Consider the following 115343-nt stretch of genomic DNA (forward strand, 5'->3'; position numbering starts at 1 on the left):
CGCGAGGTGCCCTATCTGGTCCAGGAACGCCGAGCAGCTGCGGCAGCCGGCGTCCCACTCGGGCGCGAACATGAAGTGGTAAACGACAAGCTGGTCGCGCCCCTCGAAGAGGTCGAGCAGCGTGCCCTTGCCGTCGCCGCCCTCGAACACGTACTCCTTGTCGACCTCCACCATGGGCAGCCCGCGACGCTCGGCGTTGAGCGCGTCACGCGCGCGGGTGGCCGCCTTCTCCTTGACCAGTAAGGCCTCGCGCGCCGCGCGCCAGTCCGCGCGGGTGACGATCTCCGGCAGCGACATGGATCCAGCTCCTCCTGTGCGTTACGCAACGGTCCGTCGGGGTGGTGACCGACGGGCGGTGCAGAACTCATCGCGGCTCGGCAAGATTCTTTTCGGGTGGGCGGGGGGAAGCCGCTGACCTCGGTGTTCAGTTCCGTACGGCATTCAGTTCCGTACGGATGAAGTCCCGCACGGATCAAGTCCCGCACGGATCAAGTCCCGCACGAGCTCAGGTGTCGTACGGAGCTCAGGTGTCGTACTCCTGGACGCGCCGTCCGTGGCCGCGCTCGGTCAGGGCGGGCAGCCGCTCCCCCAGTTCCCGGACCACCGCGGGGACGTCGAGGGTCAGCAGCCGGCGGTCCCGCATGAGGACGCGCCCGTCGACGATCGTCGTGCGCACGTCCGCGGACCGCGCGCTGTGCACGAGGGTGGCGGCGAGGTCGTGCACGGGCTGGGTGTGCGGCCCGGTGAGGTCGACGAGGACGAGGTCGGCCCGCCGCCCCGGTGCGATGCGGCCGACGGTGTCGCCGAGCCCGACCGCGTCGGCGCTCTGCAGCGTGGCGTGGTGCAGTGCCTGGCGGGAGGTCAGCCACCGCGGGTCGCCCTCGGTGTACTTCTGGATCAGGGACGTGAGCGCCATCGACTCCCACACGTCGAGGGAGTTGTTGGAGGCGGCGCCGTCCGTGGCGAGTCCCACGGGCACGCCGATGTCGCGCAGGGCGCGTACCGGTGTGGTGGTGGGCCAGGCGAACTTGAGGTACCCGCGGGGCGCGGTCGCCACGGCCGTACGCCCTTCCGCGCGCGCGAGGAGCGGCAGATCGGTCTCGACGATGCCGGTGCCGTGCGCGATGAGCACGTCGGTGTCGAGGATGCCGGTGCGCTCCAGGACCTGGACCGGGGTGACGCCGTGCCGGGCGAGGCTGGTCTCGGTCTGGTCGCGGTTCTCGGCGGCGTGGAGGTGCACGGACAGGCCGTGGTCGCGGGCGAGTTCCGCGGTGGCGGCGAGGTCGGTGTCGGTCACCGTGTAGGGGGCGTGCGGGGCGAGGGCGGTCGTGATCCGGCCGTCCGCGGAGCCCCGGTGCCGCACGGCGAACTCCAGCGATGTCTCCCTGCCTTCCGGCCCCTGGGAAGAGAAGTACGCCTGGCCCAGCAGCGCCCGCATCCCGCACTCGGCGACCACGGTGGCGACGGCGTCCATGGCGAAGTAGTGGTCCGCGAACGTCGTCACGCCCGCGCGGATCATCTCGGCGCAGGCGAGCCGGGCGCCCAGCTCCACGTCCCGTTCGGTGAGGTTGGACTCGACGGGCCAGACGACGTCGTTGAACCACTCCTCGGTGGGCAGGTCCTCGGCGAGTCCGCGCAGGGCGACCATCGGCGCGTGCGTGTGGCAGTTGATCAGACCGGGGAGGGCGACTTGGCCGCGTGCGTCGATGCGGTCGGCGGCGGGGAGGCCGGCCACGGCGGCGGCGCTCGTCACGGAATCGACGACTCCGTCCCATACGACGATGGCCGCGTCCTCTTCGAAGCCGATCCGTCCCCGGTCGTCGTGCACGAGAACGGTGCAGCCGGTGATCACGAGATCGGCGGGCTGCTCACGGGATGCAGAGGGCTTCCGCTCCTCATGGAGATCAGTGGGCTTCGGCTTCTCATGGGAAGAAGGCGTCATCCCGTCAACGTACGGCCCAGCGTGCGGTCGGTTTGCGAGGCGCGGGAAGAACGGGCGGGTCCGGGTGGTGTGACGGTGAGCCGTGACGCGGGGGCCGGAGCGGCTGCTCCGCGCGGCGGCTCCGCACGGTCGGCGCCCGGGCCGGGGTGTCACATCCGACAGCACCTTCTCGACGAGGGCCGACGACTCGCGTGGGGTCGTCTTGGTCCTGGGACGCCGTTGCCCGTGCGGAGGTACACGGCGGCGGACGTGGCCGATGTGCCGCTGGTCCGCGTACGGCGGTGACCCAGCTGCGGGACACTGGCGCGCCGCGTCACCGCCGGGAACCGCGACGGGCCGGCTCCCCGCTGTGCGTCGCCGCCACGCGTCCCGCGACGCACTGGCCATCGGCCTCTTCCTCCCCGCGACGTCAGCCTTCCTCCATGGCCCCGCGGAGCAGCGTCCCGGCACGCGTCACCGACCGCGCCAGGGCGTCCGGCCGGGGTGTCAGGTCCGCCAGCAGCTCGTCGATCCCGCCCAGCCCGGCCCGCTCGACCAGCCCCTTCTCGTTGGTGACCCACTCCCCGCGGGCCGCCAGTACCGCGTGCGCCGTCTGGGTCGCGGCGAGGGCGATCGCGCCGGCGACCTGGGTGAGGGCGCCCTTGGGGGCGTGGCCCGCCTTGGCGTAGGCGAGGGTGGCGGTGGCCGCTCCGTACCAGTGCTCGGGGGCGGTGGTACGGAGGGCCTGCGGGTAGGCGGGGCGGGGAAGTTCGCCGCGCAGCACCTCGTTGATCGCCAGCTCCGCTACGACCAGGTACGTCGGGATGCCCGCCAGGTGGAACATCAGCGGCTCGACGGCGAAGCGTCCCGCCTCTGCCTCCGCCACCTCGTGCTCGACCACGTCGAGGTCGCGGTAGTGCAGGTCTACCCGGCGTTCGTCGATCGTCAGCCAGGCGCCGCCGTTGAAGACGCCGCCGCCCCAGGCGCCGATGTCGGAGACCTCCCCGGCCCAGCCGAGGGCGCGGACGTCGTCCGGGTCGAAGGCTCCCCGGTAGTAGACCGCCAGGTCCCAGTCGCTGTCGGGCCCGTGGGTGCCCTGGGCCCGGGAGCCGCCGAGGGTGACCGCCCGGACGGAGGGGAGGGCGGCGAGCCGGTCGGCTGTCGTGTCGAGGAAGGCCTGGTCCGTGAGGGTGGGCACTGCTTCGGGCTCCTGGCGGTGGGGCGGCGTGACGGACGCCGGAAGCCTAGGCGGCCCGGTCGCGGGCCGCGAGGGAAATTCGGATGCGGAGGCGGTCCGGAGAACGGACGATCGGGAAATCGCCCGTTCTCCGGACCGTCTCAGGAGCCCACGTGATCCAGCGCGTCACCGTGCCCGGCCTGTTTCCGCCGCCCACCTACTCCCACGCCTCCGTCGTCGAGGCCGGGACGAGGCTCGCCTTCCTGGCCGGCTCGGTTCCACTCGACGCGGAGGGGAAGCTGGTCGGGGAGGGCGACCCGGTCCGTCAGGCCGAGCAGGTGATCGCGAACCTCACCGAGCAGTTGCGCGCCGTCGGGAGCGAGCTGAGGCACGTGCTCTCGACCGATGTGTACGTGGTGAGTGGTGAGACCGCCGACCTGTCCGCCGTCTGGGACGTCGTCGAGGCGTCCGGGCTCAGTACCGGCCCGCACTCCTCGACGCTGCTCGGGGTGAACTGCCTCGGGTATCCGGGGCAGCTGGTGGAGATCACGGCGACCGCGGTCGTGCCGGAGGAGACACGTCCGTGAGCCGGGAGGGAAGCGAACCGGTCGTCCTGCGGCGGGCGGACGGCGCCGACGCCCGTGCGGCGGCCGGCGTCTGGCTGCGTTCCTTCACCGCCGCGCTGCCCACCGTGGTCCGGCCCCGCACCGACGACGAGGTTCAGCACTACTTCCGTCACGTGTTGGTCCCGCTGCGCGAGACATGGGTGGCGGAGGCCGCCGGCCGTGATGTCGTCGGCGTGATGGTGCTGGAGGAGGGGGAGCTGTCGCAGTTGTATCTCGCGCCGGACTGGCGCGGGCGCGGGATCGGGGACCGGTTCGTCGCACTGGCCAAGGAACGCAGGCCGGACGGGCTTTCGCTGTGGACCTTCCAGGTCAACGCGCCCGCGCACCGCTTCTACGAACGGCACGGGTTCACGGCCGTGGAGTGGACGGACGGCGCCGGGAACGAGGAACGGGAGCCGGACGTGCGGTACGTGTGGCGGCCGTAGGGCGCGGATTGGGGGGCCGGGCGGGCCGGACGCGCCCCACGGCCCGTCAGGCGCCTGCGCGCGCGTACCTGTCCGTCGCCGCCACCAGTACGTCGTCACCGATCGCTCCGGCGTCGTGTCCGGCCTCGTCCACGATCACCAGTTCGCTGTCCGGCCAGGCGTGGTGGAGCCGCCAGACGACGCCCAGGAGGTTGCCGAAGTCGAGGCTGCCCTGCACCAGGGTGCCGGGGATGCCCTTCAGCAGGTGCACGTCCCTGAGGACCACGCCCTCGTCGTTGCCGTCGCCGTCGCCGTCGCCGTCGCCGAGGAAGTGGTCGTTGCCCCAGTAGTGCGTGACGGTACGTGCGAAGCCCATGCGGAACTCCGGGTCCTCGAACCGGGCGACCGAGCGCGGCGGCGCGGGGATCACCGCCGTCTCCCAGTCGGTCCAGGCACGGGCGGCCCGGGCCCGGACTTCGGCGTCGGGCGACTCCAGCAGCCGGTTGTAGGCGGCGGCCGGGTTGCCGTCGCGTTCGTCCGCGGGCAGTTCGGCGAGGAACCGCTCGTGGGCCTCGGGGAAGATTTTCCCCAATCCTCGGGTCATGAGGGCCACTTCGGCGTGGGAGCCGGTCGCGACCCCGGTCAGCACCAGCTCGGACACCACCCCCGGGTGGGTCTGCGCGTACCGCAGTCCCAGTACCGACCCCCACGACACGCCCCACACCAGCCAGCGTTCGATGCCCAGGTGGGCGCGCAACCGTTCCAGGTCCGCCATGAGGTGGGCGGTCGTGTTGACGCTCATGTCGGTGTCGTACTCGCTCGCCCGGGGGACCGACCGTCCGGCGCCGCGCTGGTCGAGGAGCACGATCCGGTAGGCGGCCGGGTCGAAGTACCGTCTGAGGTTCGGGCTCGTGCGGGATCCCGGCCCACCGTGCAGCACCAGCGCGGGCTTGCCGTGCGGGTTCCCGCAGGTCTCCCAGTGGACACGGTTGCCGTCTCCGACGTCGAGCATGCCGTGGTCGTACGGTTCGATCTCCGGATACAGGCCCATCGGGGCACCGTAGCGCCATCGGCCCGGGATGCTCATCCTCTTTACCGGATGGGCAACCCCCTTACCGGGTGGGCGGCCCCGCCGCTCTTCATCGGGTGGGCAGCCCCGCCGCCTCGGCCGCCGTGCGCAGCGCCTCCCGGAGCATCTCGGGGGTGAGCCGGCCGGTGAACGTGTTGCGCTGGCTGACATGGAAGCAGCCGAAGAGGTGCAGGCCGGGCCCGTCGGGGGCGTCCAGCATGACGTGCCCGCCGTGCGCGAAGGCTGGGCGGGGGCGGGGCACCGGCCAGCCCGCCTCGGCGAACGCGGGCAGCGCCGCCTGCCAGCCGAACCCGCCGAGGACCACCACGGCCCGCAGCGTCGGCCGCAGCAGACCCAGCTCCTGGACGAGCCAGGGACGACAGGTGTCGCGCTCGGCGGGGGTGGGCTTGTTGGCGGGCGGCGCGCAGTGCACCGGCGAGGTGACGCGCACGCCGTACAGTTCGAGGCCGTCGTCGGCGCAGACGGCGGTGGGCTGGGACGCGAGGCCCACGTCGTACAGCGCCCGGTACAGCACGTCTCCGGAACGGTCGCCGGTGAACATCCGGCCGGTGCGGTTGCCGCCGTGGGCCGCCGGGGCGAGTCCGACGATCAGCAGACGCGCGTCCGGCGGTCCGAAGCCCGGTACCGGCCTGCCCCAGTACGTCCAGTCGGCGAAGGCCGCCCGCTTGGTGCGGGCCACCTCCTCCCGCCAGTCGACCAGCCGCGGACAGGCCCGGCACCCCGCGATCCGCTGGTCGAGTACGGAGAGGCCGCTGGTGTCCCCGCTGGTGTCCATGCTTCCACCGTAAAACCGTCCCCGGAACACGTCGGGATGCGAGGCCACCGAGCCACCGGGCCACTCAGCCGCCGGGTCACTGAGCCGCCGGGTCACTGAGCCGCCGGGCCGCTGCGGGCCGATCGCCGGACCGCGCGCGACGGGGCGGGGCGGGAACCGTGTGCCGTCCTCCACCGCTCTGGGTGGTCACCGCGCGCTGTCGGCGCCGCCCCCTGCCCCGGGCGGCAGCCGCGAGTTGTTCAGTGGGGCGGAGCAGGTTACTGAACAACCAGGCAGGTGCTGGACTCGGTGCAGCGGGGCACCGACCGCCTCGGCTCCGAGCGCACCGGTGCCGTGCCTGCGCTCCGACGGCTCAGGAACTCCCCCGCCGTACCGTTTCCGCTCGACCGAAGGACAATGACGTGAACCCTATCCGTCGACTGACAGCCGCCACCCTGGTGACCACCGCCGGTACCGCCGGTATGCGCCGGCGGGCCGCGACGACTGCCGTGACGCTGACGATGGCGGGCACACTCGGCTTCGGCGTCATGACACCGGTGGCGTCTGCCGCCAACGGGCCCTGCTACGACGGGCGCTGCAAGATCACCGTGTCGGCGCCCAGGACCATCAAGGTCGACAGCCGCACGTTCGGGTTCGGGAAGTTGAAGATCACGAGTGTCAGCTCCCGGTCCGTGAAGATGTCGGCCGCCGACGGGCGTCTCAGCGGCAGCTCCAGCCCTGGTGGCACCGTCAAGTTCAACAACCTGAAGGTCTGGGTGAAGGCGGTCTCCGGCAACAAGGCCAAGCTCCAGCTGTTCCCCACGCGGTACTGAGCCTGTCGTCGAGCCCCGGCGCCGCGCGTTCGTCGCGCGCCGGGGTTCGTCGTTCCCCGGCCGGCGGACGCGGCCGGGCCCACCGAAACTGGGGCCCCTCTCGCCGGGCCGGGCGGTTAAGGTCGAGCCATGGCTTCCGAGCATGACGAGGACTGGAACGGCGGGGCGGCCGCCCCGCAGGGCGCCACCGGGACGACGCACGGGGCGACGGCCGGGTCGACGGCCGACCGAAGGACCGACGGCACGGTCGGCGCGAAGGCCACCGCGCAGCAGCCCGACCCGGGTGGCGAGGGCGCCGCTGCCGCCGCCCAGGGCCCGGACCCCAAGACCGCCGCCGCGATCGCCGCCGCCGAGGCGGCCGGGCCGAAGGACGGCGAGAGCGTCCGCGTGGACAGCTGGATCTGGGCCGTCCGCCTCTTCAAGACCCGCTCCCTCGGCTCGACCGCCTGCCGAGGCGGCCATGTCCGGGTGAACGGCGAGCGTGTGAAACCCGCGTACTCACTGCGTGTCGGCGACGAGGTGCGTCTGCGGCAGGAGGGCAGGGAACGCGTCGTCGTCGTGAAGCGGCTGATCCGCAAGCGCGTCGGTGCCCCGGTCGCCGCGCAGTGCTACATCGACAACTCCCCGCCGCCCCCGCCCCGCGAGGCCGTCGCCCCGGCCGGCATCCGCGACCGCGGCGCCGGCCGCCCGACCAAGCGCGACCGCCGCGAGCTGGAACGCCTGCGCGGACTGGAAAGCCTGAGCCGCGCCCGGAGGGACGCCGAGACCAAGCCCTGATCAGATCTGATCTGATCAGTCCTGATCGGATCTGAGTTGAGCCGAGCCGAGCCGAGTCGAGCGGTGCGTGACGCCGTCAGGGCTGATGCCGTCCGGGAATCGGCCCACTCGCCGGCCCGGAGCTCATCGCCGGTCCGCTGTCCGGGCACGCGAACCGCCCTCACCCAGGTCCCGTCGTCGGTGAGATACCGGTCCACCCCGAGCCCCTCCTCCCCCAGTGCCTCCTCGAACTGCTCCGTGGTCAGCGGCCGGGCCAGGAAGGTCTGTGTCCAGACCCATGGGACGGAGACCCGCCGTCAGAACGGAAACCAGCCGTGCCCGATGTACCAGTGGCCGCCGGCCCGCAGGTGGTCCCCGACGGCCCGCTCCACCGAGGTGCGCCGCGGCAGCGCCTCGGCCGGCAGGCAGGGGTTCCCGAAGACGAAACGGACGGGTTCCTCGTCGGCCGGCGCAGTGTCCTCGCACGCCACCCGGAAGCGTTCCTGGAACCGGACGATGTTGGAGTCCGCGGCCAGGTACCTCTTCAGCTGAGGGTCGAGGAGCCAGGACTGGCACATCGCGGCTCGATAGGTCTCCTCGGGGAAGTGCCGTCGGAAGAAGTCCCCGGCCAGTGTGAGCGAGCGGTCGCAGGCGGCCGGCGTCAGCGGGCCGCGGTAGTCCGGGATGTGCAGGTTCAGGCAGGCCTCACCGGGCATCGCGTCCAGCCCGGCCGCCCGCAGCACCGGTGCCGCGCGCTGCCCGACCGTGGCCCGCTCGAACTGCAGCCGCCCCAGTTGGTACAGCTCTCCCCGGAAGTGGTGCACCAGCCACTGCGGCGCCCGCACCCCGCCCGTGCCGTGCCGCCTGCGGTGGCTCGCCATGTTCCGTCCCAGGTCGGCGAGGGTGTGTCGGGTGACCTCGGCCGGAATGCCGCGCTCCTGGTGGTACGCGCGTCTGTACGGCAGCGCCGCGACGAACACGTACGCGGCGAAGTACGCGCCCAGCGCCTGGGGCGCCTCGGTCAGACGCTCCCCGAACCGCCGCACGCCCTCCCGGTTCCCGGCGTCCCCGGCCACGTCCCCGAGATCCCGGACCAGTTCCAGGACGCACTCCTCCAGCAGCCTCGTCACTCCGGCGTCGTGCGCCACCGCCCCGCTCAGTCCCACCAGTGTGTTGATGTCCTCGTGCGGCACCGCCAGGTCGAGCAGTACCTCGGGCAGGCCGTCGGCGTCCGGCAGGGCTGGTCCGTCCGGTGGCACGGTCGCTTCCCCCCTCTTTCCCCGCTCGTCATTCCCCGCTCGTCGTCTCCCGGAGTATGTTTTCCACAGGAGTGGCGATCCGATGCGTACCGGCAGTGAACCGACCACCGCGCGCAGTGCCCTGCGGGCGCGTTTCTGGCTGAGTGTGTGGGGCCTGGTCTGGGCGATCTTCGGCACGGCGGCCTTCGCGCTCACCGGGCGGCTGGGATGGGCGCTCGCGTGCGGAGTGCTGTGGCTCGTCGTCACGGTCGACCTGACCGTGATCATCCGGCACCTCCGCCAAGGCCCCCACTACCAGCCCGGCCCGGACATCCCGCCGTACCGGCCGCCGCACAGCCCGCCGTACCCACCCACGTACGGGCCTCCGTACACGCCCCCGTACAGGCCTCCGAAGAGCTGACCCTCAGGAGTCGAACCGCGCCTGCTCCAGGTACTCCGGATTCGGGTCCAGAGCCGCCGCCAGCCGGAAGTGGCGCCGGGCCTGGTCGTGGCAGCCACGGCGCTCATAGGTGCGGGCGAGTGCGAAGTGCGCGAACGCGTTGTCCGGCTCCCGCTCCAGGACGATCGTGAACTCCAGCTCGGCCGGTCTCAGTTGCGCCGCCGCGAAGAAGGCACGCGCGCGCAGCAGCCGCGCGGCAGTGCTCTCGGGATGTGCGGCGATGACCCCGTCGAGCAGTTTCACCGCGCCTTGGGGATCCCGCGCCGCAAGCAGTTGCTCGGCGGCGCGGAAGTCGATGACATCCGTCTCCGGGGTACGTCCGGTCGAACCGCTGGTCTCGGGCACGGCAGAGTCCTTCCCTCACTGACGGGGATCAACGCCCGCGCGGGGACCGCTATTCCTGGGGCGACCGGGAGCCCCGGGCCGCCCGGGAGCCGCAGAGCCGCCGGAACCACAAGGACCACCGGAGTGAGCCCCCGGACCGGCCGCGCCGCTCAGCGCGCTGCGTGCGCCCGGCGGGTCAGTTCGGCCCACACCTCTTCCACGCGGGCCCGCAGCTCGTCCAGTGGCACGTCGTTGTCGATGACCACGTCCGCGATCTCCCGCCGCTGCTCGCGCGTCGCCTGGGCGGCCATGCGCGCGCGTGCGTCCCGCTCGGTCATGCCGCGCAGCCGTACGAGTCGGTCGAGCTGGGTGGCGGGGTCGGCGTCCACGACGACCACGACGTCGTACTGCGGCGCCAGGCCGTTCTCCGTGAGCAGGGGGACGTCGTGGACGACGACGGCGTCGGCGGAGGCGGCCTCCTCGAGGGCACGGGAACGGGCGCCGACCAGGGGGTGCACGATCGAGTTCAGCGAGGCCAGCTTCTCCGGGTCGGCGAACACGATCGAGCCGAGTCTCGGCCGGTCCAGGCTGCCGTCCTCGGCGAGGACGTCCTCGCCGAACGCCTCCACGACCGCCGCGAGCCCGGGCGTCCCCGGCGCGACGACCTCGCGTGCGATCCGGTCCGCGTCGATCAGTACGGCGCCGTGCTCGACGAGCAGCCGTGACACCTCGCTCTTGCCGGCGCCGATTCCGCCGGTCAGGCCCACCTTCAGCATGAGCGGAAGCTTAGGGCCTGCCGGTGCCGGCCCGTCCGGCCGGCCGGCGAGGCGACGAAGCGGCGTCAGCCGTCGCCCTCCCGCTCCGCCAGGAATCGTTCGAACTCGCGGCCGATCTCGTCCGCCGACGGGATCTCGACGGGCTCGGCGAGCATGTTGCCGCGGGTCTCGGCGCCCGCGGCGGCGTCGTACTGGTGCTCCAGGCCCTGCACGAGGGCGGTGAGTTCCTCGTCGCCCTGCTGGACCTGCCGGTCGATCTCCGTCTGGGTGCGGTGGGCGTCCGTGCGCAGGGAGTGCGCGATGCCCGGCAGGACCAGGCCGGTCGCGGCGGTGATCGACTCCAGGGCGGTCAGCGCCGCGTCCGGGTACGGGGAGCGGGCGATGTAGTGCGGCACGTGCGCGGCGATGCCCAGCACCTCGTGGCCGGCCTGCATGAGCCGGTACTCGACGAGCGCCTCGGCGCTGCCGGGGACCTGCGCCTCCTCGAAGGGGCTGCGGTGGCCCGGTACGAGGTCGGTGCGGTTGCCGTGCGGGGTGATGCCGACGGGGCGGGTGTGCGGGACGCCCATGGGGATGCCGTGGAAGCTGACCGCGAGGCGGACGCCGAGCCGCTCGACGATCTGCTGTACGGCCGCGGCGAAGCGCTCCCACTCGACGTCCGGCTCGGGACCCGACAGCAGCAGGAAGGGCGCTCCGGTGGCGTCCTGGACGACCCGCACCTCGATGGTGGGTTCCTCGTAGTCCGTCCAGGAGTCCTGCTTGAAGGTCAGCAGCGGCCGGCGTGCCCGGTAGTCCACGAGCCGGTCGTGGTCGAAGCGTGCGACGACCTGGTGGGGCAGCGAGTCCAAGACCTGGTCGACGATCTGGTCGCCGGTCTCGCCGGCGTCGATGTATCCGTCGAAGTGGTAGAGCATGACCAGCCCCGCCGACTCCTGGGCGAGTGCCATGTCGACGACGGCCAAGCCCTTCGGCTCCCATGCGTACAAACCCTGCGGATCAAGCACAGTGACCGCTCCCCTCCTGGTGTTCGTACGCAACAACAAGGGCCCGGGCCCGGGCATTCCCCGTCCGCGCGCCGAACGGGCGGAAGGCCGGAGCGGGTGGACACGCCGAGGGCCCGCACCCCGGGAAGGGTGCGGGCCCTCGGTTCACGAGCTACCGCTCGATGGTGAGCTGCTGCTCAGCCTGCGTTCAGCTCTGGCCGCCGGCCAGCTTCTCGCGCAGCGCGGCCAGCGCCTCGTCCGACGCCAGGGCGCCGGAGTTGTCGCCGCCCTCGGAGGAGTACGAGCCGCCGCCGCCACCACCACCGGACGCGGCCGGAGCCGCACCCGCGGTGTCGACACCCTCGGCAGCGGCCTTCTCGTCCGCCTCGCGGGACTTGATGACCTGCGCCTGGTGCTGCTCGAAGCGCTGCTGCGCCTCGGCGTACTGGGTCTCCCACGCCTCGCGCTGGGTCTCGTAGCCCTCGAGCCAGTCGTTGGTCTCGGGGTCGAAGCCCTCGGGGTAGATGTAGTTGCCCTGGTCGTCGTACGACGCGGCCATGCCGTACAGGGTCGGGTCGAACTCGACCGCCGACGGGTCGGCACCGAAGGCCTCGTTGGCCTGCTTCAGCGAGAGGCTGATGCGGCGACGCTCGAGGTCGATGTCGATGACCTTGACGAAGATCTCGTCGTTGACCTGGACGACCTGCTCCGGGATCTCCACGTGGCGCTCGGCCAGCTCGGAGATGTGGACCAGACCCTCGATGCCCTCGTCCACGCGGACGAACGCACCGAACGGCACCAGCTTCGTGACCTTGCCGGGCACGACCTGGCCGATCTGGTGGGTGCGGGCGAACTGCTGCCACGGGTCTTCCTGGGTCGCCTTCAGCGACAGGGAGACACGCTCGCGGTCCATGTCGACGTCGAGGACCTCGACGGTGACCTCCTGGCCGACCTCGACAACCTCGGACGGGTGGTCGATGTGCTTCCAGGACAGCTCGGAGACGTGGACCAGACCGTCGACGCCACCCAGGTCCACGAAGGCACCGAAGTTGACGATCGAGGAGACGACGCCGGACCGCACCTGACCCTTCTGGAGGGTGGTGAGGAAGGTCTGGCGGACCTCGGACTGGGTCTGCTCCAGCCAGGCACGGCGGGACAGGACCACGTTGTTGCGGTTCTTGTCCAGCTCGATGATCTTCGCCTCGAGCTCCTTGCCCACGTAGGGCTGGAGGTCGCGGACACGGCGCATCTCGACCAGGGAGGCCGGGAGGAAGCCGCGGAGGCCGATGTCGAGGATGAGACCACCCTTGACGACCTCGATGACGGTACCGGTGACGATGCCGTCCTCTTCCTTGATCTTCTCGATGGTGCCCCAGGCACGCTCGTACTGGGCGCGCTTCTTCGAGAGGATCAGGCGGCCTTCCTTGTCCTCCTTCTGGAGAACAAGGGCCTCGATCTCGTCACCGACGGCGACGACCTCGTTGGGGTCGACGTCGTGCTTGATCGAGAGCTCGCGGCTCGGGATGACACCTTCGGTCTTGTAACCGATGTCGAGCAGGACCTCGTCCCGGTCGACCTTCACGATGACGCCGTCGACGATGTCGCCGTCGTTGAAGTACTTGATCGTTTCGTCGATCGCGGCGAGGAAAGCTTCCTCGTTACCGATGTCGTTGACCGCAACCTGCGGGGTGGTGGCGGTGGTCTCGGTGCTGCTCGTCATGTGGGAAAGGGCTCCGGTACGGACATTGAAGTCGTAGGTACTGCTTACGCCGGGAGCCCGTTTCGCTCTGCAGAAGCCGGACAGCCAAGGAAGTGTCACCGAAACCAGGGGTGACACCTCGAGAACCGAGGGGACATACAACAGATGCGAGCGCGACCTGCTACGTCTGAGGTGCGCAGGCCCGCAGCGCAACTTGTAGCATACGGGGGCAGCCGGGCAGGGTCAATGCGCGAAGCCGCACACCCGGGGCGGATCGTCGCATACCCGGCACAAAAGCCGTCTCCCGAGGCCACGCGAACCCCGGACGTCCCTTGCGTGACACGCGGGACAGGCGGCGCAGAAGAGTCAGCAGAACAAGTACGAGGAGCCGGTCATCCAAGAGCCCGAAGCGTCCGACGCCGCAGCAGCCGAACCGGAGGCCACCCGGCGTGCCGCCGGTGTCACGGAGAGCTCCCGCGCCAACCGCGGCTGGTGGGACCGGAACGCGGACGAGTACCAGGTCGAGCACGGCACCTTCCTCGGCGACGACCGCTTCGTGTGGTGTCCCGAAGGGCTGGACGAGGTGGAGGCCGAGCTGCTCGGCCCTCCGGAGGACCTGAAGGGCAAGGACGTCCTCGAGATCGGTGCCGGCGCCGCCCAGTGCTCGCGCTGGCTGACCGTCCAGGGTGCCCGGCCGGTGGCCCTGGACCTCTCCCACCGCCAGCTCCAGCACGCCCTGCGGATCGGCGGTGCCTTCCCCCTGGTCTGCGCCGACGCGTCCGCGCTGCCCTTCGCGGACGGCTCCTTCGACCTGGCGTGCTCGGCGTACGGGGCGCTGCCCTTCGTCGCCGACCCGCGGCTGGTGCTGCGGGAGGTGCGCCGGGTGCTGCGGCCCGGGGGCCGCTTCGTCTTCTCCGTCACGCACCCGCTGCGCTGGGCTTTCCCGGACGAGCCGGGCCCGGAGGGACTGTCGGTGTCCGCCTCCTACTTCGACCGCACGCCGTACGTCGAGCAGGACGACGAGGGCCGCGCGGTGTACGTCGAGCACCACAGGACGCTCGGCGACCGTGTCCGGGACGTCGTGACGTCGGGGTTCCGGCTGGTGGATCTGGTGGAGCCGGAGTGGCCGGAGTGGAACACCTCCGAATGGGGCGGCTGGTCACCGCTGCGCGGGCATCTCATCCCGGGGACGGCGATCTTCGTGTGCGAGCGCGACTGAATGCACTGATTCCACGCCCGCTTGCGTGCGCACGCGCGTGACCGGTGGTTTCGCCGGCGTACGACACTGGGGGCGTGATCCGTTACGACGCCCTGGACGCCCTGCCCGTACGCGGTGCCCTGCCCGCGCTGCACGACGCCCTGGAGGGGCACGGCACCGCGGTGCTGGTCGCGCCGCCCGGCACCGGCAAGACGACACTGGTGCCGCTCGCGTTGGCCGGCCTGCTGGGCGAGGGGCCCGAGCGGCGTGTGGTGGTGGCCGAGCCGCGGCGGATCGCGGCGCGGGCGGCGGCCCGGCGGATGGCGTGGCTGCTGGGTGAGCAGCCCGGCGCGAGCGTCGGGTACACCGTGCGCGGTGAACGGGTCGTCGGACGGCACACGCGCGTGGAGGTCGTCACGACCGGTGTGCTGTTGCAGCGGCTCCAGCGGGACCAGGAGCTGACGGGCGTCGACGTGGTAGTGCTCGACGAGTGCCACGAGCGGCATCTGGACGCGGACACGACGGCGGCGTTCCTGTGGGACGTGCGTCAGGCGCTGCGGCCGGAGCTGCGGCTGGTGGCGGCGTCGGCCACGACCGACGCGGAGGGCTGGGCCCGGCTCCTGGGCGGGGCGCCGGTCGTCGAGGCGCGGGGCGTGTCGTACCCCGTGGAGGTGGTGTGGGCCCCGCCGGTGCGTCCGGTGAGGCCGCCGCACGGGATGCGGGTGGACCCGGCGCTGCTCGCGCACGTGGCGTCGGTGGTGCGGCGGGCGCTGGCCGAGCGGGACGGGGACGTGCTGTGCTTCCTGCCGGGCGTCGGGGAGATCGCCCGGGTCGCCGGACAGCTCGGGGGCCTCGGGGTTGTCGACGTGCTCCAGGTGCACGGGCGGGCGCCGGCGGCCGTGCAGGACGCGGTGCTGGTTCCCGGGGCGCGGCGCCGGGTGGTGCTGGCGACCTCGGTGGCCGAGTCGTCGCTGACGGTGCCGGGCGTGCGGGTCGTCGTGGACGCGGGGCTGGCGCGGGAGCCGCGGGTGGACCACGCGCGCGGACTGAGCGCGCTGACGACGGTACGCGCCTCGCGGGCAGCGGCGCGGCAGCGTGCCGGGCGGGCGGGGCGTGAGGCTCCGGGTGCGGTGTACCGCTGCTGGGCGGAGGCGGAGGACGCCCGTCTGCCGCGGTTCCCGGCGCCGGAGATCAAGGTGGCCGACCTGACGGCGTTCGCGTTGCAGGCGGCCTGCTGGGGCGATCCCGACGCGTCCGGGCTGGCGCTGCTCGATCCGCCGCCGGGCGGGGCGATGGCGGCGGCCCGGTCGGTGCTGACGGCCGTGGGCGCGGTGGACTCCGCCGGCCGGGCCACCGGCCGGGGTGTACGGCTGGCCCGTCTCGGCCTGCATCCGCGGCTGGGGCGGGCGCTGCTCGACGCGGGGGCGCCGGGTGCGAGGGGCGGCGGTGCGAGCGTCTCGGGCACCGGCACGGCCGGCGCGGACACGTCCCATGCGGACAGGTCTCATGTGGACACGTCCCATGCGGACACGTCCCGTACGGGCGCGTCCCATGCGGACACGTCCCATGGTGCCGCCTCGGACGCAGACACGGCCGGCAGCCGGATCCCGGACACCGGCGCCTCAGCCTCGAACCCCGCCGACGCGAGGACCCCACGCACGCGAAGCGCGGGCGCGAGCACCTCGGGCACCAGCACCGCGGGCACAAGCGCCGCAGACACGGGCACCGCGGGCACGAGCACCGCGGACAGGAAGGGCGCGGCCGCTGCGGGCGGCCCCCGTGCGGGCACGTCGCATGCGGTGGCGGAGGTGGTTGCTCTGCTCAGTGAGGAGCCGCCGCGGGAGTACGGGGACGATCTGGCGTCCGTACTGCGGGCCGCTCGGCGTGGGGGCGATGCCTACGCGGCCCGGTGGCGGAGCGAGGTGCGGCGGCTGCGGGGCGCCGTGGGGCAGGAGGACGGCCGGGGGGAGCCGGGCCTCACCGAGGACGCTCTCGCCGGGCTGGTGGCCGCTCTGGCCTTCCCCGAACGGGTGGCCAGGAAGGACGGCGGTTCGTACCTGATGGTCTCCGGCACCCGGGCCGAGCTGCCGGAGGCGTCGGCGCTGCGGGGCGCGCCGTGGATCGCCGTCGCCGTGGCCGACCGGCCCGTGGGAAAGGGACACGCGCGCGTGCAGCTCGGGGCGGTCGTCGACGAGGCGACGGCCCGGCTCGCGGCCGGTGCGCTGCTGGAGGAGCGGGACGAGGTGCACTGGGGCGGCGGCGACGTCGTGGCCCGGCGTGTCGAACGGCTCGGGGCGGTGGAACTCGCGGTGCGGCCGCTGACCGGCGCCGACCCGGGTCTCGTACGGCACGCGCTGCTGGAGGGGCTGCGGCAGGAGGGGCTCGGGTTGCTGCGCTGGTCGGCGGAGGTCGACGTGCTGCGCAAGCGGCTCGCCTTTCTGCGGCTGCGGCTCGGCGACCCCTGGCCCGACGTCGGCGACGAAGCGCTGCACGCGCGCGTGGACGAGTGGCTGGAACCCGAGCTGAGCCGGGCCCGGCGGCGGGCCGACCTGGCGCGGATCGACGCCGGGCAGGCGCTGGCGCGGCTGCTGCCCTGGGCCGGTGGGGAGGCCGCGCGGCTCGACGAACTCGCCCCGGAGCGGATCGTCGTGCCCAGTGGGTCGAGGATCCGGATCGACTACGGAGACCCCCGGCAGCCGGTCCTCGCGGTGAAGTTGCAGGAGATGTTCGGTCTCCAGCACTCGCCGGAGATCGCCGGGGTGCCGCTCCTCGTCCATCTCCTCTCCCCCGCCGGCCGCCCGGCCGCGGTCACCGCCGACCTGGCCTCCTTCTGGAAGGACGGCTACAGGGGCGTACGGGCGGAGCTGCGCGGCCGGTACCCGAAGCATCCGTGGCCCGAGGACCCGGCCACCGCGGAGCCGACGCGGCACACCAAGGCCCGGCTCGCGAAGTGAGCGGGTGGCGACGCGCCGAGGGGCGCCCCGGCGGAGGGCGCCCCTCGGTCGTTCGCGCGGGTGCCGCGCCTACGCTTCCGGCTCCGTCGACGGCTCGGTGGAGGGGCTGGGCGAGGCGTCGGGCGATTCGGGGGACGGGCTCGGCGTCGGCTCCGCCTCGGCCACCTTCAGCTGGACGTTGGCCGTGGCGCCGCCCGCGGTGGTCAGACGCAGCACGAACGTGCCGCTGGTGTCGTCCGCGTACAGCTTCGGCAGCGTCAGCAGGCCCTTGGCGTCGGTCTTCAGGCCGGTCAGGGTGCGGACGGCCTTGCCGTCGGCGTCCTTGAAGTAGGGGCCCTTGTCGTTCTCGGCCGGGTCGAGCACCGACTTGACGAGCGTGGCGGTGACGGCGACCTTGTCGGCGGCGGCGCCCTTGTGCGTGGCCCTCACCTCGACCCGGTCGGCGAACTCGCCGCCCGGCGTGCACGTCAGGGCGGTGTCGCTGGTGCGCGCGAGGGTGTCGGCGACGCGCTCGGTGACGGTGGCCTTGTAGTCGAGACCGACGGTGCGGCCCACGACGGTGGCACGGACGGTGAATCCGCCGGTCTTCTCACCCGCCACCAGCGAGGGCGCGACGGCCACGCCGGAGGCGTCGGTGATGACCGCGGCGACCTTCTCACCGCCGGTGAAGGTGGCGTCCGTGTCGCCCACGACGGTGAAGCGGATCCGCACCTTGCCGACGGCTTTTCCGCCCTTGGTCTCGGCTCGGGTGCTGATCCTGTTGGCGAACGTGTCGCCCGCGGTGGCGGTGAGGCCCGTGGTGCCGGCGTTCTCCAGGTGGTGCACCGTGTCGGTGGGGGTCGGGGTCTCGGACGGTGTTCCCGGATCGGACGGGCCGGACGAACCGGGGTCCGGGGAGCCGGTGCCGGGGTCCGAAGGCTCGGCGGGCTCGGTGGGCTTGACCGGCTTCTCGGGGGTGGGCGTCGTCGTGCCCGGGGCCCGGGGGCCGGTGGTCGCGCCGGTTCCGCCGGGCGAGGGGCTGGGCCCGGTCACGTTCTTGTCGTCGTCGCTGCGGCCCACGGGCAGGGTGCCGGTGCCGTCCGGGATCTCGTGGGTGCCCTTGCGGTAGTGCTCCAGCCAGGACAGGACCGTGCGCAGGTAGTCCTGTGAGTTGTTGTAGCTGAGGATCGCGCGGTCGAGGTCGGCCTGGGTGGACAGGTCCCAGCCGAAGCGGCACAGGTAGTGGCCGGCGGCGAGCGCGGCGTCGTAGATGTTGTTGGGGTCTTCCTTGCCGTCGGCGTTGCCGTCACGGCCGGCCCAGGCCCAGGTGGACGGGATGAACTGCATGGGGCCGACGGCGTTGTCGTAGGCGCTGTTGCCGTCGTAGACGCCGTTGTCGGTGTCCTTGATGAGCGCGAAGCCGTTGCCGTCGAGCTGGGGGCCGATGATGGGGCTGGTCGTGGTGCCGTCGGCGTTGACGCGACCGCCGCGGGCCTGGCCCGATTCCACCTTGCCGATGGCGGCGAGGAGTTGCCACGGCAGGTTGCAGCCGGGCTTGGACTGGCGCAGCGCCGCCTCGGCCTTCTTGTAGGCGTCGAGGACGGTCGCCGGAATGCCCGCCTCGGACGTGCCCCGGGAGGCGGGGGTGCCGATGGTCGGTGCGGGGCTCGGGCTGTTGAGCGGCGGCAGGTCCGTGTAGTACGGCGAGTTGCCGGTGGCGCTCTCCGTGGGGGGCGTGTCGGATGCCGGCACGTTGTCGGCGGTGGTCTGTCTGCCGTGGGCGTCGGCCGTCACGTGGGGAGCCTGGGACGCGGACAGGGCCGCGACCGCGACCGCCGCGACGGTGGTGGTGACCGCCGCCTTGCGGAGTCTCCTGTCGAACTGCGCCGCCATAGAGTGAACCCCTCCCGTGGACGCCTGCGCGTCTGTCTCTGTCAGCCCTTCGGCTGTCCCGCCGTCGTACCCGCCCTGTTGTGACGACCGGTCGGCGGCGGTGGTCGCACCGCAACTTTCCGAGCGTGATGTTCGTCTGTCCGACCAGTACGGTGCCGCAGGCGACCCTACGACAACTTGCTTTGCTCGGGCACCCGTTCGTGCCCGATATTCACCGGTTGGCCATAAGAGGAGTTCCGTTGCCCTTCACCCTCAGTCATGCGGCCGCCGTGCTGCCCGCCGTGCGGGGCGACGGGGCCGGCCGGGGGCGGCTGGTGCCGGCCGTGCTGGTGGCGGGGTCCTTCTCGCCCGACATGACCTACTACGCGGCGAGTTTCCTGTCCGGAGCGATGGAGTTCGGGGACGTCACGCACTCCTTCCCGGGCGTCTTCACCATCGACGTGGTCATCGCCTGGGCGCTGGTGGGGTTGTGGCTGCTGATCCGCGAACCGCTGGTGGCGCTGCTGCCGCGGGCCCGGCAGGGACGCGCCGCCGCGCTGCTGCGCTGCGGGGCACCACGCGCGCGCGTGCGACCGTCCCTCGTGGTGCGGTGGTACGTGTCGGCGGTGCTGGGGGCGCTGACGCACGTGGTGTGGGACGCGTTCACGCACCACGACCGCTGGGGGACGCGGGTGTTCCCGGCCCTGGACCGGGAGATCGCGGGGTCACCGCTCTACTGGTACCTCCAGTACGGCGGTTCCGCGGTGGCGGCGGTCGTCATCGCCGTGTTCCTGATACGGGCACTGCGCCGCGCGCCCCGGGCCGAGCCGCTGGGCGTCCCGGTCCTCTCGGCGGGGGACCGGTGGTGGGCCTGGGCGGTGCTGGGCGGCTGCGCGGTGGCCGGGGCGGTGCAGCGGGCGGTCCGGTGGTGGGACCACTGGGGAGCCGTCGCGAAGCCCTGGGAGCTGATCCCGACGGTGTGCTTCGGGGCGGGCGCGGGGCTCGTCCCGGGGCTGCTGCTGTACGCCGTGGGGGTCAGGGCGTGGCGTCGGGCTCCGGCCCCCGGAAGCCGGGAAGACGTCGGTACGGAGCCGGACCGCCGGGTCGCGCACTGAGGGTGTCGGCGTTCGCGACGAACACGGTGAAGGTGTGTGCGGGGCGTGACCGCGGCAGCAGCGTCAGGGCGAGCGCCAGGTAGCCGCGGGCCAGGTCGGCCCACGGGCTCCTGGCGGGCGTCCCGCGTGGGGGCGCGGTGGCCGGGTTCCGGTGGGCGAGTCCGCGGCGCAGGCCGGCCGCGGTGCGGCGCAGGGCCGTCGTGACCGTGGCGGGGATGCGGCCGGTACTCGCGCCCGGCGCGACGACCGGGACCCTCAGGAACGGCACGCGGGCGGGTCCGTCTGTGCGTGCCCGTGCCGGTGTCGTCCGGTGGTGGAGCATGCGTATACCCATGCCCGCATCCTCACGGGCGCCAGGCGCGGTGGCGTTTTCGCGGGGGCCACCTGAGTGAAGTGCCCGGCGGGGCGGGCGGGGCCGTGCGAGCGAGTCACCCGCCCTGGCCAGGAGCAGGACGCCGGTCCAGCGCTGGCCACCACCGGGGTCCGCACCGCCAACCGACCCCGCGCCCCGACGCGCGGGGCGCGGGAGCGGGGCGCGGGGCGCGGGGCGCGGGAAGTGCCAGTCTCGCGACGCTCCCGCGCCCCGGTACCGCCGCCCCCGACCGCCGACCGCCGACCGCCGACCGCCGACCGCCGACCGCCCGAGGCTAGTGCGCCGCGGACTCCCAGTCCGGGCCCGCGCCCACCGAGACGCCCAGGGGCACCCTGAGCCGCACCGCGTTCGCCATTTCGCGGCGGACGAGCTCCTCCGCCGCCGCCCGCTCGCCGGGGGCGATCTCCAGGACGATTTCGTCGTGGACCTGGAGCAGCATCCGGGACGCCAGGCCGGCCTCGCGCAGCGCCTTGTCCACGTTGAGCATGGCGATCTTGACGATGTCGGCCGCCGTGCCCTGGATCGGGGCGTTCAGCGCCATGCGCTCGGCCGCCTCGCGGCGCTGGCGGTTGTCGCTGTTGAGGTCGGGCAGGTAGCGGCGGCGGCCGAAGAGCGTCGCCGTGTAACCCGTCGCCCGCGCCTCGTCGACGACCCGGCGCAGATAGTCCCGTACGCCGCCGAACCGCTCGAAGTAGGCGTCCATCAGTCCGCGGGCCTCGGCCGCCTCGATGTTCAGCTGCTGGGAGAGGCCGAAGGCGGACAGTCCGTACGCCAGGCCGTAGGACATGGCCTTGATCTTGCGGCGCATCTCCGCGTCGACGGCGGACTGCTCGACGGAGAAGACCTGCGCGGCGGCGGTGGTGTGCAGGTCCTCACCGGAGGTGAAGGCCTCGATCAGCCCCGCGTCCTCGGAGAGGTGGGCCATCACGCGCAGCTCGATCTGGCTGTAGTCGGCCGTCATCAGGGACTCGAAGCCCTCGCCGACGACGAAGCCGCGGCGGATCGCGCGGCCCTCGTCCGTGCGGACCGGGATGTTCTGCAGGTTCGGGTCCGTGGACGAGAGGCGGCCGGTCGCGGCGACCGTCTGGTTGAACGTGGTGTGGATGCGGCCGTCCGCGGCGATCGTCTTGATCAGGCCCTCGACCGTGACGCGCAGCTTGGCCTGCTCACGGTGACGGAGCATGATCACCGGCAGTTCGTTGTCGGTCTGGGCCGCCAGCCAGGCCAGGGCGTCGGCGTCGGTGGTGTAGCCGGTCTTGGTCTTCTTGGTCTTGGGGAGGTTCAGCTCACCGAAGAGCACCTCCTGGAGCTGCTTGGGCGAGCCCAGGTTGAACTCGCGCCCGGCCGCCGCGTGCGCCTCCTTCACCGCCTGCTGCACGGCGCCCGCGAACATCTGCTCCATGGCCTCCAGATGGGCCCGGTCGGCCGCGATGCCGTGCCGCTCCATACGGGCCAGCAGCTCGGACGTGGGCAGCTCCATGTCACGCAGCAGGTCCGCGGCACCGACGTCGGCCAGGCGGCCCTCGAAGGCCTCGCCCAGGTCGAGGATCGCGCGGGCCTGCACCATCAGCGCCTCGGCCTCGGCGCCCTCGTCCGCGCCGAAGGCCAGCTGGCCGTCGGCCGCGGCGGCGGGGGCCAGCTCGCGGTGCAGGTACTCCAGGGACAGCGCGTCCAGGTCGAAGGAGCGGCGGCCCGGCTTGACCAGATAGGCGGCGAGCGCCGTGTCCATGCCCACCCCGGCTGCGCTCCAGCCGTGCTCGGCGAAGACGCGCATCGCACCCTTGGCGTTGTGGAAGACCTTCGGCCGGTCCGCGTCGGACAGCCAGGCCGCGAACGCCCTCTCGTCGGTCTCGTCCAGCTCGGACGGGTCGAACCAGGCGGCCTTCCCGTCGGGCGCGGCGAGCGCGACCTCGGTGACCGAGCCGGTGCCCAGCGCCCAGGTGTCGACCATGGCGACGCCGAGGGGCCGGGTGCCGTGCTCGGCGAGCCAGCCGGCCAGCTCACCCGTGCCCAGCACCGTGCCGTCCAGCTCCACGCCGTCCGCCACCACCGGTGTCTCCTCGGCCTCCTCGGCGCCGGGGTCGACGGCGTAGAGCCGCTCCCGCAGGGACGGGTTGCGGATCTCCAGGGTGTCCAGGATCACCGCGACGCCCTTGCGGTCGTACGCGGAACGCTCCAGGTCGGTGACCGTCTTCGGCAGCTCGACCCGCCGCTCCAGCTCGGTGAGCCGGCGGTTGAGCTTGACGGACTCCAGGTGGTCGCGGAGGTTCTGCCCGGCCTTGCCCTTGACCTCGTCGACGCGCTCGACCAGCTCGGCGAACGACCCGAACTGGTTGATCCACTTGGCGGCCGTCTTCTCACCGACACCCGGGATGCCCGGCAGGTTGTCGGACGGGTCACCGCGCAGCGCCGCGAAGTCGGGGTACTGCGCGGGGGTCAGTCCGTACTTCTCGAAGACCTTCTCCGGCGTGAACCGGGTCAGCTCGGAGACGCCCTTGGTCGGATACAGGACCGTGGTGTGCTCGCTGACCAGCTGGAAGGAGTCCCGGTCACCGGTGACGATCAGCACGTCGAAGCCCTCGGCCTCGGCCTGGGTGGCGAGCGTGGCGATCACGTCGTCCGCCTCGAAGCCCTCGACGGCGAACCGGGAGACGTGCATCGCGTCGAGGAGCTCGCCGATCAGCTCGACCTGGCCCTTGAACTCGTCCGGGGTCTTGGAGCGGTTCGCCTTGTACTCCGTGAACTCCTCGGACCGCCAGGTCTTGCGGGAGACGTCGAACGCCACCGCGAAGTGCGTGGGCGCCTCGTCACGCAGCGTGTTGGCCAGCATCGACGCGAAACCGTAGATCGCGTTGGTCGGCTGGCCCGTCGCGGTCGTGAAGTTCTCCGCGGGCAGCGCGAAGAACGCGCGGTACGCCAGCGAGTGCCCGTCCATGAGCATCAGCCGCGGACGGCCGCCGGATGTGCTGTCGGTCTTCTTCGATGCTGTCTTCGCCACGACCCCGATCCTGCCACGTACCACTGACACTCGGCCCCGCCCTCACGCTCCCCCGCCCGTGACCTGCCGAACCACCCGCCGACGCCCCCCGCCCGTGACCTGCCGAACCACCCGCCGACGCCCCCGCCCACCACCACCCGCGCCACCCACCGTCACCGCCCCTCGCCAGCACCGCTCCCGGACAGGCACCCGCTCCCGCTCTCCCGCCCGCCCGGCCACCGGCGATGTCGGCAGGGCGTGCGAGGATCGGAGACGTACCTCACACGTGTAGGCGAAGGAGCGCGCGATGGCCACCAAGCCGCCCAAAGGTGATCCGGTTCAGGACGCGCCGCAGGTCACAGGCCCGCAGCACGCGGCGGCGGGCATCCCGGCCATCGGCCACACCCTGCGGATGGCACAGCGGCAGATGGGCGTGAAGCGGACCGCGCTGACCCTGCTGAGCGTCAACCAGAAGGACGGCTTCGACTGCCCGGGCTGCGCCTGGCCGGAGCCGGACCACCGGCACAAGGCCGAGTTCTGCGAGAACGGCGCGAAGGCCGTGGCCGAGGAGGCCACCCTGCGCCGGGTCACCCCGGAGTTCTTCGCCGCGCACACCGTCACCGACCTCGCCACCCGCAGCGGCTACTGGCTGGGCCAGCAGGGCCGGCTCACCCACCCGGTGTACCTCCCGGAGGGCGGCGAGCACTACGAGCCGGTCACCTGGGAGCGCGCCTTCGACATCGTCGCGGAGGAGATCGCCGCCCTGGACTCGCCCGACGAGGCCGTCTTCTACACCTCCGGACGCACCAGCAACGAGGCCGCGTTCCTCTACCAGCTCTTCGCACGCGAGCTCGGCACCAACAACCTGCCGGACTGCTCCAACATGTGCCACGAGTCGTCCGGCTCGGCCCTCGGTGAGACCATCGGCATCGGCAAGGGCAGCGTCCTCCTGGAGGACCTGTACAAGGCCGACCTGATCATCGTGGCCGGCCAGAACCCGGGCACCAACCACCCGCGCATGCTCTCCGCCCTGGAACGCGCCAAGGCGAACGGCGCGAAGATCATCAGCGTCAACCCGCTGCCCGAGGCCGGCCTGGAGCGCTTCAAGAACCCGCAGACCCCCAAGGGACTCACCACGGGCGCCGCCCTCACCGACCTGTTCCTGCAGATCCGCCTCGGCGGCGACCAGGCCCTGTTCCGGCTCCTCAACAAGCTGATCCTCGACACCGAGGGCGCGGTCGACAGGACCTTCGTCGAGGAACACACCCACGGCTACGAGGAGTTCGCCGAGGCCGCCCGCGCCGCCGACTGGGACGAGACGCTCACGGCGACCGGCCTCACCCGCGCGGAGATCGAGGAAGCCCTGCGCATGGTGCTCGCCTCGAAGCGCACCATCGTGTGCTGGGCGATGGGCCTGACCCAGCACAAGCACTCCGTACCCACCATCCGCGAGGTCGTGAACTTCCTCCTCCTGCGCGGCAACATCGGCCGCCCGGGCGCCGGCGTCTGCCCGGTGCGCGGCCACTCCAACGTGCAGGGCGACCGCACGATGGGCATCTTCGAACGCCCCGCGCCCGCCTTCCTGGACGCCCTGGAGAGGGAGTTCGGCTTCGCCCCGCCGCGCGAACACGGCTACGACGTCGTACGGGCCATCCGCGCGCTGCGCGACGGCGAGGCGAAGGTCTTCTTCGCCATGGGCGGCAACTTCGTCTCCGCGTCCCCCGACACGGAGGTCACCGAGGCGGCCATGCGCCGCGCCCGCCTCACCGTGCACGTGTCGACGAAACTGAACCGCTCGCACGCCGTCACCGGCGCACGAGCCCTCGTCCTCCCGACCCTGGGCCGCACCGAGCGCGATCTCCAGAGCAGTGGTGAGCAGTTCGTCACCGTCGAGGACTCCATGGGCATGGTGCACGCCTCCCGCGGCCGGCTGGAGCCCGCGAGCACACGTCTGCTGTCCGAGCCGGCGATCGTGTGCCGGCTGGCACGCCGCGTGCTGGGCGAGAGCAGCCGCACACCCTGGGAGGAGTTCGAGAAGGACTACGCGACGATCCGCGACCGCATCGCGCGCGTGATCCCCGGCTTCGAGGACTTCAACGCGCGCGTGGCGCACCCGGGAGGCTTCGCCCTCCCCCACGCCCCGCGCGACGAACGCCGCTTCCCGACGGCCACCGGCAAGGCCAACTTCACCGCCGCGCCGATCGAGTACCCCGAGCTGCCCGAGGGACGGCTGCTGCTCCAGACGCTGCGCTCGCACGACCAGTACAACACCACGATCTACGGCCTGGACGACCGCTACCGGGGCATCAAGAACGGCCGCCGGGTCGTCCTGGTCAACCCGGAGGACGCCCGGCAGCTGAACGTGCGGGACGGCTCGTACGTCGACCTGGTCAGCGAGTGGCGGGACGGGGTGGAGCGGCGGGCGCCCGGTTTCCGCGTCGTGCACTATCCGACCGCCCGGGGCTGCGCGGCGGCGTACTACCCGGAGACCAACGTCCTGGTTCCGCTGGACGCCACCGCGGACACCAGTAACACCCCGGCCAGCAAGTCCGTCGTCGTCCGTCTGGAACAATCGGCGACCGACTGAGCGTTTGCTCAGTCAGCCGGCGGGCCCCACCGGGCCGGCCGGCGGATCGGACAGACGGAGCGACGAAACGGAGCCGGCCCATGGGCGAGCAGCAGCAGGTGCAGTTCCCGCAGGAGGTCATCGACGAGTACGCCGCGCTCGGTGTCGACCTGCCCGCGCTCTTCTCCGCCGGGCACCTCGGGACGCGCATGGGCGTCCAGATCCTCGAGGCCTCGTCCGACCGCGTCGTCGGCACCATGCCGGTGGAGGGCAACACCCAGCCGTACGGGCTGCTGCACGGCGGCGCCTCCGCGGTGCTGGCCGAGACGCTCGGGTCGGTCGGCTCGATGCTGCACGGCGGCAGCTCCAGGATCGCCGTCGGTGTCGACCTGAACTGCACCCACCACCGCGGGGTCCGCTCCGGTCTGGTCACCGGGGTGGCCACACCGGTGCACCGGGGCCGGTCGACGGCGACGTACGAGATCGTGATCAGCGACGAGCAGGACCGGCGCGTGTGCACCGCCCGGCTGACCTGCCTGCTGCGGGACGTCGACCCCGGCGACGGAGCACGGGCGGGCGCGACGGGCTGAGCGGCGCAGCGCCGGACGCGGAACGGCCCCGGCCGCCCCAGCGGCCTCACCCGAACGCGTCCCCCGGCCGCCCGCCCCATCGCCCCGCGGCCACGGCATTGCCGCCGGCCACCCGGCGCTCTAGCGTCGGGGCATGGGACGGGGAGAGGCCCCCTGGCCGGGGGCGGCGGCTCGGCGATTCCGGTTCACACCCGCACGGCTCGTGCCCGAACGACGCCGGCACGGGCGGCTCACGTCCGAACGGCACCGACCCGCACGGCTCGTGCCCGAACGACGCCGACCCGCACGGCTCGTGCCCGAACGACGCCGACCCGCACGGCTCGTGCGCGAACGGCACCGGCACGGGCAGGTCGCGCCCCAACGGCACCGGCCCGCACGGCGCGTACCCGAACGACGTCGGCCCGGGCGGGTCGCGCCCGCCCTGGTCGCGCTCGCTCTGACGCTGACGACCGCCGCCCTGACGACCGCCTGCGTCAACTCCTCCACCGGTGAGACCGGTTCCGGCGCCGCCTCCGGAACAGCCACATCGGTGGCGGACCGACGAACCCCCTCCCGGGCGGAGTTGTGCACGAGCGCCGTCGGCTACTGGGCACGCGAGATGCTGCACGGCGGCGAGCCCTACGGCGACTACCAGTCGATGGGGCTGTCCGGCCGGCAGTACGACATCCTCCGGGAGGTCATGGACGCCGCTCGGGCCACGGAACGCGACCGAGGCACCCGGGCCGCCGAGGAGCTGGCCGGCCGCCGGGCGCGTGCGGCGTGCGTCGAGCAGTACCGCGACGGCGGTCCGAGCGACGGCCCGTGGCAGCGGTGAGCGGCACCGGCCCCCTCGAGCCGGGCGAGGGCACCCACGCCTGGGACGCCCCGGTCACCCCCGGGCGCCGCGGCCGGCCGCGCGGACCTCTCGCCCGGCACTACGACCGCCACCGCCGGACCGTCCTCACCGCCGCCGCGGCACTCGCCCTCCTGGCAGGCGGCGGCTACCTGTACGCCGACCGGCCCCGGCAGCCGTCGCCTCCCCCACCGCCACCCCCCTCCCAGGCGGTCGACCTCGACTACCTGGACGCGGTACCCGGCCCCGGCAACGCCGAGCCCGGCAGTTTCAGCTTCGCGGTGCGGCTGAGCGTGCGGTCCGGACCACCCGTCACCGTGACGCGGCTGACCCAGCCCTACGCCGGCCTCTCGATGACGTCGTCACCCGCCGCACCTTTCCGGACAAAGGCTCTTTCCGCCCGCATGATCATCGTCACGCTCCGGGTGACGGAATGCGATGAAGCACCGCGGAATCCCGGACTCCCTTTTCTCGATGTAACACTGCGTAATACGCGCGCAATAGAAGCCCACAGTTTCATACTGGGGCAACGCTATGCGCAGCACCTCTCGCAGGCCATCGAGGACACCTGCGGCAACGATTCCAGGTAATCACCAAAACACCCCAGACACCTGAACAGCGCCCTGCGGTCCTGCACGTTCTCATCATGCGGACAGGGCGAATCGGCCTGAATTCCGCCCTTCTTCTCAGCCAGTACCGCTCTGCATTACCCCGTGTCATAACAAGAGCGTCACAGCCTGAGTCAGACCCTCCTCCACCTTCCCCACACACGCTTAGAGTCACGGCCAGTCACCGCGCAGTCCGATTTTCACTTCGGCCCAGCGCTCGACTCGACCGCCTCCACGGGGAAGCGGCCGTGCCAGGGAAAGGACTGATCGTGCGTCAACGTTCGCTCATCGCCATCACCGCCGCTCTCGCGGCAGGGGCCCTCACCCTCACCGCCTGCGGCTCGCGCGACGACGACGGCGGCTCGGACTCCGGCAACGGCGGCGGAGGTGGCACCACCGTCGTCATCGGCGTCGACGCCCCGCTCACCGGCGACCTGTCCGCGCTGGGCCTCGGCATCAAGAACTCGGCGGACCTCGCCGCGAAGACGGCCAACAAGGACAAGTACGTCGAGGGCATCACCTTCGAGATCGAGGCCCTCGACGACCAGGGCCAGCCCTCCGTAGGCCAGCAGAACGCCACCCAGCTCGTCGCCAACGACGACGTCCTCGGCGTCGTCGGCCCGCTCAACTCCTCGGTCGGCGAGTCCATGCAGAAGGTCTTCGACACCGCCAAACTCGTCGAGGTCTCCCCCGCCAACACCGGCCCCTCCCTCACCCAGGGCCCGGACTGGCGCACCAAGAAGGTCCGCCCGTACAAGTCGTACTTCCGCACCGCGACCACCGACGCCATCCAGGGCCCCTTCGCCGCCCAGTACGTCTACAACGACGCCAAGAAGAAGAACGTCTTCGTCATCGACGACAAGAAGACCTACGGCGCCGGCCTCGCCGCCACCTTCACCGAGGAGTTCAAGAAGCTCGGCGGCAAGGTGGTCGGCACCGAGCACATCAATCCCGACACCAAGGACTTCTCCTCGGTCGCCACCAAGGTGAAGAACTCCGGCGCCGACGTCGTCTACTACGGCGGTGAATACCCGCAGGCCGGCCCGCTGAGCAAGCAGATCAAGGAAGCCGGCGCCAAGATCCCGCTCGTGGGCGGCGACGGCATCAAGGACGACACCTTCATCAGGCTGGCCGGCGCCGCCAGCACCGGCGACCTCGCCACCTCCGTCGGCGCCCCCGTCGAAGAACTCCCCTCCGCCAAGAAATTCGTCGCCGACTACAAGGCGGCCGGCTACAAGGAAGACTTCGCGGCCTACGGCGGCTACTCCTACGACTCCGCCTGGGCGATCATCGAGGCCGTCAAGAAGGTCGTCGAGGACAACGACGGAAAGCTCCCCTCCGACGCCCGCGCCAAGGTCACCGAGGCCATGCAGAACGTCTCCTTCGACGGCGTGACCGGCAAGGTCTCCTTCGACGAATTCGGTGACGCCACCAACAAGCAGCTCACCGTCTACTCCGTCGAGAACGGAGCCTTCAAGGCCGTCAAGTCCGGCACCTACACCGGCTGACCGACCCGCACCACAGCCCACCAGCCGCGGGGGGCGTTGTACCACCGGCGCCCCGCGCGGACTCGCATCCGGTCACATCCGTCGAACGACCGAAAGTCTCGGAGGACATGCGGTGAACGAACTGCCGCAGCAGCTGGTCAACGGCCTGCTACTGGGATCCATGTACGGGCTGGTCGCCATCGGCTACACAATGGTCTACGGCATCGTCCAGCTCATCAACTTCGCCCACGGCGAGATCTTCATGACCGGCGCCTTCGGCGCGCTCACGGTCTACATATACATCCTGCCCGACGGCACCTCCATGCTGATCGCCCTCCCCCTGATGCTCATCGGCGCGGTGATCGTCTCAGTGGCCGTCGCCGTCGGAGCGGAACGATTCGCCTACCGCCCGCTGCGCGGCGCCCCCCGACTAGCCCCCCTCATCACCGCCATCGGCCTCTCCCTCGCCCTCCAGCAGGCGATCTGGGCCTGGTACCCCGACGCCAAATCCGCCCGCACCTTCCCCCAGATCGACGGCGGCCCCTTCCACATCGGCAACGTCACCATCCAGACCGGCGACATCTTCCTGTTCACCGCCGCACCCATCAGCATGGCCATCCTCGCCTACTTCGTGATGAAGACCCGCACCGGACGCGGCATGCAGGCCACCGCCCAGGACCCCGACACCGCCAAACTCATGGGCATCAACACCGACCGCATCATCGTGGTCGCGTTCGCCCTCGGCGCCGTCTTCGCCGCCATCGGAGGCGTGGCCTTCGGCCTCAAATACGGCCAGGTCGACTTCAAGATGGGCTTCATCCTGGGACTCAAGGCCTTCACCGCGGCCGTCCTCGGCGGCATCGGCAACATCTACGGCGCCATGATCGGAGGCATAGTCCTCGGCGTCGCCGAAACCCTCGCCACCGCCTACATCGCCGACGTCCCCGGACTGGGCCAGTTCGGCAGCCAGTCCTGGGCGGACGTCTGGGCCTTCATCCTCCTCATCCTCGTGCTGCTGCTCAGGCCACAAGGCCTGCTCGGCGAACGCGTTGCGGACAGGGCGTGACACCGATGACCACACAGACCACCACACCGAAGACCGCCGGCACCCCCACCACGGGCGCCCACACCGGCCTCATCGGCATACCCCCGCACACCGGCCGCGCCCTCGCCACCGGCGGCGGCCTCCTCACCATCGTCTCCACCTTCCTCGCCTGGACCTGGACCGCCGAATTCCCCGGCGACCTCACCGTCTACGGCTACCCCGGCGGCCTCCAGGTCCTCGTACTCATCGGCGGCGCCCTCACCACCCTCCTCGGCCTCGCGTCCTACGGCGTCAAAGGACTGCGCTGGCTCGCACCCTCCGGCGCCGACGCGGCCATCAGACTCGCCGCCCTCGCCACCTTCACCACCACCTGGTACACACTCATCGCGATCAGCGCCCAACTCGGCGGCCTGGTCAACCTGGAACCCGGCGGCTACGTCGCAGCCGCCGTCACCCTCATCACCCTCCTCGGCGCCCTCGCCCTCCCCTTCGAACGCCCCGAACCCGACCCGTTCGACTCCGACAGCACCGGCTGGGAACAGTTCAAGCACACCACCGCCCAGAACTGGCAGACCATCAGGGCAGCCTTCACCTCCGGCGCCCCCCGCCCCGTCCGCACACTGCCGTCCTACGTCGAAATCCTCATCATCGCGGCCGTCCTCGCAGTCGCCCTGCTCGTCTTCACCTACGGCATCGGCACCGAGTACGACGAACTCTTCGTCGGCTTCCTGATCACCGCCGGCCTCGGCTTCGCCGCCCTCAACAAGTCCGGCCTGATCACCCAGATCACCCAGATCACCGCCCGGCACCAGAACATCACCATCTGCGGCGCGTTCGTCGCGGCGGCCTGCTTCCCCTTCACCCAGACCGACGACCAGTACGCCACCCTCGGCGTCTACATCCTCATCTTCGCCACCGTCGCCCTCGGCCTGAACATCGTCGTCGGCCTCGCCGGCCTCCTCGACCTCGGCTACGTCGCCTTCCTCGGCGTCGGCGCCTACGCCGCCTCCCTCGTCTCCGGATCGCAGAGCTCCCCCTTCGGCGTCCACTTCCCCTTCTGGGCCGCCGTCCTCGTCGGCGCCGCCGCCTCCCTCGTCTTCGGCGTCCTCATCGGCGCCCCCACCCTGCGACTCCGCGGCGACTACCTCGCCATCGTCACCCTCGGCTTCGGCGAGATCTTCCGCATCGCCGCCAACAACCTCGACGGCACCTCAGGACCCGACCTCACCAACGGCTCCAACGGCATCTCCTCCATCCCCGACCTCAAGATCCTCGGCTTCGACCTCGGCGTCCAGCACGACGTCGCCGGCTTCACCATCGGCCGGTTCGCCAACTACTTCTTCCTGATGCTCATCATCACGGCCGTCGTCGTCCTCGTCTTCCGACGCAGCGGCGACTCCCGCATCGGCCGAGCCTGGGTCGCCATCCGCGAAGACGAAACCGCCGCCCTCGCCATGGGCATCAACGGCTTCCGCGTCAAACTCATCGCCTTCGCCGTCGGCGCCACCCTCGCCGGCCTCGCCGGCACCGTACAAGCACACGTCACCTACACCGTCACCCCCGAGCAGTACCTCTTCGCCGGCACCACCCCACCCAACTCCGCCTTCCTGCTCGCCGCAGTCGTCCTCGGCGGCATGGGCACCATCGCCGGCCCCCTCATCGGCGCCGCCCTGCTCTTCCTCATCCCCAACAAGCTCCAGTTCCTCGGCGACTACCAACTCCTCGCCTTCGGACTCGCGCTCGTACTGCTGATGCGCTTCCGCCCGGAAGGCCTCATCCCCAACCGACGCCGCCAACTGGAATTCCACGAAGAGGCCGAAGCGCCCACAGTCCTGAGCAAGACAGGGGCCTGACCACCATGACCACCGACACCACCACCAAGGACACCCCGGGCACACCCACCCCCGGCACCCCCGTCCTCGACGCACGCGGCGTCACCATGCGCTTCGGCGGCCTCACCGCCGTCAACAACGTCGACCTCACCGTCAACAGCGGCGAGATCGTCGGCCTCATCGGACCCAACGGCGCCGGCAAAACCACCTTCTTCAACTGCCTCACCGGCCTGTACATCCCCACCGAAGGCGAAGTCCGCTACAAGAACCGGGTCCTGCCCGCCAAGTCCTTCAAAGTCACCGCCGCCGGCATCGCACGCACCTTCCAGAACATCCGCCTCTTCGGCAACATGACCGTCCTGGAAAACGTCCTCGTCGGCCGCCACACCCGAACCAAAGAAGGCTTCTGGTCAGCCGTCCTACGCGGCCCGGGCTTCCACAAAGCCGAAGCCGCCAGCCGCGAACGCGCCACAGAACTCCTCGAGTTCATAGGCCTCGCCGCCAAAGCCGACCACCTCGCACGCAACCTCCCCTACGGCGAACAACGCAAACTCGAAATCGCCCGCGCCCTCGCCAGCGAACCCGGACTCCTGCTCCTCGACGAACCGACGGCCGGCATGAACCCCCAGGAGACCCGGGCAACCGAGGAACTCGTCTTCGCCATCCGCGACATGGGCATCGCCGTCCTCGTCATCGAGCACGACATGCGCTTCATCTTCAACCTCTGCGACCGCGTCGCCGTCCTCGTCCAAGGCGAGAAACTCGTCGAAGGCGACAGCGCCACCGTCCAGGGCGACGAACGCGTCATCGCCGCCTACCTCGGCGAACCCCTCGCCAACGACCCCGGCGCCACCGAGGCCGCCGAGGTGGAAGCCGCCGAAGCCCACGCCCAGGCCGACACCACCACGGACACCGCGGCCGGCAAGGAGAACGACCGATGACCGCACTCCTCGAGGTGGAAGACCTCCGCGTCGCCTACGGCAAGATCGAAGCCGTCAAAGGCATCTCCTTCACAGTCGACGCCGGAGAAGTGGTCACCCTCATCGGCACCAACGGCGCCGGCAAGACCACCACCCTGCGCACCCTCTCCGGCCTCCTCAAACCGGTCGGCGGCCAGATCAAATTCGGCGGCAAGTCACTCAAGAAAGTCCCCGCCCACCAGATCGTCTCCCTCGGACTCGCCCACTCCCCCGAAGGCCGGCACATCTTCCCCCGCATGACCATCGAGGACAACCTCCGCCTCGGCGCCTTCCTGCGCACCGACAAACCCGGCATCGAAAAAGACATCCAACGCGCCTACGACCTCTTCCCCATCCTCGGCGAACGCAGAAAACAAGCCGCAGGCACCCTCTCCGGCGGCGAACAGCAAATGCTCGCCATGGGCCGCGCCCTGATGTCGCAACCCAAACTGCTCATGCTCGACGAACCCTCCATGGGCCTCTCACCCATCATGATGCAGAAGATCATGTCGACCATCGCCGAACTGAAATCCCAAGGCACCACCATCTTGCTCGTCGAACAGAACGCCCAAGCCGCACTCTCCCTGGCCGACCACGGCCACGTCATGGAAGTCGGCAACATCGTCCTGACCGGCAGCGGACAAGACCTCCTCCACGACGAGTCCGTCCGCAAGGCCTACCTCGGCGAGGACTGACCCGGCACACACGCGAAGTGGCCCGCGCCCCCTGCCGGGGACGCGGGCCACCTTCATCATCCGGCCTGCTCAGCCCTTGGACGCCTTCTTCTCCTCGGCATCCTGAATGACCGCCTCGGCCACCTGCTGCATCGACATCCGCCGGTCCATCGACGTCTTCTGGATCCACCGGAACGCCGCCGGCTCCGTCAGCCCGTACTCCGTCTGAAGCACCGACTTCGCCCGGTCCACCAGCTTCCGCGTCTCCAGCCGCAGACTGAGATCCGCGACCTCCTTCTCCAACGCCTTCAGCTCCGTGAACCGCGACACGGCCATCTCGATCGCCGGCACGACATCACTCTTGCTGAACGGCTTCACGAGATACGCCATCGCTCCCGCGTCCCGCGCCCGCTCCACCAGGTCGCGCTGCGAGAACGCGGTCAGCATCAGCACGGGCGCGATGCTCTCCTCGGCGATCTTCTCGGCCGCGGAGATCCCGTCCAGCTTGGGCATCTTCACATCGAGGATCACGAGGTCGGGCTTGTGCTCCCGGGCCAGCTCCACCGCCTGCTCACCGTCACCGGCCTCACCGACGACGGAGTACCCCTCCTCCTCCAGCATCTCTTTGAGATCCAGTCGGATGAGCGCCTCGTCCTCGGCGATGACGACGCGGGTCGTCAGCGGAGGAACGTGCGACTTCTCGTCTTCGGGCACGTCGGCGGGCTGGGGCGACTCGGGGGCGGTCACGTGGGGCTCCTCGTTCGGGGCAGGGGTACTGCTGACAAGAGCCTACCTAGCTGCGGTAAGGTGGACGCGCGGAGGGTCAGGGGAAACCTTCGATTCCGCGAGCCCCGGTAGCCCAATTGGCAGCAGGCAATGGATTCAAAACCCATACAGTGTCGGTTCGAGTCCGACCCGGGGCACTTTTCCTTGTTTTCCAAGGTTGCCGTCAGCAAGTGGATGTCCACGTTCTCGTGAACATCCACTTTTTACTGCGTGTCGTTGCGGGCCTCGCCACAGAGTGACTGCATGTACGACACCAGCACACGCAAGCGTGCATTGGCACTGGTGGCACAAGGACGGAGTCTGAACTCCGTCAGCAAGGAAACCGGTATATCCCGCGCCGCCATCCGCTCGTGGCAGACACGCATCGAGCCTCTGCCACGCATGCGGCAAACCTCCTGCTCGCTGTGCGGTCCGAACGCCGAGTCACCTGAGGACGGGGCGGCGTACGCCTACCTACTCGGCCTCTATCTCGGCGATGGCTGTATCAGTCCCGGCATGAGGTCGGGCTACTTCCTCCGAATCGCGTGCGCCGATGCATGGCCCGGGCTCATCAACGCGTGCGCTGCCGCCCTCGAAGCCATCAATCCCAGCGGGAAGGCATACCGAGTCCGAGCCGTCGGCTACACCTCTGTGGTCGGCTACAGCGGGCACTGGCCATGCTTCTTTCCCCAACACGGGCCAGGGAAGAAGCACGACCGGGAGATCGCTCTCGACCCCTGGCAGCAGACGATCGTCGCCGCGTACCCCTGGGAGTTCATCCGCGGACTCATCCACTCCGACGGCTGTCGCATCACCAACTGGACGACCCGTCTGGTTGCCGGTGAGCACAAGCGGTACGAATACCCCCGGTATTTCTTCACCAACACATCGGCCGACATCATCAGACTCTTCACCGCCGCTCTCGACCGCGTCGGCGTCGAGTGGAAGTCACTCAATCAAAGCCGCGCGGCCGTCACGATCTCCGTAGCCCGCAAAGCCTCCGTAGCCCTCATGGACGCCCACGTCGGCCCCAAGTACTGACGACCGGCCTACGTGGGACCGTCGTCCTCCCCGATGTGGTGCACCCGCACCAGGTTGGTCGTGCCCGACACCCCGGGTGGCGAGCCGGCCGTGATGACCACGACGTCGCCCTTCTCGCAGCGTCCGTACCGGGTGAGCAGTTCGTCCACCTGGTCGACCATCGCGTCCGTGGAGTCCGCGTGGGGACCGAGGAAGGTCTCCACGCCCCAGGTCAGGCTCAGCTGTGAGCGCGTCGCCGGTTCGGGGGTGAAGGCGAGCAGCGGGATGGGTGAGCGGTAGCGGGAGAGGCGGCGGACGGTGTCGCCGGACTGGGTGAAGGCGACGAGGAATTTCGCGCCGAGGAAGTCGCCGATCTCCGCGGCCGCGCGGGCGACGGCGCCGCCCTGGGTGCGGGGTTTGTTGCGGTCGGTCAGTGGGGGCAGGCCCTTGGCGAGGATGTCCTCCTCGGCTGCTTCGACGATGCGGGCCATGGTGCGCACTGTTTCGATCGGGTGTTTGCCGACGCTGGTTTCGCCGGAGAGCATGACCGCGTCGGTGCCGTCGATGACGGCGTTGGCGACGTCGGAGGCCTCGGCGCGGGTGGGGCGGGCGTTGTCGATCATGGAGTCGAGCATCTGGGTGGCGACGATGACCGGTTTGGCGTTGCGTTTGGCGAGTTTGATGGCGCGCTTCTGGACGATGGGGACCTGTTCGAGGGGCATTTCGACGCCGAGGTCGCCCCGGGCGACCATGATGCCGTCGAAGGCGGCGACGATGTCGTCGATGTTCTCGACGGCCTGGGGTTTTTCGATCTTGGCGATGACGGGGAGGCGGCGGCCTTCCTCGTCCATGATGCGGTGGACGTCGAGGGCGTCTCGTCCGCTGCGGACGAAGGACAGGGCGATGACGTCGAAGCCGTTGCGGAGGGCCCAGCGGAGGTCGTCCTCGTCCTTCTTGGAGAGGGCGGGGACGGAGACGGCGGCGCCGGGGAGGTTGAGGCCTTTGTGGTCGGAGACCATGCCGCCTTCGATGACCGTCGTTCGGACTCGGGGTCCGTCGATGCCGGTGACTTCGAGGCAGACTTTGCCGTCGTCGACGAGGATGCGTTCGCCGGGGGTGACGTCGGCGGCGAGGCCGGGGTAGGTGGTGCCGCAGGTGTGGCGGTCGCCGGCGATGCCTTCTTCGACGGTGATGGTGAAGGTGTCGCCGCGTTCGAGGAGTACGGGGCCTTCGGTGAAGTGGCCGAGCCGGATCTTCGGGCCTTGAAGGTCGGCGAGGGTGCCGACGCTGCGGCCGGTCTCGTCGGAGGCTTTTCGGACACGGTGGTATCGCTCTTCGTGTTCGGCGTGGGTGCCGTGGCTGAAGTTGAAGCGGGCGATGTCCATTCCGGCGTCGACCAGGCGTTTGATCTGGTCGTACGAGTCGGTGGCGGGCCCAAGTGTGCAGACGATCTTTGCTCGGCGCATGGGTCGAGCCTATGACTTACCGGCGGGTAGCGAATTGGCCGCGCATGTCCACTCAACAACCTTTGAGTAAAGGGTTATTGACAAGTGTTGAATTGTGCGCGGCGCTGCTCCGATGAGCATTTCATCCGGCTGCGGCTCTTGACAGGTGCTGCGCTCAGGGCGGAATCTACGCGCGTTGTCACATGATCACGGGTCACCGAGGAGAGTCAGCCATGGCGTTGAACCGCCGGAAGTTCCTGAGCAGGTCCGCCGTGACGGGGGCGGGTGTGGCGCTGGCCGGCGCGGCGGCGGCTCCGGCGGCGGAGGCGGCGCCCGCGCACGGGCGCGGTCGTAAGAAGCCGAAGCGGTACGCGCTGACGGTGCTGGGCACCACCGATCTGCACGGGCACGTCTTCAACTGGGACTACTTCAAGGACGCCGAGTACGCGGACGCGGCGGGCAACGCGCAGGGGCTGGCCCGTGTCTCCACGCTGGTGGACCAGGTCCGTGCGGAGAAGGGCCGCCGCAACACGCTGCTGCTGGACGCGGGCGACACCATCCAGGGCACCCCGTTGACGTACTACTACGCGAAGGTCGATCCGATCACCGCCGAGGGCGGTCCGGTGCACCCGATGGCGCAGGCGATGAACGCGATCGGGTACGACGCGGTGGCGCTGGGGAACCATGAGTTCAACTACGGCATCGAGACGCTGCGCAAGTTCGAGGAGCAGTGTGATTTTCCGCTGCTCGGTGCGAACGCGGTGGACGCGAAGACGCTGAGGCCGGCCTTCCCGCCGTACTTCATGAAGACGTTCCGGGTGAAGGGCGCGCCGCCGGTGAAGGTGGCGGTGCTGGGGCTGACGAACCCGGGTATCGCGATCTGGGACAAGGCGTACGTGCAGGGGAAGCTGGCGTTCCCGGGTCTGGAGGAGCAGGCGGCCACGTGGGTGCCGAAGCTGCGTTCGATGGGCGCGGACGTGGTGGTGGTGTCGGCGCACTCGGGGTCGTCGGGGACGTCGTCGTACGGTGACCAGCTTCCGTACGTGGAGAACGCGGCGGCGAATGTGGCGAGGCTGGTGCCGGGTATCGACGCGATCCTGGTGGGGCACGCGCATCAGGAGATCGCGGAGCTGAAGGTCGTCAACGAGGAGACCGGGAAGACGGTCGTGCTGTCGGAGCCGCTGTGTTACGCCGAGCGGCTGACTCTGTTCGACTTCGAGCTGGTCTTCGAGCGGGGCCGTTGGCACGTGGAGTCGGTGAGGGCGTCGCTGCGTGATTCCAGCACGGTCGAGGACGACCCGGAGATCACCGAGTTGCTGTCGGACGAGCACGCGAGGGTCGTGGCGTACGTCAATCAGGTGGTCGGTACGGCGACCGAGACGTTGACGACGGTGGAGGCGCGTTACACGGACGCGCCGATCATCGACCTGATCACGAAGGTGCAGGAGGACGTGGTCAGGGAGGCGCTGGCGGGTACGGAGTACGCGTCGCTGCCGGTTCTGGCCCAGGCTTCGCCGTTCTCGCGGACGTCCGAGATTCCGGCCGGTGACGTGACGATCCGGGATCTGTCGAGTCTGTACGTGTACGACAACACGCTGGTGGCGAAGCTGATGACGGGCGCCCAGTTGCGGGCGTACCTGGAGTACTCGGCGGAGTACTACGTGCGGACGGCGGCGGGTGTGCCGGTGGATGTGGAGAAGCTGACCAATGCGAACGGCCGTCCGGACTACAACTACGACTACGTGTCGGGGCTGACGTACGAGGTGGACATCGCGCAGGCACCCGGTTCGCGGATCAGGAATTTGGCGTACGGGGGTGCGCCGTTGGCCGATGAGGCGCGGTTCGTGCTGGCGGTGAACAACTACCGGGCCAACGGTGGTGGTGCGTTCCCGCATGTGGCGTCGGCCCAGGAGTTGTGGTCGGAGTCGACGGAGATCCGTACGCGGATCGCCGAGTGGGTCACGGCGAGGGGTGTGCTGGACCCGGAGGACTTCGCGTCGGTGGGCTGGAGGCTGACGCGGGACGGTGTGCCGGTGTTCTGATTTCCGCGTGTGTGAGGTGCGGCCTCAGATTCCTTCCACCAGCGGGGTGAGTGCCCGGTGGTCGCGTGCGGAGGGGATCTGGGGCTGTGCTCGTTCCAGGCCGAAGGTGGTGAAGGCGGTGCGGCTGGGGAGCGGGTAGGGGTTTCGTCCGGTGACGTCGTTGAGGATGGTGGCGCTGCGCCAGGCGGCAAGGCCGAGGTCGGGTGTGCCGACGCCGTGGGTGTGGGTTTCGGCGTTCTGGACGTAGACGTGTCCGGTGACGGAGGGGTCGAGGAGGAGGCGGAAGCGTTCGTCGATGCGGGGGCGTTCGTGGTTGTCGCGCCGCATGTAGGCGTCGAGGCCGGTGAGGAGGCGGTCGAGGGGGCGGTCGCGGTAGCCGGTGGCGAGGACGACGGCGTTGGTGGTGAGGCGGGAGCGGGTTTTCTGCTGGGTGTGTTCGATGTGGAGTTCGATCTGGGTGGTGGCGATGCGGCCGGCGGTGCGGACGTGGACGCCGGGGGTGAGGACGGTGTCGGGCCAGCCGCCGTCGAGGGTGCGGCGGTAGAGCTCGTCGTGGATGGCGGCGGTGGTGTCGGCGTCGATGCCTTTGTGGAGTTGCCACTGGGTGGCGAGGAGGCGGTCGCGGACGGGTTCGCTCAGGGCGTGGAAGTAGCGGGTGTAGTCGGGTGTGAAGTGTTCCAGGCCGAGTTTGGAGTACTCCATGGGGGCGAAGGCTTCGGTGCGGCCGAGCCAGTGGAGTTGTTCGTGGCCGGTGGGGCGGTGGCGGAGGAGGTCGAGGAAGATCTCGGCGCCGGACTGGCCGGTGCCGATGACGGTGATGTGTCCGGCGGTGAGCAGGGTGTCGCGGTGCTGGAGGTAGTCGGCGGCGTGGACGACGGGGACGCCGGGGGCGTCGGTGAGGGGTTTGAGGGGGTCGGGGACGTGCGGTTCGGTGCCGATGCCGAGGACGACGTTCTTCGCGTAGGTGCGGCCGACGGCGTCGGCTTCTCCGTCGGCGTCGAGTCGGGTGTAGTCGACTTCGAAGAGGTGGTGTTCGGGGTTCCAGCGGACGGCGTCGACCTGGTGGTGGAAGCGGAGGGTGGGGAGGTTGTCGGCGACCCAGCGGCAGTAGGTGTCGTACTCGGTGCGTTGGATGTGGAAGCGTTCGGCGAAGTAGAAGGGGAAGAGGCGTTCTCGGGCTTTGAGGTGGTTGAGGAAGGTCCAGGGGTTGGCGGGGTCGGCGAGGGTGACGAGGTCGGCGAGGAAGGGGACCTGGATGCGTGCGCCGTCGATGAGGAGGCCGGGGTGCCAGTGGAAGGCGGGGCGCTGGTCGTAGAAGACGGTGTCGAGGCCGGTGAGGGGGTCGGCGAGGGCGGCGAGGGAGAGGTTGAAGGGGCCGATGCCGATGCCGGCGAGGTCGCGGGGGGTGTCGGGGGTGTGGTGTGCGGGGGTGTTCATCGGGGGGTGTGTCTTTCTACGAGGGTGAGGAGGGTGGTGAGGTCGTCGGGTGTGGTGTGGGGGTTGAGGAGGGTGGCTTTGAGCCAGAGCCGGCCGTCGGCGTGGGCGCGGCCGAGGACGGCGGCACCGGTGGTGAGGAGGGTGCGGCGTAGGGCGGCGACGGTGTCGTCGGTGGTGTGGGTGGGGCGGAAGAGGACTGTGCTGATGGTGGGTGGGGCGTGGAGTTCGAAGCGGGGGTGGTGGTGGATGAGGGTGGCGAGTTTCTGGGCGAGGGTGCAGACGTCGTCGACGAGGGTGCCGAGTCCGGTGCGGCCGAGGGTTTTGAGGGTGGCGGCGATTTTGAGGATGTCGGGGCGGCGGCTGGTGCGTGGGGAGCGGCCGAGGAGGTCGGGGATTCCGGCGTGGGTGTCGTCGTCGGCGTTGAGGTAGTGGGTGTGGTGGTGGAGGGCGGTGAGGTCGTCGGGGTTCTTGACGGTGAGGAGGCCGGCGGCGATGGGTTGCCAGCCGAGTTTGTGCAGGTCGAGGGTGACGGTGTGGGCGGCTTCGAGTCCGGCGAGTTTGGGGCGGTGCTGGGTGCTGAAGAGGAGGCCGGCGCCGTAGGCGGCGTCGATGTGGAGGCGGGCGCCGTGTGCGGTGCAGCGGTCGGCGATTTCGGGGAGGGGGTCGATGAGGCCGGCGTCGGTGGTGCCGGCGGTGGCGACGACGAGGTGTGGTCCGGGGATCTGGGTGAGGGCTTCGTCGAGGGCCGCGGGGTCGAGGGTGCCGGCGGGGGCGGGGACGACGACGGGTTCGGGCAGTCCGAGGAGCCAGGTGGCGCGGGGTACGGAGTGGTGGGCGTTGGCTCCGTGGATGAGGCGCAGGCCTGGGCCGTGGGTTTCGCGGGCGAGGAGGGTGGCGAGTTGGTTGGATTCGGTGCCGCCGGTGGTGATGAGGGCGTCGGCGGCGCCGGTTTCCCGGGCGAGGGCGCGGGTGACGAGGGTTTCGAGGGTGGAGGCGGCGGGTGCCTGGTCCCAGGAGTCGAGGGAGGGGTTGAGGGCGCTGGCGGCGAGGTCGGCGGCGGTGGCGACGGCGAGGGGTGGGCCGTGCAGGTGGGCGGTGCACAGGGGGTGGGCGGGGTCGGCGGCGCCGTGGGCGAGTGCGGTGACGAGGGTGCGCAGGGCGTCGGGGTCGCCGTGGTCGGGGAGGATGTCGCCGGCGGCGTCGGTCATGCGGGCGGTGACGGTGTCGGGGCCGCCCGCGGGCAGGGGGCCTCCGCGTGCTGTGGTGCCGGCGTGCAGTGCGTCGAGCACGGTGTCGAGCAGGGGGCGTAGGGCGTCGGGGCCGTGGGGGCCCGAGGCGAGGGGCGGCGGCGTGCCCATGGGCTGTCCTCCGGGCGTGGTGCGGGGAGTTCCAGCTTGGACGGGGATGCGCGGGTACGCCCGTACAGCTCAAGATCGCAACCCGAAAGGGGTATGCGGGGGGCCGGCCCGCGGGGGTGGGCCGGCCGTGTCCGGGGTCAGTGCGTGTCGGTCTCCCGTACGCGCAGGGCGCGGGCGAGGTCGTCGAGTTGGTCGGTGAGCTTGCGGCGCAGGGCGGGGGTGGGGTGGGCGTGGTCGAGGCATTCCTGGCCGAGGCGAAGGTTGTCGGTGTCGACGGCGTGGGCGGGGAAGGCCCAGCGGCCGGCGGCTTCGGCGATGGCGGGGCCGCGGCGGGCGGCGACGGCGACGGCTTCGGTGTAGTAGCGCGGTACGTAGTCGTGGAGGAGGTCGGCTTGTTCGGGCTGCCAGAAGCCCTTGGCGGTGGCGGTGAAGAGGTAGTTGGAGAGGTCGTCGGTGGTGAACATGGCCTGCCAGGCGCGGCTCTTGGCGTCGGGGTGGGGCAGGGCCGCGCGGCAGTGGGCGGCGCCCTCCTGGCCGGTGTCGCTGGGGTCGCGTCGGAGTTCGGCGGCGATGGCGGTCTCGTCGGTGGCGCCGAGGACGGCGAGGCGGGTGAGGATGCGCCAGCGGAGTTCGGGGTCGAGTTCGGGGCCGCCGGGGACGGTGCCGTCGGCGAGCCAGGCGGCGATGGTGTCGGGGTGGGCGGCGGTGGCGATGCGGTGGCGTACGGCGATGAGGCGCAGTCCGGGGTGGTCGCCGTCCTCGGTGCGGCGGATGAGGTCGCGGCACAGGTCGGTGAGTGTGGTCAGGGCGGCGGGCCGCTGGTCGGGGGCGGCGTAGCGGTCGGCGACCTGGGTGGTGGCGAAGGTGAGGACGCCGTCGACGAGGGCGAGGTCGGTCTCGTGGGGGAGGTGGGCGCGGGCGATGCCCAGGTAGGTGCCGGTGGGGAGTTCGCCGTCGCGGACGGCGTCCCTGAGGGCGTTCCAGACGACGGCCCGGGTGAGTGGGTCGGGCAGGCCGGACAGGCCTTCGCGGAGGGTGCGGAAGGAGTCGGCGTCGAAGCGGATCTTGGCGTAGCTCAGGTCGCCGTCGTTGAGGACGACGAGCGCGGGGAGCTTGCCGATGGGCCGGGGTTCGGCCTGGGGGAGGTCGAGGTCGAGGCGTGTGCGCAGGGTGAGCCGGCCTTCGTCGGTGAGGTCGCGGTCGTAGAGACCGGCGGCGATGCGGTGGGGTCGCTCGCCCTTGCGGCCGACTTCGAGTGTTCGGGTGCCGTTGTCGCCGGTGACGTGGGGGGTGAGGGTGTCGACGCCGGTGGTGCGCAGCCAGGCGTCGGCCCAGGCGTGGACGTCGCGGTCGGTGGCGGCGGCGAGGGAGTCGATGAAGTCGGCGAGGGTGGCGTTGGCGAACTTGTGCCGGTCGAAGTGGGTGTTGATGCCGGCGAGGAAGTCCTTCTCGCCGAGCCAGTGGACGAGCTGGCGCAGGGCGGAGGCGCCCTTGGCGTAGGAGATGCCGTCGAAGTTGAGGAGGGCGGAGGCGGTGTCCTGGACGTTCTCGGGGGCGACGGGGTGGGTGGAGGGGCGTTGGTCGGCGTCGTAGCCCCAGGGTTTGCGGGTGACGCCGAAGTCGGTCCAGGTGTCGGTGAAGCGGGTGGCTTCGGCGGTGGTCTGGTAGCCCATGTACTCGGCGAAGGACTCGTTGAGCCAGATGTCGTCCCACCAGCGGAGGGTGACGAGGTCGCCGAACCACATGTGGGCCATCTCGTGGGCGATGACCATGGCGCGGGTCTGCCGCTGGGTGTCGGTGACGGCGGAGCGGAAGACGAACTCGTCGCGGAAGGTGACCAGTCCGGGGTTCTCCATGGCGCCGGCGTTGAATTCGGGGACGAACGCCTGGTCGTAGGAGTCGAAGGGGTAGGGCTCGGTGAACTTCTCGTGGTAGCGGTCGAAGCAGCCGCGGGTGACCTCGAGGAGTTCTTCGGTGTCGGCGTCGAGGTGGGGGGCGAGGGAGCGGCGGCAGTGGAGGCCGAAGGGGAGGCCGCGGTGTTCGGTGCGTACGGAGTGCCAGGGGCCGGCGGCGACGGCGACGAGGTAGGTGGAGATGGGTGGGGTGGTGGCGGCCTTCCAGCGGCCGTCGCCGGTGTGTTCGGTGATGCCGTTGGCGAGGACGGTCCAGCCCTGGGGCGCGGTGACGGTGAGGTCGAAGACGGCTTTGAGGTCGGGCTGGTCGAAGGCGGCGAAGACGCGCTGGACGTCGTCCAGGAAGAGCTGGGTGTAGACGTAGGTCTCGCCGTCGGCGGGGTCGGTGAAGCGGTGCATGCCCTCGCCGGTGCGGGAGTAGCGCATGGCGGCGTCGACGCGCAGTTCGTGGTCGCCGGGGGTGAGGTTCTTCAGGGCGAGCCGGTTCTCGTCGAGGGTGCCGGGGTCGAGGGGGTGTCCGTCCAGGGTGACGGTGCGCAGCTCGGCGGGCTTGACCTCGACGAAGGTGTCCGTGGTGTCCGTGGTGTCCGGTTCGCCGTGGACGGTGAAGCGGATGACGGTGCGGGAGTCGAAGGTGTCGTCGCCACGGGTCAGATCGAGGTCGATCGTGTAGTGGTGGACGTCGAGGAGCCGGGCTCGGGTCTGCGCTTCGTCGCGCGTCAGTACGGACATGCACGCCATGCTGCCTGATGCGGTCGGCAGGGCACAGAGGCGGATCGGTACGCGGAGTTTGTCCGGGCCGTCGGGGTGGCCGGGGCGCTCCCCGGCGCGCGCCCCCGTGGGCGGGGGCGCGGGGCCGGCGGGGTCAGTCGGAGGCGGGGGCCGGGCCGCTGCCGCTGCCGCTGCTGTTGCCGTTGTGCTCCGCGATGCGTTCGTGGTGGTGGATCACCTCGGCGATGATGAAGTTCAGGAACTTCTCGGCGAACGCCGGGTCGAGTTTGGCGCTCTCGGCGAGGGCGCGCAGCCGGGCGATCTGTTTCGCCTCGCGGGCCGGATCGGCGGGCGGGAGTTGGTGCCGGGCCTTGAGGTGGCCGACCTGCTGGGTGCATTTGAAGCGTTCGGCGAGCATGTGGACGACGGCCGCGTCGATGTTGTCGATGCTGTCCCGCAGCCGGGCCAGTTCCTCGCGGACGGCGGGGTCGACGGCACCGGTACCGGTGTTGCTGGTGGTCATGGGTGCTCACCCTAAGGGCGGATCCCGGGCCGTCGCAGACCGTCTCAGGCCCCGGGAAATCCCGCCGGTGCCGCCGGTGCCGGTGCGCTTGTGGACGTAGCCGTCCTCGTGTCCGCCGGGGACGTCCGCGATGGGCCCGTTCCCGGACGATGCGGCTCCGCTCCCGTACGGTGCGGCCCCGCTCCCGGAGGCCGGGCCTCGGGTGGCAGCCGGGCGCCTGGAAGTGTGCGTGGACACGATCTTGTCGGTGCGGCCGCGCCGGCCGGCTTCCCGTGCGGCCGCGCGCATGTGCCGGTTCCCCCAGCCGGGCTGCCGTGAGCCGCTGTTCCAGGTCGGTGTCCGCGCCGCCCGCGCGCGGGGAGGAGAGGCGGTTGGCCCCGTGCACGGACACGCAGGCGGTCCGCGCCGCCCGCGCGCGGGGAGGAGGCGGCGACGGTGTGTGCTGTTCGCTGGTCACGGTCGTCGCTCGTGCCGTGGGGCCGGGCCGGGGCGAACGGTTTCCGCCGTGCGGCACCGGTGGCCGTGCGGGGCCGGCCGTACAGTGGGAGACGGGTTCAGGAGCGTCTTGGGGGTTCAGGCGTGGCGAACGGCGGACCGGTCGAGCACGGTTACCCGCATCTGGAGACGGTGCGGGCCGCCGTCACCGCGTTGTACAGGCGGTTGTCGTACAACACCGTGCGGACGTTCTCGGCCAGTGTGGCCCCGGCCGACGTGGCGTTCTGCGACACCGACGACCTGTATCTGGGGGCCCAGCGGGTGGCGCACGAGCTGGTGCGTCACTACCGTCTCCCGGATGCGCGGATGATCGTGTCCTTCCGGGAGATGACGCATGCGGCGAGTGTCGAGCTCGCGGCGGGCCCGGAGTACTTCATCGAGTTGAACGACCGGTTCCGTACGCATCGCCGGGACATCGGCGCGGCCCTCGCGCACGAGGTGATGCACGTGTATCTGCACCGTCTGGGCCTGTCCTTCGCCGGCACGCGGGACAACGAGATCCTCACCGACACGGCGACGACGTACCTGGGTGCCGGCTGGCTGCTGCTGGACGCCTACCGGGAGGACTCGGCGTCGTCGCAGAAGCTGGGGTATCTGACGCCGGAGGAGTTCGGCTACGTCCTGGCCAAGCGGGCGCTGGTGTTCGGTGAGGACCCCGCGGTGTGGTTCACCAGTCCGCAGGCGTACACGGCGTACGTCAAGGGCATGGCCCGGGCCCGCCGGGACGAGCAGCAGCCGCCGCTGACCGCGGCGGGCTGGGCGGGCCGCCGCCGTTATGCCCGGGACCGTCGTCACGCCCAGGACCCGCATGCCGCCGCGGCCCTTCCGGTGGACGGGCCGTACTCCTTCACGCCGGGCGGGCGGGGGCCGCTGCGGGTGTCGTTCTCCTGTCCGACCTGTCATCAGCGGATCAGGGTGCCGGTGCGGGGGCGGGTGCGGGCGCGGTGCGGGCTGTGCCGGACGGTGCTGGAGTGCGACACGTGAACGGCCGGCCCCGCACCGGCCGTCCCTCCGGCGCCCCTGGGCGGTACCCCTACCAGGGCCGCACGATGCCCTGCGCGCGTGCGGCCACCAGCCACGCGGGGAACTCGCCCACCAGGTGGTCGTACAACTCGGCGTCGGTCACCTTCCGCGGGTCGCGGCCCGCGTGGAAGAACCCGGCGTTGTCGACGACCCGCTTGCCCGGCACCGCCAGCTCGTCGAGTCTGCGCAGGTACTCGAACTGGCGGCTGTCCGGGTCGCCGAAGCCGACGAACTGCCAGAACAGGGGGAGCGTTGCCGCCTTGCACAGGTACCGCTCCGCGGCGAGCCGGTTGATCGGGCCGCCGTCGGTCTGGAAGACGACCAGGGCGGGGTGGCGGGCGCCGCTGTCGAGGTAGTGGTCGATGACGGCGTCCATGGCCAGGTGGTAGCTGGTCTTGCCCATGTGCCCGAGGCCGGCCGCGATCCGCTCGATCCGTCCCTGGTGGTCGGCGAGGGCGATCTCGGTGACGGCGTCGACGTCGGTGGAGAAGAACACGACCGGCACGGTGCCGTCGTCGTCGAGGTGCGCGGACAGGCCGAGGACCCGGTCGGCGAGCGCCTGCACGCTGCCGTCCTTGTAGTACGGCTTCATGGAGCCGGAGTAGTCGACGACGAGGTAGACGGCCGCCCTGGTCCCCTCCAGTCCGTGCTTGGTCAGCGACACCCCGGCGCTCCGGTACGGTTCGACCAGCGCGGGCGCGGTCTCCCGCACCTTGGTGAGACTGATCGCGGCCATGCGGACTCCCCCGTCACCCTTGGGACTTACGGCATCTGGCTGCCGAGGTTACGGCACGGCGCACCCCGCCTCTCAGCTCGTCCACAGGCGTTCGCTATTTTGTTCGCCGCCGTCCCCACCGGCTCACCGTCCGTCCGTCCCGAGGAGCCGGCCGTGGATTCCGAGTCCACCGTCACCACCTGCTACCGCCATCCCGCGGTGGAGTGCCACGTCCGCTGCACCCGCTGCGAGCGCCACATCTGCCCGGACTGCATGCGGGAGGCGTCCGTCGGCCACCAGTGTCCCGAGTGCGTGAAGGAGGGGGCGCGGTCGGTCCGGCAGGCCCGGACCATCGCGGGCGGCCGGGTCTGGGCGACGCCCGTGGTGACGTACGTCCTGTTCGGGCTCAACCTCCTGGCGTATCTGGCGGAGGTGGTGCGGCCGGAGATCGTGGACCGGTTCTCGATGGTCGGTGCGCGGCTGGTCGGCCCGGACGGCGGGCACTACGTCTACGAGAGTGCCCACTTCGGGCTCTTCCGGGCGGAGGGCGTCGCCGCCGGCGAATGGGAGCGGATGCTCACCGGCGCCTTTCTCCACCTGTCGCCGTTCGAGGGCACCTTCGGGATCCTGCACCTCACGATGAACATGGTCGCTTTGTGGCAGCTGGGGCGGGTGGTGGAGCTGATGCTCGGCCGGGTCCGCTTCGTGGTCCTGTACCTGCTGTCGGCGCTCGGTGGTTCCGTCCTGCAGCTGGTGCTGGGTGACCCCGGGCAGTCCTCGGTCGGCGCGTCGGGTGCGATCTTCGGTGTGGGGGCCGCGTACTACGTCCTGCACCGCCGTCTGGGCGCTGACATGGCCTCGGTCAACCGTTTCATGGCCCTCCTGCTGTTGTGGCTGGTGCTGTCCGCCGGGCTCACCTCCTGGCAGGGTCATCTCGGCGGCCTGCTGGTGGGCGGCGCGCTGGCCCTGGCGTTCGCGTACGCGCCCCGGGACGGGCGCCGGGTGGCGGTGCAGGCGGGAGCGTGCGCGGGGCTGGTGGTGCTGCTGGCGGTGACGGCGGCGGTCAAGGTGTCGCAACTGACAGGTGGAGGCATTTCCCTATGAGAGGTATTCCCCGATGAAACGTGCCGGTGTGCTGCTCCTCGCGGCCGTTCCCGTGATCGCCACGGGGGTGTACTTCGTGATGCCGACGGACTCGGCCGACGCCCCGGTGGCGCCGCCCGCGTCCACCGCCCAGTCGTCCCGCGAGGACGCGAAGAGCCGGGCGGAGGAGGAGCGGGCGGCGGACGACGCGCTGATCGCCGACCTGCCGCCGGGGCTCGCCGCCCCCGCGAAGAAGGAGCTGGCCCAGCAGCTGGTGTCCAGCGCCGAGAACTCGACCACGAAGTGGCGCACCTCCTACGGCGTCATCGAGGACCTCGGCGACGGGTGCGGCTACACGGCGGGCATCATCGGCTTCTGCACGGGCACGCACGACCTGCTCACGCTGGTCGAGCGCTACACCGAGGCCCACCCGGGCAACGGCCTGGCGGCGTACCTGCCCGCCCTGCGCGAGGTGGACGGCAGCGACTCGCACGAGGGCCTGGACCCCGGTTTCACGGCCGCCTGGCAGGCGGAGGCGGAGCTGCCGGCGTTCCGTGCGGCGCAGGAGGAGGAACGCGACCGGGTCTACTTCGAGCCGGCGGTCCGCCTGGCCAAGCTGGACGGCCTGGGCACGCTGGGCCAGTTCGTGTACTTCGACGCGATGGTCTTCCACGGCCCGGACACGAGCGCCGACGGCTTCTACGGGCTGCGCGAGCAGGCCATGGGCAAGGCGAAGACGCCGGGGCAGGGCGGCGTCGAGAAGACCTACCTGGACGCCTTCCTGGACGTCCGCCGCGACGCCATGCGGGCCCGGCGTCCGGGCATCGACACCTCCCGCGTCGACACGGCGCAGCGGCGGTTCCTGGAGGCCGGGAACATGAAGCTCGACACTCCGCTGGTGTGGGAGATGTACGGGCAGACGTACAGGCTGCCGTAGGCGCGCATGCGACGGCGCCTGCCCTTTGTCCGGTCGGGGACGGGGCAGGCGCCATCAGTGTTCCGCACGCCTTTGTGCGGGACGTTCTTCGGTTGTTCCGTCCGTCAGACCGCGAGGGCGCGGTCCGTCGGGCGGATCGGGGCCGGCAGTTCGCTGGCTCCGGTCAGGAAGCGGTCGGCGCCGCGGGCTGCGGAGCGGCCCTCCGCGATCGCCCAGACGATGAGCGACTGGCCGCGGCCGGCGTCACCGGCGACGAACACACCCGGCACGTTGGTCTGGAAGTCGGCGTCCCGGGCGATGTTACCCCGTGCGTCGAGCTCCAGGCCGAACTGGTCGACCAGTCCGTTCTCCCGGTCGGTGCCGGTGAAGCCCATGGCGAGGGTGACCAGCTGGGCCGGGATCTTCCGCTCGGTGCCCGGCTTGGGGGTGAGCTTGCCGTCGATGAACTCGACCTCGCTCATGTGCAGCCACTGGACGTTGCCGTCCGCGTCGCCCTCGAAGTGGGTGGTGGAGACGGCGTAGACCCGCTCGCCGCCCTCCTCGTGGGCGCTGGTGACCTTGTAGAGCATCGGGAAGGTCGGCCACGGCTGGGAGACCGGGTTCCGCTCCTCGCCCGGGCGGGGCATGATCTCCAGCTGGGTGACGGAGGCCGCGCCCTGGCGGTGGGCGGTGCCCACGCAGTCGGCGCCGGTGTCGCCGCCGCCGATGACGACGACGTGCTTGCCCTCGGCGGTGATCGGGGGCGCCACGTAGTCGCCCTCCTGGACCTTGTTGGCCAGGGGGAGGTACTCCATGGCCTGGTGGATGCCGTTCAGCTCGCGGCCGGGGACCGGCAGGTCGCGGGCGGTGGTGGCGCCGGCGGCGATGACGACGGCGTCGTAGCGCTTCCTGAGGTCGGTCGCCTTGAGGTCGCGGCCGATCTCGACGCCGGTGCGGAAGCGGGTGCCCTCCGCGCGCATCTGCTCGATGCGGCGGTTGATGTGCCGCTTCTCCATCTTGAACTCGGGGATGCCGTAGCGGAGGAGGCCTCCGATGCGGTCCGCGCGCTCGTAGACGGCGACGGTGTGGCCGGCCCGGGTGAGCTGCTGGGCGGCGGCGAGGCCGGCCGGGCCGGAGCCGATGACGGCGACGGTCTTGCCGGACAGGCGCTCGGGGATCTGCGGGGCGACGTCCCCGGTCTCCCACGCCTTGTCGATGATCGAGACCTCGACGTTCTTGATGGTGACCGGCGGCTGGTTGATGCCGAGCACGCACGCCGACTCGCACGGGGCCGGGCACAGGCGGCCGGTGAACTCCGGGAAGTTGTTGGTGGCGTGCAGGCGCTCCTGCGCGGCCTGCCAGTCCTCGCGGTAGGCGTAGTCGTTCCACTCGGGGATCAGGTTCCCGAGCGGGCAGCCGTTGTGGCAGAACGGGATGCCGCAGTCCATGCAGCGGCTGGCCTGCTTGCTGATGATCGGCAGCAGGGAGCCGGGGACGTAGACCTCGTTCCAGTCCTTGACGCGCTCGTCGACGGGGCGGGTCTGGGCGACCTCGCGTCCGTGGTTCAGGAAGCCCTTGGGATCAGCCATTGGTCGCCGCCTCCATCATCTTCTCGGTGGTCTCGGTCTCGGAGAGACCGGCTCGCTCGGCGGCGTCCTTGGCGGCGAGCACTGCCTTGTACGTACTGGGGATGATCTTGCTGAAGCGCTCCACGGCGGTGGGCCACTCGGCGAGCAGCTTCTCGGCGACGGTCGAGCCCGTCTCCTCGTGGTGCCGGCGCACGACGTCGTGCAGCCACGCGCGGTCGGTGTCGTCCAGTGCCTCGACGGCGTTCACGTTGCCGGCGTTGACGTTGTCGCGGTCCAGGTCGATGACGTAGGCGATGCCGCCGGACATGCCGGCCGCGAAGTTGCGTCCGGTCTCGCCGAGAACGACCGCGTGGCCGCCGGTCATGTACTCGCAGCCGTGGTCGCCGACGCCCTCGGAGACGACCAGCGCGCCGGAGTTGCGGACGCAGAAGCGCTCGCCGACCTTGCCGCGCAGGAACATCTCGCCGCCGGTGGCGCCGTAGCCGATGGTGTTGCCGGCGATGGTGGAGTACTCGGCGAGGTGGTCGGCGCCCCGGTCGGGGCGGACGACGATCCGGCCGCCGGAGAGGCCCTTGCCGACGTAGTCGTTGGCGTCGCCCTCCAGGCGCAGCGTGATGCCGCGCGGGACGAAGGCGCCGAAGGACTGGCCGGCGGAGCCGGTGAAGGTGATGTCGACGGTGTCGTCGGGCAGGCCCGCGCCGCCGAACTTCTTCGTGACCTCGTGGCCGAGCATGGTGCCGACCGTGCGGTTGATGTTGCGGATGGCGACCTGGGCGCGCACAGGTGCGGCGTCGGTGGCGTCCGTGGCACCGAGCGCGTCCGACGCGAGCTTGATCAGCTGGTTGTCGAGGGCCTTCTCCAGGCCGTGGTCCTGGACGGTCACCTGGTGGCGCACCGCGCCCTCGGGCAGCTCCGGCACGTGGAACAGCGGCGCCAGGTCCAGGCCCTGCGCCTTCCAGTGGTGGACGGCGCGGGTGACGTCGAGGGTCTCGGCGTGGCCGACGGCCTCCTCGATGGAGCGGAAGCCCAGCTCGGCGAGGATCTCGCGGACCTCTTCGGCGATGAACTTGAAGAAGTTGACGATGTACTCGGCCTTGCCGGAGAACCGGTCGCGCAGCACCGGGTTCTGGGTGGCGATGCCGACCGGGCAGGTGTCCAGGTGGCAGACGCGCATCATGACGCAGCCGGAGACGACGAGCGGCGCGGTCGCGAAACCGAACTCCTCGGCGCCGAGCAGCGCGGCGATGACCACGTCCCGGCCGGTCTTGAGCTGGCCGTCGGTCTGCACGACGATCCGGTCGCGCAGGCCGTTGAGCAGCAGGGTCTGCTGGGTCTCGGCGAGGCCCAGCTCCCAGGGACCGCCCGCGTGCTTGAGCGACGTCAGCGGGGAGGCGCCCGTGCCGCCGTCGTGGCCGGAGATGAGGACGACGTCCGCGTGCGCCTTCGACACACCCGCCGCGACCGTGCCGACGCCGACCTCGGAGACCAGCTTGACGTGAATCCGCGCCTGCGGGTTCGCGTTCTTCAGGTCGTGGATCAGCTGGGCCAGGTCCTCGATGGAGTAGATGTCGTGGTGCGGCGGCGGGGAGATCAGGCCCACGCCGGGCGTCGAGTGACGCGTCTTGGCGACCCACGGGTACACCTTGTGGCCGGGCAGCTGGCCGCCCTCGCCGGGCTTGGCGCCCTGGGCCATCTTGATCTGGATGTCGTCGGCGTTGACCAGGTACTCGGAGGTGACGCCGAAGCGGCCGGAGGCGACCTGCTTGATCGAGGAGCGGCGCGCCGGGTCGTACAGGCGCTCCGGGTCCTCGCCGCCCTCACCGGTGTTGGACTTGCCGCCCAGCTGGTTCATGGCGATGGCGAGGGTCTCGTGCGCCTCCTGGGAGATGGAGCCGTACGACATGGCGCCGGTGGAGAAGCGCTTGACGATCTCGGAGACGGGCTCGACCTCGTCGATCGGGATCGGCTGCCGGTCGCTCTTGAAACCGAACAGGCCGCGCAGCGTCATCAGGCGCTCGGACTGCTCGTTCACGCGCTCGGTGTACTTCTTGAAGATGTCGTACTTGCCGGAGCGCGTGGAGTGCTGGAGGCGGAAGACCGTCTCCGGGTCGAACAGGTGCGGCTCGCCCTCGCGGCGCCACTGGTACTCGCCGCCGATGTCGAGGGCGCGGTGGGCGGGCGCGATGCCGCTGGCCGGGTAGGCCTTGGCGTGGCGGGCGGCGACCTCCTTGGCGATCACGTCGATGCCGACGCCGCCGATCTTGGTGGCGGTGCCGTTGAAGTACTTCTCGACGAAGGCCTCGTCCAGGCCGACGGCCTCGAAGACCTGGGCGCCGCGGTAGGAGGCGACGGTGGAGATGCCCATCTTGGACATGACCTTGAGGACGCCCTTGCCGAGGGCGTAGATCAGGTTGCGGATGGCCTGCTCGGGCTCGGCGCCGGGCAGGAAGGTGCCCGCGCGGACCAGGTCCTCGACGGACTCCATCGCCAGGTACGGGTTGACGGCGGCGGCGCCGTAGCCGATGAGCAGGGCGACGTGGTGGACCTCGCGGACGTCGCCGGCCTCGACCAGCAGACCCACCTGGGTGCGCTGCTTGGTGCGGATGAGGTGGTGGTGGACGGCCGCGGTGAGCAGCAGCGACGGGATCGGCGCGTGCTCGGCGTCCGAGTGGCGGTCGGACAGGACGATGAGCCGGGCGCCGTTCTCGATGGCGGCGTCGGCCTCGGCGCAGATCTCCTCTATGCGCGCGGCGAGCGCGTCGCCGCCGCCGTGCACCCGGTAGAGGCCGGAGAGGGTCGCGGCCTTGAAGCCGGGCATGTCGCCGTCGGCGTTGATGTGGATGAGCTTGGCCAGCTCGTCGTTGTCGATCACCGGGAACGGCAGCAGGACGCTGCGGCAGGAGGCGGCCGACGGCTCCAGCAGGTTGCCCTGCGGGCCCAGCGAGGAGCGCAGGGAGGTGACCAGTTCCTCGCGGATGGCGTCCAGCGGCGGGTTGGTGACCTGCGCGAACAGCTGGGTGAAGTAGTCGAAGAGCAGCCGGGGGCGCTCGGAGAGCGCGGCGATCGGCGAGTCGGTGCCCATGGAGCCGATCGGCTCGGCCCCGGCCTTGGCCATCGGCGCGAGGATGACGCGCAGCTCCTCCTCGGTGTACCCGAAGGTCTGCTGGCGGCGGGTGACCGAGGCGTGGGTGTGCACGATGTGCTCGCGCTCGGGCAGGTCGGACAGCTCGATCTCGCCGGCCTCGATCCACTCGGCGTACGGCTGCTCGGCGGCGAGCCGGGCCTTGATCTCGTCGTCCTCGATGATGCGGTGCTCGGCGGTGTCCACCAGGAACATGCGGCCGGGCTGGAGGCGGCCCTTGCGGACGACCTTCGCGGGGTCGATGTCGAGGACGCCGACCTCGGAGCCGAGGACGACGAGGCCGTCGTCGGTGACCCAGTAGCGGCCGGGGCGCAGGCCGTTGCGGTCGAGGACGGCGCCGACCTGGGTGCCGTCGGTGAAGGTGACGCAGGCGGGGCCGTCCCAGGGCTCCATCATCGTGGAGTGGAACTGGTAGAAGGCGCGCCGGGCCGAGTCCTTGATGTTCATGGACTCGTGGTTCTCCCACGCCTCCGGGATCATCATCAGCACGGAGTGCGGCAGCGAGCGCCCGCCGAGGTGCAGCAGCTCCAGGACCTCGTCGAAGGAGGCGGAGTCCGAGGCGTCCGGCGTGCAGATCGGGAAGAGCCGCTTCAGGTCCGCGGACGAGCCGAACAGGTCGGAGGCGAGCTGGGACTCGCGGGCGACCATCCAGTTGCGGTTGCCCTTGACCGTGTTGATCTCGCCGTTGTGCGCGACGAAGCGGTACGGGTGGGCGAGGGGCCAGGCCGGGAAGGTGTTCGTCGAGAACCGGGAGTGCACGAGCGCGATCGCGGAGGCGAAGCGGCGGTCGGACAGGTCCGGGAAGAAGGGCTCCAGCTGGCCGGTGGTCAGCATGCCCTTGTAGACGATGGTCCGCGCGGACAGCGACGGGAAGTAGACGTCGGCCTCGCGCTCGGCGCGCTTGCGCAGCGCGAAGGCGTGCCGGTCGAGGGCGATGCCCTGCGACGTGCCGTCGGTCACGAAGATCTGGCGGAAGACCGGCATGGTCGAACGGGCGGTGGCGCCGAGCATCTGCGGGGCGACCGGGACCTCGCGCCAGCCGAGGACGGTGAGGCCCTCCTCGGCCGCGATGGTCTCGATCCGCGAGACGGCGTCCTCGGTGCCGTCCACGGGGAGGAAGGCGATGCCGACGGCGTACGCCCCGGCCTCGGGCAGTTCGAATCCGGCCACCTCGCGGAAGAAGGCGTCCGGCACCTGGGAGAGGATGCCCGCGCCGTCGCCCGAGTCGGGCTCGGAGCCGGTGGCGCCCCGGTGCTCCAGGTTGCGCAGCACGGTGAGCGCCTGGTCGACCAGGGTGTGGGACGCCTCGCCGGTGAGGGTGGCGACGAATCCGACGCCGCAGGCGTCGTGCTCGTTGCGGGGGTCGTACATGCCCTGCGCGGCAGGGCGAGCATCCATGAAGGACCGGTTCTGGCCACTCGCGGAGTGCTGGGACGGCTGGCGCGGCGTACGCATCGGCTCTCCCGTCGTCGTCATCTGGCTGGGGACCTCCCAGGCCCTTGAGGCTCTGGGGGAGCAAGTGCCGAGGGACGACGTTGGCCCTCTGCGTGAGTGCAAAATTTGATGCAGGTTACATGATGGAGCGGTTCTCGGACAGCGGGATAATCCGTTCCAACATGCGGACACCGGGGGATGCGGCGGGGGTTCCGCACCCGGCGGTGGAGGCTGTGGGGACCGTGGCGGACAGATCGATGTCCGTCGGCCCGAGGGCGCGGAGGGAGCGTCGTCGCCCACTCCGCGGGTGTGCGGCAGGCCTCATTGCCTACAGCGCTTACGGCTCATGCCCGGGGATCACGCACTCGAAACCCGCGCGTAACGGCTACTTATGCGGTCCGTCGCATAAGTTCGAGCCGCGCTATCCTACGGCCGTCCCGAACAGGCTGCCCAGGGCGTACGTCACACCGGCCGCCGCGCCACCGAGTGCGAGCTGCCGCAGTCCGCTGTACCACCAGCTGCGTGCGGTGACCTTGGCGACCACCGCGCCGCACAGGAACAGCCCGGCCAGCGCGAGCACCACCGCGGGCCACAGCGCACTGGCGCCGAGCAGGAACGGCAGGACGGGGAGCAGGGCGCCCAGCGCGAAGGACCCGAACGACGAAACGGCCGCGACCAGCGGCGACGGCAGGTCGGAGGGGTCGATGCCCAGTTCCTCGCGGGCGTGTATCTCCAGGGCCTGCTCGGGGTCGCGGGACAGCTGACGGGCCACCTCGCGGGCGAGGCCGGTCTCGACGCCGCGGGCCTCGTAGAGCGCGGCGAGCTCGGCCTCCTCGTCCGCGGGGTGCTTCCTCAGCTCCTGGCGCTCCACGTCCAGCTCGGCCTCGACGAGCTCGCGCTGCGAGGCGACGGAGGTGTACTCGCCGGCGGCCATGGAGAAGGCACCGGCGGCCAGTCCGGCCAGTCCGCTCAGCACGACGGTGTGCTGACCGGCCGCGCCGCCCGCGACACCGGTCATCAGGGCGAGGTTGGAGACCAGGCCGTCCATCGCGCCGAAGACGGCGGGGCGCAGCCAGCCGCCGTTCACGTCGCGGTGCGTGTGGTTGTCGCGGTGCGCCTCGTGCAGCGTCGCCTCGGTCTCGATGATGGCCATGCGGGTTCCCCCGGGAAGCTAGTTTGGACACGTTCTACTTCTCGACAACGCCCAATCTACGTCACTCATTTCCGCGTCGCCAGCAAGGAAAGGCTGGGCTTACCTGCGGTTTTACCTTCCTGCGCTCATGCGTGATCTTGCCTGCACATATGACCGACCGGGTGACGCTGAGGCCTGTGAGGCTGCGCGACGCACCGCACCGGGGACACATCAGCAAAGGGAGAGGAGAGGCCGCATGGCATCCACCGCCTGTATTCCCCCGGCCCCCGCGCCCGGGGACGCCGTCGGACTCCGCGAACGGGCCCGGGGCGCGCTGCTCGGGCTGGCCGTCGGGGACGCCCTCGGGGCGCCGGCCGAGAACATGCTGCCCTCCGAGATCCGCGCCCGCTGGGGACGGATCACGGGATACGTGGCCGAGAAGCCGGCCGGCACCGACGACACCGAGTACGCGATCTTCTCCGGCCTGCTGCTGGCCCGGTACGGCTCCGCGCTCACCCCCGGCCATGTCGAGACGGCCTGGCACGAGTGGATCGCGGACCGGGAGGAGGGCCCGTTCCGGGGCGCGGGCTTCAGCGAACGCGGCACCCTGGAGAACCTGCGCCGCGGCCTGGCCGCCCCCGTCTCCGCCCAGCACCGCCACGCCTGGAGCGACGGACTGGCCATGCGCGCCGCGCCCCACGGAGTGTTCGCGGCGGGACGGCCCGCCGAGGCGGCCCGGCTGGTGGCGATCGACGGCTCGGTCAGCCACGACGGCGAGGGCATCTACGGCGGCCAGGCGGTGGCGGCGGGTGTCGCGGCGGCGATGGCGGGGGCACCGACCGTCGCGGTCGTGGCCTCCGCCCTGGCCGTCGTCCCGGACGACTCGTGGACGGCCCGCTGCCTGCGCCGCGCGATGACGGCGGCCCACCTCGGCGAACGCGCCGTCCGCTCCGCCGTGGTCATCGGCGGCTACCCGTGGACCGACCTGGCCCCCGAGGCGGTCGCCCTCGCCTTCGGCGCGTACGCGGCGGCCGACGGCGACTTCACGGACGCCGTGCTGACGGCCGTCAACATGGGCCGCGACGCCGACACCACGGCGGCGGTGGCCGGCGCCCTGGCCGGCGCCTCCCGGGGCGCCGCCGCGATCCCGGCCGAGTGGGCGGCGGCCATCGGTCCGGCCCGCGGCAGCTGCCTGCCGGCGATGGCGGGCCACCATGTGCTGGAGGTGGCCGACCTGCTGACGCGGGACGCGGAGACGCGGGGCGCGGAGGACCGGGGCGCGGAGGATTGGGAGGACCGGGAGGACCGCTCACGCACCGCCCGGGCCTGGGACGGCCCACGGGGCGGGAGCCCCCGCCCCCGCGACGCCCCTGCCCCGGGCGAGCACGCCGCACGGCGCACCGGTCCCGTACCGGAGCCCGCCGACGGTTGCGTACCGGAGCCCGCCGACGATTCCGTACCGGGGCCCGCCAGTCCGGCGCTCGGACGGGGACCGGTGGCGAAGCAGGGGCGGGAGCCCGCACCCGACGACCGGCTCGCACCGGTACCGAGCGGCGCGTCCGCGGAGCACGGCGACTCCGTACGGAACGACACCCTCGCCGCAGCGGACCGGCGCCCGGCCCCGCATGGCGCAGCCGTACCGCAGGCAGCAGACTCCCCAGAGCACCCAGAGAACCCCGGGCATCCCGGGCACCCGGAGTGCCCACAGCACACGGGGCCCGCAAGGTCCGCGCCCGTGCCGTACGGCGACGCGGCGGCGGGGGTGCGGCCGTGAGCAGGTCCCGTGCCTCCGGTGAGGAACCGGCCACCACCGCGTACGTCGCCCCGCCCGGCGCGCCGGAGCGGTCGGCGCCCGCCGGGAGCGGGCACCGGCCGGGACCCGAGCCCGGGCCCGCCACGCCGGCCCGCACGACACCGGGGCCCGACCGCATCGAGGGCCTCCTCCTCGGACTCGCCGCGGGGGACGCCGCCGGCTGGCCCGCCGCCCGGCACCGGGCCGCCCGGATGCCCGAGTGGACGCGCCGCCTCACCCGCGAGCTGGACACCTTCGCCGAGCAGAACGCGACCACCACCCTCCCCGTCCCCATCGCCCTCAACCAGCCCCCGGAACCGCTCCGCCTCGGCCCCTCCGACGACGCCGAGTGGGCCGCGTTCGCCGCGGAAGCGGTGCTGCGGGCCGGGGACGACAGCGCGCTCGGCGACCTCAGCCGGGAGCGGCGGATGCGGGCCGCGATCGACCTGACCTGGAACGCCGTCGCCAGCGAGGTGGCCGCGGCGGCGGACCGCGCCCCCGAGGTCGAGTCGGCGGTGCTGCCGCTGCGGGCCCGCATCTCGGTACGGGCCGGGCTCGGCAACCTCGCCACCGGCCTGCGCCCGCCCGCCACCGGCCACGACAACCCGCACTACTTCGACGACGCCGCCTGCGTCCGCGCCTGCGTCCTCGCCGTCGCCCACCCCGGCGCCCCGCGGCTCGCCGCCGACCTCGCCGAGTTCGACGCCCGCTACACCCAGGACGGCGACGGCGTGCACGGCGCCCGCGCCATGGCCGCGGCACTGGCCTGCGCCCTCGACGGCGCCGGCGTAGGCACCTGTGTGACGGCCGCGCTCGCCGAACTCCCCGAGGAGACGGAGATCGGCCGCAACGCCCGCCTGGCCCTGGCCCTGGCGGCGGACGCCGAAAGCACCTTCGCGCTCGTACCGCTGCTGGAGCACAGAATCGTCGACCACGTCTACAGCTACGGCATCGCCGCCGCCGAGACCGTCCCGGTCGCCCTCGCCCTGGCCACCGCCGCCCGGGGCCGCGTCGCGGAGGCCGTACCGGCTGCGGCCTGTCTCTCCAGGGTCGCGGACTCCGCTCCCGCACTGGCCGGCGCCCTCACCGGCGCGCTGGGCGGCGGCACGTCGGTCCCCGCGTCCTGGCGGGAGGCCTGCCGCACGCTCCCCGGCTGCGTACTGCCCCGCCTCACCGGCACCGACCTGGTCGAACTCGCCGGACTCCTGCACGCCACGCAACCGTCCCGGCGAGAACCACGAGAACGCCCGGAAGGCCGCGACAGACACGAAGAGCGCGAAGAACGCGAAGGACGCGACACGACATGAGGACGCGACACGACATGAGGACATCCGGAACAGCGGAAAGCGGCACGCCGTCCCTGGAGGAGCGCGTCACCGGCGCCCTCGTCGGCGCGGCCGTCGGCGACGCGCTCGGCGGCCCGGTCGAGGGCTACTCCCCCGAGCAGATCCTCGAACGCCACGGCGGCCGCGTCCACGGCGTCGTCGGCCCCTGGAACGGCGACGCCTGGCGCACCGCCCGCCCCATCGCCCCGTACCACAAGGGCGACGGACACATCACCGACGACACCCTGATGACCCACGCCCTGGTACGGGTGTACGACACGGTCCGCGACCACCTCGACGCCTACGCGGTCGCCGAGCACCTGGTCCCGGACCTGGTGTCCACCCCGCGCTGGATTCCGGAACTGGAGGCGGAGGCCCTCCCGCTCCAGCGGATCTTCCTGGCGGAGAAGTGGCTGGTGGCGAGGATCCACTACGGCCACGTGGACCCGCGCGAGGCGGGCACCGGCAACATCGTCAACTGCGGTGCCGCGATGTACATGGCCCCGGTCGGCCTGGTCAACGCGGGCAACCCGGCGGGCGCCTACGCCGAGGCGCTGGACGTCGCGGGCGCGCACCAGTCGTCGTACGGCCGGGAGGCGGCCGGTGTCCTCGCGGCGGCGGTGGCCGCGGCCTGCCTGCCCGGGGCGACGCCGGAGTCGGTGGTGGCCGCCTGTCTGTCCCTGGCCAAGGACGGCACCCGGGCGGCGATCGAGGCGGTCTGCGAAGCGGCCTCGCGGTACACGGACTTCGAGTCGGCGCTCGTGCCGCTGCGGGAGGCGGTGGCCCCGTACGACACGGTGGGCGCCGACTACCGCGCGCCCTCGCTCGGTGCCCGGCGCCCGTCCCGGCTGCACGCGATCGAGGAACTGCCCGTCGCCCTCGGCATGCTGCTCGTCTCCGGCGGCGACTACCGGCACGCGGTCCTCGGCGCGGTGAACTACGGCCGGGACTGCGACTCCATCGCCACGATGGCCGGCGCGCTGGCCGGGGCGCTGGGCTCACCGGTCCCGGAGGACTGGGCGAAGACGGTCGCGGAGGCGAGCCGGCTGGACCTGTGGGCGCCGGCGGCGACACTCACCGAGGTCGCGCGGGAGGTCTTCGAGCGCGACGTGACGCGCCGCCGCGCGCACGAGGAGGCGTTCGAGGCGATCGGGGGCGCGGGATGCTCCGACTGACCTGGGTCCAGCCCGAGGACCTGATCGGCCACGAGCTGCGCCAGGCGCGGCTGGACGGCCGCAACCCGTCGGCGGTCGCGGCCCGCTGGCGGGCGGCGGGCGGCTGCGAGGCCCCGTCCCGGGCGGGCTCCTCCGCCCGGCCGGCCTCGCCCTACCTCCGCCTCCTGGCGAAGGACCTCCTGGACGAACTGGCCGACCTGCCGAGTCCGTCGGCGGAGCAGGAACCGACGGACCTCGACCAGATCAAGGCACTGTGCCCCGGCTGGCCCGCACCCCGCCCCGCACCCGTGTCCCCCGCCCGCCTGGAAGCCGCCTGGCTCGGCCGGGCGGCCGGCTGCCTGCTGGGCAAACCCGTCGAGAAACTCCCCCTGACCGGCATCCGCCTGCTCGCCCGGGCCGTCGGCAACTGGCCCCCGACCGCCTACTTCACCGCCCGGGGCGTCCCCGCGGACCTCCTCGCCGCCCACCCCTGGAACCGCCGCTCGGCGCCCACGTCCCTGGCCGAGAACATCGACGGAATGCCCGAGGACGACGACCTCAACCATCCCCTCCTGGGCCTGCTGCTCCTGCAACGCCACGGCAGGGCCTTCACCACCGCCGACGTGGCCCGCCTCTGGCTCGACGAACTCCCCGCCGGCCGCGCCTTCACCGCCGAACGCGTCGCCTACCGCAACCTGCTCTGCGGCCTCGAACCCCCGCACACCGCCCGCCACCGCAACCCGTTCCGCGAGTGGATCGGCGCCCTGATCCGCGCCGACGTGCACGGCTGGACCAACCCGGGCGACCCGGCCGCGGCGGCCGCGCAGGCCCACCGGGACGCGACCCTCACCCACACGGCCAACGGCGTCTACGCGGCGATGTTCGCGGCGGCCCTCATCGCCACCGCCGCGACCGGCGCCCACGACGTCCACGCCTGTCTGCGCGCGGGCCTCGCGGTCGTACCGCCCGGCTCCCGCCTCGCGGCAGCCGTCCGCCACGCCGTCCACCTCGCCGGGACGCACACCGACTTCGACACGGTCGTGGACGCGCTCCACGCCCTCCACTCCCCCACCCACCACTGGGTCCACGCCGTCCCCAACACGGCCCTGATCGCCGCCGCCCTCACCCACGCGGACGGCGACTTCACCGGCTCGGTCTCCCGTGCCGTGTCCGGCGGCTGGGACACCGACTCCAACGGCGCCACCGCCGGCAGCGTCGCCGGCCTGCTCGCCGGTTCCCCCGCCGCCCTGCCCGAGCACTGGACGGCCCCGCTGAAGAACCGCCTGGCCACCTCGGTCGGCGGCTTCGACGGCACCGGCTTCGACACCCTCGCCCACCTCACCCACCGGGAGGCCACCCGCCCATGTCCCAGCCCCTCGTGACCTCTGCCCCCGCCTCCCCCGCTCCCCCGGCCTCCCCGCTGGCCGGTCTGCGCGTCCTCGACCTCGCCACCCTCTTCGCGGGCCCGCTCGCCGCCACCATGCTCGGCGACTTCGGCGCCGAGGTCGTCAAGGTCGAACACCCCGACCGGCCCGACCCCTCCCGGGGCCACGGCCCCTCCAAGGACGGCATCGGCCTGTGGTGGAAACTGCTGGGCCGCAACAAGCGCACGATCACCCTGAACCTGTCCAGGCCCGCCGGCCGCACCACCCTCCTCCGCCTCGCCGCGACCGCGGACGTCGTCATCGAGAACTTCCGGCCGGGCACGCTGGAGAAGTGGGACCTGGGCTGGGACGAGCTGTCCGCCGTCAACCCCCGCCTGGTCCTCACCCGCGTCACCGGCTTCGGCCAGTTCGGCCCGTACGCGCGCCGCCCCGGGTTCGGCACGCTCGCCGAGGCCATGAGCGGCTTCGCCGCGATGACCGGCGAGCCGGACGCCCCGCCTACGCTGCCGCCGTTCGGCCTCGCCGACTCGATCGCCGCCCTGGCGACGGCGTACGCCGTGATGACCGCGCTGGCCGCCCGCGAGCGCACCGGCGAGGGCCAGGTCGTCGACATGGCGATCATCGAGCCGATCCTGACCGTGCTGGGCCCGCAGCCCACCTGGTACGACCAGCTCGGCCACGTCCAGCCGCGCACCGGCAACCGCTCGCAGAACAACGCCCCGCGCAACACCTACCGAACCGCCGACGGCACCTGGGTCGCCGTCTCCACCTCGGCCCAGTCGGTCGCCGAACGCGTGATGCGCCTGGTGGGGCGCCCGGAGCTGATCGACGAGCCCTGGTTCGCGTCGGGCGCGGACCGGGCCCGGCACGCCGACGTGCTCGACGCGGCGGTCGGCGACTGGATCGCCCGGCACAGCCGCGCCGACGTGCTCGCCGCCTTCGAGAAGGCCGAGGCGGCGGTCGCCCCGGTCCAGGACGTACGGGACGTGATGGCCGACCCGCAGTACCGGGCGCTCGACACCGTCACCACCGTCGACGATCCCGAGCTGGGCCCGCTGCGCATGCAGAACGTCCTCTTCCGGCTCTCCGCGACCCCCGGCGCGATCCGCTGGGCGGGCCGCCCGCACGGCGCCGACACCGAGGAGGTGCTGACCGAGCTGGGCCTCACCCCGGCGGACGTGAAGGAGCTGCGCGAGGAGGGCGTCGTATGACCGCACCCCCGCTGACCTGGTTGTACGCCCCCGGGGACCGGCCCCGGGTGGTCGCCAAGGCGCTGGCCGCCGGTGCCGACGTCGTCGTGGTCGACCTGGAGGACGCGGTCGCCCCGGACCGCAAGGCCTACGCCCGCGAGGCCACCGCCGAGCTGCTCACCGAGCCGCAGCCGGTGCCGGTCCACGTCCGCGTCAACGCCCTGGACGGGCCGCTCGCCGCGGCGGACCTGGCGGCACTGGCCGCGCTGCCCGGGCTGTCCGGGCTGCGGCTGCCCAAGGTGACGTCCCCCGAGCAGATCACCGGCGTCGCGGCGGCCACCGGCGGGCCCCCGTTGTACGCCCTTCTCGAATCGGCCCTCGGCGTGGAGCGGGCGTACCTCGTCGCCGGCGCCCATCCGTCGCTGCGCGGCATCGCCCTCGGCGAGGCGGACCTCCGCGCCGACCTCGGCGTACGCGGTGACGCCGGGCTGGACTGGTCGCGCTCGCGTGTGGTCGTGGCCGCGCGGGCGGCCGGCCTGGCGCCGCCGATCCAGACGGTGCATCCGGACACCCGGGACCTCGAGGGCCTGGCGGCGTCCTGCGCCCACGGCCGCGCCCTGGGCTTCCTGGGGCGCGCCGCGATCCACCCGCGTCAGCTGCCGATCATCGAGCGGGCGTACCTGCCCACCGAGCGGGAGCTGGAGGAGGCGGAGACGATCGTCAAGGCGGCCACCGCTCAGCCGGGCGCGCTGGCGCTGCCGGACGGGCGGTTCGTCGACGCGGCGGTGGTGGCGACGGCCCGGCGCACCCTGTCGCTGGCCCGGCGGCCCGCCCTGTCCTGACACACGCCGAGGGCGCCCGGAGAGTTCCGGGCGCCCTCGGCGACGTACTGCGGCGGGCCGTCAGCCCTTCTTGGCCGAGTCGGCTCCGTCCTTCACGTCCTTGGCGTCCTTCTCGTCCTTCTCGTCGTTCGAGGTGGCGTCCTCGGAACCGGCGTCGGCGGCGTCCTTCGCGTCGTCCCCGGCGTCACCGGCGGAGGACTCCGCCCTCGGCTCGACCACGGCCTCCCGTCCCGGCCGCATCCGCGCCGAGAGCACGATGTAGACCACGGCGAGCAGGAACACGAAGAGCGCGGTCCAGTTGTTCAGCCTGAGGCCCAGGATGTGGTGGGCGTCGTCGACGCGCATGTACTCGATCCAGAACCGGCCCGCGCAGTACGCGGCGACATACAGCGCGAACGCCCGCCCGTGGCCGAGCTCGAAGCGGTGGCCGGCCCAGATGACGAGCACGGCCACGCCGACGCACCACAGCGACTCGTAGAGGAACGTCGGGTGGTACGTGCCCGGCACCCGGCCGTCGGCCGACGACGTGATCTCCACGGCCCACGGCAGGTCGGTGGCGCGGCCGTACAGCTCCTGGTTGAACCAGTTGCCCCAGCGGCCGATGGCCTGGGCGAGGGCGATGCCGGGGGCGACGGCGTCGGCGTACGCGGGCATCGGGACGCCCATGCGCCGGGCGCCGATCCAGGCACCCAGCGCACCGAACGCGATCGCGCCCCAGATGCCGAGACCGCCCTCCCAGATCTTGAAGGCGTCGACCCAGTCACGGCCCTCGCTGAAGTACAGCTGGTAGTCCGTGATCACGTGGTAGAGCCGGCCGCCGATCAGACCGAACGGAACGGCCCAGACCGCGATGTCGGCCACCGTGCCGGGCCGCCCGCCCCGGGCGACCCAGCGCTTGTTGCCGAGCCAGACGGCAACGAAGACGCCGATGATGATGCAGAACGCGTAGCCGCGCAGCGGGATGGGACCGAGGTTCAGCACCCCGCGCGACGGGCTGGGAATGAAGGCAAGTTCCATGGCAGGGTCGACGCTACCGTGTCGGACGGGACCCGCGGAGGGCAGCCCGGCTACGGGTCCGTAACGGGCGGGCGGAGTGAGCGCCCTTCCGGACGCTCCGCCGCCGCGCTACTTGTCGGCGTCCCGCACCATCTGCTTCAGCTTCTCCGGTGTCAGGGAGCCGTCCCGGTAGATGTTCTCGCCGTTCAGCAGGACGGTCGGCGTGCCGCCGAAGTCGCCGTCGAGGAAGGCCTTGTTGGACTTCTCCACCCAGCTGTTGTGCGTACCGTTCTCGACGCACTCCTGGAAGAGGGGGGTGTCGAGGCCGTCGACCTTCCGTGCCAGGTCGAGCAGCTTGTCCTCGTCGGCGAAGGCGTCGTCGGACTCCGCCGGCTGGTTGGTGAACAGCACGTCGTGGTACGGCGTGAACTTGCCCGCGTCCTGGGCGCAGGCCGCCGCGTTGGCCGCCTTGCGGGAGCCGGTGCCGCCCATGTTGCCGTCGATGATCGTCGCCAGGTGGTACTCGACCTTGAGCTGCCCGGCTTCGGTGAGCTCGTGGATCGTGTCGCGATACGCCAGCTCGAAGCCCTTGCAGGCCGGGCAGCGGAAATCCTCCCAGACGGTGAGCGTCGACTTGGCGCTCTCCTTGCCGACGGGGATCGCGAGGCTGTCCTTGCCCTGCGCCCCGGAGGGCGCCACGACCGGACCGGCCGACTCGCTGCCGTCGTCCTTGCCCGCGTTCGCGGCGACCACGCCGATCACCGCCGCGAGCCCCAGGACACAGACCACGCTCGCGCCGACGATCAGCGCGCGGCGGCGCTTGTCCTTGGACTTCTGCTTCTCCCGCTCGGCCGCCAGCTTCTGACGGGCGGTGCGCTTTCCCTCTCGGTTCTTCTCGCTCACACCCGCAGAACGAACCGGGGAGGCGCAGCGCGCCTCCCCGGTCCCAGGTCCACCCGTACGAGGGACCCGTATGACATACCTGTCGGTCCCGCCCGGCCGGGCGGGGCGACTACGCCTGTCCGCGCACGCCCTTCGCCAGGTCGGCGGCGAGCGTGCGGACGCCCTCCAGGCCGGCCGCGTCGTCGGGGGCGTCGAGCATGCGCTTGACGAACGCCGAGCCGACGATCACGCCGTCGGCAAAGCCCGCCACTTCGGCGGCCTGGGCGGCGTTGGAGACGCCGAGCCCGACGCAGACGGGGATGCCGGTGGTGGCGCGGGTGCGCCGCACCAGGTCCTCGGCCTGCGCGCCGACCGACTCGCGGGTGCCGGTGACGCCCATGAGGGAGGCGGCGTAGACGAAGCCGCTGCCGGCCGCGGTGATCTCGGCGAGCCGCGCGTCCTTGCTGCTGGGCGCGACCACGAAGACGGTGGCGAGCCCGTGCTTCTCGGCGTGCTCCCTCCACAGCGCCGACTCCTGGACGGGCAGGTCGGGCAGGATGCACCCGGCACCGCCCGCCTCGGCCAGCTCGGCGGTGAAGCGCTCGACGCCGTAGCGGTCGATGGGGTTCCAGTACGTCATGACGAGGATCGGCTTGCCGGTGGCCGCGTGGGCCTCCCGGACCGTCCGCATGACGTCGGCGATGCGGACGCCGCCGCGCAGGGCGATGTCGTCGGCGGTCTGGATGACCGGGCCGTCCAGGACGGGGTCGCTGTGCGGCAGACCCACCTCGACGACGTCGGCGCCGCCGTCGAGCGCGGCCTTGATCGCCGCGATGCCGCCGTCCACGGTCGGGAACCCGGCCGGGAGGTAGGCGATGAGGGCGGAGCGGCCCTCGGCCTTCGCCGCGGCGAGGGTGTCGTTCAGCAGCCGCACGTTCCCGCTCACTTGGCGTCCCCCTCGATCTCGGCGGTGCCGGCCTCGTCGGCGGCGACCTCGGCGTCGGTGTCGTACAGCCCGAAGTAGCGGGCGGCTGTGTCCATGTCCTTGTCGCCGCGGCCGGACAGGTTGACGACGATCAGACCGTCCTCGCCCAGCTCCTTGCCGACCTCGATGGCGCCGGCCAGGGCGTGGGCGGACTCGATGGCCGGGATGATGCCCTCGGTGCGCGACAGCAGGCGCAGCGCCCGCATGGCGGCGTCGTCGGTGACCGCGCGGTACTCGCCGCGGCCGGAGTCCTTGAGGTAGGAGTGCTCGGGGCCGATGCCCGGGTAGTCCAGGCCGGCCGAGATGGAGTACGGCTCGGTGATCTGGCCCTCGTCGTCCTGGAGGACGTAGGACCGGGAGCCGTGCAGGATGCCGGGCTCGCCCGCTGTCAGGGTGGCCGCGTGCTCGCCGGTCTCGATGCCGTGTCCGGCGGGCTCGCAGCCGATGAGGCGGACGTCCGCGTCGGGGATGAAGGCGTGGAAGAGGCCGATGGCGTTGGAGCCGCCGCCGACGCAGGCGATCGCGGCGTCGGGGAGGCGTCCGGCCTGCTCCAGGATCTGGCGGCGGGCCTCGACGCCGATGACGCGGTGGAAGTCGCGCACCATCGCCGGGAAGGGGTGCGGGCCGGCGACGGTGCCGAAGAGGTAGTGGGTGCGGTCGACGTTGGCGACCCAGTCGCGGAAGGCCTCGTTGATCGCGTCCTTCAGCGTGCGGCTGCCGGACTTCACGGCGATGACCTCGGCGCCGAGCATGCGCATGCGGGCCACGTTGAGGGCCTGGCGCTGCGTGTCGATCTCGCCCATGTAGATCGTGCAGTCGAGGCCGAAGAGCGCGCAGGCCGTCGCCGTCGCCACGCCGTGCTGGCCTGCGCCGGTCTCGGCGATCACGCGGGTCTTGCCCATGCGCTTGGTCAGCAGGGCCTGGCCGAGCACATTGTTGATCTTGTGCGAGCCGGTGTGGTTGAGGTCCTCGCGCTTGAGGAAGACGCGGGCGCCACCGGCTTCCGCGGCGAAGCGGGGCACCTCGGTGAGGGACGACGGGCGGCCGGTGTAGTGGACGAGCAGGTCGTCGAGTTCCCGGGCGAACTCGGGGTCGGCCTTGGCCTTGTCGTACTCGACGGCCACCTCGTCGACTGCCGCGACGAGGGCTTCCGGGATGAACTTGCCGCCGAAGGCGCCGAAGTAGCCGTCCAGGGTGGGGACTTGGCCGTCCGGATCGGGGATGAAGAAGTTGCTGGGCATGCGTGAACCTCACGGTAAGTGGTGTTTGGTCACTGGTCGCCGTGGGGCGGGGGCGGTCAGGCCGCTGCGGGCCGTGCGTGGACACTCGCGCACACGCGGCGACGTCGCGGATCAGTGCGGGCCCGCGCCCCTCGCGGGACGCCGGCGCCATCGCATGCCGTTGACCTGCCCGGGTTCGTCACCGATGACGTACCGCACCCGACGGCCGTGCACCCGGCGTGCGGGCGCGCGGCAGCCTCGGGGCCGGCAGCCGCGCGCGAGGCGGGCGTACGGGTCCCGGGCGGCCGGGGTGAGCGGGAGAGTCATCGGGAGCAAACCTATCGGTCTCAGCCCCGGCCGTGGCGCAGTGCCGGATGTTCGCCGGCGGCGACCAGGTCGGCGACGGCGGTCTTGGGGTCCCGGCCGGTGACCAGGGACTCGCCGACCAGGACGGCGTCGGCACCCTCGTTGGCGTAGGCGATGAGGTCGTGCGGGCCGCGGACGCCGGACTCGGCGACCTTGACGATGTGCGCGGGGATCTCCGGGGCGACCCGCTCGAACGTGCCGCGGTCGACCTCGAGCGTCTTCAGGTTGCGCGCGTTGACACCGATGATCTTGGCGCCGGCGTCCACCGCGCGCTCGACCTCGTCCTCGTCGTGCACCTCGACGAGCGGGGTGAGACCGATGGACTCCGCGCGCTCGATCAGCGACTCCAGCGCCGGCTGCTCGAGGGCCGCGACGATCAGCAGCACGAGGTCGGCGCCGTGCGCGCGGGCCTCCCACAGCTGGTACGAGGTGACGATGAAGTCCTTGCGCAGCACGGGGATGTCCACGCGCGCGCGGACCGCCTCCAGGTCGGCCAGTGATCCGCCGAAGCGCCGCTGCTCGGTGAGGACGGAGATGACGGCGGCGCCGCCCGCCTCGTAGTCCGCGGCGAGGCCGGCCGGGTCGGCGATGGCGGCCAGGGCGCCCTTGGACGGGCTGGAGCGCTTGACCTCGCAGATGACCTTGACGCCGTCACCGCGCAGCGCGGACACGCCGTCCTTGGCGGGGCGAGCCTTGGCCGCGCGCTCCTTGAGCTCGTCGAGGCTGACGCGCGTCTGCCGCTCCGCGAGGTCGGCACGGACTCCGTCGATGATCTCGTCGAGCACACTCACGCGAGCGGCCCCCTTTCAGACGGCGAAACCTGTGGTCACTGTGATGATATCCGGAGCATGGCACGGACCTCGCATCCGATTGGCGCCGGTACCTCCCCCAGGCACGAAGGTGCACCCGTCCTGGACGTCCGCCGGGTGGTCAAGGGCGGAGCCAGCCGCCGAATGGCAGGTTCCGGACAACTGTGAAGACCAGTAGCAACGCCCCCAGCGTCCACAGGGGCACCGGGCCGAGGTCGACCCGCACGGGCCGGCCGCGGATCACCCGCACCACCCACACGGTCCACAGCACGGCGAAGCCCAGATAGCCGAGGACGGCAGGCGCGTTGGCGTGCAGCGCGGTCAGCACGTCCCCGTGGACGAACGCGTGGGCACTGCGCAGACCGCCGCAGCCGGGGCAGTGCAGGCCCGTGAAGCGCAGCAGGGGACAGACGGGGTAGTGGCCGGGTTCGCCCGGGTCCACGCGCGCCACGTACGCGAAGGCTCCGACGACGGCCGCGAGCACTCCGGCCGGGACGGCCAGGCCCCGGAGGGCGGGCACGCCCCGTGTCAGGGCCCTGCTCCGCGTCGGCTTCCCGGTTTCGGCGTCCACGCTCCGCATTCTGCACCTGCCGGGCCGTACGCGCACGTGAGGGGCGGTCCCGGCACCTCGTGCCGATCCGCCCCTCAGGAACTACCGCGACCGCCGTGCCCGGTCAGCCCTTGGCGTCGGCCGGCGCGCGCTCGCCGGCGACCTGGTGCACGGGGTGGTTCGTCCTCGGCTGGCCGAGGCCCATCATGCGCATGATGCCGCCCACGGCACCGCCGAGGAGCACGACCGCCATGCCGGCCCAGAAGCCCACCGGCTTGGCCGCCACCATGAACACGCCCGCGACGCAGAAACCGATGAAGGCGATGATGACACCCGTCCAGGCGGCCGGGGTGTGACCGTGGCTGCTGCCCGACATTGCTTGCTCCTCGTTGCTGTGTGCCAAGTCTGAGCAGGACGCTCATGCCCATTGTCCCGCACGGGCGCGCGCGGCGTGAGCGGGGGTGCTCCTCCACGCGCGCGTGACGGCGGCCGGACGCCCCGGGCACCCGGGGCGTGCGGGGCGTGTCGACGGGTGCCCGCGTGCGCGCGGGCCGGCCCTCGGGTGTTCAGGCGCCGGTCGGGTCCTCGCCGCGGTCGAGGGCCTTCCAGAGGTCTTCGGGACGGTCCGGGTCGACGGTCTGGGGGGTGCGGCGCGGGCGCGGGGTGCCGTCCCGCTCGTAGCGGCCGGACATGGCGGGCCACAGGCGGCCGTAGCGCAGGGCGAGCAGCCCGGCCAGCAGGAGCAGTGCTCCGCCCAGGGCCGCGACGTACGGCCAGGCGGTGTGGGAGAGGGCGTCCACGGTGGCGGAGGTGTCACCGGCGGCCTTCGCGGCCTTGTCGTCCAGCGCGGAGCTGTCGGAGGCGCCGGCCAGCGCCGCGGCGACGGTGCCCGCGCCGCTCAGCGCGAGCACGGCGGCGACGGCGAACCGGCCCGCGCGGCGGACGGCGAAGACGGCGACGAGCGCGGCGAGGCCCACTATGGCGAGCGCCGCGGGTACACCCGTGACGTCGCTGCCCTTGGCGGTCAGGGGGAACGCGCCGCCGGCCACCGTCGCGGTGCCCTGCGACCACTCCTGCCGGGTGGCGAGCAGGGCGACGGCCGCGCCCAGCGCGCCGCACAGCAGGGCGGCGGCGAGGCTCCGGCGGCCGGCCCGGGCGGGTCCTGCGGCTGGGGTACGGGGGTGAGGAACGGCTGTCACGTACTCCACTATCACCCGAACACCGGGCGAACCGTCACCCGGGGCTCGGATTGACGGACGTGAGAATCGCCCCACCGTCCCCGCCGGATCTCCCCACCACCCCGCCGGATCTCCCGACCGTCCCGCCGGATCTCCCCACCACCCCGCCGGATCTCCCTACCGTGCCGCCCGATCTCCCCACCGCCCCGGCCGGACCTCCCCGCCGCCCCCGGCCGGATCTCCCGGTCCGCCCTACTGCCCCGACTGCCCCAGCCGGTTGGCCGTGTGCACCGCCCGCAGCACCGCCGCCGCCTTGTTGCGGCACTCGGTGTCCTCGGCGACCGGGTCGGAGTCGGCGACGACGCCGGCGCCGGCCTGCACGTAGGCCGTGCCGTCGCGCAGCAGGGCGGTGCGGATGGCGATGGCGGTGTCGGAGTCGCCGGCGAAGTCGAGGTAGCCGACGCAGCCGCCGTACAGGCCGCGCCGGGACGGTTCGAGTTCGTCGATGATCTGCAGGGCGCGCGGCTTGGGGGCCCCGGAGAGCGTGCCGGCCGGGAAGCAGGAGGTGAGGACGTCGAAGGCGGTGCGGCCCGGGGCGACCCGTCCGGTGACCGTCGAGACGATGTGCATGACGTGCGAGTACCGCTCGACGGACATGAAGTCGACGACCTCGACGGAGCCGGGTTCGCAGACCCGCCCCAGGTCGTTGCGGCCGAGGTCGACGAGCATGAGGTGCTCGGCGCGCTCCTTGGGGTCGGCGAGCAGCTCGTCGGCGAGGGCCTGGTCCTCCTGCGGGGTGGCGCCGCGGGGGCGGGTGCCTGCGATGGGGTGCACCATGGCGCTCCCGTCCTCGACCTTGACCAGGGCCTCGGGGGACGACCCGACGACGTCGAAGCCGTCGAGGCGGAGCAGGTACATGTACGGGGAGGGGTTGGTGGCCCGCAGCACCCGGTACACGTCCAGGGCGCTCGCCGTGCACGGCGTCTCGAACCGCTGCGAGGGCACGACCTGGAAGGCCTCGCCCGCGCGGATGCGCTCCTTGATGTCCTCGACGGCCTCCTGGAAGTCGGGGCCGCCCCACAGCGCGGTGTACTCGGGCAGCTCGGAGGGCGGCAGCGCGGCCGGCGGCTGGGCGACCGCGCGCGTGAGGTCGGCCTCCATGGCGTCCAGGCGGGCGATCGCGTCGGCGTAGGCCTCGTCGACACCCGTTTCGAGGTCGTTGTGGTTGATCGCGTTGGCGATCAGCAGGACGGAGCCCTCCCAGTGGTCCATGACGGCCAGGTCGCTGGTGAGCAGCATGGTCAGCTCGGGGAGCTTCAGGTCGTCGCGCTCCCCCGGGCCGACCTTCTCCAGGCGGCGCACGATGTCGTAGCCGAGGTAGCCGACCATGCCGCCGGTGAAGGGCGGCAGTCCCAGGTCGTGGGCGAGGTCGCGCGGGGTGTGCAGGGCCTCGACGGTGGCGCGCAGGGCGGCCAGCGGGTCGCCGTCGGTGGGGACGCCGACGGGCGGGGCGCCCTGCCAGTGGGCCTGACCGTCCCGCTCGGTGAGGGTGGCGGCGCTGCGGACGCCGACGAAGGAGTAGCGGGACCACTGGAACGCCGTGCGTCCGTTCTCGGCGGACTCCAGCAGGAAGGTGCCGGGGCGTTCGGCGGCGAGCTTGCGGTAGAGCGCGACCGGGGTGTCGCCGTCGGCGAGGAGCTTGCGGCTGACCGGGATCACCCGGCGGTCGGCGGCCAGCTTGCGGAAGGTGTCGAGGTCCATGGCGTCCATGGGGGCAGACCCTACTGATCCGCGCCGGGCGCTTCGGAGCCCGCGCCGTCGACGCCGTGCACGCCGTCCGTGCCGTCCGCGAGGAGGACGTCGGCGTCGAAGCAGGTGCGCGCGCCGGTGTGGCAGGCGGCGCCGACCTGGTCGACCTTGACCAGGACGGTGTCGGCGTCGCAGTCCAGGGCGACGGACTTCACCCACTGGAAGTGCCCGGAGGTGTCGCCCTTGACCCAGTACTCCCGGCGGCTGCGCGACCAGTAGGTGCAGCGCCCGGTGGTCAGCGTGCGGTGGAGTGCCTCGTCGTCCATCCAGCCGAGCATCAGCACCTCCCCGGTGTCGTACTGCTGGGCGATGGCGGGCAGGAGGCCGTCGGCGCTGCGCTTGAGGCGGTCGGCGATCTCCGGGGCGAGCGGGCTGGGCCGCCTGGGGGAGCTGCTGGTCATGCGCCCATTGTGCCGCGCGGCGCGGCCGGTCTCCGGCGCTGTCCATTGGGCGGACCCGGCCGGCGGCCGTAGGCTGACTCCATGTCGACTTTCGCCAAGCGTGAACGACTTCTGCTCGCGGACCTGTTGGAGACGGCCGGGCCGGACGCCCCGACCCTGTGCGACGGCTGGCGGACCCGTGACCTCGCCGCGCACGTGGTGGTGCGCGAGCGCCGGCCGGACGCCGCCGGGGGCACCCTGATCAAGCAGCTGGCGTCCCGGCTCGACCGGGTGATGGAGGAGTACGGCGCGAAGCCGTACGAGGAGCTGGTCCAGCTGATCCGCACCGGCCCGCCGCGGTTTTCGCCGTTCCAGCTCAAGCAGGTCGACGAGGCGGCGAACACGGTGGAGTTCTACGTCCACGCCGAGGACGTCCGCCGGGCCCAGCCGGACTGGTCGCCGCGCGAGCTGGACCCGGTCTTCCAGGACGGCCTGTGGTCGCGCCTGGAGCGCACCGCCCGCCTGATGGGCCGCGGCATCCCGACGGGCCTGGTGCTGCGCCGGCCGAACGGCCAGACGACGGTCGCCCACCGCGGTACACCGGTAGTGACCGCGACGGGCGAGCCGTCCGAGCTGCTGCTGTTCGCGTACGGCCGGCAGAGCGCCGCGAAGGTGGAGCTGGAGGGCGAGAAGGACGCGATCGCCCGGTTGCACGAGACGAAGCAGCTCGGCATCTGAGCGCGGGGGCCGCTACTTCGGCAGTTCGGCCCGGCGCACGCCGGGCGCGCACAGGGCGACGATCCCGCCGAGTGCGCAGACCGCGCCGCTGACGGCGAAGACCGGTCCGGTGCCCCAGACGCCGATGGCGGCGGCGGACAGCGGCATGCTCAGCGGGGCGATGCCGAGGCTGACGATTCCGCCGACCGCGGTGACGCGCCCCAGGTAGGCGGGTTCGGACTGGGTCTGCAGCAGGGCTCCGCACATGGCGCCGCTGAGCCCCGTGAGCAGCCCGACGACCACGGCGGTGCCGACGGCCACGGGGAGTCCGGGGGCCTGCGCCAGGGCGCCGATCGCGGCCGCGCCGGGGATGATCGCACCGGCGGCGACGCACCCGGCGCGCGGCAGGCGCCCCCGCACGGTCAGCAGCAGGGCGGCGACTGCGGCCCCCGTGCCGAACCCGGCGAGCACCCAGCCCATCCCGGACGCGCCCCAGCCGCGCTCGTCCGCGAGCAGGGTCAGGCCGACGTTGAGGGGGCCGACGAAACCGAGGTCGCCGAGGGCGATGGTCACCATCAGCGGGCCGAGGACGCGGTGCCGGCGGATGTAGCGGAGCCCGGCCACCAGGTCCCGCCAGGCGGTGGTGTCCGGCGCGGGGTCCGTGGCGTTGTCGGGTGGCAGCTCGCGCATCCGTACGGAGATCAGCAGCGGCACCGACACGGCGATCAGCAGCCCGGACAGCGTGAAGGCGGTGGCCGAACCACCGACCGCCACGCCGAGCCCGCCGAGCGGCGCGCCGACGACGGCGGCGAACCGGACGGCGAGGCCGCGCATGCCCTGGACGCGGGCGAGCTGGTCCCTGGCGGTGACGCGGGCGGGGAGTGCCCCCACGGCGGGCATGAACACGGCGTCGACGATGCCGAAGACGACCGCGAGCAGGGCCAGCAGCCACAGCCCGGGGTCGGTCGCGAAGAGCACCGCGGCGACCGCCAGGACGGTGGCGCACCGTACGGCGTCACTGCCGATGACGACCTTGCGCGGCCCGAACCGGTCGGCGACCACCCCGCCACCCAGCATCAGCAGCGCGCGCGGCACCGCGCTGACGGCTGTGACGACGCCGGCCTGCGCGGGGGTGCCGTTCTGCACGGCGGCCCAGGACAGCGCGAGGAAGAAGACGGTGTCCCCGACCATGGAGGCGGTGTAGGCGGCGACCCAGCGCAGGACGTTGGGGTCGCGATGGGCGGGTACGGAGGCGGCGGGTATGCACGTGTCCGTCACGGTCGTGGTCGCCTCAGACACGGAACGGGAACCCGTACACGTGCAGCGCGACGTTCTCACGCCCTTCGGTGTCGCCGGCTGCTTCGGCGGCCCGGCCCCGCTCGTCGTACTTCTCCGCCAGGGCGAGCAGCTCCGCGCCCAGTTCGCTCAGGTCGGCGGGGGTCAGCCGGAGCAGGGACTCGTTGTCGGGGGCGGCGGAGTTCCACTCGGGGCCCCAGGTGGGGCGTTCGTCGAGGTAGCGGCGGTACATGTCGGCGCGCTGCTCGTGGAAGAGCCGGGTGGCGGCGAGGTGGGCGGCCGCCCGCTCGGGGGCGTCGCGGAAGTTCTCGTCGCGGATGCTCACGCCGGTCGAGGAGGGCTGCCACCAGCGCTCCCTGCCGTCCGCGCTCTGGGGTTCGGCCTGCTCGACCAGCCCGTGCTCGGCCAGCTTGCGCAGGTGGTAGCTGACCAGGGAGACGGCCTCGTCCACCTGCTCGGCGAGCTGCGAGGCGGTCGCCGTGCGCGCGACGCACAGCCCTCGGTAGAGCCGCAGGCGCAGGGGGTGCGCCAGGGCTTTGAGGGTGCCCAGGTCGGTGATCGAGTGGTTCTCCTGGCTCGGCATGCCACCACGGTAAGTTACGAAAGGAAAGTTGCGCAATGCTCGTTGCGCAACTTTCCTTTCGCTTCTCCGGGAGTGCGGCAGGTCTGTCCGCCGCTCCTACCTGACGGGGTGTCCCGCCTCGCGCAGTGCGCTCTTGACCTGCCCGATCCGCAGATCGCCGAAGTGGAAGACGGACGCCGCCAGCACCGCGTCCGCGCCCGCCTCGACGGCCGGCGGGAAGTCGGCGAGGCGGCCCGCGCCGCCGGAGGCGATGACGGGGACGGTCACATGCTTACGGACGGCCGAGATCATCTCCAGGTCGTAGCCGTCCTTCGTGCCGTCCGCGTCCATCGAGTTGAGCAGGATCTCCCCCGCGCCCAGCTCGGCGGCGCGGTGCGCCCACTCCACCGCGTCGATGCCGGTGCCGCGCCGACCGCCGTGGGTGGTCACCTCGAAGGTGCCCGCCTCGGTGCGTCGGGCGTCGACCGACAGGACGAGGACCTGGCGGCCGAAGCGCTCGGCGATCTCGCGGATCAGCTCGGGGCGGGCGATGGCGGCCGTGTTCACGCCCACCTTGTCCGCGCCGGCCCGCAGCAGTTTGTCGACGTCGTCGGCGGTGCGCACGCCGCCGCCCACGGTCAGCGGGATGAACACCTGCTCGGCGGTGCGGCGCACCACGTCGTACGTCGTCTCGCGGTTGCCCGACGAGGCGGTGATGTCCAGGAACGTCAGCTCGTCGGCGCCCTCGGTGTCGTACACCTTGGCCATCTCGACGGGGTCGCCCGCGTCGCGCAGGTTCTGGAAGTTGACGCCCTTGACGACCCGGCCGTTGTCCACGTCCAGGCAGGGGATGACTCGGACCGCCAGGGTCATGAATCCACGGCTCCTTCGATGCCTCTTACTGTCCTCTGAATGCTTCCAGCTCCACCGACACCAGAACCCGCGAGTCCATGAAGCCCTCCACGACCAGCAGGGTCGTGACCGGGCGTACGGCGTCGAACAGCTCCTTGTGGGCTCGGCCCACCTCGTCGACGTCCCGCGAATGGGCCAGGTACACCCGGGTCCGGATCACGGACTCGATGTCCAGCCCGAACTCGCCGATCGCCTCGACCGCGGTGGCGAAGGCCACCTTGGTCTGTTCGTACGGGTCGCCCTCGCCGTACAGCAGGTCGCCCTTGAAGGCGGTGGTGCCCGCCACGATGACTCGATCACCCGCCGCCACGGCACGTGCGAAACCGAAAGAATCTTCCCAGGGACTTCCGCTCTGCACGCGCCGTACGGCTTCGGATGTCATCGCGACACAGCCTCCAAGGCTTGTTCCAGGGTGAACGCCTTCGCGTACAGGGCCTTCCCGACGATGGCGCCCTCGACACCGGCCGGGACGAGACCGGCGATCGCGCGCAGGTCGTCCAGGGACGACACGCCGCCCGACGCCACGACCGGGCGGTCGGTCGCCGCGCAGACGTTCTTCAGGAGCTCCAGGTTGGGGCCCTGGAGGGTGCCGTCCTTGGCGATGTCGGTGACGACGTACCGGGCGCAGCCCTCCTTGTCGAGGCGGGCCAGCGTCTCGTAGAGGTCGCCGCCGTCGCGGGTCCAGCCGCGGCCCCGGAGCGTGGTGCCCCGTACGTCCAGGCCGACCGCGATCTTGTCGCCGTGCTCGGCGATGACCTTGGCGACCCACTCGGGGGTCTCCAGGGCGGCCGTGCCGAGGTTCACGCGGGTGCAGCCGGTGGCGAGCGCCGCGGCGAGGGTGTCGTCGTCGCGGATGCCGCCGGACAGCTCCACCTTGATGTCCATGGCCTTCGCGACCTCGGCGATCAGCTCGCGGTTGTCCCCGGTGCCGAACGCGGCGTCCAGGTCGACGAGGTGCAGCCACTCGGCGCCGGAGCTCTGCCAGGCGAGGGCGGCCTGAAGCGGGGAGCCGTAGGAGGTCTCGGTGCCGGACTCGCCGTGCACGAGGCGGACGGCCTGGCCGTCGCGGACGTCGACGGCGGGGAGGAGTTCGAGCTTGCTCATCTCTACAGGGTCTCGATCCAGTTGGTGAGGAGCTGGGCTCCGGCGTCGCCGGACTTCTCGGGGTGGAACTGGGTGGCCCACAGGGCGCCGTTCTCCACGGCGGCCACGAAGGGCTTGCCGTGCGTGGCCCAGGTGACCTTGGGGGCGGCGATCAGCGGGTTGTGCGACTCCTGCGTCCACTCGTGGACGGCGTAGGAGTGCACGAAGTAGAACCGGGCGTCCGCGTCCAGCCCCGCGAAGAGCTGGGAGTCGGCCGGTGCCTCGACCGTGTTCCAGCCCATGTGGGGCACGACGTCGGCCTGGAGCGGTCCGACGGTGCCGGGCCACTCGTCCAGGCCCTCGGCCTCCACGTCGTGCTCGATGCCGCGCGCGAACAGGATCTGCATGCCGACGCAGATGCCCATCACCGGGCGTCCGCCGGCCAGCCGTCGGTCGACGACCCAGTCGCCGCGCGCGGCCCGCAGGCCCTCCATGCAGGCGGCGAAGGCGCCGACGCCGGGAACCAGCAGCCCATCGGCGTTCATGGCCTTGTCGAAGTCACGGGTGATCTCGACGTCGGCCCCCGCGCGCGCGAGGGCGCGCTCGGCGGAGCGGACGTTGCCGAAGCCGTAGTCGAAGACGACGACCTTCTTGGCGGAGTTCACAGAGGTCAACTCCACACCTCCAGCCTCAGGACGCCCGCGAAGAGACACATCGCGGCGCCGATGGAGAGCAGCACGATCAGGCCCTTGGGCATCTGCTGCTTGGCGAAGGAGATGATGCCGCCGATGAAGAACAGGCCGACGACGATCAGCGCGGTGGACGTACCGTTCATGGGTTACAGCGCGCCCTTCGTGGAGGGCAGGATGCCGGCCGCGCGCGGGTCGCGCTCGGAGGCGTAGCGCAGGGCGCGGGCCAGCGCCTTGAACTGGCACTCCACGATGTGGTGCGCGTTGCGCCCGTACGGGACGTGCACGTGCAGCGCGATCTGCGCCTGGGCGACGAAGGACTCCAGGATGTGCCGGGTCATCGTCACGTCGTACTCGCCGATCATCGGCGCCATCTTCTCGGGCTCGGTGTGCACGAGGTAGGGGCGGCCGGACAGGTCGACGGTGACCTGGGCGAGGGACTCGTCCAGCGGGACCGTGCAGTTGCCGAAGCGGTAGATGCCCACCTTGTCGCCGAGGGCCTGCTTGAACGCGGCGCCCAGCGCGAGGGCGGTGTCCTCGATGGTGTGGTGGGAGTCGATGTGCAGGTCGCCGTCGGTCTTCACGGTCAGGTCGAACAGACCGTGCCGGCCGAGCTGGTCGAGCATGTGGTCGTAGAAGCCGACGCCGGTGGCGATGTCGGTCTTGCCGGTGCCGTCGAGGTCGATCTCGACGAGGACCGAGGTCTCCTTGGTGGTGCGTTCCACGCGTCCTACGCGGCTCATGCGCTCTGCTCCTTCTTCAGTTCACGTACCGCGTCGAGGAACGCGTCGTTCTCGGCCGGGGTCCCCGCGGTGACCCGCAGCCATCCCGGCACGCCGTTGTCCCGGACCAGGACGCCCCGGTCGAGGATCTTCCGCCAGACCTCGTGGGCGTCCGCGAACCGTCCGAACTGGACGAAGTTCGCGTCCGACTCGGTCACCTCGTAGCCGGTCGCGACCAGTTCGGCGACCAGCCGGTCCCGTTCGGTCTTCAGCTGCTCGACGTACTTCAGCAGCGTGTCCGTGTGCTCCAGGGCGGCCAGCGCGGTCGCCTGGGTGACGGCGGAGAGGTGGTACGGCAGCCGGACGAGCTGGACGGCGTCGACGACGGCCGGGTCGGCGGCGAGGTAGCCCAGGCGCAGTCCGGCCGCGCCGAACGCCTTGGACATGGTGCGGGAGACCACGAGGTGGGGGCGGCCGTCGAGCAGCGACAGCAGGGAGTCGCCGTGGCTGAACTCGATGTACGCCTCGTCCAGGACCACCATGGACGGCCCCGCCGCCTGGGCCGCTTCGTACAGGGCGTGGACGGTCTCCGGCGGGACGGCGGTGCCGGTGGGGTTGTTGGGGGTGGTGATGAACACGACGTCGGGGCGGTGCTCGGCGATGGCCTTCTCGGCCGCCGCGAGGTCGATGGTGAAGTCGTCGTGACGGGGCCCGGAGATCCAGCCGGTGCCGGTGCCGCGGGCGATCAGGCCGTGCATCGAGTACGACGGCTCGAAGCCGATGGCGGTGCGGCCGGGGCCGCCGAAGGTCTGCAGGAGCTGCTGGATGACCTCGTTGGAGCCGTTGGCCGCCCACACGTTCTCGACGCCGACGCGGTGCCCGGACGTCCCGGTCAGGTACTCGGCGAGCCTGGTGCGCAGCTCGACCGCGTCCCGGTCCGGGTAGCGGTTGAGGTTCCGGGCGGCCTCGCGGACCCGCTCGGTGATGCGGTCGACCAGCTCCTCGGGGAGCGGGTACGGGTTCTCGTTGGTGTTCAGCCGTACGGGGACGTCGAGCTGGGGCGCGCCGTAGGGGGACTTGCCGCGCAGCTCGTCCCGCACGGGAAGATCGTCGATGCGGATGTCGCTCACTTGCCCTCGGGAACCTTCCAGTCGAACCTCGCCTTGACCGCCGCGCCGTGCGCGGGCAGGTCCTCCGCCTCCGCCAGCGTCACCACGTGGTGCGCGACCTCGGCCAGCGCGTCGCGCGTGTAGTCGACGATGTGGATGCCGCGCAGGAAGGACTGCACGGACAGGCCGGAGGAGTGGCAGGCGCAGCCGCCGGTGGGCAGGACGTGGTTGGACCCGGCGGCGTAGTCGCCGAGCGAGACGGGCGCCCAGGGGCCGACGAAGATCGCGCCCGCGTTGCGCACCCGGCCGGCCACCTCGGTGGCGTCGGCGGTCTGGATCTCCAGGTGCTCGGCACCGTACGCGTCGACGACCTTCAGCCCCGCGTCGACGCTGTCGACCAGGACGATGGCGGACTGCTCGCCCTTGAGCGCGGGGACGATCCGGTCCTCGATGTGCTTGGTCGCGGCGACCTGCGGCTCCAGTTCCCGCTCCACCGCGTCGGCCAGTTCGGCGGAGTCGGTGACCAGGACGGCCGCCGCGAGCGGGTCGTGCTCGGCCTGGCTGATCAGGTCGGCGGCGACGTGCGCCGGGTCGGCGGTGGCGTCGGCGAGGACGGCGATCTCGGTGGGACCGGCCTCCGCGTCGATGCCGATCTTCCCGGTGAAGTAGCGCTTGGCGGCGGCGACCCAGATGTTGCCGGGGCCGGTGACCATGTTCGCCGGCGGGCAGGACTCCGTGCCGTACGCGAACATCGCGACGGCGGTGGCGCCGCCGGCCGCGTACACCTCGTCGACGCCGAGCAGGGCGCAGGCGGCGAGGATGGTCGGGTGGGGCAGGCCGTCGAACTCGGCCTGGGCGGGAGAGGCGAGCGCGATCGACGGGACGCCGGCTTCCTGCGCCGGCACCACGTTCATGATCACCGAGGACGGGTAGACCGAGCGTCCGCCGGGCGCGTACAGGCCCACGCGGTCCACCGGCACCCACTTCTCGGTGACCGTGCCGCCGGGCACGACCTGGGTGGTGTGCGTGGACCGGCGCTGGGCGCGGTGGACGAGGCGGGCGCGGCGGACGGACTCCTCCAGGGCCGCGCGCACGGCCGGGTCCAGCCCTTCCAGGGCACGGGCGAGCGCCTCGGCGGGCACCCGCACCCGGTCCAGCCGCACGCCGTCGAACCGCTCGGCGAAGTCGATCAGCGCCGCGTCGCCCCGATGATGCACGTCCTCGCAGATCGGACGCACCTTCTCCAGGGCGGCCGAGACGTCGAAGTCGGCTCGGGGCAGCAGGTCGCGCAGGGCGGGGCCCTCGGGGAGGGCGTCGCCGCGCAGATCGATTCGGGAGATCACGGAACCAATTCTCTCAGACCCGCGTCGGGCACGGTCCGCGCGTATCAATGGCTGATACAGAACGCGACGGCCGCCGGGCCGTGCGAGGCCTCCGCGCAGTTCGTGCTCACCATGAGTGTTCAAAGGGTCACTCAGTGGGCATGAACGGTTGTACGAACAGTGTGTGACCGACGAGTAGCTGGGGAGGGAGTGAAGCGCCGTGACCGAGGGGGCCGGCCACCGTGACGGAGAGCTGCCGGACGACCTGACGGCCACCGAGGCCGGCATGTGGCAGGCCTTCCGCAACGGCAGCGTGTACGACCTGAGCAGCGGCGACGCGTTCGCCGACGACCCGCACGGCGGGCATCCGTGGGGGCCCGAGCGGACCGTGCGGGCCCGCATCGTGTGCTGGCTGCTTCTCGACGGTCCGCCCGCGCTCGCGGGCCGGGTGTCCTCCCTGCAGCTCGTGGGCGTGCGGATCAGCGACACGATGGACCTCGCGGGCGGCACGGTGGTGCCCTACGTCGAGCTGCGGCGCTGCCGGTTCGAGCGGGAGGTCCTGCTGCCGGAGACCCGTTTCACGACCGTACGGCTGGTGGACTGCGCGGTGCCGCGGCTGGAGGCGGCCCGGCTGCAGACCGAGGGCGACCTGCACCTGCCGCGCTGCCGGTTCCGGGCCGGCATCCGGCTCACCGACGCGCAGATAGGCACCGACCTGCTGCTCAACCAGGCGATCGTGCACCGGGACCGCAGTGGCCGCTCGATCGCCGCGGACGGCCTGAGCGTCGGGCAGGACCTCCAGGCCGAGATGCTGGAGTCGTACGGCGAGGTGAGTCTGCGCAGCGCCCAGGTCGGCGTCTCGCTGAGCCTGCGCGGCGCCCGGCTCCTCAACCCGTACACGCGGCACGCGCTGAACGCCCCGCAGCTGACGGTGGAGCGCACGCTGTACCTGACCCCGGCCGGGCTCGGCAGCCCGCTGCTGCGGGGCACGACTCCGGCGCAGGGGACGCGGATACAGCGGTTCGAGTGCGAGGGCGGGGTGCGGCTGGACGACGGGCGGTTCGGCGACGCCGTCGACTTCGAGCACGCCCGGTTCACCTTCACCGACGAGCAGGAGCTGTCGCTGCGCCGGGTGCAGACGCCCGAGCTGCGGTTCCTCGGCGAGCGGCCGGCGCGCGGCCGGGTGGTGCTGTCGGGGGCGCGGGTGGTCAACCTGATGGACCGGGCGGACAGCTGGCCGGGGCCGGGCCGGCTGCACATGGGCGGCTTCGCCTACGAGAACCTGGTGCCGCGGGGGCCGTTCCCGCTGGCGAAGCGGCTGCGCTGGGTGGGCGCCGCGACCGCCGAGTACCACCCGGAGCCGTACGAGCGCCTCGCCGCGGTACTGCGGGCCGGCGGCGAGGACGAGGACGCCCGCGAGGTGCTGCTCGCCAAGCACCGACGGCGCCGCGAGAGCCTGCCCATAGCCGCGAAACTGGTGGGATACGCGCAGGACTGGACGGTCGCCTACGGCTACCGGCCGGGCCGGGCCGCGGTGTGGATGGCGGTGCTGTGGGCGACCGGCTCGTTCGCCTTCGCGCGCGCCGACCCGCCGCCGCTGAAGAGCGGCGAGCATCCGGACTGGAACCCCGCCCTCTTCGCTCTCGATCTGCTGCTGCCGGTCATCGACCTGGGCCAGGCCGGCTCCTGGCAACTGCGCGACGGCTGGCAGTGGCTGGCGACGGCCCTGATCCTGCTGGGCTGGATCCTGGCGACCACGGTCGCGGCGGGAGCGACGCGGCTGCTCCGCCGGAACTGATCGCGTACCCGGCCGGAACTGGGACCTCGTTCCCCACGCGGAACTGATCGCGTACCCGGCCGGAACTGGGACCTCGTTCCCCACGCGGACCTGACCGCGTACCCAGCCGGAACTGGGACCTCGTTCCCCGCGCGGACCTGACCGCGTACCCGGCCGGAACTGGGACCTCGTTCCCCACGCAGACCTGACCGCCTTCCCGGCGCGGAAGGCGCCGCCTCGCGCGGAAGGCGCCGCCTCGCGCAGCGGAACGCGGCTCACCCGTCGTGGGGGGGGGCGGCATCCGCCGCCGAGGCGGCCCCGCGTCCCGGAGCCCGACGCAGAACGCCCGCGCCCGGCGGACGTAGGGCTTCCGCCCCGGCCGACGACTCCGCGAACGCCCTCCGGGCCGCCCGCGACCGCCCACGACCGACAGCCACCGATAGAGCCACCGACAGCACCGACAGCACCGACAGCCGGAACGCCCCGTCGCGGCCGCCCGCCCCGACGGCGAGACCCGCACGGGTGGTGCGGGTGGGAACACGAACGGCCGAAGCCACAGCCGAACCGCACAACCATCGCGAACCGTCGGCCGTCGTACTGGCCATGCTGCGCGCGTTCCTCCGGACGGCGGCCCGGGCCCGCCCCCGGACGTCACGGCTCGTCCCAGACGACGACGTGCTCCTCGACGCCCCCGACGACCACCTCGCCCCCGTCCTCGTCGCGGCGGCCCGCGGCGAGTACACCCCCGCGGCCGGCCTCCTCGCCCGCACCCGCGAGAACGCCGAGTGGGAGCACCGCGACCGCTACGCGACCCGGCTGGCCGCCTTCGCCCGCTCACGCTCCGAGTGGCTCGACGACTGGCGCGCCACCGCCCCCGGTGACCCCGACGCCCTGCTGGTCGACGCCCGGCTGACGGTGGACCGCCACTGGGACTCGCCGGCCCGCACGGAACTCCTGCGCCAGGTCGCCCCCGCCGTCACGGCCGCCGCCGAGGCCGCCGGAGGCGACCCGGTGCCGTGGCGGACCGCCCTGGACACCGCTCGGGGCGCACACGCCGGGCACGCCGAGTTCGAGCGGCTGTGGGCCGAGGCGGTCCGCCGCTCCCCGCACCACTACGGCTGCCATGTCGCCGCCCTGGAGTACCTGGCCGCCTTCTCGCCCGGCACGCATCACGAGTGCCTGGACTTCGCCGAGACGGCCGCGCAGGACGCGCCCGAGGACGCGCTCGTACGCGCGCTGCCGCTCAGGGCGGCCTTCGCCTGCCTGACCGCCGGCGGCGGGGGCAGCGACGCGGCCGGCGTACCCCGGGCCCGCCTGGACGCGGCGGCCGACCACGCGATCGCCCTCTCGGCCGCCCACCCGGCGGCCGACCCGTGGCCGGCGGAGCTGCGGAACCTCCTGACGTACGTCCTGCTGCGCCTGGAGCGCCACCAGGACGCGGCGGAGCAACTGCGTCTGACCGGCCCGTACGTCACGTCCTTCCCCTGGGACCGGGACGCGGACGACCCGCTCGGCCGCTTTCTCCAGGTGCGCGACGACGTCCGTGCGGCGGTGGCCCGCACACCCGGGACGACGGGGCCCGGTCGGCCGCGAAGTGGGCACGGCGGTCGCGTCCGCCCCGGCGACCATTAGGCTTCTGCGTCGTGACCACCGTCCGGCTCCCCCTCTTCCCCTTGAACTCGGTCCTGTTCCCGGGGCTGGTGCTCCCGCTCAACGTCTTCGAGGAGCGCTATCGCGCCATGATGCGCGAATTGCTGAAGACTCCCGAGGACGAACCGCGCCGGTTCGCCGTCGTGGCGATCCGCGACGGCCACGAGGTGGCCCGGAGCGCTCCCGGCCTGCCCGATCCGACGACGACGCTCGAGCGCGGACCGGAGGCCGGGTTCGGGCCCGACCCGGTCAAGGCGTTCCACAAGGTGGGCTGCGTCGCGGACGCGGCGACGATCCGGGAGCGCGCCGACGGCACCTTCGAGGTGCTGGCGACCGGTACGAACCGGGTGCGGCTGCTCTCGGTGGACGCCTCGGGCCCGTTCCTGACGGCCGAGCTGGAGCCGCTGGCCGAGGAGGCCGGTGACGAGGCGGGGGCGCTGGCCGAAGGGGTGCTGCGGTCCTTCCGGCAGTACCAGAAGCGGCTGGCGGGGGCCCGCGAACGGTCGCTGGCGACCGGCGCCGAACTCCCGGACGAACCGGGTGTGGTCTCCTACCTGGTCGCCGCCGCGATGGTGCTCGACACGCCGACCAAGCAGCGTCTGCTCCAGGCCCCGGACACCGCCTCCCGTCTGAGGGACGAGCTGAAACTCCTTCGCTCCGAGACGGCCGTCATCCGTACGCTGCCGTCGTTGCCGGCGTCGGACCTGACGCGCGGTCCCACGAGTCTCAACTGAGGTACTGGCCCGGATGGCGAAGAAGCCGAAGAAACAGCAGCAGTCCGGCGGCACCCCCGCGACGGTGGCGCTCGCGGCGGCCGGAGCGGCCTACACGGTCCACGCGTACGAGCACGATCCCGCCCACCCGTCCTACGGCGAGGAGGCGGCCGAGGCGATGGGCGTCTCGCCGGAGCGGGTCTTCAAGACGCTGGTGGCGGACGTCGACGGCGCGCTGACGGTCGCCGTGGTGCCGGTGGCCGGCCAGCTGGACCTGAAGGCGCTGGCGGCCGCGGTGGGCGGCAAGCGCGCGGCGATGGCCGACCCGGCCCTGGCCGAGCGCACCACGGGCTATGTGCGGGGCGGCATCTCCCCGCTGGGGCAGCGCAAGAGGCTCCCGACGGTCCTGGACGCGTCCGCCTCGGGCCACGCCACGATCTGCGTCTCGGCGGGCCGCCGCGGCCTGGAGGTCGAACTCGCCCCCGACGACCTGGCCAGGCTGACGGAAGCGGTCCTCGCCCCGATCGGACGCGCGTAGTCCCGCGCATCCGCTCGGCGGACGCCCGGTTCCCGGCTGATCAGGCAGGACATGTCGCAGAAGGACCCGCAAACGCAGGTGGCGCGTCGAAAAGCGCAGGGCGAACCACGGCCGCCACCGCCCCGCCCAGCGGGGGCCTACGCCGACTTCTCCCCCATCGGCCCCGGCGGATACCGCCGCGACTCCGGCCAGGGGTCCGGCTCCGGATCCCTGGGCCCGAACAGCCCCGTCAGTCCCAGATGCACCGCCAGCGCCGTCACCGACCACACCAGCAGCGCACCCTTCGCGCCCAGCTCCATCGGTGCGGAGAACGTCACCCCCTGGCCCACGTCCTTCGCGTGGGCGATCACGTCCTGGGTGGGCCCCAGCCACACCCCGACCCGCCACGCCAGCAGCGACCCGAGCAGCCCGCCGACGCCCAGCGCCACCACCAGCGGTACGCCCCCGCGCCGCCGCAGCAGGAAGACGACCACCGCGCTGAGCGCGCCGAACGCCAGCGCGAGCAGCGTGAACACGCCGTCCACGCCGACCACCCGCTCGCCCTCGGGGTTTTCGGGGACGACCGCCCAGCTGTCACCCAGCACGCCGCCGACCAGCGGCACGCTCGGTGCCAGCTGCCACCACAGCACCCCCAGCAGCGCGCCGGAGAGCGCCACCGCCGCCACGGTCACGGCCGCCTGACGCACTTCGGTCAACATCCCGGGGCCGTCCTGTTCGCCGTGGTGGTCGCGCGTGGCGCCGGACCCGGTGCCCAGCGCGTGCGCACCGACGGGCGGCGGCACCGGCCCGCCCTGATACGACGAGTGTTCGTTCGGTGGCGGTGGCGGAGTAAGAGGTGCGGTCACCCCGCCATCGTGCCAAACCCGCCTGTGCGGCGCGTCACCGGACGGCGGCCCGGCGGTACGCCCAGGTCGCGACGGCCAGCGAGATCACGCCGACCACGGCGCACACCGCGAGGTCCCCGAGGACGAAGGCCCAGTCGGGCCGTTCCCCGAAGGTGCGCGCGAAGGCCTCCACGCCGTACGTGGAGGGCAGCAGGTCCCGGGCCAGGCGGACCACCTCGGGCATCCGCTCGGCCGGCAGCACGCCCAGCAGCAGCGCCGCGGACATGCCCAGCTGGCCGAGGAGGGTGGCGAGCTCCGGCCGGGGCGCGAGCAGTCCCAGGGCCGCGCCCAGCCCGGCCAGCGCGGCGCCCGCCAGCGGGATCACCGCCACCAGCACCCACAGGTGCGTCATCGGCAGCCCGAACAGCAGGCATCCGAACACCGCCGTCACCACGGTCCCCGGCACGGTGAAGGACGCGTACGCGCCCGCCGCGCCCAGCACGACGGCGGCCGGGGGCACGGGCAGCGTCGCGTAGTGGTCGAGGCCGCCGCTGGCGCGCAGCTGGCCGAAGTACTGGGCGAGGAGGTTCAGCGCGACGAAGGCCACGACCAGCACCGCCGACCCGGCGACCACGGCCTGTGCCTCGCCACCGCCGTCCACGACCCCGCGCATCAGGATCATGATGCCGATCGACTGGAAGGTGGCCACGAACAGCAGCGGGATGCGCGCGACCCGCGCCCGGGACAGCTGCGCCCGGTAGACGGCCACCAGGGAGGGCCACAGCCGTGCCTTGGGGCCGAGCTCGGCCGCGCCGGCGGCGCCCTGCTCGTCGGCGGCCAGGGCACCGCCCGGCAGGACATCGGCGGGTACGACACTCACGTCGCGCTGCTCCCCTTCGTTGGGTCGTTCGAGGCTTCGGTCGCTGTCCTTCGAAGCGGTCGCCCTGACGGGTACGGACGCGGCGGCCGGTGTGCTCACCGTTCGGGTGCTCAAGCCCTCACCAGCCCCTGCCGCGCGGCGCCGCCCAGCGCCAGGTACACGTCCTCCAGGCTGGGCGTGGCGAGTGTGAAGTCGTCCAGGGCGGCGAAGGCGGCGCCGCCGGTGACGGTGGCGACGACCGCGCGGGCCTCCTCGGGGGCGAGCCGCAGCGTCCAGCGGCGTCCCGACTCGGCGGCGCGGTCGCGCAGGGCGGCGACCTCCGGCACGTGCAGCGGTGCGCTCTCGCGCCACACCAGGTCGACGCGGACCTCGCCGGCGACCTTCTCCTTGAGTCCGGAGGGCGTGTCGCAGGCGATGACGCGCCCCCGGTCGAGGACGGCGACCCGGTCGAGGACGGTCTCGGCCTCGATGACGTTGTGGGTGACGAGCAGCACGGTGGTGCCGCGCTCGGCGCGCCGCCGGTCGACGGCCCCCCACACCGCGCGCCGGGCCACCGGGTCCATGCCGGTGGTCGGCTCGTCCAGGACGAGCAGCGAGCGCTCCCCCACCAGAGCGGCGGCGAAGCAGGCCAGGCGGCGCTGCCCGCCGGAGAGCTTCTTGATCGGGCGGGCGGCGAGCGGCGTCAGGCCCAGCTCGTCGAGGACGGCGTCCCGCTCGGCGCGCGCCTGCCGCACCTCCAGGCCGCGCAGCCGTCCGGTGGTCTCGGCGGCGAGCGACACGGTCAGCTCGTCCAGGGCACTGGACTCCTGCCCGAGGTAGGCGAGGATCCGCGCGGCCCGCTCCGGGTGGCGGACGATGTCGTGCCCGAGGATCTCCACGCTGCCCGCGTCGGGCCGCATCAGCCCGGTGAGCTGGCGTACGAGGGTGGACTTGCCGGCACCGTTCGGCCCGAGCAGTCCGAAGATCTCACCGCGGCGGATCTCCAGGGTCACGTCGTCGGTGGCCCGCACCTCGTCGGTCGCGGGAACGCCGCGCCGGCCGCGTACCGGCGGATAGGTCTTGGTCAGCCCGCGCACCACGCACACGGCATCGCCGCCGGGTCGAAGTGCCTGTGCCGCGCGCGTACTCACAAGGGACGAGACTACGGGGTCCGTCCCTCAGCCCCGCCCTCGGGTCCGCCCATAAGTGTCGATTCGGCCGGGGGGACCCGGGAGGAGCCGGCGGGAGGAACCCGGAAGAGGGCCGGAGTGCCTCACTCCGCCGCGGGGGTGCGCTCGGTCGCCGTCCGGACGTCGACCTCCCGCCAGAACCCGGCCCGGATCGCGTACCGGTCGTGCTCGTCGATCTGGTCGTCCTTGTGGGCCAGCAGCCCGAAGCGGGCCGCGTAGCGCAGCAGTTCCCCGTCGACGCGGTGCGGGATGCGGGGGTACATACCGGAGAGCTTCTGCAGGTGTCCGTGGTCGCCGAGGCGCTCCAGCCAGCGGCGGGCGAAGACCTGCCCGACCTCGTACGGGTCGCCGCCGACCGTGGTGATGTCCTCCTCGCGGTCGGCCCAGCGCTGCTCGGCCGTGGTGAGCTGGGCCAGCGTCGGCATCGAGACGGCCTCGGACGGATCGGCGGCGGACCGGTCGACCCATCCCTTGTCCGAGGACCAGCGCAGGGTGGCGGTCGGGGGGTGCGGGGCGGGGTGGGGGCCGGGGGCGCGCAGCGCGGCGAGGTCCTTGGGGGTGGGGACGCCTTTGGCGGGTGCCACGCGCTCCGCGGTGCCGTTGCGGGCGGCGGCGCCGGTCGCGGTGGGGTGCTCCGGTTCCTCGGCGGGCCGTTCGGCGGCCGCGGAGAGGGCGGACTCGGGCAGCGGTGCGGAGAGGATCGCGGCGATCTCGGGGCGGGGCACGGGCGGCGGCGCGCAGATCCCGCCGAGTTCCTTGGCGCGTACGGCCTTGGTGATCCACGTACGGTCCAGCACGCGTCGCTCGTCGGCCTCGGCGACCAGGTCCTCGGACTGGTTGTAGTCGCCGTCGGCGGCCTGTACGGCCCACAGGTGGACGGCGACGCCGTGCTCCTTGGCGGCCATCATGCCGGGCAGCAGGTCGCCGTCGCCGGTCACCAGGACGACGTCGGAGCAGGCGCGGTTGCGGGCCAGCTCGGTCAGCTCGGCGTGCATGGCGGCGTCCACGCCCTTCTGCGCCCAGCGGCCGTCGCTGCGGGTGAGGGCGCCGAGCCGGACGGTGACCCGGGGCATCACGCGCAGCCGGCGGTGTTCGGGCTGGGGGACGCGGTCGGGGGCGCCGTCGAACCAGTAGATGCGCAGCAGGGGCTGCTGCGTGTCGGACTCGGCGCGATCGCGGAGCCCCTGGATGAGGGCGGCGTGATCGACGGTGATGCGCGAGCGCGAGGGCTCTCCGGCGAGGAGACTGGCGGCGGCCCCCAGCAGATACCCGGCGTCCACCAGGACGATGCAGCGGTCCACGCGATCCACCCTCTTTCCGGGAGGTTTGCTTCGGGCTTCCTTCGAGTCTGCCCGACCACGCGGAGGTTAACGGCCCGAACTCGATCTTCGGCGTGGCGTTTCCGCGCGAGCCGTTCGACCTCGCGCCTCGGCGGTCCACATCACGGATGGTAATTGCCCGATATGCGTTCTTCGTTGGCCTATGTGAATCTGATCCCGGACCTGGCCCCCAGATCCCCCTCAGGAGGTAGATCACCATGGCCAAGAACAAGAACACCCGTGAGCGTAAGCAGCCTCAGTCACAGCACACCCAGAAGGCGGCCGAGACGCCCGTGATGGACCGCGAGGAGCAGCACGGCCCGCAGCTGACGCCCGGCGACGTCGCCTCCCGCAAGCGGCAGAAGCGCTTCGGCCACAACTGACACCCGTACGACGGGCCGTTGCGCCCCGCATGCCCGAGGGGCGCACCCGGCAACGGGTGCGCCCCTCGGGCACGTCGGGCGCTTCGGACGCCCTGGACACTTCGGAGGCTCGGCCCCTTCGGCCCCTTCGGCCGCTCAGCCCTTTCGGCCGCCTCGGCCGCTCAGCCCGCCAGGCAGGACGGCCCGAGCAGCACCTTCAGGTCGCCGAACAGGGCCGGATCGGGCTTCACCCGGTGCCGGTCCAGACGCAGCACCGTCGTCTTCGTCGGCCCCTGGAGCTTGATCCGGACCTCGCTGTCGCCCCGGTGGTGGGTCAGGATCTCGCCGAGCCGGCTGACCATCGGCGGGGTGACCCGGGTCGCCGGGATCGTGAGTACCACGGGCGCGTTGGTGCCCGCGTTGGACAGGTCGGGGACCATCAGCTCCATGGCGACCAGCCGGGGCACGTCCTCCCGCTTGTCCAGCCGCCCCTTGACGAACACCACCGCGTCCTCGACGAGTTGGGTGGACACCAGCTGGTACGTCGCCGGGAAGAACATGCACTCGATGGAGCCGGCCAGGTCCTCGACGGTGGCGATGGCCCAGGCGTTGCCCTGCTTGGTCATCTTGCGCTGGAGACCGGAGATGATGCCGCCGATGGTGACGACCGCGCCGTCGCCGAAGTCACCGCCGGTGAGCTGGGAGATACCCGCGTCGGCCTTGTCGGACAGCACGTGCTCCAGGCCGAAGAGCGGGTGGTCGGAGACGTAGAGACCGAGCATCTCCCGCTCCTGGGCGAGGAGATAGGTCTTGTCCCACTCGTCCTCGCCGAAGACGACGTCGAGTCCGAAGCCGGGCTCGTCGTGCGCCTCCTCGCCCATGCCGCCGAAGAGGTCGAACTGGCCCTCGGCCTCCTTGCGCTTGACCGCGACCACGTTGTCGATCATCGGCTCGTACTGCGCGGTGAGGCCCTTGCGGGTGTGCCCCATCTCGTCGAAGGCGCCGGCCTTGATCAGCGACTCCGTCGTCCGCTTGTTGCAGACGACCGCCTCCACCTTGTCGAGGTAGTCGGGGAAGGAGGCGTACTTCCCCTTGGCCTTGCGGCACCTGATGATCGACTCGACGACGTTGGTGCCGACGTTGCGGACGGCGGAGAGGCCGAAGAGGATCACGTCGTCGCCCTGCGCGGCGAAGTTCGACATGGACTCGTTGACGTTGGGCGGGAGGACCTTGATGCCCATGCGCCGGCACTCGTTCAGGTAGACGGCCGACTTGTCCTTGTCGTCCTTGACCGAGGTGAGCAGACCGGCCATGTACTCGGCGGGGTGGTTCGCCTTCAGGTACGCGGTCCAGTACGAGACCAGTCCGTACGCGGCCGAGTGCGCCTTGTTGAAGGCGTAGCCGGCGAAGGGGACCAGAACGTCCCACAGGGCCTGGATGGCCTCGTCGCTGTAACCCTTCTTGCGGGCGCCCTCCTGGAAGAGGACGAAGTTCTTCGCCAGTTCGTCGGGCTTCTTCTTGCCCATCACGCGGCGGAGGATGTCGGCCTCACCGAGCGAGTAGCCCGCGATGATCTGGGCGGCCTTCTGCACCTGCTCCTGGTAGACGATCAGGCCGTAGGTGACGGACAGCACCTCCTGGAGGGGTTCCTCCAGCTCCTTGTGGATCGGCGTGATCTCCTGCAGGCCGTTCTTGCGCAGCGCGTAGTTGGTGTGCGAGTCCATGCCCATCGGGCCGGGACGGTAGAGCGCGGAGACGGCGGAGATGTCCTCGAAGTTGTCGGGCTTCATCAGCCGCAGCAGCGAACGCATCGGCCCGCCGTCGAACTGGAAAACGCCGAGCGTGTCGCCCCGCTGGAGCAGCTCGAAGGTCTTGGGGTCGTCCAGCGGCAGCGACAGCAGGTCGAGGTCGATGCCCTTGTTGGACTTCACCATCTTGACGGCGTCGTCCATGATCGTGAGGTTGCGCAGGCCGAGGAAGTCCATCTTCAGCAGGCCGAGCGACTCGCACTGCGGGTAGTCCCACTGCGTGATGGTCACGCCGTCGGTGTGCCGCACCCAGATGGGGGCGTGGTCGACGATGGGCTCGCTGGACATGATCACGCCGGCGGCGTGCACGCCCATCTGCCGCACCAGGCCCTCGACGCCCTTGGCGGTGTCGATGACCTTCTTCACGTCCGGCTCGTTCTCGTACATCGAGCGGATCTCGCCGGCCTCGCTGTAGCGCGGGTGCGTGGGGTCCGTGATGCCGTTGAGGTCGATGCCCTTGCCGAGGACGTCGGCGGGCATCGCCTTGGTGAGCCGGTCGCCCATCGCGTACGGGTAGCCCAGCACGCGCGCGGAGTCCTTGATGGCGTTCTTCGCCTTGATCTTGCCGTACGTGCCGATCATGGCGACCTTGTCGGCGCCGTACTTCTCCGTCACGTACCTGATCACCTCGACGCGCCGGCGCTCGTCGAAGTCGATGTCGACGTCGGGCATGGAGACGCGCTCGGGGTTGAGGAACCGCTCGAAGATCAGACCGTGCGGGATCGGGTCGAGGTCGGTGATGCCCATGGCGTACGCCACGATGGAACCGGCCGCGGAGCCTCGGCCGGGGCCCACCGCGATGCCCTGGTTCTTCGCCCACATGATGAAGTCGGCGACCACGAGGAAGTAGCCCGGGAACCCCATCTGGATGATGACGTCCATCTCGTACTCGGCCTGCTTCTGGCGGTCCTCCGGGACGCCGCCGGGGAAGCGGCGCGCCATGCCCCGGCGGACCTCCTCCTGGAACCAGGTGACCTCGGTGAAGCCCTCGGGGATGTCGAACTTCGGCATGAGGTCGCGCTTCTCGAACATGCCGGTGGTGTCGATCATCTCGGCGATCAGGCGCGTGTTGGCGCAGCCCTCCTGCCAGGCGTCGGAGGAGTCGATGGCGTACATCTCGTCCGTCGACTTCAGGTAGTAGCCGGTGCCGTCGAACCGGAAGCGGTCCGGGTCGGAGAGGTTCTTGCCGGTCTGGATGCACAGCAGGGCGTCGTGGGCGGTCGCCTCGTGCGCGTAGGTGTAGTGCGAGTCGTTCGTCACCAGCGGCGGGATGCCGAGCTTCTTGCCGATCTCCAGCAGGCCGTCGCGGACCCGGTGCTCGATCTCGATGCCGTGGTCCATCAGCTCCAGGAAGTACCGGTCCTTGCCGAAGATGTCCTGGTAGTCGGCGGCCGCCTTCAGGGCCTCGTCGAAGTGGCCTAGGCGCAGGCGGGTCTGCACCTCGCCGGAGGGGCAGCCGGTGGAGGCCACGATCCCCTCGGACCACTGGGAGATGGTCTCCTTGTCCATCCGGGGCCACTTCTGCAGCCAGCCCTCGGCGTACGCGTCGGAGGAGAGGCGGAAGAGGTTGTGCAGGCCGGTGCTGTTGGTCGCCCACATGGTCTTGTGGGTGTAACCGCCCGAACCGGAGACGTCGTCCCGCTTCTGGTGCGGCTGGCCCCACTGGATCTTGCGCTTGTTGCGGCGCGACTCGGGGGCGACATACGCCTCGATCCCGATGATCGGGGTGACTCCGGCCTTCTTCGCGGAATGGAAGAAATCGTACGCCCCGTGCAGGTTGCCGTGGTCGGACATGGCGATGTGCGTCATGCCCATCTCATTGCAGGCGTCGAACATGTCCTTCAGCCGCGCGGCACCGTCCAGCAGCGAGTACTGGGTGTGGACGTGCAGGTGCGTGAACGGCGGCTTGGACACGTTCGGCCTCCAAATCAGGGCTGTGGCGCGAAGCGCCTCGTCGAGGGGCGGTGGTCGGGCGACGGGCGGGTGACGGGCTGGCGGCGGGCGGCGGTCAGTCCGGGGGGTCAGCGTCGAAGTCTATGCCTCGGCACTGACACTCCGGGGGCATCCCCGCGTACCTTCGGGGGCGGGCCCGCGTGTCGGGGCGGACCCCCGGCGCGGGCACTCCCGCACCTCTTCGAACGTTGGTCCGAGTGGAGATCCGCTCCACTCGTCGCGCACCACCCGCACCAGGAGGCACCAGGCATGTCGGTCCCGCAGCTCAACGAGGAGCACCGCGGCGAGGAGATCCTCGCCGTCTTCGACACCGCCTTCGGCCAGCTGCTGGCCGCGGATCCGGCGGCGTTCCGCGTGAAGTTCCGGAAGATGGCGGCCTCGGCCTTCGCTTTCTACCGCGGCACGGCATGCCTCTTTTACCATGATTTGACCGTCGACCAGGAGTTCGGTCCGAAGAGCGGCGGGCCGTACCTGGACGAGCGCACCTCGCGGGTGTGGATCCACGGCGACCTGCACGCGGAGAACTTCGGCACGTACATGGACTCCACCGGCCGGCTGATCTTCAACGTCAACGACTTCGACGAGGCCTACGTCGGCCCCTTCACCTGGGACCTCAAGCGCTTCGCCGCCTCCGTCGCGCTGATCGGGTACGCGAAGGCGTTCAGCGACGAGCAGATCACCGAGCTGGTGCGGGTGTACGCGGGCGCGTACCGCGAGCGCATCCACGCCCTCGCCACCGGCGCCAAGAGCGACGAGGTGCCGCCGTTCACCCTGGACACCGCGGAGGGGCCGCTGCTGGGCGCGCTGCGCGTCGCCCGCTCCCTGACCCGCTTCGGGCTGCTCGAGTCGATGACCGAGATCCGTGACTTCGAGCGCCGCTTCGCCCCGGGCGGCGGCTCCATCGAGCTGGACGCCGCCACGCGCTACAAGGTGCTCGCGGCCTTCGACGGCTACCTGGAGACGCTCCCGGAGTCCTCCCTGGCCCGCCCGGACTCCTACCGCGTGAAGGACGTCGTCGGCCGCCGCGGCATCGGCATCGGCTCGGCCGGCCTGCCCTCGTACAACATCCTCCTGGAGGGCAACAGCGACGCCCTGGAGAACGACGTCGTGATCTACGTCAAGCAGGCCCAGACCCCGGCGGTCTCCCGGCACATCACCGACCAGGCCATCCGGGACTACTTCCAGCACGAGGGCCACCGCACGGTGATCTCCCAGCGCGCCCTCCAGGCACACGCCGACCCGTGGCTGGGCTGGACCGAGCTGGACGGCTCGGGCCAGCTGGTCGCCGAGGTCTCGCCGTACGCCGTCGACCTGGACTGGGGCGACATCGACGACCCGGAGGAGATCGCCGAGGTCGTCGCCGACCTGGGCCGGGCCACGGCCACGATGCACGCGGCGGCGGACGACCAGTCCGGCGAGTCCCTGGTGCCCTTCTCGACCGAGCGTGCCATCGACGCGGCGATCGCCGCCGACGAGGAGGGTTTCGCGCCCCTGCTGGTCGACTTCGCGCACCGCTACGGCGCACGCGCGCGTGCCGACCACCAGACCTTCGTCGACCTGTTCCGCAACGGCCGGATTCCGGGTCTGTAACCGTCGGCTCTCTCACAGGAACCCTTTAGGGGTCCCTTACCGGGCCCCATGACACACTCTGCTATCGCTATGGACATATCCGGAACCCCGCTCAGAGCCGTACGCGCGGCGCTGTTCACGGCACTCGTCGTGACCCTCAGCACCGCGTCGCACGTGCTGCTGTCCGGGGTCCCGCTGCCGCTGCCCACCGTGGCCGCGGTCGCCGCCGCCGTGTTCCTGATCGCGTACGCCCTGGCCGGGCGGCGCGAGCGCGGCTTCGGGCGGATCGCCGCCCTGCTGATCCCGCTGGAGCTGGCCGCCGACACGGTCTTCACCACCGGCCAGCACGTCTGCTACGGACGGACGGGCGGCCCGGTCACCGGCCCGCTGCGCTCCGTGGGCTTCGACGTGCTGTGCGGCGACGGGACCGGCGTCCACGCCGGTGTCGCCGCCCCGCTGACCCGGGTGACCGGCGCGGAGACCGACCGGCTGGCGACCGTGCTCACCGGCGCCGGCCCGGCGACCGCCTGGCTGCTGCTCGGCGCGCACGTCGGCGTCGGCCTGCTGGCGGCGGCCTGGCTGCGGCGCGGCGAGCGGGCACTGGCCCAGCTGCTGAGCGCGGTGGCCGCGACCACCTTCCGGCCGCTGCTGCTCGCCGTCGCGGCCGTGAGCGTACGCCGGGCCCCGACGGCGGTGCGCCGCCCGGCGGCCCCGGCCCGCCGCACCACCGGCGCCCGCGAGCGGATCCTCACGCACTCCCTGGGACGGCGAGGACCACCGCGCTCGGTCGTCCTCGTGTGACCCGTCACCGAGTACCGGCAGTCCCCCCATACGTATTCCGCACACCCCTGTGTGCGCGTCCCCGGAGAGATCACCACCATGAGCAAGCGGAACAGCCAGGCGGCCAAGACGGCGGCCCGTGAGCGCCTGCGCCAGGAGCGCGAGCGTCAGGCCAAGCGCGACAAGGCCAAGCGGCAGGTCGTCGTGGCCTGCTCCATCGTCGGCGTGCTGGCGATAGCCGGCGGCATCGGCTACGCCGTCATGCAGATGAACGAGCCCTCGGGCTGGGAGAAGGCCGCCGACGCCAAGGTGACGGCCCCGGCCAACACCTCCGGCAAGAACGGCACCACGGTCACCCTCGGCGACTCCAAGAGCGACCACGTCGTCCACCTCTACGAGGACCCGCGCTGCCCCGGCTGCGCCTCCTTCGAGCAGGGCGTCGGCGAGGCCGTCAACAAGGGCATGGAGGACGGCACCTACAAGCTCTCCTTCACGATCGGCACCTTCCTCGACGGGAACCTCGGCGGCGAGGGATCGAAGAACGCGCTGAGCGCGCTCGGCGCCGCGCTGAACGTCAGCCCCGAGGCGTTCATCGACTACAAGACCGCGCTGTACTCCGCCGAGCACCACCCGTCGGAGTCGACCGACGAGTTCGCCAAGGACGACTACCTGATCAAGGTGGCGGACACGGTCGACGCCCTGAAGAACAACAAGAAGTTCCAGGACGCCGTGGAGAAGGGCACCTACGACGCCTGGGCGATGAAGATGAGCGATTCCTTCCAGAACGCCGAGGGCGTCGACTCGACCCCCACCATCAAGATCAACGACAAGGTGATCGAGACCCCGGGCACCGACGCCGAGTGGCAGAAGGCGCTCAAGGACGCGGGCGTCACCAAGTGATCCCCGCGTGATCCCCGCGTGACCCCTGCCGGGGATCACCGCCCGGGGTCGCCGCCGGGGTGACCCCTGGCAGGGGTGACACCGCATCGAAGCACGGCCGACGGGCGGGCGAACTTTTGCGAGTTCGCCCGCCCGCGCGCATACCGATCAGTAACCTGATCGGTCGTGACCAGTCGACACAGATCATCCGAGAACACCGGCGCGCCGTCCGCCGACAGCGCGAACACCCGTACCCCGAGCCGCCGTACGGTCGTCAAGGCCGCGGCGGCCGGCGCCGTCCTGGCCGCCCCGCTCGTCACGGCGCTGCCCGCCGGTGCCGCAGGCGTCGCCCCCGCCTTCCTGCACGGCGTCGCCTCCGGCGACCCCCTGCCCGACGGCGTCCTGCTGTGGACCCGGGTGACCCCGACGCCCGAGTCCATACCGGGCTCCGGTGCCGGGCCGGACACCGAGGTGAGCTGGGTCGTCGCCACGGACGCGGCGTTCACGAACATCGTCGCCAAGGGGTCCACCACGGCGACAGCAACCTCCGACCACACCGTCAAGGCCGACATCCGGGGCCTGGCGCCCGCCACGGACTACTGGTTCCGCTTCTCCGCCGGCCCCACCGACTCCCCCGCCGCCCGCACCCGCACCGCCCCCGCCCCCGACGCGGCCGTCACGGGCCTGCGCTTCGGCGTGGTCTCCTGCGCCAACTGGGAGGCCGGCCACTTCTCGTCGTACCGGCACCTCGCGGCCCGCGGCGACCTGGACGCCTGGCTGCACCTGGGCGACTACATCTACGAGTACGGCACCGGCGAGTACGGCGCCCGCGACACCGTCGTACGGCCGCACGCGCCCGCCCACGAGATCCTCACGCTCGCCGACTACCGCGTCCGGCACGGGCGTTACAAGACCGACCCCGACCTCCAGGCGCTGCACGCCGCCGCACCGGTCGTGGCGATCTGGGACGACCACGAGATCGCCAACGACGCCTGGTCGGGCGGCGCCGAGAACCACACCGAGGGCGCCGAGGGCACCTGGGCGGCGCGTCAGGCCGCCGCCAAGCAGGCCTACTTCGAGTGGATGCCGGTGCGCCCCGCGATCGCCGGCACCACCTACCGCCGGCTGCGCTTCGGCAGGCTGGCCGACCTGTCGCTGCTGGACCTGCGCACCTTCCGCTCGCAGCAGGTGGCGCTCGGCGACGGCGAGGTCGACGACCCGGACCGCACCCTCACCGGCCGCGCCCAGATGGACTGGCTGAAGTCCGGGCTCGCCTCCTCCGACACCACGTGGCGGCTGGTCGGCAACTCGGTGATGATCTCGCCGTTCGCCGTCGGGTCGATCCCCGCCGAACTGCTGAAGCCGCTCGCCGAACTGCTCGGCCTGCCCAAGGAGGGCCTCGCCCTCAACACCGACCAGTGGGACGGGTACACCGACGACCGCCGCGAACTCCTGGCCCACCTGCGCGCGCACGCCATCCGCAACACGGTGTTCCTGACCGGTGACATCCACATGGCGTGGGCCAACGACGTGCCGCACAACGCCGCCACGTACCCGCTGTCCGCCTCGGCCGCCACGGAGTTCGTCGTCACCTCGGTGACCTCCGACAACCTCGACGACATCGTGAAGGTCCCCGAGGGCACGGTCTCGGCGATCGCCGCACCGGTCATCCGGGCCGCGAACCGGCACGTCCGCTGGGTCGACACCGACCGGCACGGTTACGGCGTGCTGGACATCACCGCGGACCGGACGCAGATGGACTACTACGTCGTCTCCGACCGGACCGACCCGGACGCCACCTCGAAGTGGGCCCGTTCGTACCGCACCCGCAGTGGCACGCAGCGGGTCGAGCGCGTCTACGCCCCGGTCTGAGACGCGTCCGCGTCCAGCGTCTCCAGGAAGCCGAGGGCCACCCGCCAGGTGGCCTCGGCGGCCTCCTCGTCGTAGTCGGGCAGGTCGGGGTCGGTGTAGAGGTGGCCGGCCCCGGCGTATCTGTACACCTCGACGTCGGCGCCGATCCGGCCCATCTGGAGATACCAGGCGCTGAGCCAGTCGTCCGTCTCGAAGGCGTCCGGCTCGGCGACGTGCAGCTGGACCGGCAGGTCGTCGACGGAGGCGGTGGCCGCGATGTCCGAGGTGCCGTGCAGGAGCAGCAGTCCCCGGGAGCGGTGGTCGCCGACGGCGAGGGTCTGGGCGATGGAGGCGCCGAGCGAGAACCCGGCGTACACCAGTCCCCGTTCGGAATAGGGGGCGGCGGCCAGCACGGCCCGCTTCAGCAGCTCCTCCTTGCCGATCTCCTCCTGGTGGGCCATGCCCTCCTCGACCGTGTCGAACGTCCGGCCCTCGAAGAGGTCCGGGGTCCACACCCGGTGCCCGGCGTCGCGCAGCCGGTCGGCGGCCTGCCGCACCGCGGGCCTGGGGCCAAGGGTCGAGTGAAAGAGCACGATGTTCATGGGGCCATGGTGCCAGCCGGGTGTGACAACGCGGTCGCGGCGATACCCGGGACGGGACGGAAGTCACAGGTTCACTGCGCGGCGCGGGCGGTTACGTTCGAGGGATGGAGACCATACTCCGCCCGCTGACCGTGGTCGGCGGCTCCGTCCTGCTGACCCTGGTCATCGGCTGGGCCACCGACCTCTTGCTGCGCAAGGCCGACGGACGGCACCCCGAGACGCCTCTGTGGGGCCTGCTGCGCCGTGCCCGCATCCCCTACCAGCTCTTCCTCTGCGCGGCGCTGCTGAGAGGGTCGTACGTCGAGGCACAGGTGTTCCCCGACCACCGGGAGGGGGTCGGCCGGGCGCTGACGCTGGTGCTGATCGGCTCGGCGGCCTGGCTGGTGATCCGGATCGCCGCGGCGGTCGTCGAGACGTCGTACTCCCGCTACGCCCACGCCCACGCCCAGCGGAACCCGGCCCGGGTCCGGCGCGTCCGGACCCAGGTGTCGCTGATCATGCGGGTGGTCTCGGCGGTCGTCGGCGTGGTCGCCGTGTCGTCGATGCTGCTGACGTTCCCGGCGATGCGCGCGGCGGGCGCGTCGCTGCTGGCCTCGGCCGGTCTGCTCGGCATCGTGGCCGGCATCGCCGCGCAGTCCACGCTCAGCAACATGTTCGCCGGGTTCCAGATCGCCTTCGGCGACATGGTGCGCATGGGTGACACGGTCGTGGTGGACGGGGAGTGGGGCACCGTCGAGGAGATCACCCTCACGTTCCTGACCGTACGCACCTGGGACGAGCGCCGGATCACCATGCCCGTGTCGTACTTCACGTCCAAGCCGTTCGAGAACTGGTCGCGCGGCACACCTCAGATGACCGGGACGGTCTTCTGGCACCTCGACCACTCGGCGCCGCTGGAGCCGATGCGCGAGCGGCTGCGCGACATCCTGCGCCAGTGCCCTGCCTGGGACGGCCGCGACTACAACCTGACCGTCACGGACACCACCCCGAACACCATGCAGGTGCGGGCCCTGGTGACGGCCAAGGACGCGGACGACATCTGGACGGTGCGGGTCACGGTCCGCGAGGGGATGATCCGCTGGCTCGCCGACGAGCACCCGTACGCCCTGCCGCGGGTCAGCACGGCGGACGCGCCCCCGCGCCCGTCCCACGACGGTGCCCCGCGCCCCCGCCGCTCCCCCGACGGCGCCCCCCGCCGCTTCCCGGAGCAGCCGGCGAAGAGCTTGTGACCTGCGCCGAAGAGTGTGACCTGCGCTGAGGCGGGCTCGCCTCAGCGCAGGCTGCGCACGTCGAGGTGGCGCAGTACCCGGTCCACGATCTCCGGGTCGGCTCCGGGTTCGCTGCGGGCGGCCAGCACCTCGTGGCGCGCGGCGCTCATCATCTCGCCCTGGATACGGCGGATCCGCTTCAGCCGGCGGGCCCGCTGTTCCTGCGCCTCGCGCCGCTCCTCGTCCGCGACGTCGGGGCTGATCCGCATCCCGATGTCGAAGGCCCGCCGCAGCATCTGCTCGGACAGCTCCTCCGGCAGCTCCTCGACCGACTCGATCTCCCTGAGCCGCTGCTTCGCCGCCCTGGCCGCCCGTACGGCCAGCTCCTTCTCGTACTCCTTCTCCCGCTCGGTGTCCGCCCGCACCCCGAGCCGGCCCACCAGCCACGGCAGGGTCAGCCCCTGCAGCAGCAGCGTGACCATGATCACGCCGAACGCGATGAAGACGATCTCCTCGCGGTGGGGGAAGGCTGCCCCGTCGTCCGTCTCCAGCGGGATCGCGAGCGCCAGCGCGACCGAGGCGACGCCCCGCATCCCCGACCACCACATGACGACGGTCTCCCGCCAGGACGTGGGAATGTCCTCCTCGTGGTCGCGTCCGGCGTGCAGCCGCTGGGTCAGCCAGGTGGCCGGCAGCAGCCACACCAGCCGCACCAGGATCACCACGCCGGCGGTCGCCGCGGCCCAGCCGAGCAGTTCGGTCCAGCGTCCGGAGGCCGTGCGGATCGCGTTGTTCAGCTCCAGGCCGACCAGCCCGAACGCGACGCCGGTGACGAGCGTGTCGACGACGTCCCACACGGTGTGCCCGGCGAGCCGGGTCATCACGTCGTCGGCGTCGAAGGCGTACTCGGCGAGGAACATCGCGGTGGTGAGCACCGCGAGCACCCCGGAGCCGTGCAGTTCCTCGGCCAGGACGTAGGACCCGTACGGCACCAGCAGCGTCAGGCCGATCTGCAGGGTGGCGTCCCCCAGCACGCTCAGCAGCCTGTTGGTGGCCCAGCCCAGCGCGAGGCCGACCGCGACGGCGACGACGGCGGACAGCACCAGGTCGAGTCCGGCCCGCCACGGCGAGAAGGTGCCGCCGACGGCCGCGGCGATGGCCACGTGGTACAGGACGATGGCCGTGACGTCGTTGAACAGTCCCTCGCCCTCCAGGATGGAGACCAGGCGGCGCGGCAGTCCCAGCTGCCCGGCGACGGCGGTCGCCGCGACCGGGTCGGGCGGCGCCACCAGGGCGCCCAGCGCGAAGGCGGCGGCGATCGGCAGCCCCGGCACGATCGCGCTCGCCACGGCGGCCACGCAGGTCATGGTGACGAAGACCAGCGCGACCGCCAGCAGGAAGATCGGGCGTTTGTTGGCCGCGAACTGTCTCCATGACGTGCGCCGCACGGCCGCGTACAGCAGCGGCGGCAGCAGCGCGGGCAGGATCAGCTCGGGCGGGATGTCGACGTCGGGCACGAAGTCGAGCAGCGCGAGGACGATCCCGAGGACCGTCATCAGCACCGGCGCCGGCAGCCCGAGCCGGGCACCGACGGGGACGCTCAGCAGGGCCCCGAGCAGCAGCATGAACAACAGGGCCAGCTGATCCACGGTCACCGCTCCGGCGGGGTCTCGGCGTCACACGGCGGACCTCAAGCCTGCCACGTCACCGGCCCCACCAGCCCGTTCGGCGCCTTCGCCTACAGGGCGCGCCGCATCGCGCGGTGGGGGATCCCGGCGTCGGGGAACTCGGGTCCGTACGCCTCGTACCCCAGACGCTCGTAGAAACCCAGGGCGTGGGTCTGCGCGTGCAGGTCCACCGCGGTGAGTCCACGCGCGCGTGCCGCCTCCTCGACGGCCCGCACCAGCGCGGCCCCGACGCCCAGCCCGCGGGCCTGCGCGGTCACCGCGAGCCGGCCCAGGGAGCCGACGGCCGGGTCGCCGTCGCCGTTCCTCGCCGCGGCGGCCGCGCCGTGCAGCAGCCGGCCGGTGCCCAGCGGCACGCCGTCCGCCCGGACCGCCAGGACGTGCACGGCGTCGGCGTCGTAGGCGTCGTACTCGATGTCCTCGGGGACCTTCTGCTCCGCGACGAAGACGTCCTTGCGCACCGCGAAGCACGCCTCCCGGTCACCGAGGTCCTCGGCGACCCGCACCTCGTACGACGGCGCCCGGTCCGGGGCGCTCATCCGTAGGTCTCCTCGCGGACCAGGTCCAGGGCCTGCTGGAGGTCCTCGGGGTAGTCGCTGGCGTACTCGACCCACTGTCCGTCGCCGGGGTGCTCGAAGCCGAGCCGTACGGCGTGCAGCCACTGGCGGGTCAGGCGCAGCCGCTTGGCGAGCGTGGGGTCGGCGCCGTAGGTCAGGTCGCCGACGCAGGGGTGGCGGTGCGCGGCCATGTGGACGCGGATCTGGTGGGTGCGGCCGGTCTCCAGCTTCACGTCGAGCAGGGAGGCGGCGCGGAAGGCCTCGACGAGGTCGTAGTGCGTGACCGAGGGCTTGCCCTCGGCGGTGACGGCCCACTTGTAGTCGTGCTGGGGGTGGCGGCCGATGGGCGCGTCGATGGTGCCGCTGGTCGGGTCGGGGTGGCCCTGGACGAGCGTGTGGTAGCGCTTGTCGACCGTGCGCTCCTTGAACTGGCGCTTGAGCGAGGTGTACGCCCGCTCCGACTTGGCGACCACCATCAGGCCGGAGGTGCCCACGTCGAGGCGGTGCACGATGCCCTGGCGCTCGGCGGCGCCGGAGGTGGAGACGCGGTACCCGGCGGCGGCCAGTCCGCCGATGACGGTCGGGCCGCTCCAGCCCGGGGACGGGTGGGCGGCGACGCCGACCGGCTTGACGATCACGACCACGTCGTCGTCGTCGTGCACGATCTCCATGCCCTCGACGGGCTCGGCGACCACCTGCACCGGGGCGGGCGCCTGGGGCATCTCGACCTCGAGCCAGGCGCCGCCGTGGACGCGCTCGGACTTGCCGACCACCGATCCGTCGACCTGCACCTTGCCCGCCGCGGCGAGCTCCGCGGCCTTGGTACGGGAGAAGCCGAACATGCGGGAGATGGCGGCGTCGACGCGCTCGCCCTCCAGGCCGTCGGGCACGGGCAGGGTACGGATCTCGGGAATCGTGCTCACCCGTCGAGTATGCCGGACGGGTCGGACACTCCCGACCGCGCTCGGCCTCGTGGACGGTCAGCCCCCGTGGACGGTCAGTCCTTGTGGACGGTCCCGTCCGGGTCGAGACCCCGGAAGGAGAGGATCACGATCAGGATGCCACCGCAGACGATCGCCGAGTCGGCGAGGTTGAAGACGGCGAAGTGCTTGGGCGCGATGAAGTCCACGACCGCGCCCTGGAAGACGCCGGGCGCGCGGAAGATCCGGTCGGTGAGGTTGCCGAGGGCGCCGCCGAGCAGCATGCCGAGCGCGATGGCCCAGGGCAGGCTGTAGAGCTTGCGGGCGAGGCGGGCGATCACGACGATCACGGCCGCCGCGATCACCGTGAAGATCACGGTGAAGGCCTCGCCGAAGCCGAAGGCCGCGCCCGCGTTGCGGATCGCCACGAACCGCAGCCAGTCCCCGACGATCTCGATGGGCTCCTGGTGCTCCAGCTCGGCGACCACGATCATCTTGCTGACCAGGTCGAGGAGGTACGCGAACGCCGCGACCGCGAACAGCACGGCGATCCGCCGCCTGCCCCGGGGGCGCTCCGGGGGCTGGTCCTGCTCGGAGCCGGGCCGCTCCTGTCCGTCCCCGGCCGCGTCCGGGGTGTCCGGCGTACCGATGATGCGCTCCGCCTCTGCCACGTGAGTCCCTCAACCTAGGTACCTGACTGAGGACGAGGGTACGGCACGCCTTCCGTCCCGTACCTGCTCAGTAGCGGCGCTCCTGCTTCTGCTTGCACTCGACGCACAGGGTGGCCCTCGGGAAGGCCTGCATGCGCGCCTTGCCGATGGGGTTGCCGCAGTTCTCGCACAGGCCGTAGGTGCCCGCGTCCAGGCGTTCCAGGGCGCGCTCGGTCTGGGTGAGCACCTCGCGCGCGGTGGCGGCCAGCGCCAGTTCGTGCTCGCGCGTGATGTTCTTGCTGCCGGTGTCCGCCTCGTCGTCGCCCGCGCCGTCCCCGGAGTCCCGCATCATGCCCTGCAGCGACCGCTCGGAGGCGTCGATCTCGGTGCGCAGCCGGTCGGCCTCGGACTGCAGCTCCCCGCGCGCCTCCTCGGCCTCCTCCGGGGTCCAGGGCTCCTCGCCGGGGCGTACCGCGAGGTCGCCGGGGTCCGCGGCGCCGCGGGCCTTGGGAACGGCGGACTTGGCCGCCGTGGCCGTGCCAGGGGTCTTCTTCGCAACCACCGTCGTGGCTCCCGTCTGCTCCGCGGCCTCGGCCGCGCCCACTTCCTTGGCCCTGCTCGTCTTCGCCGGGCTCTTCTTGGCCGCGGTCTTCTTCGCCGCGGCCTTCTTCGCCGGGCCCTGCTGCTTCACCGCGGCCTTCTTCGCCACGGTCTTCTCCGCGGCGATCTTCTTCGCCACGGCCTTCTCCGCCGCGGCCTTCTTCGCCGCGGTCTTCTTCGCGGCCGTCGTCTTCTTGGCAGCGGAGTTCTTCGCAGTCGCCTCCGACTGCTCTACGGCGGTCTTCTTCGCCACCATGGCCGCGGCCCCTTCACATATTGTGATCTTGCGCGCGAATCGTGCTGGGACGATAAATCGACTCGGGTCCCGCGGCAACGGGGCACGCCGCCGGATTCGCCCGCCCACCGCGTGCCGCGCGGCGAGCATGCATGCGTTGTGCCCAGCTCCCCGCCCGGTAATCCGTCGGGACGGCTGCCGGCCGGACCGTCGGGAGCCGGACGCCCGACGGTGGCATTCGGGTCACACCCGGCCGAACGAAGGCGTACGGCGCCCCCGCTCCCCGCGGTGCCGAAAACCGGTCGGCCGCTGTCCCCGCGGCGCCGTACACTGGGCGCAGCGAAAAGCGTGGATGGGGACGAGTAGCGGCGTACGCAGCCCAGAGCGACCCGGGGACGGTGTGAGCCCGGGGGCGAGCGCGACGTGAAGATCACCCCGGAGCCGCCGGAAGAAAGCCGTGACGGGACGGTCACGGCGACTAGAACCGGCTCGCGACCCCAATGAGGGGGCTCACCGGAGCACACGACGCACCGGGGAGCCAAGGAGGGTGGTACCGCGGGAGCACGGCTCTCGTCCCTCCGACGGAAGGCAGCACGTCCGCCGGAGGAAGCTCGTTGAATACGCAGCCGCAGTACCGCCAGGTGCCCGCCCAGGTCGACCTGCCCGCGCTCGAACACGCGGTGCTCGACTTCTGGCGCGAGCAGAAGATCTTCGCCAAGAGCCTGGAGCAGTCCGAGGGCCGCCCCGAGTGGGTGTTCTACGAGGGCCCGCCCACCGCCAACGGCATGCCCGGTGCCCACCACATCGAGGCCCGCGTCTTCAAGGACGTCTTCCCCCGCTTCCGCACCATGCGCGGCTACCACGTGGGCCGCAAGGCCGGCTGGGACTGCCACGGCCTGCCGGTCGAGCTGGCGGTGGAGAAGGAGCTCGGCTTCTCCGGCAAGCAGGACATCGAGGCGTACGGCATCGCCGAGTTCAACGCCAAGTGCCGCGAGTCGGTGACCCGCCACACCGACGCGTTCGAAGAGCTCACGACCCGCATGGGCTACTGGGCCGACCTCCAGGACCCGTACCGCACGATGGACCCGGAGTACATCGAGTCCGTCTGGTGGTCGCTGAAGGAGATCTTCGGCAAGGGCCTGCTGGTCCAGGACCACCGCGTCGCCCCCTGGTGCCCCCGCTGCGGCACCGGCCTGTCCGACCACGAGCTGGCGCAGGGCTACGAGACGGTCGTCGACCCGTCCGTCTACGTCCGCTTCCCGCTCACCTCCGGCCCGCTGGCCGGCGAGGCCGCGCTCCTGATCTGGACGACCACCCCCTGGACGCTGGTGTCCAACACCGCGGTCGCCGCGCACCCCGAGGTCACCTACGTGGTCGCGACGAACGGCGAGGAGAAGCTCGTCGTCGCCGAGCCGCTGGTCGCCAAGGCCCTCGGCGAGGGCTGGGAGACCACCGGGCAGTCCTTCACCGGCGCCGAGATGGAGCGCTGGACGTACCGGCGTCCGTTCGAGCTGGTGGAGTTCCCGAGCGTCAGCGAGGGAACCGATGGACACAGTCCGGAGCCCGCGCACTACGTGGTCAACGCCGACTACGTCACCACCGAGGACGGCACGGGTCTGGTCCACCAGTCCCCCGCCTTCGGTGAGGACGACCTCAGGGTCTGCCGCTCCTACGGCATGCCGGTGGTCAACCCGGTCCGCCCGGACGGCACCTTCGAGGAGGACGTCCCGCTGGTCGGCGGCGTCTTCTTCAAGAAGGCCGACGAGAAGCTGACGGAGGACCTGGACACCCGGGGCCTGCTCTTCAAGCACATCCCGTACGAGCACAGCTACCCGCACTGCTGGCGCTGCCACACCGCGCTGCTGTACTACGCGCAGCCGTCCTGGTACATCCGCACCACCGCCGTCAAGGACCGCCTCCTCCAGGAGAACGAGAAGACCAACTGGTTCCCGGACTCGGTCAAGCACGGCCGGTACGGCGACTGGCTGGACAACAACATCGACTGGGCGCTCTCCCGCAACCGCTACTGGGGCACCCCGCTGCCCATCTGGCGCTGCGAGGACGACCACCTCACGGTCGTCGGCTCCCGCGCCGAACTGACCGGGCTGACCGGCACCGACCAGTCCGCCCTGGACCCGCACCGCCCGTACATCGACGACGTCACCTTCACCTGCACCCACGAGGGCTGCTCCCTCGAAGCGGTGCGCGTGCCGGAGGTCATCGACGCCTGGTACGACTCGGGTTCGATGCCGTTCGCGCAGTGGGGCTACCCGCACAAGAACAAGGAACTGTTCGAGAGCCGCTACCCGGCGCAGTTCATCTCCGAGGCCATCGACCAGACCCGCGGCTGGTTCTACACGCTGATGGCGGTCGGCACCCTGGTCTTCGACAAGTCGTCCTACGAGAACGTCGTCTGCCTCGGCCACATCCTCGCCGAGGACGGCCGCAAGATGTCCAAGCACCTGGGCAACACCCTGGAGCCGATCCCGCTGATGGACCGGCACGGCGCCGACGCCGTCCGCTGGTTCATGGCGGCCGGCGGCTCCCCGTGGGCGGCCCGCCGCGTCGGCCACGGCACCATCCAGGAGGTCGTCCGCAAGACGCTCCTCACCTACTGGAACACGGTCGCCTTCCAGGCCCTGTACGCCCGCACCTCGGCCTGGGCCCCGAGCGAGGCCGACCCGGCCCCCGCCGACCGCCCGGTCCTGGACCGCTGGCTGCTCTCCGAGCTGCACGCGCTCACCGACCAGGTCACGCAGGCGCTGGACGCCTACGACACCCAGCGCGCCGGCAAGCTGCTGTCCGCGTTCGTCGACGACCTGTCCAACTGGTACGTCCGCCGCTCCCGTCGCCGCTTCTGGCAGGGCGACAAGGCTGCGCTGCGCACGCTGCACGAGGTCGTCGAGACGGTCACCAAGCTCATGGCCCCGCTGACCCCGTTCATCACCGAGCGGGTCTGGCAGGACCTGGTCGTGCCGGTCACCCCGGGCGCCCCCGAGTCCGTGCACCTGTCCTCCTGGCCGGAGGCGGACCTGTCGGCGATCGACCCGGAGCTGTCGAAGCAGATGGCGCTGGTCCGCCGCCTGGTCGAGCTGGGCCGCGCCACGCGCGCGGAGTCGGGCGTCAAGACCCGCCAGCCGCTCAGTCGCGCGCTGATCGGCGTGACCGGCTTCGACGCCCTCTCCCCCGAGCTGCACTCGCAGATCACGGAGGAGCTGAACGTCGAGTCGCTCGCGTCGCTGAGCGAGGTCGGCGGCAGCCTGGTCGACACGACCGCGAAGGCCAACTTCCGGGCGCTGGGCAAGCGGTTCGGCAAGCGTGTCCAGGACGTCGCGAAGGCCGTCGCGAACGCGGACGCCGCGGCGCTCTCCCTCGCCCTGCGCGAGGGCACGGCGTCGGTGGAGGTCGACGGTGAGACGATCACCCTCGCCCCCGACGAGGTGATCATCACGGAGACGCCGCGCGAGGGCTGGTCGGTCGCCTCCGACTCGGGCGCGACGGTGGCGCTCGACCTGGAGATCACGGAGGAGCTCCGCCGCGCGGGCCTCGCCCGGGACGCCATCCGCCTGATCCAGGAGGCCCGCAAGAACAGCGGCCTCGACGTGGCCGACCGGATCGCCCTGCGCTGGACGGCCACCGACCCGGCGACGATCGCCGCCCTGAGCGACCACTCGGGCCTGATCTCCGACGAGGTCCTCGCCACGGACTTCGCACAGGGCGAGGCGGACGACACGTACGGGCAGCCGTTCACGGACGAGGGCCTGTCCCTGACCTTCCGGCTCCGCAAGCAGTAGCCGCCCAGCGGCACCTGGGCCCGGCCTCCCTCCACGCGAGGGGCGCCGGGCCCAGTGCTGTCTGTCGGTGCGGGCCCGAGGGGTGGGTGTCGCTCGCCGGCGCCAGCGGGGTGCCTCCCCCACGCTCGGCTGCGCTCGCGCGGGAGGGGCCCCATGAGCGGGGAGGTGTCCCCACTGCCCACCCGTGCCGCCCTGGGGGTACCTCCCAGGCCGTTCAGACGCTGGGGGAGGCACGACTGCCCGCAGCCGGGCAGGCATGCAGAAGGGCGGGCCCCGGGTCGAAAACCCGGGGCCCGCCCTGAACGCTGCCGACTGCTACGCCGTATTACCGTTCGTCAACCTGTCAGTTGTCGTCCTCGTCGATGAGGAACCCTCGCATCGGCGACGGCGCCTGCCCCATCGGCGACGGGCCCTGCGGCCGCACCGGAGCCATCGGCTGGGTCATCGCCGGCGACATCTGCTGCTGACCGCCGTAGGACGGCCCGTTCTGGCTCGGCCCGTTGCCCATCGACTGGTTGCCGCCGCCGTACGACGGGGCACTCGCGCCGGCCGGTGCCATGGAAGGCGCCGGGGACGGCGGCAGGGAGGCCGTCGCGGGCGTACGCGGCGGGGCGAGCGAGTCGTCCGCCTGGGTCTCCAGCTGACGCAGCTGCGACTCCAGGTACGACTTCAGCCGCGTCCGGTACTCGCGCTCGAAGCCGCGCAGGTCCTCGACCTTGCGCTCCAGCGTGGCGCGGGCGGACTCCAGGGAGCCCATCGCGACGCGGTGCTTCTCCTGCGCGTCCCGCTCCAGGGCGTCGGCCTTGGCACGGGCGTCCCGCTCCAGACCCTCGGCACGCGAACGCGCCTCGCCGACGATCTTGTTGGCCTCGGAACGGGCCTCGGCGATCGCCTGGTCGGCGGTCTGCTGGGCCAGCGAGAGGACCCGGGCGGCACTGTCGCCACCGGGGCCACCCTGACCGGGCATGCCACCAGGACCACCGGGGCCGCCGTGCCCCTGCGGGCCGCCCATGGGGCCGCCCATCGGGCCGGGGCCCATCTGGCCCTGCATCGGACCGGGGCCGCCCTGGCCCATCGGCCCCGGACCCTGGCCCATCGGGCCGGGACCCTGCGGGCCACCCTGTCCGCCGGGGCCGGCGGGCAGCTGCGGGGCACCGCTCGGCAGCTGGGGCGGACCACCCATGGGGCCACCCATCTGCTGCTGCGGCGGGCCCGATATGCCGGCGGGCACCGGAGCGCCGGGACCTCGCATGCCCTGCTGGGGCATGCCGCCCTGCTGCGGCGGCCCCTGCTGCTGGTGCTGCTGCTGCTGATCCTGCGGAGACTCCGGGGGCTTGCGCATGTTCTGCTGGTTCTGCGCGGCCGCGCGCGTCGCCGCGGCCAGTTTGGCGCGCAGGTCCTCGTTCTCGCGGAGCAGTCGGGTCAGTTCGGCTTCGACCTCGTCGAGGAAGGCATCGACCTCGTCCTCGTCATAGCCTTCTCGGAGGCGGACGGTCGTGAACTGCTTGTTCCGCACGTCCTCGGGGGTCAACGGCATCTCTTCACCTCAACGTTGTCGTCGGCATTCGGCAAGCCCGTATCTCTCTCATCGATCACAGCCGGCTCACGATCGAGATCAGGATGTAGACGATGATCATCAGTACGAAGAAGGACAGGTCGAGCGCCACGCCCCCGAGACGCAGCGGCGGGATGAACCGCCGCAGAAGCTTCAACGGTGGATCTGTGACGGTGTAGGTGGCCTCCAGAACGACCACCATCGCCTTGCCGGGTTGCCACGAGCGGGCGAACTGGAAGACGTAGTCCATGACCAACCGGAAGATGAGCACGATGAGGAAGCACATCAGCGCGATGTAGACGACATCCAGGACCACGCTCATGACCTGTGCTTCCCTCTCCCCTGAACCATCTCTCGGACCCGTTGTCGGATCCGCGTTCTTGCTCTGTACCGGTGGTGCGTCTCAGCTCTGGTTGAAGAACCCGCCCTCTGCGATGCGGGCCTTGTCCTCCGCCGTGACATCGACGTTAGCAGGAGACAGCAGGAACACCTTCTGTGTCACCCGCTCGATACTGCCGTGAAGACCAAACACCAAACCGGCCGCAAAGTCGACAAGTCGCTTCGCATCTGTGTCATCCATCTCAGTGAGATTCATGATCACCGGAGTGCCCTCACGGAAGTGTTCCCCGATGGTACGGGCCTCGTTGTAGGTCCGGGGGTGAAGTGTGGTGATCCGGTAGGGCTCTCGTTCGGACACGACCTTGGGCATGATGACCGGTGCGCTCTTTTCCAGGCTTGCGCGTTCTTGTGTGATGGATGCCACGGGCGCGATACGCGCCGGGCGCCCCGATTCCGCCGCGAGCGAAGTGGCACGGGGCACCGGCTCACGCTGTGCGGGCGGTTGTACGACTCGTACCTCTTCGTCCCTTAGGGGCTGATGTGAACCCAGCGGCTGGTGCGCCGGTTCGTGCCGCCGGTGATCCCGCTCGGGCTCCGGGTCCAGTTCCGGTTCGAAGTCGTCGTCGGGGTCGAACCCCCGGCCGTCGTACCCATCGTCCTCCACGAGGCCGAGGTAGACCGCCATCTTGCGCATCGCGCCGGCCATGCTCTGAGTCCTCCGCTCTGTGGTGGATCGGCTGACGACTGCCAAATGCCCGCGATCCACGAGGTCGTTGCCTCCGCCTTTCGGCGGTAATGACCATATTTTCTGCTGTGGTCCGACTTCTTGGCGACGTTACCCGAGCCTTGGGCGGACTCCGAGTACCGCACTGCCGACGCGCACATGTGTCGCTCCGGCGGCCACGGCCTGCTCGAGATCCGCACTCATCCCTGCGGAGACCATGTTCGCAGCCGGATGGGTTCGGCGCACGTAGGTCGACAAATCCATGAGGCGCTCGAACGCCGCCTGTTGGCGCCCCGCATACTCGCCGGTCAGCGGGGCCACGGTCATCAGCCCGTCGAGCCGCAGCCCCTCGGACCGGGCGACCAGGTCGGCCAACTCTTCGATTCCCGCGGGCGAGACGCCACCGCGCTCACCCCGCTCGCTCTCCCCCGCGTCGAGCGCGACCTGGAGGAGGCAGCCCACCTCGCGCCCGGCCCGCACGGCTTCCTTCGACAGGGCCGTGACGAGCCTGGCACGGTCGATGGACTGCACGACGTCCGCGTAACCGACCACGGAGCGCACTTTGTTGGTCTGCAACTGACCGACGAAATGCCACGAAAGCGGCAGATCCGAGCATGCGGCGGCCTTGGGCGCCGCGTCCTGGTCGCGGTTCTCGGCGACGTGACGGACGCCGAGTCCGGAGAGGAGGCGCACGTCGTCCGCCGGGTAGGTCTTGGTGACCACGATCAGGGTCACCTCGTCGCGGCGGCGCCCCGCGGCCGCGCACGCGGCGGCGATGCGCTCCTCCACTTTCGCCAGATTCGCGGCGAGTTCCTGCTTACGGTCCGTCATGCCCCATCAGTCCAGCCAGACGTAGCCGGCGAGCCGCCCGGTGGTGCGGTCGCGTCGGTACGAGAAGTGATCCTTCGACTCCAGGGTGCACACCGGCGACTGCGCCCGGTCGCACACCCCGAGGCGTTCGAGCTGCGCGTGCACGCCGGCGCTCACGTCGACCGCCGGTGTGCCCCAGCTCGTCTCGGCGTACGCCGCCGGTTCGACGTCGGCGACCTCGGCCCGCATCCGCTCCGGCACCTCGTAGCACCGGCCGCACACGGCGGGTCCGGTGCGGGCGACGATCCGGGCCGGGTCGGCGCCGCGTTCCGTCATGGCCCGTACGGCGGCGGGGACGACCCCGGCGACCAAGCCGGGCCGGCCCGCGTGGGCCGCGGCGACGACGCCGGCGACGGGGTCGGCCAGCAGGACGGGCACGCAGTCGGCGGTGAGGACGGCCAGGGCGAGACCGCGTTCGGCGGTGACGACCGCGTCGACCCGCGGAACCGGTGCGTCCCCCCAGGGCCCGTCGACCACGGCGACGTCGGCGCCGTGCACCTGGTTCATCCAGACGACCCGGGCCGCCTCGACGCCCAGCGACTTGGCCGCCAGCTCCCGGTTGGCCATGACGGCACCGGGGTCGTCGCCGACCGCGCCGCCGAGGTTGAGCTCCTCGTACGGAACGGCGCTCACCCCGCCCCACCGGTCGGTGAAGCCGAAGTGCGCGCCGTTCACGGTGTCGCGCTGTCCTATCACTTCAGGAAGTCCGGCACGTCCAGTTCCTCGGCGGCGCTGTCCGAGTAGGTCCGGGACGGCGGCACCGGCGGCGCGGAGACCGGCGGCAGGTCGCTCACCGGCTCCGGGGCGGGGGCCGGCTCCGGGTCCTCCTTCGGCTTGACGCTGCCGAGCGAGCCGAAGGACGGACGGCTCTCGGTCTGCCGTACCGGGGCGGGCTCCTCGCGCTTGGCGGAGGCGGAACCGAGGACGTTGTCCCGCTTGGACGGCGGCTGGCCGCCGTCGAAGCCGGCCGCGATCACGGTGACCCGGACCTCGTCGCCCAGGGCGTCGTCGATGACCGCGCCGAAGATGATGTTGGCCTCGGGGTGGGCGGCCTCGCTGACCAGCTGGGCGGCCTCGTTGATCTCGAACAGGCCGAGGTCGGAGCCGCCGGAGATGGAGAGCAGCACGCCCCGGGCGCCGTCGATGGAGGCTTCGAGCAGCGGCGAGGAGATCGCCATCTCGGCCGCGGCCACCGCACGGTCGTCGCCGCGGGCCGAGCCGATGCCCATGAGGGCCGAACCGGCCTCGGACATGACCGACTTCACGTCGGCGAAGTCGAGGTTGATCAGGCCCGGCGTGGTGATGAGGTCAGTGATGCCCTGCACACCGGACAGCAGCACCTGGTCGGCGGACTTGAACGCGTCGAGCACGCTGACCTGGCGGTCCGAGATGGACAGCAGCCGGTCGTTGGG

General features: G+C 71.8%; 99 protein-coding genes, 1 tRNA gene and 3 pseudogenes (2 of these 103 running past the window's edge). 41 read left to right on the forward strand and 62 right to left on the reverse strand.

Annotation, left to right across the window (positions count from 1 at the left end; all coding sequences use genetic code 11):
* The 3 genes from ACP4J0_RS10120 to ACP4J0_RS10130 form a co-directional block, all read right to left on the reverse strand.
* On the reverse strand, positions 1–297 hold the beginning of the coding sequence (locus tag ACP4J0_RS10120) for a DUF899 domain-containing protein (RefSeq protein WP_426598293.1). The gene continues 393 nt to the left of window position 1, outside the view; only the first 297 of its 690 coding nucleotides appear in the window; the start codon lies at positions 295–297; its stop codon lies beyond the left edge, outside the window.
* A 226-nt stretch (positions 298–523) separates the two neighbouring features.
* Positions 524–1942: an amidohydrolase gene (locus ACP4J0_RS10125; RefSeq protein WP_426598294.1), complete on the reverse strand. Its 1419-nt coding sequence runs from the start codon at positions 1940–1942 to the stop codon at positions 524–526.
* A 409-nt stretch (positions 1943–2351) separates the two neighbouring features.
* A complete protein-coding gene (locus ACP4J0_RS10130; RefSeq protein ID WP_426598295.1) occupies positions 2352–3119 on the reverse strand; it encodes a nucleotidyltransferase domain-containing protein in 768 nt (255 codons plus the stop codon).
* 152 nt (positions 3120–3271) lie between these two features.
* Here ACP4J0_RS10130 and ACP4J0_RS10135 point away from each other — a divergent pair, with 152 nt between their 5' ends.
* Together ACP4J0_RS10135 and ACP4J0_RS10140 are read left to right on the forward strand one after the other, a co-directional pair.
* Entirely contained in the window at positions 3272–3685 is a 414-nt protein-coding gene (locus ACP4J0_RS10135) for a RidA family protein (protein WP_426598296.1), read from the forward strand.
* The gene (locus tag ACP4J0_RS10140; RefSeq protein WP_426598297.1) at positions 3682–4149 is read left to right on the forward strand and encodes an N-acetyltransferase family protein; all 468 of its coding nucleotides are present in this window, start codon (positions 3682–3684) and stop codon (positions 4147–4149) included. The genes ACP4J0_RS10135 and ACP4J0_RS10140 overlap by 4 nt, the downstream gene beginning before the upstream one ends.
* 46 nt (positions 4150–4195) lie before the next feature.
* Here the strand turns inward: ACP4J0_RS10140 and pip are convergent, their stop codons facing one another.
* Positions 4196–5179 (reverse strand): prolyl aminopeptidase, encoded by a 984-nt coding sequence (gene pip, locus ACP4J0_RS10145; RefSeq protein ID WP_426598298.1) that lies wholly within the window; start codon positions 5177–5179, stop codon positions 4196–4198.
* Between the two features lie 88 nt (positions 5180–5267).
* Positions 5268–5993 (reverse strand): uracil-DNA glycosylase, encoded by a 726-nt coding sequence (locus tag ACP4J0_RS10150; RefSeq protein ID WP_426598299.1) that lies wholly within the window; start codon positions 5991–5993, stop codon positions 5268–5270.
* A 401-nt stretch (positions 5994–6394) separates the two neighbouring features.
* Between ACP4J0_RS10150 and ACP4J0_RS10155 the strand changes: the two genes are divergently transcribed.
* Together ACP4J0_RS10155 and ACP4J0_RS10160 are read left to right on the forward strand one after the other, a co-directional pair.
* Positions 6395–6805 carry a hypothetical protein gene (locus ACP4J0_RS10155; protein ID WP_426598300.1) on the forward strand — a complete coding sequence of 137 codons (411 nt, stop codon included), beginning with the start codon at positions 6395–6397 and terminating at the stop codon, positions 6803–6805.
* 129 nt (positions 6806–6934) lie between these two features.
* A complete protein-coding gene (locus tag ACP4J0_RS10160) occupies positions 6935–7582 on the forward strand; it encodes an RNA-binding S4 domain-containing protein (RefSeq protein ID WP_426598301.1) in 648 nt (215 codons plus the stop codon).
* 146 nt (positions 7583–7728) lie between these two features.
* On the opposite strand, the pseudogene ACP4J0_RS10165 reads toward ACP4J0_RS10160, so the two are convergent.
* A pseudogene (locus ACP4J0_RS10165) lies at positions 7729–7857 on the reverse strand (SAM-dependent methyltransferase); the annotation flags it as partial.
* Between the two features lie 21 nt (positions 7858–7878).
* Positions 7879–8820, reverse strand: a complete 942-nt coding sequence (locus ACP4J0_RS10170; protein ID WP_426598302.1) for an acyltransferase domain-containing protein — start codon at positions 8818–8820, stop codon at positions 7879–7881.
* Positions 8821–8902: 82 nt separating this feature from the next.
* Between ACP4J0_RS10170 and ACP4J0_RS10175 the strand changes: the two genes are divergently transcribed.
* On the forward strand, positions 8903–9220 hold the full coding sequence (locus ACP4J0_RS10175; RefSeq protein WP_426598303.1) for a DUF6343 family protein: 318 nt from the start codon (positions 8903–8905) through the stop codon (positions 9218–9220).
* Positions 9221–9223: 3 nt separating this feature from the next.
* Here ACP4J0_RS10175 and ACP4J0_RS10180 read toward each other — a convergent pair whose 3' ends face one another.
* The 4 genes from ACP4J0_RS10180 to rpsA all read right to left on the reverse strand — a co-directional run bounded on the left by ACP4J0_RS10180 (position 9224) and on the right by rpsA (position 13062).
* Positions 9224–9604, reverse strand: a complete 381-nt coding sequence (locus tag ACP4J0_RS10180) for a tetratricopeptide repeat protein (protein ID WP_426526142.1) — start codon at positions 9602–9604, stop codon at positions 9224–9226.
* A 149-nt stretch (positions 9605–9753) separates the two neighbouring features.
* Positions 9754–10359, reverse strand: coding sequence for a dephospho-CoA kinase (gene coaE / locus ACP4J0_RS10185; protein WP_426598304.1), 606 nt, complete (start codon positions 10357–10359; stop codon positions 9754–9756).
* Positions 10360–10424: 65 nt separating this feature from the next.
* Complete coding sequence (locus ACP4J0_RS10190; RefSeq protein ID WP_426598305.1) at positions 10425–11363, reverse strand: PAC2 family protein; 939 nt, start codon at positions 11361–11363, stop codon at positions 10425–10427.
* Between the two features lie 187 nt (positions 11364–11550).
* Positions 11551–13062 carry a 30S ribosomal protein S1 gene (gene rpsA / locus ACP4J0_RS10195; RefSeq protein WP_426598306.1) on the reverse strand — a complete coding sequence of 504 codons (1512 nt, stop codon included), beginning with the start codon at positions 13060–13062 and terminating at the stop codon, positions 11551–11553.
* A gap of 535 nt (positions 13063–13597) precedes the next feature.
* On the opposite strand from rpsA, the gene ACP4J0_RS10200 reads away from it, so the two are divergent.
* Both ACP4J0_RS10200 and ACP4J0_RS10205 read left to right on the forward strand, forming a co-directional pair.
* Positions 13598–14260 (forward strand): class I SAM-dependent methyltransferase, encoded by a 663-nt coding sequence (locus tag ACP4J0_RS10200; protein WP_426598307.1) that lies wholly within the window; start codon positions 13598–13600, stop codon positions 14258–14260.
* 74 nt (positions 14261–14334) lie between these two features.
* Positions 14335–17193, forward strand: coding sequence for an ATP-dependent helicase C-terminal domain-containing protein (locus ACP4J0_RS10205; RefSeq protein ID WP_426598308.1), 2859 nt, complete (start codon positions 14335–14337; stop codon positions 17191–17193).
* A 69-nt stretch (positions 17194–17262) separates the two neighbouring features.
* On the opposite strand, the gene ACP4J0_RS10210 is transcribed toward ACP4J0_RS10205, so the two are convergent.
* Positions 17263–19065 carry a lytic murein transglycosylase gene (locus ACP4J0_RS10210; RefSeq protein ID WP_426598309.1) on the reverse strand — a complete coding sequence of 601 codons (1803 nt, stop codon included), beginning with the start codon at positions 19063–19065 and terminating at the stop codon, positions 17263–17265.
* A gap of 239 nt (positions 19066–19304) precedes the next feature.
* On the opposite strand from ACP4J0_RS10210, the gene ACP4J0_RS10215 reads away from it, so the two are divergent.
* Positions 19305–20159 (forward strand): DUF4184 family protein, encoded by an 855-nt coding sequence (locus tag ACP4J0_RS10215; RefSeq protein ID WP_426598310.1) that lies wholly within the window; start codon positions 19305–19307, stop codon positions 20157–20159.
* Here ACP4J0_RS10215 and ACP4J0_RS10220 read toward each other — a convergent pair.
* Together ACP4J0_RS10220 and polA are read right to left on the reverse strand one after the other, a co-directional pair.
* Positions 20080–20493: a hypothetical protein gene (locus ACP4J0_RS10220; protein WP_426598311.1), complete on the reverse strand. Its 414-nt coding sequence runs from the start codon at positions 20491–20493 to the stop codon at positions 20080–20082. The two genes, ACP4J0_RS10215 and ACP4J0_RS10220, sit on opposite strands and share 80 nt — an antisense overlap.
* Positions 20494–20806: 313 nt before the next feature.
* Positions 20807–23530 carry a DNA polymerase I gene (polA, locus tag ACP4J0_RS10225; RefSeq protein ID WP_426598312.1) on the reverse strand — a complete coding sequence of 908 codons (2724 nt, stop codon included), beginning with the start codon at positions 23528–23530 and terminating at the stop codon, positions 20807–20809.
* 286 nt (positions 23531–23816) lie between these two features.
* Here polA and ACP4J0_RS10230 point away from each other — a divergent pair, with 286 nt between their 5' ends.
* The 9 genes from ACP4J0_RS10230 (at position 23817) to ACP4J0_RS10270 (ending at position 34123) form a co-directional block, all read left to right on the forward strand.
* Positions 23817–26096: an FdhF/YdeP family oxidoreductase gene (locus ACP4J0_RS10230; RefSeq protein WP_426598313.1), complete on the forward strand. Its 2280-nt coding sequence runs from the start codon at positions 23817–23819 to the stop codon at positions 26094–26096.
* 80 nt (positions 26097–26176) lie between these two features.
* A complete protein-coding gene (locus ACP4J0_RS10235; RefSeq protein ID WP_426598314.1) occupies positions 26177–26665 on the forward strand; it encodes a hotdog fold thioesterase in 489 nt (162 codons plus the stop codon).
* A gap of 322 nt (positions 26666–26987) precedes the next feature.
* Complete coding sequence (locus tag ACP4J0_RS10240; RefSeq protein WP_426598315.1) at positions 26988–27479, forward strand: hypothetical protein; 492 nt, start codon at positions 26988–26990, stop codon at positions 27477–27479.
* Positions 27476–28087 carry a Tat pathway signal sequence domain protein gene (locus ACP4J0_RS10245; protein WP_426598454.1) on the forward strand — a complete coding sequence of 204 codons (612 nt, stop codon included), beginning with the start codon at positions 27476–27478 and terminating at the stop codon, positions 28085–28087. The genes ACP4J0_RS10240 and ACP4J0_RS10245 overlap by 4 nt, the downstream gene beginning before the upstream one ends.
* A gap of 287 nt (positions 28088–28374) precedes the next feature.
* Positions 28375–29613: a branched-chain amino acid ABC transporter substrate-binding protein gene (locus tag ACP4J0_RS10250; RefSeq protein ID WP_426598316.1), complete on the forward strand. Its 1239-nt coding sequence runs from the start codon at positions 28375–28377 to the stop codon at positions 29611–29613.
* A 112-nt stretch (positions 29614–29725) separates the two neighbouring features.
* On the forward strand, positions 29726–30658 hold the full coding sequence (locus ACP4J0_RS10255; RefSeq protein ID WP_426598317.1) for a branched-chain amino acid ABC transporter permease: 933 nt from the start codon (positions 29726–29728) through the stop codon (positions 30656–30658).
* 5 nt (positions 30659–30663) lie between these two features.
* Positions 30664–32490 carry a branched-chain amino acid ABC transporter permease gene (locus tag ACP4J0_RS10260; protein WP_426598318.1) on the forward strand — a complete coding sequence of 609 codons (1827 nt, stop codon included), beginning with the start codon at positions 30664–30666 and terminating at the stop codon, positions 32488–32490.
* 5 nt (positions 32491–32495) lie between these two features.
* A complete protein-coding gene (locus tag ACP4J0_RS10265) occupies positions 32496–33410 on the forward strand; it encodes an ABC transporter ATP-binding protein (RefSeq protein ID WP_426598319.1) in 915 nt (304 codons plus the stop codon).
* Positions 33407–34123 carry an ABC transporter ATP-binding protein gene (locus tag ACP4J0_RS10270; protein ID WP_426598320.1) on the forward strand — a complete coding sequence of 239 codons (717 nt, stop codon included), beginning with the start codon at positions 33407–33409 and terminating at the stop codon, positions 34121–34123. Before ACP4J0_RS10265 ends, ACP4J0_RS10270 begins: the two co-directional genes overlap by 4 nt.
* Positions 34124–34192: 69 nt before the next feature.
* On the opposite strand, the gene ACP4J0_RS10275 is transcribed toward ACP4J0_RS10270, so the two are convergent.
* Positions 34193–34849 carry an ANTAR domain-containing response regulator gene (locus ACP4J0_RS10275; protein WP_426526174.1) on the reverse strand — a complete coding sequence of 219 codons (657 nt, stop codon included), beginning with the start codon at positions 34847–34849 and terminating at the stop codon, positions 34193–34195.
* Positions 34850–34950: 101 nt separating this feature from the next.
* Here ACP4J0_RS10275 and ACP4J0_RS10280 point away from each other — a divergent pair.
* Positions 34951–35025: transfer RNA gene (locus tag ACP4J0_RS10280), tRNA-Leu, on the forward strand.
* A 106-nt stretch (positions 35026–35131) separates the two neighbouring features.
* Entirely contained in the window at positions 35132–35908 is a 777-nt protein-coding gene (locus ACP4J0_RS10285; RefSeq protein ID WP_426598321.1) for a transcriptional regulator, read from the forward strand.
* 8 nt (positions 35909–35916) lie between these two features.
* Here the strand turns inward: ACP4J0_RS10285 and pyk are convergent, their stop codons facing one another.
* A complete protein-coding gene (pyk, locus tag ACP4J0_RS10290) occupies positions 35917–37353 on the reverse strand; it encodes a pyruvate kinase (protein ID WP_426598322.1) in 1437 nt (478 codons plus the stop codon).
* Between the two features lie 212 nt (positions 37354–37565).
* On the opposite strand from pyk, the gene ACP4J0_RS10295 reads away from it, so the two are divergent.
* Positions 37566–39374, forward strand: a complete 1809-nt coding sequence (locus ACP4J0_RS10295) for a bifunctional metallophosphatase/5'-nucleotidase (protein ID WP_426598323.1) — start codon at positions 37566–37568, stop codon at positions 39372–39374.
* Between the two features lie 24 nt (positions 39375–39398).
* Here ACP4J0_RS10295 and ACP4J0_RS10300 read toward each other — a convergent pair whose 3' ends face one another.
* The 4 genes from ACP4J0_RS10300 to ACP4J0_RS10315 form a co-directional block, all read right to left on the reverse strand.
* Complete coding sequence (locus ACP4J0_RS10300) at positions 39399–40811, reverse strand: lysine N(6)-hydroxylase/L-ornithine N(5)-oxygenase family protein (protein ID WP_426598324.1); 1413 nt, start codon at positions 40809–40811, stop codon at positions 39399–39401.
* Positions 40808–42169, reverse strand: a complete 1362-nt coding sequence (locus tag ACP4J0_RS10305) for a pyridoxal phosphate-dependent decarboxylase family protein (protein ID WP_426598325.1) — start codon at positions 42167–42169, stop codon at positions 40808–40810. The genes ACP4J0_RS10300 and ACP4J0_RS10305 overlap by 4 nt, the downstream gene beginning before the upstream one ends.
* A gap of 137 nt (positions 42170–42306) precedes the next feature.
* Positions 42307–44814, reverse strand: a complete 2508-nt coding sequence (pepN, locus tag ACP4J0_RS10310; protein WP_426598326.1) for an aminopeptidase N — start codon at positions 44812–44814, stop codon at positions 42307–42309.
* Positions 44815–44947: 133 nt separating this feature from the next.
* Positions 44948–45316 (reverse strand): chorismate mutase, encoded by a 369-nt coding sequence (locus ACP4J0_RS10315; protein WP_426598327.1) that lies wholly within the window; start codon positions 45314–45316, stop codon positions 44948–44950.
* Between the two features lie 579 nt (positions 45317–45895).
* Here ACP4J0_RS10315 and ACP4J0_RS10320 point away from each other — a divergent pair.
* Entirely contained in the window at positions 45896–46795 is a 900-nt protein-coding gene (locus ACP4J0_RS10320) for a hypothetical protein (protein WP_426598328.1), read from the forward strand.
* Positions 46796–46844: 49 nt separating this feature from the next.
* Here ACP4J0_RS10320 and ACP4J0_RS10325 read toward each other — a convergent pair whose 3' ends face one another.
* The gene (locus ACP4J0_RS10325; RefSeq protein ID WP_426598329.1) at positions 46845–47570 is read right to left on the reverse strand and encodes a vWA domain-containing protein; all 726 of its coding nucleotides are present in this window, start codon (positions 47568–47570) and stop codon (positions 46845–46847) included.
* Positions 47571–47723: 153 nt separating this feature from the next.
* Between ACP4J0_RS10325 and ACP4J0_RS10330 the strand changes: the two genes are divergently transcribed.
* Both ACP4J0_RS10330 and ACP4J0_RS10335 read left to right on the forward strand, forming a co-directional pair.
* Entirely contained in the window at positions 47724–48653 is a 930-nt protein-coding gene (locus ACP4J0_RS10330) for a rhomboid family intramembrane serine protease (RefSeq protein ID WP_426598330.1), read from the forward strand.
* Between the two features lie 13 nt (positions 48654–48666).
* Entirely contained in the window at positions 48667–49569 is a 903-nt protein-coding gene (locus tag ACP4J0_RS10335; protein ID WP_426598331.1) for a chitosanase, read from the forward strand.
* A 104-nt stretch (positions 49570–49673) separates the two neighbouring features.
* On the opposite strand, the gene ACP4J0_RS10340 is transcribed toward ACP4J0_RS10335, so the two are convergent.
* From ACP4J0_RS10340 to ACP4J0_RS10350, 3 genes are all read right to left on the reverse strand, one after another.
* Entirely contained in the window at positions 49674–51137 is a 1464-nt protein-coding gene (locus ACP4J0_RS10340) for a glutamate synthase subunit beta (protein WP_426598332.1), read from the reverse strand.
* Positions 51130–55677 (reverse strand): glutamate synthase large subunit, encoded by a 4548-nt coding sequence (gltB, locus tag ACP4J0_RS10345; protein WP_426598455.1) that lies wholly within the window; start codon positions 55675–55677, stop codon positions 51130–51132. The genes ACP4J0_RS10340 and gltB overlap by 8 nt, the downstream gene beginning before the upstream one ends.
* A gap of 457 nt (positions 55678–56134) precedes the next feature.
* Positions 56135–56866 carry a VIT1/CCC1 transporter family protein gene (locus ACP4J0_RS10350; protein WP_426598333.1) on the reverse strand — a complete coding sequence of 244 codons (732 nt, stop codon included), beginning with the start codon at positions 56864–56866 and terminating at the stop codon, positions 56135–56137.
* A 235-nt stretch (positions 56867–57101) separates the two neighbouring features.
* Between ACP4J0_RS10350 and ACP4J0_RS10355 the strand changes: the two are divergent.
* From ACP4J0_RS10355 to ACP4J0_RS10380, 6 genes and pseudogenes are all read left to right on the forward strand, one after another.
* A pseudogene (locus ACP4J0_RS10355) lies at positions 57102–58085 on the forward strand (ADP-ribosylglycohydrolase family protein); the annotation flags it as partial.
* Between the two features lie 530 nt (positions 58086–58615).
* Entirely contained in the window at positions 58616–59944 is a 1329-nt protein-coding gene (locus tag ACP4J0_RS10360) for an ADP-ribosylglycohydrolase family protein (RefSeq protein WP_426598334.1), read from the forward strand.
* 14 nt (positions 59945–59958) lie between these two features.
* Positions 59959–61137 (forward strand): ADP-ribosylglycohydrolase family protein, encoded by a 1179-nt coding sequence (locus tag ACP4J0_RS10365; protein ID WP_426598335.1) that lies wholly within the window; start codon positions 59959–59961, stop codon positions 61135–61137.
* Positions 61125–62498, forward strand: coding sequence for an ADP-ribosylglycohydrolase family protein (locus ACP4J0_RS10370; protein ID WP_426598336.1), 1374 nt, complete (start codon positions 61125–61127; stop codon positions 62496–62498). The genes ACP4J0_RS10365 and ACP4J0_RS10370 overlap by 13 nt, the downstream gene beginning before the upstream one ends.
* Entirely contained in the window at positions 62480–63712 is a 1233-nt protein-coding gene (locus ACP4J0_RS10375; RefSeq protein WP_426598337.1) for a CaiB/BaiF CoA transferase family protein, read from the forward strand. The genes ACP4J0_RS10370 and ACP4J0_RS10375 overlap by 19 nt, the downstream gene beginning before the upstream one ends.
* Positions 63709–64533, forward strand: a complete 825-nt coding sequence (locus tag ACP4J0_RS10380) for an HpcH/HpaI aldolase/citrate lyase family protein (protein WP_426598338.1) — start codon at positions 63709–63711, stop codon at positions 64531–64533. Before ACP4J0_RS10375 ends, ACP4J0_RS10380 begins: the two co-directional genes overlap by 4 nt.
* A gap of 60 nt (positions 64534–64593) precedes the next feature.
* On the opposite strand, the gene lgt is transcribed toward ACP4J0_RS10380, so the two are convergent.
* The 11 genes from lgt to hisI all read right to left on the reverse strand — a co-directional run bounded on the left by lgt (position 64594) and on the right by hisI (position 73729).
* Positions 64594–65550 (reverse strand): prolipoprotein diacylglyceryl transferase, encoded by a 957-nt coding sequence (lgt, locus tag ACP4J0_RS10385; RefSeq protein WP_426598339.1) that lies wholly within the window; start codon positions 65548–65550, stop codon positions 64594–64596.
* 108 nt (positions 65551–65658) lie between these two features.
* Positions 65659–66432, reverse strand: coding sequence for a DsbA family protein (locus tag ACP4J0_RS10390; RefSeq protein ID WP_426598340.1), 774 nt, complete (start codon positions 66430–66432; stop codon positions 65659–65661).
* 109 nt (positions 66433–66541) lie between these two features.
* A complete protein-coding gene (gene trpA, locus ACP4J0_RS10395; RefSeq protein ID WP_426598341.1) occupies positions 66542–67357 on the reverse strand; it encodes a tryptophan synthase subunit alpha in 816 nt (271 codons plus the stop codon).
* Entirely contained in the window at positions 67354–68637 is a 1284-nt protein-coding gene (gene trpB / locus ACP4J0_RS10400) for a tryptophan synthase subunit beta (protein ID WP_426598342.1), read from the reverse strand. The genes trpA and trpB overlap by 4 nt, the downstream gene beginning before the upstream one ends.
* 111 nt (positions 68638–68748) lie before the next feature.
* Positions 68749–68943 (reverse strand): tryptophan biosynthesis modulator TrpM, encoded by a 195-nt coding sequence (trpM, locus tag ACP4J0_RS10405; protein ID WP_426598343.1) that lies wholly within the window; start codon positions 68941–68943, stop codon positions 68749–68751.
* Between the two features lie 20 nt (positions 68944–68963).
* Positions 68964–69773, reverse strand: coding sequence for an indole-3-glycerol phosphate synthase TrpC (gene trpC, locus ACP4J0_RS10410; protein WP_426522888.1), 810 nt, complete (start codon positions 69771–69773; stop codon positions 68964–68966).
* Between the two features lie 139 nt (positions 69774–69912).
* Positions 69913–70371: a DUF2752 domain-containing protein gene (locus ACP4J0_RS10415; RefSeq protein ID WP_426598344.1), complete on the reverse strand. Its 459-nt coding sequence runs from the start codon at positions 70369–70371 to the stop codon at positions 69913–69915.
* 94 nt (positions 70372–70465) lie between these two features.
* Positions 70466–70717 carry an HGxxPAAW family protein gene (locus tag ACP4J0_RS10420; RefSeq protein ID WP_426598345.1) on the reverse strand — a complete coding sequence of 84 codons (252 nt, stop codon included), beginning with the start codon at positions 70715–70717 and terminating at the stop codon, positions 70466–70468.
* Between the two features lie 190 nt (positions 70718–70907).
* Positions 70908–71549, reverse strand: coding sequence for a TIGR02234 family membrane protein (locus tag ACP4J0_RS10425; protein WP_426598346.1), 642 nt, complete (start codon positions 71547–71549; stop codon positions 70908–70910).
* A gap of 222 nt (positions 71550–71771) precedes the next feature.
* Positions 71772–73280, reverse strand: coding sequence for an anthranilate synthase component I (locus ACP4J0_RS10430; protein WP_426598456.1), 1509 nt, complete (start codon positions 73278–73280; stop codon positions 71772–71774).
* A gap of 20 nt (positions 73281–73300) precedes the next feature.
* Positions 73301–73729, reverse strand: coding sequence for a phosphoribosyl-AMP cyclohydrolase (gene hisI, locus ACP4J0_RS10435; RefSeq protein WP_426598347.1), 429 nt, complete (start codon positions 73727–73729; stop codon positions 73301–73303).
* 81 nt (positions 73730–73810) lie between these two features.
* On the opposite strand from hisI, the gene ACP4J0_RS10440 reads away from it, so the two are divergent.
* The gene (locus ACP4J0_RS10440; protein ID WP_426598348.1) at positions 73811–74446 is read left to right on the forward strand and encodes a TIGR03085 family metal-binding protein; all 636 of its coding nucleotides are present in this window, start codon (positions 73811–73813) and stop codon (positions 74444–74446) included.
* A 12-nt stretch (positions 74447–74458) separates the two neighbouring features.
* On the opposite strand, the gene ACP4J0_RS10445 is transcribed toward ACP4J0_RS10440, so the two are convergent.
* The 10 genes from ACP4J0_RS10445 to hisD form a co-directional block, all read right to left on the reverse strand.
* Complete coding sequence (locus ACP4J0_RS10445; RefSeq protein WP_426598349.1) at positions 74459–75703, reverse strand: MFS transporter; 1245 nt, start codon at positions 75701–75703, stop codon at positions 74459–74461.
* 13 nt (positions 75704–75716) lie between these two features.
* Positions 75717–76304 (reverse strand): ArsR/SmtB family transcription factor, encoded by a 588-nt coding sequence (locus tag ACP4J0_RS10450; RefSeq protein WP_426598350.1) that lies wholly within the window; start codon positions 76302–76304, stop codon positions 75717–75719.
* Between the two features lie 96 nt (positions 76305–76400).
* A complete protein-coding gene (gene hisF / locus ACP4J0_RS10455) occupies positions 76401–77156 on the reverse strand; it encodes an imidazole glycerol phosphate synthase subunit HisF (RefSeq protein WP_426598351.1) in 756 nt (251 codons plus the stop codon).
* A 25-nt stretch (positions 77157–77181) separates the two neighbouring features.
* Complete coding sequence (locus ACP4J0_RS10460; RefSeq protein ID WP_426598352.1) at positions 77182–77577, reverse strand: RidA family protein; 396 nt, start codon at positions 77575–77577, stop codon at positions 77182–77184.
* Positions 77574–78299, reverse strand: a complete 726-nt coding sequence (gene priA / locus ACP4J0_RS10465) for a bifunctional 1-(5-phosphoribosyl)-5-((5-phosphoribosylamino)methylideneamino)imidazole-4-carboxamide isomerase/phosphoribosylanthranilate isomerase PriA (protein ID WP_426598353.1) — start codon at positions 78297–78299, stop codon at positions 77574–77576. The genes ACP4J0_RS10460 and priA overlap by 4 nt, the downstream gene beginning before the upstream one ends.
* Before the next feature lie 2 nt (positions 78300–78301).
* Positions 78302–78943: an imidazole glycerol phosphate synthase subunit HisH gene (gene hisH, locus ACP4J0_RS10470; protein ID WP_426598457.1), complete on the reverse strand. Its 642-nt coding sequence runs from the start codon at positions 78941–78943 to the stop codon at positions 78302–78304.
* A 5-nt stretch (positions 78944–78948) separates the two neighbouring features.
* Positions 78949–79113, reverse strand: a complete 165-nt coding sequence (locus tag ACP4J0_RS10475; RefSeq protein WP_179350155.1) for a hypothetical protein — start codon at positions 79111–79113, stop codon at positions 78949–78951.
* A 3-nt stretch (positions 79114–79116) separates the two neighbouring features.
* A complete protein-coding gene (gene hisB, locus ACP4J0_RS10480; RefSeq protein ID WP_426598354.1) occupies positions 79117–79710 on the reverse strand; it encodes an imidazoleglycerol-phosphate dehydratase HisB in 594 nt (197 codons plus the stop codon).
* Positions 79707–80819, reverse strand: coding sequence for a histidinol-phosphate transaminase (locus ACP4J0_RS10485; protein WP_426598355.1), 1113 nt, complete (start codon positions 80817–80819; stop codon positions 79707–79709). The genes hisB and ACP4J0_RS10485 overlap by 4 nt, the downstream gene beginning before the upstream one ends.
* Positions 80816–82141, reverse strand: coding sequence for a histidinol dehydrogenase (gene hisD, locus ACP4J0_RS10490; protein WP_426598356.1), 1326 nt, complete (start codon positions 82139–82141; stop codon positions 80816–80818). Before hisD ends, ACP4J0_RS10485 begins: the two co-directional genes overlap by 4 nt.
* Positions 82142–82340: 199 nt before the next feature.
* Between hisD and ACP4J0_RS10495 the strand changes: the two genes are divergently transcribed.
* The 4 genes from ACP4J0_RS10495 to ybaK all read left to right on the forward strand — a co-directional run bounded on the left by ACP4J0_RS10495 (position 82341) and on the right by ybaK (position 86798).
* Positions 82341–83918 (forward strand): oxidoreductase, encoded by a 1578-nt coding sequence (locus ACP4J0_RS10495; protein WP_426598357.1) that lies wholly within the window; start codon positions 82341–82343, stop codon positions 83916–83918.
* Positions 83919–84500: 582 nt separating this feature from the next.
* On the forward strand, positions 84501–85529 hold the full coding sequence (locus ACP4J0_RS10500; RefSeq protein ID WP_426598458.1) for a hypothetical protein: 1029 nt from the start codon (positions 84501–84503) through the stop codon (positions 85527–85529).
* Between the two features lie 11 nt (positions 85530–85540).
* The gene (locus tag ACP4J0_RS10505) at positions 85541–86281 is read left to right on the forward strand and encodes an LON peptidase substrate-binding domain-containing protein (protein ID WP_426598358.1); all 741 of its coding nucleotides are present in this window, start codon (positions 85541–85543) and stop codon (positions 86279–86281) included.
* A gap of 13 nt (positions 86282–86294) precedes the next feature.
* Positions 86295–86798, forward strand: coding sequence for a Cys-tRNA(Pro) deacylase (ybaK, locus tag ACP4J0_RS10510; RefSeq protein ID WP_426598359.1), 504 nt, complete (start codon positions 86295–86297; stop codon positions 86796–86798).
* A 137-nt stretch (positions 86799–86935) separates the two neighbouring features.
* Here ybaK and ACP4J0_RS10515 read toward each other — a convergent pair whose 3' ends face one another.
* The 4 genes from ACP4J0_RS10515 to ACP4J0_RS10530 all read right to left on the reverse strand — a co-directional run bounded on the left by ACP4J0_RS10515 (position 86936) and on the right by ACP4J0_RS10530 (position 90972).
* A complete protein-coding gene (locus tag ACP4J0_RS10515; RefSeq protein ID WP_426598360.1) occupies positions 86936–87643 on the reverse strand; it encodes an AAA family ATPase in 708 nt (235 codons plus the stop codon).
* A 34-nt stretch (positions 87644–87677) separates the two neighbouring features.
* Positions 87678–88502 (reverse strand): ABC transporter permease, encoded by an 825-nt coding sequence (locus tag ACP4J0_RS10520; protein WP_426598361.1) that lies wholly within the window; start codon positions 88500–88502, stop codon positions 87678–87680.
* Positions 88503–88612: 110 nt separating this feature from the next.
* A complete protein-coding gene (locus ACP4J0_RS10525) occupies positions 88613–89587 on the reverse strand; it encodes an ABC transporter ATP-binding protein (RefSeq protein WP_426598459.1) in 975 nt (324 codons plus the stop codon).
* Between the two features lie 167 nt (positions 89588–89754).
* Positions 89755–90972, reverse strand: coding sequence for an NYN domain-containing protein (locus ACP4J0_RS10530; protein ID WP_426598362.1), 1218 nt, complete (start codon positions 90970–90972; stop codon positions 89755–89757).
* A 236-nt stretch (positions 90973–91208) separates the two neighbouring features.
* Here ACP4J0_RS10530 and ACP4J0_RS10535 point away from each other — a divergent pair, with 236 nt between their 5' ends.
* Positions 91209–91373, forward strand: coding sequence for a hypothetical protein (locus ACP4J0_RS10535; RefSeq protein ID WP_426598363.1), 165 nt, complete (start codon positions 91209–91211; stop codon positions 91371–91373).
* 161 nt (positions 91374–91534) lie between these two features.
* Here ACP4J0_RS10535 and dnaE read toward each other — a convergent pair whose 3' ends face one another.
* Complete coding sequence (gene dnaE / locus ACP4J0_RS10540; RefSeq protein WP_426598364.1) at positions 91535–95074, reverse strand: DNA polymerase III subunit alpha; 3540 nt, start codon at positions 95072–95074, stop codon at positions 91535–91537.
* Between the two features lie 288 nt (positions 95075–95362).
* On the opposite strand from dnaE, the gene ACP4J0_RS10545 reads away from it, so the two are divergent.
* From ACP4J0_RS10545 to ACP4J0_RS10560, 4 genes are all read left to right on the forward strand, one after another.
* Positions 95363–96703, forward strand: coding sequence for a DUF2252 domain-containing protein (locus tag ACP4J0_RS10545; protein WP_426598365.1), 1341 nt, complete (start codon positions 95363–95365; stop codon positions 96701–96703).
* 69 nt (positions 96704–96772) lie between these two features.
* The gene (locus tag ACP4J0_RS10550) at positions 96773–97483 is read left to right on the forward strand and encodes a hypothetical protein (protein WP_426598366.1); all 711 of its coding nucleotides are present in this window, start codon (positions 96773–96775) and stop codon (positions 97481–97483) included.
* A 78-nt stretch (positions 97484–97561) separates the two neighbouring features.
* Positions 97562–98362 carry a DsbA family protein gene (locus ACP4J0_RS10555; RefSeq protein WP_426598367.1) on the forward strand — a complete coding sequence of 267 codons (801 nt, stop codon included), beginning with the start codon at positions 97562–97564 and terminating at the stop codon, positions 98360–98362.
* A 165-nt stretch (positions 98363–98527) separates the two neighbouring features.
* Entirely contained in the window at positions 98528–100213 is a 1686-nt protein-coding gene (locus ACP4J0_RS10560) for an alkaline phosphatase D family protein (protein WP_426598368.1), read from the forward strand.
* Here the strand turns inward: ACP4J0_RS10560 and ACP4J0_RS10565 are convergent.
* Positions 100198–100809 (reverse strand): annotated as a pseudogene (locus ACP4J0_RS10565) (dienelactone hydrolase family protein); the annotation flags it as partial. The gene ACP4J0_RS10560 and the pseudogene ACP4J0_RS10565 sit on opposite strands and share 16 nt — an antisense overlap.
* 89 nt (positions 100810–100898) lie before the next feature.
* On the opposite strand from ACP4J0_RS10565, the gene ACP4J0_RS10570 reads away from it, so the two are divergent.
* Positions 100899–102023, forward strand: coding sequence for a mechanosensitive ion channel family protein (locus tag ACP4J0_RS10570; RefSeq protein WP_426598369.1), 1125 nt, complete (start codon positions 100899–100901; stop codon positions 102021–102023).
* A gap of 41 nt (positions 102024–102064) precedes the next feature.
* On the opposite strand, the gene ACP4J0_RS10575 is transcribed toward ACP4J0_RS10570, so the two are convergent.
* The 5 genes from ACP4J0_RS10575 to ACP4J0_RS10595 all read right to left on the reverse strand — a co-directional run bounded on the left by ACP4J0_RS10575 (position 102065) and on the right by ACP4J0_RS10595 (position 106670).
* Positions 102065–103651: a Na+/H+ antiporter gene (locus ACP4J0_RS10575; RefSeq protein ID WP_426598370.1), complete on the reverse strand. Its 1587-nt coding sequence runs from the start codon at positions 103649–103651 to the stop codon at positions 102065–102067.
* Between the two features lie 89 nt (positions 103652–103740).
* Positions 103741–104226, reverse strand: a complete 486-nt coding sequence (locus ACP4J0_RS10580) for a GNAT family N-acetyltransferase (RefSeq protein ID WP_426598371.1) — start codon at positions 104224–104226, stop codon at positions 103741–103743.
* Positions 104223–105167, reverse strand: a complete 945-nt coding sequence (locus ACP4J0_RS10585) for an RluA family pseudouridine synthase (protein ID WP_426598372.1) — start codon at positions 105165–105167, stop codon at positions 104223–104225. The genes ACP4J0_RS10580 and ACP4J0_RS10585 overlap by 4 nt, the downstream gene beginning before the upstream one ends.
* 74 nt (positions 105168–105241) lie before the next feature.
* Complete coding sequence (gene lspA, locus ACP4J0_RS10590) at positions 105242–105835, reverse strand: signal peptidase II (RefSeq protein WP_426598373.1); 594 nt, start codon at positions 105833–105835, stop codon at positions 105242–105244.
* 67 nt (positions 105836–105902) lie between these two features.
* On the reverse strand, positions 105903–106670 hold the full coding sequence (locus tag ACP4J0_RS10595; protein ID WP_426598374.1) for a TraR/DksA family transcriptional regulator: 768 nt from the start codon (positions 106668–106670) through the stop codon (positions 105903–105905).
* A 593-nt stretch (positions 106671–107263) separates the two neighbouring features.
* Here ACP4J0_RS10595 and ileS point away from each other — a divergent pair.
* Positions 107264–110443: an isoleucine--tRNA ligase gene (gene ileS, locus ACP4J0_RS10600; RefSeq protein ID WP_426598375.1), complete on the forward strand. Its 3180-nt coding sequence runs from the start codon at positions 107264–107266 to the stop codon at positions 110441–110443.
* Positions 110444–110786: 343 nt separating this feature from the next.
* Here ileS and divIVA read toward each other — a convergent pair whose 3' ends face one another.
* The 6 genes from divIVA to ftsZ form a co-directional block, all read right to left on the reverse strand.
* Positions 110787–111980 carry an apical growth/hyphal branching protein DivIVA gene (divIVA, locus tag ACP4J0_RS10605; protein ID WP_426598376.1) on the reverse strand — a complete coding sequence of 398 codons (1194 nt, stop codon included), beginning with the start codon at positions 111978–111980 and terminating at the stop codon, positions 110787–110789.
* A 55-nt stretch (positions 111981–112035) separates the two neighbouring features.
* The gene (locus ACP4J0_RS10610; RefSeq protein WP_007448661.1) at positions 112036–112320 is read right to left on the reverse strand and encodes a YggT family protein; all 285 of its coding nucleotides are present in this window, start codon (positions 112318–112320) and stop codon (positions 112036–112038) included.
* Positions 112321–112401: 81 nt separating this feature from the next.
* Positions 112402–113043, reverse strand: coding sequence for a cell division protein SepF (locus ACP4J0_RS10615; RefSeq protein WP_426522923.1), 642 nt, complete (start codon positions 113041–113043; stop codon positions 112402–112404).
* 129 nt (positions 113044–113172) lie between these two features.
* The gene (locus ACP4J0_RS10620) at positions 113173–113892 is read right to left on the reverse strand and encodes a YggS family pyridoxal phosphate-dependent enzyme (RefSeq protein ID WP_426598377.1); all 720 of its coding nucleotides are present in this window, start codon (positions 113890–113892) and stop codon (positions 113173–113175) included.
* Between the two features lie 6 nt (positions 113893–113898).
* Positions 113899–114627 carry a peptidoglycan editing factor PgeF gene (gene pgeF, locus ACP4J0_RS10625; protein WP_426598378.1) on the reverse strand — a complete coding sequence of 243 codons (729 nt, stop codon included), beginning with the start codon at positions 114625–114627 and terminating at the stop codon, positions 113899–113901.
* Positions 114624–115343 carry the 3' portion of a cell division protein FtsZ gene (gene ftsZ / locus ACP4J0_RS10630; RefSeq protein ID WP_426598379.1) on the reverse strand. It continues 483 nt past the right edge of the window, so only the last 720 of its 1203 coding nucleotides appear in the window; the start codon falls outside the window, past its right edge; the stop codon is at positions 114624–114626. Before ftsZ ends, pgeF begins: the two co-directional genes overlap by 4 nt.

It is taken from the genome of Streptomyces sp. WG7 (genome assembly GCF_049975785.1).
GTDB lineage: Bacteria > Actinomycetota > Actinomycetes > Streptomycetales > Streptomycetaceae > Streptomyces.

Coding starts and splice junctions, on each gene's coding strand:
- ybaK (WP_426598359.1), top strand. CDS start 86,295: ATGGCGAAGAAGCCGAAGAAACAGCAGCAGTCCGGCGGCACCCCCGCG.
- ACP4J0_RS10475 (WP_179350155.1), bottom strand. CDS start 79,113: ATGAACGGTACGTCCACCGCGCTGATCGTCGTCGGCCTGTTCTTCATC.
- divIVA (WP_426598376.1), bottom strand. CDS start 111,980: ATGCCGTTGACCCCCGAGGACGTGCGGAACAAGCAGTTCACGACCGTC.
- pyk (WP_426598322.1), bottom strand. CDS start 37,353: ATGCGCCGAGCAAAGATCGTCTGCACACTTGGGCCCGCCACCGACTCG.
- ACP4J0_RS10265 (WP_426598319.1), top strand. CDS start 32,496: ATGACCACCGACACCACCACCAAGGACACCCCGGGCACACCCACCCCC.
- ACP4J0_RS10580 (WP_426598371.1), bottom strand. CDS start 104,226: ATGAGCGCCCCGGACCGGGCGCCGTCGTACGAGGTGCGGGTCGCCGAG.
- ACP4J0_RS10230 (WP_426598313.1), top strand. CDS start 23,817: ATGGCCACCAAGCCGCCCAAAGGTGATCCGGTTCAGGACGCGCCGCAG.
- hisB (WP_426598354.1), bottom strand. CDS start 79,710: ATGAGCCGCGTAGGACGCGTGGAACGCACCACCAAGGAGACCTCGGTC.
- ACP4J0_RS10595 (WP_426598374.1), bottom strand. CDS start 106,670: ATGGTGGCGAAGAAGACCGCCGTAGAGCAGTCGGAGGCGACTGCGAAG.
- ACP4J0_RS10450 (WP_426598350.1), bottom strand. CDS start 76,304: ATGCCGAGCCAGGAGAACCACTCGATCACCGACCTGGGCACCCTCAAA.
- ACP4J0_RS10420 (WP_426598345.1), bottom strand. CDS start 70,717: ATGTCGGGCAGCAGCCACGGTCACACCCCGGCCGCCTGGACGGGTGTC.
- ACP4J0_RS10350 (WP_426598333.1), bottom strand. CDS start 56,866: ATGGCCATCATCGAGACCGAGGCGACGCTGCACGAGGCGCACCGCGAC.
- pepN (WP_426598326.1), bottom strand. CDS start 44,814: ATGTCCGTACTGACGCGCGACGAAGCGCAGACCCGAGCCCGGCTCCTC.
- ACP4J0_RS10125 (WP_426598294.1), bottom strand. CDS start 1,942: ATGACGCCTTCTTCCCATGAGAAGCCGAAGCCCACTGATCTCCATGAG.
- coaE (WP_426598304.1), bottom strand. CDS start 10,359: ATGCTGAAGGTGGGCCTGACCGGCGGAATCGGCGCCGGCAAGAGCGAG.
- rpsA (WP_426598306.1), bottom strand. CDS start 13,062: ATGACGAGCAGCACCGAGACCACCGCCACCACCCCGCAGGTTGCGGTC.
- ACP4J0_RS10375 (WP_426598337.1), top strand. CDS start 62,480: ATGTCCCAGCCCCTCGTGACCTCTGCCCCCGCCTCCCCCGCTCCCCCG.
- ACP4J0_RS10150 (WP_426598299.1), bottom strand. CDS start 5,993: ATGGACACCAGCGGGGACACCAGCGGCCTCTCCGTACTCGACCAGCGG.
- ACP4J0_RS10325 (WP_426598329.1), bottom strand. CDS start 47,570: ATGGCCGCGATCAGTCTCACCAAGGTGCGGGAGACCGCGCCCGCGCTG.
- hisF (WP_426598351.1), bottom strand. CDS start 77,156: ATGACCCTGGCGGTCCGAGTCATCCCCTGCCTGGACGTGGACAACGGC.
- trpM (WP_426598343.1), bottom strand. CDS start 68,943: ATGACTCTCCCGCTCACCCCGGCCGCCCGGGACCCGTACGCCCGCCTC.
- ACP4J0_RS10460 (WP_426598352.1), bottom strand. CDS start 77,577: ATGACATCCGAAGCCGTACGGCGCGTGCAGAGCGGAAGTCCCTGGGAA.
- ACP4J0_RS10175 (WP_426598303.1), top strand. CDS start 8,903: ATGCGTACCGGCAGTGAACCGACCACCGCGCGCAGTGCCCTGCGGGCG.
- ACP4J0_RS10500 (WP_426598458.1), top strand. CDS start 84,501: ATGCTGCGCGCGTTCCTCCGGACGGCGGCCCGGGCCCGCCCCCGGACG.
- trpB (WP_426598342.1), bottom strand. CDS start 68,637: ATGCCCAGCAACTTCTTCATCCCCGATCCGGACGGCCAAGTCCCCACC.
- ACP4J0_RS10340 (WP_426598332.1), bottom strand. CDS start 51,137: ATGGCTGATCCCAAGGGCTTCCTGAACCACGGACGCGAGGTCGCCCAG.
- ACP4J0_RS10305 (WP_426598325.1), bottom strand. CDS start 42,169: ATGGGCACGCCGCCGCCCCTCGCCTCGGGCCCCCACGGCCCCGACGCC.
- hisI (WP_426598347.1), bottom strand. CDS start 73,729: ATGACCAGCAGCTCCCCCAGGCGGCCCAGCCCGCTCGCCCCGGAGATC.
- ACP4J0_RS10555 (WP_426598367.1), top strand. CDS start 97,562: ATGAGCAAGCGGAACAGCCAGGCGGCCAAGACGGCGGCCCGTGAGCGC.
- ACP4J0_RS10300 (WP_426598324.1), bottom strand. CDS start 40,811: ATGAACACCCCCGCACACCACACCCCCGACACCCCCCGCGACCTCGCC.
- ACP4J0_RS10610 (WP_007448661.1), bottom strand. CDS start 112,320: ATGAGCGTGGTCCTGGATGTCGTCTACATCGCGCTGATGTGCTTCCTC.
- ACP4J0_RS10295 (WP_426598323.1), top strand. CDS start 37,566: ATGGCGTTGAACCGCCGGAAGTTCCTGAGCAGGTCCGCCGTGACGGGG.
- gltB (WP_426598455.1), bottom strand. CDS start 55,677: ATGGATGCTCGCCCTGCCGCGCAGGGCATGTACGACCCCCGCAACGAG.
- ACP4J0_RS10550 (WP_426598366.1), top strand. CDS start 96,773: ATGGACATATCCGGAACCCCGCTCAGAGCCGTACGCGCGGCGCTGTTC.
- priA (WP_426598353.1), bottom strand. CDS start 78,299: ATGAGCAAGCTCGAACTCCTCCCCGCCGTCGACGTCCGCGACGGCCAG.
- ACP4J0_RS10315 (WP_426598327.1), bottom strand. CDS start 45,316: ATGACCACCAGCAACACCGGTACCGGTGCCGTCGACCCCGCCGTCCGC.
- ACP4J0_RS10620 (WP_426598377.1), bottom strand. CDS start 113,892: ATGACGGACCGTAAGCAGGAACTCGCCGCGAATCTGGCGAAAGTGGAG.
- ACP4J0_RS10285 (WP_426598321.1), top strand. CDS start 35,132: ATGTACGACACCAGCACACGCAAGCGTGCATTGGCACTGGTGGCACAA.
- ACP4J0_RS10260 (WP_426598318.1), top strand. CDS start 30,664: ATGACCACACAGACCACCACACCGAAGACCGCCGGCACCCCCACCACG.
- ACP4J0_RS10220 (WP_426598311.1), bottom strand. CDS start 20,493: ATGGGTATACGCATGCTCCACCACCGGACGACACCGGCACGGGCACGC.
- ACP4J0_RS10430 (WP_426598456.1), bottom strand. CDS start 73,280: ATGGACCTCGACACCTTCCGCAAGCTGGCCGCCGACCGCCGGGTGATC.
- ACP4J0_RS10365 (WP_426598335.1), top strand. CDS start 59,959: ATGAGGACATCCGGAACAGCGGAAAGCGGCACGCCGTCCCTGGAGGAG.
- pip (WP_426598298.1), bottom strand. CDS start 5,179: ATGGGCCTGTATCCGGAGATCGAACCGTACGACCACGGCATGCTCGAC.
- lgt (WP_426598339.1), bottom strand. CDS start 65,550: ATGGAACTTGCCTTCATTCCCAGCCCGTCGCGCGGGGTGCTGAACCTC.
- ACP4J0_RS10370 (WP_426598336.1), top strand. CDS start 61,125: ATGCTCCGACTGACCTGGGTCCAGCCCGAGGACCTGATCGGCCACGAG.
- ACP4J0_RS10440 (WP_426598348.1), top strand. CDS start 73,811: ATGTCGACTTTCGCCAAGCGTGAACGACTTCTGCTCGCGGACCTGTTG.
- ACP4J0_RS10270 (WP_426598320.1), top strand. CDS start 33,407: ATGACCGCACTCCTCGAGGTGGAAGACCTCCGCGTCGCCTACGGCAAG.
- ACP4J0_RS10615 (WP_426522923.1), bottom strand. CDS start 113,043: ATGGCCGGCGCGATGCGCAAGATGGCGGTCTACCTCGGCCTCGTGGAG.
- ACP4J0_RS10545 (WP_426598365.1), top strand. CDS start 95,363: ATGTCGGTCCCGCAGCTCAACGAGGAGCACCGCGGCGAGGAGATCCTC.
- ACP4J0_RS10570 (WP_426598369.1), top strand. CDS start 100,899: ATGGAGACCATACTCCGCCCGCTGACCGTGGTCGGCGGCTCCGTCCTG.
- ACP4J0_RS10415 (WP_426598344.1), bottom strand. CDS start 70,371: ATGCGGAGCGTGGACGCCGAAACCGGGAAGCCGACGCGGAGCAGGGCC.
- ACP4J0_RS10335 (WP_426598331.1), top strand. CDS start 48,667: ATGAAACGTGCCGGTGTGCTGCTCCTCGCGGCCGTTCCCGTGATCGCC.
- ACP4J0_RS10235 (WP_426598314.1), top strand. CDS start 26,177: ATGGGCGAGCAGCAGCAGGTGCAGTTCCCGCAGGAGGTCATCGACGAG.
- ACP4J0_RS10210 (WP_426598309.1), bottom strand. CDS start 19,065: ATGGCGGCGCAGTTCGACAGGAGACTCCGCAAGGCGGCGGTCACCACC.
- ACP4J0_RS10380 (WP_426598338.1), top strand. CDS start 63,709: ATGACCGCACCCCCGCTGACCTGGTTGTACGCCCCCGGGGACCGGCCC.
- ACP4J0_RS10160 (WP_426598301.1), top strand. CDS start 6,935: ATGGCTTCCGAGCATGACGAGGACTGGAACGGCGGGGCGGCCGCCCCG.
- ACP4J0_RS10535 (WP_426598363.1), top strand. CDS start 91,209: ATGGCCAAGAACAAGAACACCCGTGAGCGTAAGCAGCCTCAGTCACAG.